The organism is Catellatospora coxensis, assembly GCF_016862635.1.
GTDB lineage: Bacteria > Actinomycetota > Actinomycetes > Mycobacteriales > Micromonosporaceae > Catellatospora > Catellatospora coxensis.
Genome location: NZ_BONI01000014.1, coordinates 1 through 112056 on the forward strand (window position 1 = coordinate 1; position 112056 = coordinate 112056).

Here is a 112056-nt window from a genome sequence, read left to right on the forward strand (position 1 = left end):
GGGCGCTGGCGACCAGGCGCGGGCGCAGCAGGTGGGACAGTCGCATCAGGGTGCCTCCGGTGACAGTGGTGAGGTGTGGAACTTCCTGGCGTGGTAGATCAGCTGCCCGTCGTCGGGTCCGTGGAAGACGTCGAGGACACCGGCGACGACGACCGTCGCGTCACCGACCGGCACCCGCCGCAGCGGCGTGACGCGCAGCGCGGCAAGTGCGCCGGGCAGGAACGGCTCCCCGGTCGGCAGCGTGCTCCAGCCCTGGTCGGCGGTGAAACGGGGCCCGCCTGCGCGGGCGAAGTCCCGGGCCACCTCCACATGGGCCTGCCCCAGCAGATGAACGACCAGGCTCTCGGCCTGCAGCAGGTGCCGTGCCGACCGCGTGCCCATGACGGAGAAGGACAGCGCCGGAGGCGTGAGCGACACCGAGGCGACGCTGGAGGCGGTCAGCCCGACCGGTCCTTGTGGCCCCGCCGCGCAGATGACGGCGACCCCGGTCGGGTACCGGCCGAACGCCTCCCGGAACCGGATGCCCACCGGTTCCGGGGCAGCTGTGTGATCCACAACCGCGACGCTAAAACCTCAACCGCACTTGATGTCAAGCTCGCGGGCCAGATGAGGCATACCTCTCCGTGCGCTTACATCATCCTTGATGTGCTCACACCAAAGATGATGTAAGCGCGGTCCGCGAGGTCACCTGTCGCGCAGTCGTGCGAGCTGCTGGTGGCCGCCGTGGTGGCGGGACACCCGCGCGCATTGCCGTAGGTTCTACACCGTGACCCCTGCTGCCGATCATGAGCCGTTGCACCGTACGCGGGCCCGAGCGCAGCTGCTGGCGGGCGGCCGGCGCGGGGACACGGCCGCGGACGTCGTGCGGCGGGTCTTCGCGATCCAGGCCCAGGACGCCACCGCCGCGGCCCTCGGCATCCGGGCGCGCGGGCGTGACCTCGACACGCAGGCGATCCGGACCGCGTACGAGGGGGACGCGTCGATCGTGCGGAACTGGTTCATGCGCGGCACGCTGCACACGATCCCGGCCGAGGACGTGCGCTGGGTCTCCCGGCTGCTCGCCCCGCGGGTGATCGGCGCGACCCGCCACCGCTACCGCGAGCTCGGCCTCACCGACGATCTGATCGAGCGGGCCGACGACCTCATCGAAGAGGTGCTCGGGGTGCAGGGGCCGTGCACGCGGCAGGAGCTGGCCGAGCGCCTCGCCGCCCTCGGCGTTGACCCCACCGGCCAGGCTCCGTTCCACCTGATCCGGCACGCGGCGCTGATCGGGCGGGTGTGCCACGGGCCGGTGCGGGACGGCGAGCAGACGTACGTGCTGCTGGAGGACTGGGTGCCGGAGCCTGGCGAGCCGATGCCGGCGGGTGACGCCGCCGTCGCGGAACTGGCCCGCCGGTATCTGGCCGCGTACGCCCCGGCGACCTTGGACGACTTCGTGTGCTGGTCGGGCGTCGCCGTCACCGTGGCTCGCCGGGCGTGGCAGGACCTGGCCGGGTCGGGGGCGATCGTCGTCGACGGCGATTCGACGGTCCTGGCCGGGCAGGAGACCCTGGACGAGTCCGTGACGCCGGACGTGCGGCTGCTCCCGGCCTACGACAACTACCTGACCGGATACCGCACCCGGCGGGAGTCGGTCGACGCCGCCCACGAGGCACGGGTGTGGCCCGGCGGCGGGGTGATCCGACCGACCGTGCTGGTCGACGGGCACGTCGTCGGCACCTGGTCGCGCGGCTCCGGTGGGCGTGTGATCACCGTGGACCCGTTCGGCCCGCTGCCCGAACAGGTTCAGGCCGACGTCGACCGGGAGGCGGCCGCGATCACGGGGTTCCTGCGTCCGGCCGACTGAGCTGATCGACGGCAGTGGAAGTGCCGGACGCGGCTGCCTACACTACGTCGCATGGTCATCGGGGAGCTGATGCGATGCGGCTGCTGATAAACGGTCGGCACCACGAGATCGAGCACGGCGACGAGCCGTTGCTGTGGGTGCTGCGCGACGAGCTCGGCCTGACCGGCACCCGGTACGGCTGCGGGGTCGGGATCTGCGGCTGCTGCACGGTGCTGCTGGCCGGCCGCCCGACGCGGAGCTGCCAGCTCACGGCCGCGGAGGTCGGCGAGCGTCCCGTGGTGACATTGGAGGGTCTGGCCGAACGCGGGCCCGACGGCAAGGTCGTCGCCCTGCACCCGGTGCAGCAGGCGTTCGTGGAGACGCCGCTGCAGTGCGGCTGGTGCCTGCCCGGCCATGTGATGACCGCGGTCGCGCTGCTGGCCCGCGACCCCGACCCGGACGAGGCCACGATCGCCGAGGCCGCGAGCCCCAACCTGTGCCGGTGCGGCGGATACAACACCATCAAGGCCGCGGTGGCCCGCGCCGCCGAGCTGGCGCGGGAAGCATGAACGGCGGCGACACCGCACCGTCCGAGCCGGACGCACGGCCCTCCCGCTGGCGGGTCGCCCGGCGCCAGCTGCTGATCGGGGCCGGGGCGACGGTCGGGTCGCTGCTGGTGGGCGTGCCGATCGCGCTGGAGTACGGCCGCCCGAGCCTCGCCCGGTGGATGCTGGAACGCGGCACCGGCCCGGCCGAGATCCCCGAGTCGTCGCTGGTCTGGTTCGAGCTGACCGGTGACGGCGTCACCCTGCACGTGCCGAAGATCGAGATGGGGCAGGGCATCCACACCGCCCTGGCCCAGGTCGCGGCCGAGGAGCTGCGGGTACGGCCGGAGCGGCTGGCCGTGGTCCAGGCCGACACCGCTCGCGGGTACCCGGCGGCGACCCTGTTCACGTTCGGGTCCACTTCGGTCGCTTCCCTGTACACCCCGATCCGCGAAGCGGCCGCGGCCGTCCGGGCGATGCTGGCGGTCGAAGCGGCCCGGCAGCTGAGCGTCGAGCCGCAGGCGCTGACCACCGTCGACGGTGCTTTCCAGGTCGCGGGGACGGACCGCGTGCTCACCTATACCGAGGTCATCGCCGCGCATCAGGGACCGTGGCAGGAACCCGCCGAGCGCCCGGCGCTGCGCCCGGCCGGTGAGTTCACCAGCATCGGCCGGTCCGTGCCCCGGGTCGACTTCCGGGCCAAGGTGCTCGGCGAGGCGACCTACGGTTACGACGCCCGGCTGCCCGGCATGGGCTACGGGGCGTTCGCGGTGCCGCCGCGCTTCGGCGCGCAGCTGGAGAGCGCCGAACCGGGCGACGTCGCCGCGATGCCCGGTGTGCAGCAGGTCGTCATCGACGTCGAGGCCGGGTTCGCCGGCGTGGTCGCCGACACCCGGACCCGGGCCTGGGCGGCCGCCCGCGCCCTGCGGACCACCTGGAGCGAAGGCAGCCGGGTCGACACCGGCGCGCTCGAACGGCAGGTCACCGCCGGGGACGGCGTGGTGCTGCGCCGCGACGGCTCGATCCGCGACGCGCTGTCGCAGGGCCGGATCGTGCAAGCCGAATACCGTACGCCGCTGGCCGCCCATGCCCACCTGGAGCCGCTCGCGGCGCTGGCCAGGGTGGAGCCAGGACCGGCCGGCAAGGTCGAGCTCTGGGTGCCGACGCAGAGCCCGGAGAGTGTGCTGGAGGACGTGCGCGCCGCGCTCGGCGAGGAGCGTGCGGTCGTCGTGCACGTGACGCAGCTCGGCGGCTCGTTCGGGCGCAAGGGCGGCCAGCACCTGGCCGTCGAGGCCGCGCGGCTGTCCGCGGCGACCGGGCGGCCGGTGCACGTCGGCTGGACCCGCGACACCGACCTGCGGCAGGCCTTCTACCGGCCGCCGACGCACACCAGGATGCGCGGTTCGGTCGGGCCGGACGGCATGATCCGGGGCGTCGAGCAGGTCAGCGCCGCCGGGGACATCATCTGGGCGGTCGCGGGCCTGCCCGAGCCGGTACGCAGCATCATCGGGTTCGACCCGGGCGGGCTGCTGGGCCTGTTCCTGCCGTACGACCTGCCCGCGTACCGGCTGGTCAACCGGCGTGAGCAGCTGCCGGTGCCGACCGGGCCGTGGCGCGGGCTGGGTCTGATGCCGAACACGTTCGCGCTGGAGAGCTTCTTCGACGAGCTGGCCGAGGCCGCCGGGACCGATCCGCTGACCTACCGGCTGGCGCACCTGCGCGAGTCCGGTGAGCAGGGGGAGCGGCTGCGGACGGTGCTGCGTACCGCGGCGCGGATGGCCGGCTGGAGCGAGTCGCTGCCCGCCGGGCGCGGCCGGGGGATCGCGTGTTCCGGTGACGCCCGCACGGTGGTCGCGGTCGTCGCGGAGGTCGACCTGTCGGGCGGGCGGCTGCGGGTGACCGGGGTGGACGTGGCGGTCGACTGCGGCCTGGTGGTCAATCCGGCCGGGGCGAAGCTGCAGGCCCAGGGCTCGGTGGTGATGGGGCTGAGTTCGGCGCTGCGCGAGGAGCTGCGCATCGACGACGGGCAGGTCGTGTCCGACAACTTCGACAGCTACCCGATCCTCACGATGGCGGACACGCCACCGGTGCGGGTGACGTTCGTCGGCGGCGGCGAGGCGCCGTACGGCATGGGCGAGCCGGTCGTCGGCCCGGTGCCCGCCGCGGTGGCGAACGCGGTCCGCGCGGCCGGCGGCCCACGGCTGCGCAGCCTCCCGCTGCGCCTGTGACGGCGCGGCAGGTCACCCGAGTTCGGCGGGCGGGGCGGTGGGGTCCTCGTCGGGGGTGAGGTCGAGCTGCAGCCACGTGACGTCGTGCCAGGCGCCCAGCTTCCAGCCGACCTTGTGGTAGGTGCCGACGTCGGTGAAGCCGAAGGAGTGGTGCAGTCCCATGCTGGCCTCGTTGGGCTGGGTCACGCCGCCCATCACCCGGCGGTAGCCGCGGGCGGCGAGAATGGGCAGCAGCGCGGCGTACAGCGCCCGTCCCGCACCGGTGCGGCGGCGGCCCGGCTGCAGGTAGATGCTGGCGTCGCAGGCCCAGCGGTAGGCGGCCCGGGTCCGGTGCTCGGTGCCGTAGGCGTAACCGACCACCTCGCCGTCCACCTCCAGCACCAGCCACGCGTGGCGCTCGTTGGCCGCCTCGATGCGGCAGGCCATCTCCGCGGCGGTCGGCGGTTCGGTCTCGAACGTGATCGTGGTGTCGGTGACGTACGGTGCGTAGATCGCGGCGCAGGCGGCGGCGTCGTCCGCTGTCGCGCGGCGGATGTTCCCATTCCCACTCATGGCCACTATAGTAGCCATCATGCTGACTATAGTGTCAACGGCTCGGCCGTGACCGACGATCTCGGCAAAGCGCTCGCGTCGACCGTCCGAGCCGCCCGCGAGAGTCGAGGCCTCACGGTCGCCGGCCTGGCCGACGTCTCCGGCGTGTCCCGCGCGATGATCTCGAAGGTCGAGTACGGCGAGGCACAGCCGACGGCGGCCCTGCTCGCCAAGCTGTCCGTCGCGCTCGGCCTCACCCTGTCGGAACTGATCGCGCGGGCAGAGGGCGCCGCGGTGCAGGTCGCTCGGCGCGACGAGCAGCCGGTGTGGACCGACCCCGAGACCGGCTACGTACGCCGCGCGGTGTCGCCGCCGGGAAGCACCGCGCTGGAACTGGTCGAGGTGGAACTCCCGCCCGGTGCCGAGGTCGCCTACCCCGCGCAGGCCTACCGCTTCATCAGCCACCAGATCTGGATACTGTCCGGGCGCCTGCGCTTCGTCGAAGGCGATCAGGTACATGAACTCGACGCCGGCGACTGCCTGCAACTCGGCCCTCCGGCCGACTGCGTGTACGTCAACGCGACCGCGGTTCCATGCCGATACCTGGTCGTGCTCGACAAGCTCGCCCGCCCGAGATAGCTCGCAGCCGTCGGTCCCGACATGCGGGGCGGTTCGCGAGCGACGCCCGCGAACCGCCCCGCATGTTCCCGGCCCGTTACTCGGCTCGCAGGGCCGTGGCGACCCGGGTGCGGGCCGCCCAGCCGGCGGGCAGCAGCGCGCCCAGCACCGCCAGCAGGATGCCCGCGCCGCCGAGCAGGAGCAGGTCGCCGAGCTGGTACACCTCCATCGCCGACTGCGGCAGCGCCGTGCTCGCGGCCTCGCCCATCACCGGGATGACGGCGTGGTGCAGCGCGACGCCCAGCGGCACCGCGATCACCCCGGCCAGCAGGCCCAGCCCGACCATCGACGTGACGACCATGATCCGGGTCTGCCGGGGCGTCATGCCCAGCGCCTTGAGCACGCCGATCTCGTGGATGCGCTCGCGGGTGGTGAGCACGACCGTGTTCAGCACCCCGAGCGCGGCCACTACGCTGAGCAGCAGCGTCAGGGTGCCGATCAGCGCCTGGATGATCAGGAACGTCTCGCCGTCGTCACCGGCCGTCTGGTCCTCGACGAACACCCCGGACGTCTCCTCCGGATACTTCGCCTGCAGCGCCGTCGTGTACGCGGCGGCCTCCGTCCCGGGCGTGAGCGCGATCTCGACCCGGGCCATCATCGGCTTGGCCACCAGCGACGCGTCACCGATCATCGTGAAGCTGTCGCTGCCGTTGATGACCTCGGCGGTGATGGTGACCACGCGCCCGCCGGGCATGGTGATCCGGTCGCCGACCGCGTACCCGGTCTGGCGCAGGAAGTACGACGAGACCACCACCTCGTCGGCACCGCTGTACCAGCGCCCGGACACGATGCGGTAGCCGACCCAGCTCGCGTCGCCGGTGTAGCCGTTCAGCCTGACCTCCTGCGACAGGCCCGCGACCCGGACCTCGGCCTCCTTCAGCAGCGTCGAGCGGGCGGTGCCCGGCATCGCCGCCACGGTCGCGGCGACGTCTGCGGCATCCGGCGGGTCGATCGGCTCGCCGCCCGGCCGGGCCATCACCGGCCCGAACGCGTCCGGCACCATGACCTGCACCGTCACCGGCACCGCGTCGAGGCGGGTGAACGCGACGTTGACCTCGGTCATCGACGCGGACAGGCCACTGGAGAAGACCAGCGTGATCGCGCCGAGCAGCAATGCGACCAGCGTCGCCACGGCTCGCGACGGCCGGGCCAGCGGCATGCCCAGCCCCAGTGCCACCGGCCGCGGCAGCGGCGAGGCGGTCAGCGCCCGGCGGGCCCGGAACCCGCGGCCGGTGCGCGGCGCGCGGCCGACGCTGATCGCCTGGTTGGCGGCCAGCCGCCCGGCCCGCGACGCCGGCCCGATCGCCGACAGCACGACCAGCAGCGGTGCGGCGACCAGCACCAGCCCGAGCACCCACAGCGGCACGCCCGCGCCGTCGCCGGGCAGCCCGTACGCGTCGTCGGTCTCGGCGAGCAGCGGCACCGCCAGCCCCGCGCCCAGCGCCACCCCGAGCACCGCGGCGACCAGCGCCGGGGCCAGCACCTGCACGACGTACACCGTGACGACCTGCCCGGGGGTGAAGCCGAGCGTCTTGAGGATGCCGATGGTGCGGAACCCCGAGACGACCGCCCCGTTGACGACGTTCACCGTGATCAGCACTGACAGCACGATGCCGAGCAGCGCGAACGCGACCACGAACGGCGCGATCGCCGAGATGGACCGGTTGAGCGACTGCCGGACCGTCACGTACGTCGTCGCGCCGGTCACCGCCCCCGCGGGCAGCGCGGCGGTCGCCTTGGCCAGGTCGGCGCGCACCGCGGCGTCGTCGACACCGGGGGAGGCGAACCGGTAGAGCATCTGCCGCGCCGCGGTGTCCCCGGTGAGCACGTCGGTCTGCGTCGGCCACACCCAGGCATCGGCGGTGCCGGTGACTGACGCGGCGATCCCGACCACGCGCAGTTTCACCCCGCTGATCGTCACCTCGCTGCCCACGGCCGTCCGCGGACTGGAGGTGCGCCGGGTGAGCACGATCTGCCCCGGCCCGCTCAGCCAGGCGCCGGTGCTCAGGGTGAGCCGGTCCACGGGCCCTTGCTGCTGCTCGCGCCCGACGATGACGAACTCCATGCCAGGCGGCCCGAACATGCCGTCCATGGGCGCGGTGACCAGGTCGAACGGCCCCGCGGCCGCGGCGAGGCCGGACGCGGTCGCGGTGGCCGCGACCTGGTCGGCGGGCACGTCGGCGCGGATCGTGGCCGTGGCGTGCGAGCCCTGCGTGGTGGCGAACGCGTCGTCGAACGGCCCGTGCGACGACACGAGCAGGCCGACGCCGAGCACGGCCGTTGCCGCAGACAGCAGCACCACCACGCCGACGATCACGGTCTGCAGCCTGCGCCGCGCGACCGCCGCGCGGGCCGCGGCCAACACCGCGCCCGTTCCCCGGCCGCGTCGTGGCACGCCGGGTCCGGTGGCCGCGGCCAGGACCCGGGTGGTCGTCGGTGCGGCGCTCACGCGGGCACCGCCTCGGTGGCGTGGCCGTCGCGCATGGTGATCAGCCGGCGGCCCGCGGCCGAGGCAAGCTGCGGGTCATGGGTGACCAGCAGCAGCGTCAGCCCGTCGGCGGAGAGCTCGTGCAACAGGTCGCGTACGCCGGCTGCGGCCTCCTGGTCGACCGCGCCCGTGGGCTCGTCGGCCAGCAGCAGCTGGGGCCGGTTCATCAGCGCCCGCGCGATCGCGACGCGCTGGCGCTGCCCGCCGGACAGCCGCGCCGGGTAGTCGTCGGCCTTGCCCGCAATGCCGAGCCGTTCGAGCAGCTCGTCGGCGCGGGAGCGGGCCTGGGCGGGACGCGACCCGGCCAGCCGGGCGGGCAGCACGACGTTGTCCCGTACGGTCATCTCGTCGAGCAGGTGGAAGAACTGGAAGATGATGCCGACGTGCGCGCTGCGGAACCGGGCCAGCGCCGTCTCCGACAGCTTGTCCACGCGCACCCCGGCCACCTCGACGGTGCCGCCGGTCGGCCGGTCCAGCCCGGCGATGACGTTGAGCAGGGTCGACTTGCCGCTTCCCGACGGGCCCATGACCGCGACGGCCTCCCCGGCGTCAACGGTCAGGTCGACGCCCGCCAGGGCGGGCGGCCCGGCGGCCTCGTACGCCTTCGCGACGTCGCGCAGGCGGATCAGTTCGGTCATGGTCAATGGCCCCTTCCGGGTCGGACATCGGACCTGGTGACCGTAGGAAGGGCCGGTGCACGGGCGCGTCCGGCGCGGGAGCGAACCTGGCGGCGTGGCGTCCACCACGATGATGAGGCGGGTAGTCATCACGGCGGACGCCGCCCGCGGCTGACCTGGGCACAATGGGCGGCGTGCCGACAGACCTGCGCCGCCTGCCCGACCGCCTCGGAGTGCCCCGGACCGACTTCGCCGTCGCGGCGGTGCTGGTGCTGGCCGGCATCGTCTGGGCGATCGCGAGCGGCGACCGCGGCGACGCCCCGGCACCGGTGCACCTGGACTTCCCGGACCTGGGCACACGGCCCCTGAGACCGGAAGCCCCCGACATCCCGGACATCCCCACCTATCTGGACGTGCCCGGAGTCGGCCGGGTCCCGGTCCCACCGGCGCATCCGCGCCCGCCGCTCGACGGCGGCGACGAGATCGGCGGCATGCTGGCCGTCAACATGATCGCCGGGGCGGCGGTGGCGATACGCCGCAGGTGGCCGCTGACCGCGTTCGCCGCCGCCGCCGGGGCGGTGTTCCTGATCCAGGACGGCCTGCTGTGGCCGGGCTTCGTCGCGGTGCTGATCTGTGCCTACTCGGCGGTCGCGTACGGCCGCTCGGTGCGGTGGGCCGGGGCGCTGCTGGTCGTCGGGGCGATCATCGCGGCGTCGCTGTTCACCAACTCGATCCCGCAGATCCCGGGCTGGCTCAGCCCGTTCGCCGTGCTGCTGCCGGCCGGGCTGTTCGCCGCCGCGCTGCGCAACGCTCGGGGCCGCGCCGACGCCGCCGCCCGCCGTGCCGCCGCCCTGGAACAGGAGCAGGCGGCCACGGCCCGCGCCGCGATCGCCGAGGAGCGCGCCCGCATCGCCCGCGAGCTGCACGACGTCGTCAGCCACCACGTCAGCGTCATGGTCGTGCAGGCCGGCGCCGCCGGGAAGGTCATCGAGAAGCGTCCCGACCTGGCCGCGAACGCGCTGTCGGCGATCGAGGACAGCGGCCGGGCCGCGATGGCCGAGCTGCGCCACCTGCTCGGCCTGATGGCCCCGGCCGACGACCGCCTGCACCCCCAGCCCGGCCTGCGCGAACTCGACACGCTCGTCGACGCGGTCCGTGCCGCCGGCCAGCCGGTGACCCTGCGCCGCGACGGCGTCGACGTGCCCGAAGGGGTGGACCTGACGGCATACCGGGTGGTGCAGGAAGGGCTGACCAACGCGCTGCGGCACGCGCCCGGCGCGCCTACCGCGGTCGAGATCCGGCACGACGGCCGTGATCTGCTGGTGGAGGTGAGCAACGACGTGCCGACGGGGGAGCCGGGCGGCCCCGGAGCCGGGCGCGGCCTGCTCGGGCTGCGGGAACGCTTGAAACTGCACGACGGCACCCTGCACGCCGGGGCCGCGCCCGGCGGCGGGTTCCGGCTGACCGCCCGTTTCCCGGCGGCGTCATGAGCGAGCAGTTGAGGGTCGTCGTCGCCGACGATCAGGCGCTGGTCCGCAGCGGGTTCACGATGATCCTCGCCGCGTCGGGCATCGACGTCGTCGGCGAGGCGGGCGACGGCGAGGCCGCGCTCGCGGCGGTGCGGCGGCTGCGCCCCGACGTGGTGCTGATGGACATCCGCATGCCCGGCATGGACGGGCTGGAGGCCACCCGGCGGCTGCTGGCGACCGGGGCGACCACCACCGCGGGCGAGCCGACCCGCGTGATCATCCTGACGACGTTCGACCTCGACGAGTACGTCTACGCCGCGCTGCGCGCCGGGGCCAGCGGCTTCCTGCTCAAGGACGTCACCCCGGACCATCTCGTGCACGCGGTGCGGCTGGTCCGCGACGGCGACGCGCTGCTCGCCCCGTCGATCACCCGGCGGCTGGTCGACCGGTTCAGCTCCACGACGGGCGTACGCGAGGACTACGGCGCGCTGCCGACGCTGACCGCCCGCGAGCGCGAGGTGCTGGTGCTGCTCGCCCGCGGCCTGTCCAACGCGGAGCTGGCCGCGAACCTGCAGCTCGGCGAGGCGACCGTGAAGACCCACGTGGCCCGCATCCTGGCCAAGCTGGGCCTGCGCGACCGCGTGCAGGCGGTCATCTTCGCGTACGAGAGCGGCCTGGTCAGCCCAGGCTCCTGAGGTCGGTGAGCGGATCTGGAAGAGTTGTGGTCGTCATGGCGACCACAACTCTTCCAGATCCGAGGCTGTGTCCTTGGTAATCGAGCGGCTCGATGAGAGGCCAACGGCTATCGTGCGCCGATGGTCGATGATCCCTACCGCGATGTCGAACTCGTCCAGCTGTACGACATCGACAATCCCGGCGGCGAGGACCACGCCTACTACCGGGCGCTCGCCGACGAGTCGAGCGCACGGTCGGTCATCGATCTGGGCTGCGGCACGGGATTGTTGACGCGGTCGCTGGCGGGTCCGGGACGGACCGTGCTCGGCGTCGACCCGAGCCGCACGATGCTGGACTTCGCCCGGTCGCAACCCGGCGGGGACACGGTCACCTGGGTGTTCGGTGACGCGACCGTGCTCCCGCCGGCCGGGACCGCCGACCTGGCCGTCTGCACCGGCAACGCGATCATGCACCTCGCCCCGGACGAGCTGCCCGCGACGCTGGCAGCGCTGGCCGGGGCGCTGCGCCCGGGTGGCGTGTTCGCATTCGAGACCCGCAACCCCGCCTACCGCGAGTGGGAGCGCTGGACCCTGGAGGCCACCCACGGCGAGCGCGTCACCCCGGTGGGGCGGCTGCGCGAATGGCTCGACGTCACCGAGGTCGCCGACGGCCGGGTGACGTTCGACGCGCACAACGTGTTCCCCGACGGCACGGACCGGGTGTACACCAGCGTCCTGTACTTCCGCAGCGCCGAGCGGTTCCGGCAGGAGCTGGAGTCGGCCGGTTTCACCGACGTCGCCTGCGACGGCGACTGGCGCGGCGGCCCGGTCGGCGACGGCTCGCGCCTGTTCGTGTTCCGCGCGCGCCGGGCCTGATCACCGGTTCTCAGCCGACTCCCAGGATCTCCTGGCGGACCCCGGAGATTGGCCCTTCACCCTGATCGGTGTCCACCTGTACGCCATCCGGGGTTCAGTGGCCGTTCACCTCCATCGGAGGTGAACGGCCCGCGCTCCGGGCCAGAGACGAGGCACAACGATGCGACTGCGCCCCCGCTCCGCGCCGTCCACACCCGACCCGGGCGGCGGGCGACGCGCCGACCCGCCTCCACGCGCGGCGGAAGACCGCGGCCATGCGCTGCGCGCGCCTAGCCCGCTGCACGCGTTCAACCGGTACGAGATCAAGTATCTGGTGCACACGTCGCGGCTCGCGACGATCCGCGACGAGCTGCGGGCCCGGCTGGACCTCGACAGCCATGCCGCCGACGGCGGCTACGGCGTGTGGAGCGTCTACTACGACACCCGGCTGCTGCGCTTCTACTGGGAGAAGATCGAGGGCCTGCGGTTCCGGCGCAAGCTGCGGGTACGCCACTACGGCGACCGCTTCGCGATCGGCGACGACACCACGGTGTACGTGGAGATCAAGCAGCGGGTCAACCGGGTCACCCAGAAACGCCGGGTCGCGATGGCCTACGGCGACGCGCGGCTGCTGTGCGACGGGCGGCAGCTGGTGCGGCACGAGCCCGGCCAGACGGGCTTCGTGCAGGAGGTCCTCGGCCTGGTGCAGGGGCTGGACCTGCGGCCGGTCGCGATCACCGGCTACCAGCGGGAGGCTTTCGTCGGCCGCGACGCCGACCTCGGTCTGCGGGTCACCCTCGACCACCGGGTACGCGGCCGCGACCGCGAGTTCGACCTCGGCTCCGATGCCGAGAACCGGCTGATCATCCCGGCGGCGATGTCGGTGCTGGAGGTCAAGGCCAACGACCGCGTGCCGTACTGGCTGACCGACCTGGCCGCCCGCGCCGAGCTGTCCGTGGTGCGGGTGTCGAAGTACTGCCAGAGCGTCGAGGCGTTCGGCCGCGCCCCCCGCTCGATCTTCCACGTGCCCGACCACGACGCCGTTCCGTCCATTCCCGATGCCGCCCTGACGGCGCCGACCACGAAGGTCTGACCTGATGAACTTCGAACTGCAAGATCTCACCGGCACGTTCAGCGTGACCGACATCGTGCTGGCCATGTCGCTGGCGTTCCTGCTCAGCGCCGTGATCGGCTGGGTGTACCGGGCCACGCACCGCAACGTGTCCTACAGCCAGTCGTACGTGCAGACCCTCGTGATCCTCGGCATGCTCGTCTCGCTGATCATGCTGGTCGTCGGTTCCAACATCGCGCGGGCGTTCGCGCTGGTCGGGGCGCTGTCGGTGGTCCGCTTCCGCAACGCGATCAAGGAGACCCGCGACGTCGGGTTCATCTTCCTGGTCATGGCCGTCGGCATGGCGGTCGGCACCCGCTTCTACAGCCTCGCGGTCGTCGCGACCGTCGCGATCTGCCTGGTCATCTTCGTGATGTTCCGGTTCAGCTGGTTCCAGCTCTCGGTGCAGCGGCAGGTCGTCAAGGTGCAGGTCCCGCCGGAGGGCGACTACACCGCCGTGATCTCCGACGCGCTCATCGCCCACACCACCGAGTTCGAGCTGGTCAGCATGGAGTCGATCCGCGGCGGCGCGCTCACCGAGCTGATGTACACGGTCCGGCTCAAGAAGGGCAGCGAGCCCGGCGACCTGATCACCGCGCTGAGCCGGCTCACCTCGGGCCAGCGGGTCACCGTGCTGACCGGGTACGACCAGACGGACCTGTGATGGCCGCCGACCCCGGGCCGCCGTCCGCGCGGCTGCGACACCGCATCCCGGTGCGGGTGCGCCACTACTGGAAGCTGCTGGCCACCTGCGTGGCCGCGGTCGCGGCGCTGGTCGTGCTAGCGGGCAACGTGCAGGTCACCCCGATCGTGACCAGCGAGGCCGCGGCCGCTCACGACGAGGCGACCTTCGACGTGCCGGGACGTGTCGACCTGTTCGACCCCACTGTCGCGCACACCATGACCCTCACCTACACCGAGGCCGACTACCAGCGCATGTTCGACGAGTACATGGCGACGGGGGAGAAGGAGTACGTACGCGTCGACGTCACCGTCGACGGCACGCTGATCCGCGACGTCGGCATCCGGCTCAAAGGCAACTCGACCCTGATGGGCCTGACCCATCAAGGCCAGTCCGGCACGCTGCGCGAAGACCGTGGCGGTGGCGGCCCGATGGGGGAGGCACCCGGGGGCATGCGGGTACGGCCCAACGGAGGCGGCGGGTTCGGCCGGGTCAGCCTCGACAGCGCCCGGCCCGAGGAGCTGCCGTGGCTGATGAGCTTCGACGAGTTCGCCAAGGGTCGCCGTTACCAGGGGCACAGCGAGATCGCGATCCGGGTGTCGGGCATGGGCGGCGGCAGCACGGTGCTCAACGAGGCCGTGTCGCTGGCCGCGCTCGACGCGGCCGGGCAGCCCGCGCAGCGGTACGCGTACACCGGCTTCCAGGTCAACGGGCGGCCCGTCAAGGCCCGGCTGCTGGTCGAGCATCCGGATGAGAACTTCGCCGACAGCCTCGGCGACGGCGTGCTCTACAAGGCGCTGAGCACCGGGCAGTTCACGTACCAGGGCGAGGACCCGACGGAGTACGAGGACGACTTCAAGCAGGTCAACAACAAGGGCAGCCACGACCTGAAGCCCGTCATCGAGCTGGTGAAGTGGGTCGACGAGGCGTCCGACGCGGACTTCGCCGCGCACCTGGGCGACCACGTCGACGTCGCCTCGTTCGCGGCGTACGCGGCAGCCCAGAACCTGCTGCTCAACTTCGACGACATGGCCGGGCCGGGCAAGAACTACTACCTCTGGTACGACCTCGGCACCAAGAGGTTCCGGGTGATCAGCTGGGACCACAACCTGACCTTCAGCGGCAGCGCGACCTCCGGCCCGCACGACACCATGTCCATGGGCGGCCGTGGCGGCCCCGGCGGCGGTGCGGAGTTCACCCCGCCGGAAGGCATGGAGCTGCCGGAGGGCTTCGCCCCGCCGGGCGGCTTCGGCGGGCCGGGCGGGTTCCGGGCGGGCAACAAGCTCAAGGAACGCTTCCTGGCCACGGACGCTTTCAAGGACGACTACGAGGCCGCGTACCGGAACCTGTACCGGGTGATGTTCGCCGAGAACAAGGCCGGGGCTGCCTTGGACAGCCTCAGCGCGACCCTGGCCACCGTGGCGGGCAACGACGCCGCGGCGACCGGCAGCGACGCCGAACGGCTGCGCTCGCTCATCGCGGACCGCACCAAGGCCCTGGCCGAGCACGAGGTGATCAAGAGCTGACCGCCGGATGGCCAGGCGCTGTGACCGTCTGAGGGGCCCGCAGGTTCTCCAGGTCTCTCAGACGGTCCAGCTCGCAGATCCCGTCGGGGAATCAGAGCCCCAGGAAGGCGGCGATGCCGCGGGCGTGGCCGCGGGCGGTGGCGGTGATGAAGTCGGCGCGTTTGAGCAGGTTGGCGTTGGCGACCGTGTCGATGAACAGGTTCTCGGTGAGCACGGCCGGCATGTTGCTCTCGCGCAGCACGTGCAGGTTGGCGGTCTTCTGGCCGCGGTCGGTGATCGAGGAGATGGTGCGCATCTGGCTGAGCACGTTGCTGTGGACGAGGCTGTGCAGGCGCTGGGTGGTGGCGCCGACGCCGGGATAGCGGTAGCTCTCGAAGCCGGTGCCGCCACCGGCGTTGATGTGGATGCTGACGAAGATCGCGGCGCCCCAGGCGTTGGCGTCGTCGGTGCGGTAGGCGAGGCTGCGCGTGATGTCGGTGGTGCGCGACATGCGTACGTCGACGGTGTAGTTCGCCTTGAGGATGTCGCGCGTCTGCAGGGCGATGTTGAGGGTGAGGGTCTTCTCCTGCAGGCCGTTGGCGACCGCGCCGGCGTCGGTGCCGCCGTGTCCGGGGTCGAGGTAGATCTTGGGCCCGGCCGCGAAAGCGGGTCCGGCGGCGGCGAAGGGGGCGGCGGCCACGCCTGCGGCCGCGGCCAGCAGGGTGCGTCTGCGCAGCACGGAGTTGCCGTTCATGTTCACCTCTGGGGGGCGAGGGACGGGACGGCGTGAATCTATTACATGCGCATGAATCTATGAAGATGTTCTACGTAAGAAGTTTCGGAAGCGGCGGTTTCCTGCGGGATGCTCGACATATCCGGGTGTGCCGCCGCGTGCGTCACCGCGTACCACCATCGGTTGCTCATCAAGGCCCGCAAATCCACCTGACGCGTATCGTCACCGCAGGTCCGCCGACCCGGTCCGGGCCGGCGGGACGTCTGGCCTCACCGGCTGGTGTCGCGAACCGTGCCGGTCTACGGTCCTGCCGGGCACAACGCCGACGAACTCGTTTCGCACGAGGCGCCTCCCGCCGATCCGGGAGTCGGCACGCCCGAACGTGAGGCTCTCTACCTCGAGCACCTGCTGACCCGGAAGTCGACCGACGACGTCGTCGCCGAGAAGGCATAGGGTGTCGCCGTGATCGAGACGGCGGTTGTGGGCGCGAACGCGCTGACGCGGCGATGGGTGGCCACGATCGAGTCCGGCGGCTCGTCGGCCGTCTCCGGGGCGGGAGTGTGGCCGCTGCTGGCCTACCTCGCCCCCGCGGCGGACGGCGACGGCCGCGAGGAGCTGACGGCAGCGGTCGGCATACCCGCGAGCGACGCCGCCGCAGGTGCGGCCGCCGTCGTCGAGCTGCTCCGGACGGCACCCGGGCTGCGAGCCGCGATCGGCGCGTGGGTGAGCCCCGACCTGAAGCTGCACACCGAGTGGCGGGCCAGCCTGCCGCCGGGCGCGGTGGGTGTGGCCGCCGAGCAGGCGGTGCTGGACGCCTGGGTACGCGAGCAGAGCGACGGCCTGCTCGACCGGATGCCGGTGCGGGTCGACCCCGAGACGCTGCTCGTCCTGGCGTCGGCGCTCGTCGCCAGGACTCGCTGGACGCAGCCGTTCACCGACGGGATGCTCGGCGCCGCCGAAGGCCCGTGGGCGGGGCAGCGCCTGGCCGGGCTCCGCCGGACCACCACCGACTGCGACCGGCTCGCGGTGTACGAGACCCCGGCCGGACCGGTCACCGTGCTGACCGTCGAGGGCGACAACGGCATCGACGTCGACCTGGCCATCGGGCTGCCCGACGCACCGGCCGCCGCGGTGCTGACCGCGGCCGTCGACGCCCCGGTGGCGGAGCCGTCGCGTCGCGGATCGCAGTTCGGTGAGGGCGACACGGCACCGGGTGTCACGGTGGGCTTCGGGTCGGGGCACGACGAAACGCCCCGGCTGCTGGCCGCGCTGCCCCGGTTCACGGTGACGTCGTCGCACGACCTGCTCGCCCACGCCGACGTGTTCGGACTGCGTACCGTGTCGGATCTGCGCGCGCAGCGGCTGCCCGGGGTCAGTGACTTCCCACTCGGTGTCGGCGCGGCGGCGCAGGACCTCACCGCGTCGTTCACCGCCGACGGCTTCGAGGCGGCGGTGGTGACCGCATTCGCGCTGCGGGCCGGCAGCGCCCCGCCGTCGAAGCGTCCACTGCAGGTGCGGGTGCTGCTCGACCGGCCGTTCGCCTTCGTCGCCCGGCACCGCCCGTCCGGCCTGGTGCTCGTCGCCGGCTGGGTCGCCCAGGGCGAGCAGCAGTCCGGCCCCGGCCCCGGCTTCGCCGGTTAGGAAGGGCACCTTCCACAACGCACAGCGTGGTGAAGGTGCCCTTCCTTTCTTCGGGTCGGGGCTGGTCAGGGTGGTGGGGGCGGGATACTGGAGGGGTGCGGCAGGCGGCGGTCTGGAAGATCGGGATCGGGTCGGTGCTCGTCGCGGCGTCGTGGCTGCAGGTGGTGGTGCCCGGGTGGGTGTTCGCGCCGCCGCAGCAGGGGATCTTCGGGCTGCCTGTGCTGCCGGTGGTCGTGCTCGGGCTGAGTTCGGCGCTGTTCGCGGTGGGGGCGATCCTCGCCGGTGAGGGGATCTGCGGGGCGTTCGGTGGGACGTCGCTGTGGGATCTGGTGGTGCGGGATTCGCTGATGGCGCTGCGGCTGCTTGCGTGCGGGGTGGCGGCGGGGCTCGTGCTGGAGATCGTGGCGCAGTGGTCGGGGCGGCTGTGGTACTACCCGTGGTGGACGACGTGGTTCTACCTGCTGGTGCTGCTGCCCGGCTTCGCGCTGTACTGGGTGTTCATCGTGGAGAGTTACCTGGCGGTCAAGGCGGTGCTCGACGCGGTCTTGCGGCGGCGGCCGGCGCCGCGACCCGTGCGGCCGTGGCCCGTCGGCGCGGTCGCGCTCGCCGTCTTCGCGGCGCTGTCGATCAGCTGGTACGCCCGGCGCGGCTTCGTGTTCGACGTGACGGGTCCGAGTCCGGCCGCGCCGCCGTTCGGGTACACGGTGCTGGCGTTCACCGGGGTGGCGCTGCTCAGCGGGGCGCTGGTGTCGGCGGCCGCGGGCCGCTACTGGGTGCCGTTCGCGGCGATCCTGCTCGCGGCGGCGGTCGTGTCGGTGCTGTTCGAGGTGCCCAACGCCGTGCACTGGCACTGGGCGTACGCCCACTTTCCCGGCCCGGTGCTGCCCGACGGCCTGCCGCCGGCCGTGTTCCTGTCCTGGCCGATGCAGTACGTGGTGTTCCTGGCGGTGCCGAGCCTGTTCGTGCCGCGCCTGGCGGCGGTGTTCTGGCAGCCGCCGGGGTGAGTCAGCGGGTCCGGCGCCGCGGGGCGGCGGTCGACTGGCGCACGACCAGCTGCGGCTGGAACACGACGTGCCGGTGGCCGTGCGCGGCGTCGGTGTCGGCCTCCTCCAGCAGCAGCTGCGCGGCGGTGCGGCCGAGCTGCTCGCGCGGCTGGCCCACGGACGTCAGCGGCACCGCGGCCGCGGCGGCGAAGTCGATGTCGTCGTAGCCGACCAGGGAGATGTCCTCGGGCACCCGCAGCCCGCCGATGGTCAGCCCTTGCAGCACCCCGAGCGCGAGCAGGTCGTTGGCGCAGAAGATCGCGGTGGGCCGCCTGGCCTGCGGCAGGGCGCAGATGTCCTCGGCGGCCTGCCGCCCGGCGGTCACCGAGAGCGCCTTCGTCTCGACGACCTCCAGTTCGATGCCGCCGCCGTGTTCGGTGAGCGCGGCGGCGGCTCCGGCGTGCCGGTCGGCGACCTGGGCGATGCTGGCCGGGCCGCCGACGAACGCGATGTGCCGGTGGCCGAGTTCGGCCAGGTGGGTGGCGGCCAGGCGGCCGCCGAGCACGTCGTCGACGGCGACGGAGCAGCGGTTGAGCTGGCCGGAGCCGCGGTCGACGAGCACGACGGGGATGCCGCGGTCGACGAGGCGTTCGAGGCGCTCGTGGCGGCCGTTCTCGACGGGGGTGATCAGCAGGCCGCGGACCCGCTGCTCTTCGAGGGTGGCCAGGTGGCGGCCCTCGCGGGCGGGGTCCTGGCCGCTGTTGCAGACGACGAGCATGCCGCCGGCGGCTTCGACGACGGCTTCGGCGCCCTGCACGACGTCGGTGAAGAACGGGTTGGACACGTCCAGCACCACGATCGCGACGGTGCGGCTGCTGCCGGCGCGCAGGTGGCGGGCGGAGTCGTTGCGTACGTAGCCGAGCTCGTCGATGGCGTCGAGGACCCGTCTGCGGGTGGCGGGGGCGACGCTGTCGGGGCGGTTGAGCACGTTGCTGACGGTGCCCAGGGACACCCCCGCGCGCCGCGCCACCTCCTTGATGCCGGTCACCGCCATCGCTCCCTCATCCTCTGCTTCCGGTGGACACTATCGGACCGGCGGGCACGCCCCCGTCGACGATGACCACGATGAGCGTGCGCGGGCCGTGCACGCCTTCGACGCGGTCGAGTTCGATGTCGCTGGTCGCCGACGGGCCGCTGATCAGCGTCAGGGGACGCGACGGGTCGAGGCGGCGCAGCAGTTCGGGGACGGTCTGCACGACCTGCTCGGCGTGGATGACGCAGACGTGCCGGTCGGGGATGAGCGTCAGCGCCCGCCTGCCCTGGCCTGCTCCGGCGTCGAGGACGATGGTGCCGGTGTCGGCGCAGGCCGCCGCGCAGCCGGTGAGGACCGCGTCGACGCCGTCCAGGTCGGCGTGGCTGAGCGTGGGCCGGTCGGGGACCGCGCCCGGCACGGTGAGCGGCTCCGGCACGGCGACCCGCCAGCCCCGGGTCAGCTCGGCGAGTGTGGCGGCGAGTTCGTCAGGGGTGCACCGGTGCACGGCGGCCCGGTAGTCGTGCAGGCGGTCGGCGAGCAGGTCCAGCAGTTCGGGTGCGCCGGTGGCGTACGCGCCGGTGGTGGCGTAGTCGCGGGGGATCGGTACGGCCGCCGGGGTGGGGCCGTTCGCGGTGCGGATGCGGTTCAGGATCTCGTCGCGGGCGCTCATCGCGTGCCGTCCCCGGGACGGGTCCGCCACCACTGCCGGAACGTCTGCGCGGGCGGGGCGGGCAGGTCCCGGGCGGCGGTCCAGGCCGACAGCGGCGGCGGCAGGCGGCGGATGCGGCCGGAGCGCCCGAGCAGCCGCCCGAGCCGCAGCAGCCGCTCGGCGAACCGGAACCGGCGCGGCGCGGCCATGGCCCAGGCGGCCACGGCCATGGCGAGCCCCTCGGCCGACGGCAGCAGCCCGCGTTCGCGCGCTTCGACATGCTCACCGCGCAGGTGGACGAGGATCGAGGGAATGTCGATGCGTACGGGGCAGACGTCGTAGCACGCGCCGCACAGGCTGGACGCGTACGGCAGCGAGGCGTTGTCCTCGATGCCGGTCAGCTGCGGGGACAGGATCGCGCCGATCGGTCCGGGGTAGACGCTGCCGTAGGCGTGCCCGCCGGTGCGTTCGTAGACCGGGCACACGTTCAGGCAGGCCGAGCAGCGGATGCAGTGCAGGGCGCTGCGCCCGGCGGAGTCGGCGAGCACCGCGGTGCGCCCGTTGTCGAGCAGTACGAGATGGAACTCCTGCGGGCCGTCGCCGGCGGTGACACCGGTCCACGTCGAGGTGTAGGGGTTCATCCGCTCGCCGGTCGACGAGCGGGGCAGCAGCTGCAGGAACACCTCCAGGTCGGTCCAGGTGGGCACGACCTTCTCGATGCCCATGACGGTGATGAGCGTGTCGGGCAGGGTGAGGCACATGCGGCCGTTGCCCTCGGACTCGACGACGGTGACGGTGCCGGTCTCGGCGACGGCGAAGTTCGCCCCGGAGACCGCGACCTTGGCGGTGAGGAACTTGGCGCGCAGGTGGGCGCGGGCGGCCATGGCCAGGCGGCGGGGCTCGTCGGTCAGGTCGGGGTCGACGCCGGGCATGTGCCGCAGGAAGATGTCGCGGATCTCGGTGCGGTTGCGGTGGATGGCCGGGACCAGGATGTGGCTGGGTTTGTCGTGTCCGAGCTGGACGATGAGTTCGGCCAGGTCGGTCTCGACGGCGGTGATGCCGGCCGCTGCCAGGGCTTCGTTGAGGCCGATCTCCTGCGTCGCCATCGACTTGACCTTGACGACCTCGGTGGCGCCGGTGGCGCGGACCAGGTCGGTGACGATCCGGTTGGCTTCGACGGCGTCGCGGGCCCAGTGCACGTGCCCGCCGCGGGCGGTGACGGCGGCCTCCAGCGAGAGCAGGTGTTCGTCGAGGCGGGCCATGGTCGCGGCCTTGATCGCCTCTCCGGCCTGGCGCAGCTGCTCCCAGTCGGCGAGCTCGGCGACGGCGCGGGCGCGTTTGCCGCGGATGGTGGCGGTGGCGTGGCCGAGATTGCGGCGCAGCTGCCGGTCGGCGAGGGCCTTGTGGGCGGCGGCGGGGAACGGCTCATCGCCGCGCAGCTGCCCGACGCCGCGCGGGGCGTGCGGCATACCCAGGAAGGTGCTGGTCATGGCCTGCTCCTGTCGGTGGCGGCGAGGATCTCGGCCAGGTGCAGCGGGCGGACGCCGGACTCCAGCCGGGACAGGCCGCCGCCGATGTGCATCAGGCACGAGGCGTCGCCCGCGGTGACGACGGCCGCGCCGGTGGCCAGGATGTGGCCGGTCTTGTCGGCGAGCATGGCGGCGGAGGTGTCGGCGTTCTTGAGGGCGAAGGTGCCGCCGAAGCCGCAGCACTGCTCGGCGGCGGGCAGCTCGACCAGGTCGATGCCGCGTACGGCGCGCAGCAGGCGCAGCGGTTTGTCGCCCACGCGCAGCATCCGCAGGCTGTGGCAGGTGGGGTGGTAGGTGACCCGGTGCGGGAAGTGCGCGCCGACGTCCTCGACGCCGAGCACGTCGATCAGGAACTCCGACAGCTCCCAGGTCCGGGTGGCCAGCTGCGCGGCGCGGGCGGCGAGGCGCTGGTCGCCGGCGTCGCGGGCGATGGCGGTGTGCTGGTGGCGGACGGAGCCGACGCACGAGCCGGACGGGGCCACGATCGCGTCGTAGGCCTCGAACACGTCGGTGTGGTGGCGTACCAGGTTACGGGCCTGGCGGCGGTAGCCGGTGTTGATGTGCATCTGCCCGCAGCAGGTCTGCGCGGCGGGGAAGGCGACGTCGTGGCCGAGCCGTTCCAGCAGGGTCACGGTGGCCCGGGCCGCGTGCGGGAACATCGCGTCGGCGAGGCAGGTCGCGAACAGCGCTACGCGCATGCGGGAACCTGCCGGGTCGTGACCGGAGTGTCGCGTCCGGACCGTCGCGGGACGGGCACGCGGTCGTTGAAATGAATCAACTTTCGAGCCTCCTCGGCGGAACAGCGCTCCGTGATCGATCGAAGGTAACAACTCGGTAACTGCGAAGAAACCCTTGACGTCTCGTCGGCCTGACTTCTAACGTCATCGTAACGGGCGCATGAAACGTTTCACAAGGTAGTGCTCCGAGAAGAGGTCCACGTGCCGACACCACTGCTCGCGCTCGACGGCGTCAGCAAGTCCTTCGGGGCGGTCGCCGCGCTGCGGGACGTACGCCTGGAGCTGCACGCCGGCGAGGCGCACGCGCTGGTCGGCGAGAACGGCGCGGGCAAGTCGACGCTGGTGAAGATCCTCGCCGGGGTGCACGCCCCGGACGCCGGAACCGTCACCCTCGACGGGCGGCCGCTGCTGCTGTCCGGCCCGGCCGACGCCCGCGCCGCCGGGATCGCCGTCATCTACCAGGAGCCGACGCTGTTCGCCGACCTCAGCGTCGCCGAGAACATCTTCATGGGCCGCCAGCCGCTGCGCAGCCTGCGCCGCGTCGACTACGCCGCGATGCGCGAGCGCGCCGCCGAGCTGTTCGCCCGGCTCGGCGTACGCCTCGACCCGGATCGGCCAGCCCGTGGACTGTCCATCGCCGACCAGCAGCTCGTCGAGATCGCCAAGGCCATCTCCCTCGACGCGCGGGTCCTGGTCATGGACGAGCCGACCGCAGCCCTGTCCGGGATCGAGGTCGAGCGGCTGTTCGCCGTCGCCCGGTCGCTGCGCGACGCCGGCACCGCGGTGCTGTTCATCTCGCACCGCTTCGACGAGGTCTTCGCCCTGTGCCAGACCGTCACCGTCATGCGCGACGGCCGGTGGGTCTCCACCGACCCCGCCGGCACGCTGACCGTCGACGAGGTCGTACGCCGCATGGTCGGCCGCGAGGTGTCCGCCATGTACCCCAAGCAGGACACCGCCCCCGGCGAGCCCCGGCTGCAGGTGCGCGGCCTGACCCGGCACGGCGTGTTCGACGACGTCACGTTCACCGTGCACGCCGGGGAGATCGTCGCGCTCGCCGGGCTCGTCGGCGCGGGACGCAGCGAGGTCAGCCGGGCGATCTTCGGCGTGGACCGCCACGACGCGGGCGAGGTCCTGCTCGACGGCTCCCGCCTGCCCAACGGCGACACCGCCGCCGCGATCCGCGCCGGACTCGCCCTGGTCCCCGAGGACCGCCGCCAGCAGGGCCTGGTCATGGAACTGTCCGTGGAACGCAACACCAACCTGCCGCGCCGCTGGCGACTGTCCCGCGGCGGGCTGCTGTTCGGCGGTGACGAACGCCGTGCCGCCACGACATGGGCGCAACGGCTCCAGGTCAAGGCGGGCCGGCTCACCGACCCGGTGTCCACCCTGTCCGGTGGCAACCAGCAGAAGGTCGTCCTGGCCAAGTGGCTGGCCACTGCGCCGAAGGTGCTGATCGTCGACGAACCCACCCGCGGCATCGACGTCGGCACCAAGGCCGAGGTGCACCGGCTGCTGTCGCAGCTGGCCGCCGACGGCGTCGCGGTGCTCATGGTGTCCAGCGAACTCCCGGAGGTGCTCGGTATGGCAGACCGCGTCCTGGTGATGCACGAGGGACGGCTGACCGCCGACATCCCCCGGGCCCGGGCCGACGAGCAGTCGGTCATGCTCGCCGCGACCGGGCAGGCGGCCGCCGCATGACCGCCGTCGACACCGCCCCCGCCGAGACGGCCACCGGCGGCGGGGCCCGGCTGGCCCGGCGCGCCTTCGCCGTACGCGAACTCGGCATCGCCCTGGCCCTGGTGCTGCTCGTGGTGACCACCACGGTCGTCAACCCGCGCTTCCTCAGCGCGCAGAACCTCAAGGACCTGCTGCTGGGCTCCACGATCCTGGCGATCCTGGCCGTCGGGCAGGCCGTCGTCGTCATCACCCGCAACGTCGACCTGTCCATCGGCTCCATCCTGGGCCTGTCGGCGTTCGCGACCGGGGCGGTGTTCGTCGCCGTGCCCGGCCTGCCGATCCCGCTGATGCTGGTCATCGGCACGGCCCTCGGAGCGGTGCTCGGCGCGGTCAACGGCGGGCTGATCGCCGCGGCCCGGGTGCCGGCGCTGGTGGTCACCCTCGGCACGCTGTACATGTTCCGGGGCGTGGACTACATGTGGGCCACCGGACGGCAGATCAACGCCGCCGACATGCCCGCCGCGTTCCTGGGCATGGGCACCGCGACCGTGCTCGGCGTGCCGGTGCTCGCCCTGTTCGCCGCCGCGGTCCTGGTCGCCGTCGGCTACGTGCTGCGCAACCACCGCAGCGGCCGCGAGCTGTACGCCATCGGCTCCGACCCGGCCGCGGCCCGGCTGTCCGGCATCCCCAGCGGCCGCCGCGTCTTCTACGCGTTCGTCACCAGCGGCGCGCTCGCGGGCCTGGCCGGGGTCCTGCACGCCGCCCGGTTCGGCACCCTGGACGCCAACGCCGGGCTGGGCACCGAACTCAACGTCGTCGCCGCGGTCGTCGTCGGCGGCGTGGCGATCTTCGGCGGCAGCGGCTCGGTGTACGGCGCGGCGCTGGGCGCGGTCCTGCTGACCACGATCCGGGCCGCCCTGCCGGTGCTCGGCATCAACCCGTTCTGGCAGGACGCCGCGGTCGGCGCGCTGATCCTCGCCGCGATCGGCCTCGACCGGGCGCTGTCGGCCCGCGTCGCGCGCAGCCTGCGAGAGAGGAAGGCCCATGTCTGAGCCCGCCGCCCGGATCCGCCGCGCCCTGGGCACCTGGGACGTGGTCGTGCTGCTGGCACTGGTCGCCGTCGCCGTCGTCGGCGCGCTGACCGTCGACGGCGTCGCCAGCCCCCGGTTCTGGCGCTTCGTGGTCCTGGAGGCGATCCCGATCGCCCTGATCGCCCTGCCGATGACCCTGATCGTCATCACCGGCGAGATCGACCTGTCGGTGGCCAGCGTGCTCGGGCTGACCTGCTCGGTCATGGGCCAGCTGTGGGTGTCCGGGGTGACCTCGCTGCCCCTGCTGATCGCACTCGCGCTGCTGCTGGGCGCGGTGCTCGGGGCGGTCAACGGGCTGTTCGTCACCGGGTTCGGGCTGCCGTCGCTCGCGGTCACCATCGGCACCCTGGCCCTCTACCGCGGCCTGGCCTACGTCGTGCTCGGGGACCGGGCCGTCGCGAACTACCCGACGACCTGGACCACCACGGCGATCCAGCCGCTGCCCGGCACCACCATCCCGTGGATGATCCTGGTCGTCGCCGCGCTCGCCGTCGTGTTCGCGGTCGTCCTGCACGCCATGCCGGTCGGCCGCGGCCTGTACGCGATGGGCAACAACGCCGAAGCGGCGCGTTTCGCCGGAGTCGACGTCCGGCTCACCAAGTTCTGGCTGTTCGTCGCGTCCGGGGCGATGTCGGCGCTCGCCGGTGTCTTCTGGACGCTGCGGTTCGCCAGCGCCCGCGCCGACAACGGCAGCGGCCTGGAACTGGCCGTCGTCGCCGCGGTCCTGCTCGGCGGGGTGTCCATCTTCGGGGGACGGGGCGCGCTGCTCGGCGTGCTGGCCGCCGTCGCCCTGCTCGGGGTGCTGCGCAACGCGCTGCAGCTGGCGTACGTGCCGGCGAACACGTTGACGGTGATCACCGGCTCCCTGCTGATCGCCTCGGTCGTCGGACCGAATGTCGCCGGCATGCTGCGCGAGCGGCTGCGCCGGCGGCGAACCACCACAGTTTCGCCCTCTTCCTGACGCCGCCTGCTCCTCGCGGCCACCCCCGATGAAAGGAAGCACCCCCATGAGATCAGGCACGAAGCGGATACGCCTGGTGGCGATGGCCGCGCTGACGGCGCTCACGTTCGCCACGGCGGCGTGCGCCGAGGACGGCGGCGACGGCACCACCCCCGGCGGGTCGACCGGCACCATGAAGACCGGCCTGAAGATCGCGTTCCTGCCCAAGCAGGTCAACAACCCGTACTTCACCACCTCCGACAACGGCGGCAAGGCCGCGGTCGAGGAGATCAAGGGCAGCTACAGCGAGACCGGCCCGTCCGAGGCCAGCCCGTCGGCGCAGGTCAGCTACATCAACACGCTGTCGCAGCAGAACACCGACGTGATCGTGGTGTCCGCCAACGACAAGGACGCCATCTGCGGGGCGCTCAACGAGGCCCGCCAGGCCGGCGCGAAGGTCGTCACGTTCGACTCCGACACCAACCCGACCTGCCGCGACCTGTTCATCAACCAGGCCACCGCCGAGGGCATCGCCGCCAACCAGGTCAAGCTGATCTCCGAGGCGGTCGGCCCGGACGGCGGCGAGATCGCGATCCTGTCGGCGACCGCGAACGCCACCAACCAGAACGCCTGGATCGAGCTGATGAAGACCGAGCTCGGCAAGCCCGAGTACGCCAAGCTCAAGCTCGTCGACACCGTCTACGGCGACGACCAGGACCAGAAGTCGTTCACCGAGACCCAGGCGCTGCTGGCCAAGCACCCCAACCTCAAGGGCATCATCTCGCCGACCACCGTCGGCGTCGCCGCGGCCGCTCGTTACCTGTCCGGCTCGACGTACAAGGGCAAGGTGCAGCTGACCGGCCTGGGCACCCCGAACCAGATGAAGGCGTTCGTCAAGGACGGCACCGTCAAGGCGTTCGCGCTGTGGAACCCGGCCGACCTGGGCTACCTCGCCGCGTACGCGGGTGGCGCGCTCGCGTCCGGGCTGATCACCGGCAAGGAGGGTGACAAGTTCACCGCGGGCAAGCTCGGCGAATACACCGTCGGCAAGGACGCCACGGTGCTGCTCGGCGACCCGTTCACCTTCAACGCCGGCAACGTCGACCAGTTCAACTTCTGATCCAGGTACAGGAGGCATGGCGTGCGCCGGATCTGCTTCACCCTCCAGGTCAGACCCGACCGGCTGGAGGAGTACCGGCGCCGCCATGCCCAGGTCTGGCCCGACATGCTCGCCGCGCTGCGCGACACCGGCTGGACCGACTACAGCCTGTTCCTGCGCGAGGACGGCCTGTTGGTGGGCTACCTGCTCACCGACGACTTCGACGCCGCCCTGGCCGCGATGGACGCGACCGACGTCAACGCCCGCTGGCAGGCGCAGATGGCCGAGTTCTTCGACACCGGCCGCCCCGACCAGCACATGCACGTGCTCACCGAAGTGTTCCACCTTGAAGACCAGCTAGGAGACGACCGATGACCGACCTCGCGGCGCAGTCGCGCGTGCTTTCGACCCTGCGCGGGCAGCGCATCGAGACGGCCTCCTGGGCGTACGGCAACTCCGGCACCCGGTTCAAGGTGTTCGCCCAGCAGGGTGTGCCCCGCGACCCGTACGAGAAGATCGCCGACGCGGCCACCGTGCACCGGTTCACCGGCGTCGCCCCGACCGTCGCGCTGCACATCCCCTGGGACAAGGTCGACGACTACGCCGACCTGGCCCGCCACGCCGCCGACCTCGGCATCGCGCTGGGCACCATCAACGCCAACGTGTTCCAGGACGACGACTACAAGCTCGGCAGCGTCACCAACGCCGACCCGGCCGTACGCCGAAAAGCCATCGGGCACCTGCTCGAATGCGTCGACATCATGGACGCCACCGGCTCGCGGGACCTGAAGCTGTGGTTCTCCGACGGCACCAACTACCCCGGCCAGGACGACGTGCGCACCCGCCAGGACCGCCTCGCCGAAGCACTGCGCGAGACCTACGACCGGCTCGGGCCCGACCAGCGCATGCTGCTGGAGTACAAGCTGTTCGAACCGGCCTTCTACATGACCGACGTGCCCGACTGGGGCACCGCCTACCTGCACTGCACCCAGCTCGGCGAGCGCGCCCAGGTCGTCATCGACACCGGCCACCACGCGCCCGGCACCAACATCGAGTTCATCGTCGCGATGCTGCTGCGCGCCGGGCGGCTCGGCGGATTCGACTTCAACTCCCGCTTCTACGCCGACGACGACCTGATGGTCGGCTCCGCCGACCCGTTCCAGCTGTTCCGGATCATGCACGAGATCGTGCTCGCCGGAGGGCTGGAGGCCTCCGCCGGGATCGCGTACATGCTCGACCAGTGCCACAACATCGAACCGAAGATCCCCGCGGTGATCCGCTCGGTGATGAACGTGCAGGAGGCCACCGCCAAGGCCCTGCTCGTCGACCACGCCGCGCTGGCCGCCGCGCAGCAGGCCGGTGACGTGCTCGAAGCCAACGCCGCGCTGATGGACGCCTACCACACCGACGTCCGCCCGATGCTGCGCGAGCTGCGCGAGGACATGGGCCTGGACCCCGACCCGATCGCGGCGTACCGGCGCTCAGGTTACTTCGAGAAGATCTGCGAAGAGCGGGCGCAGGGCCAGGCCGCGGGCTGGGGCGCGTGATGGCGGCCAAGGACGAGCTGCTCGCCCGGTCGCACCGGCTCGGCGCGGACCCGGCCTACACCAACTACGCCGGCGGCAACACCTCCGCCAAGGGCGAGGAGACCGATCCGGCGACCGGGCAGCCCGTACGGCTGATGTGGGTGAAGGGCTCCGGCGGCGACCTCGGCACGCTGACCGGGGCCGGGCTCGCGGCGCTGCGCCTGGACCGGCTGCGCGCCCTGGCCGACGTGTACCCGGGCGTCGAGCGCGAGGACGAGATGGTCGGCCTGTTCGACTACTGCCTGCACGGGCGCGGCGGCGCGGCCCCGTCGATCGACACCGCCATGCACGGGCTGCTCGATGCCGAACACGTCGACCACCTGCACCCCGACGCCGGGATCGCGCTCGCGGCCGCGGCCGACGGGCCCGCGCTGACCAAGGAGTGCTTCGGCGACCGGGTGGTGTGGGTGCCGTGGCGGCGGCCCGGGTTCCAGCTCGGCCTGGACATCGCCGCGGTACGCCGGGCACATCCGGAGGCGATCGGGGTCGTCCTCGGCGGGCACGGCATCACCGCCTGGGGCGACACCAGCGACGAGTGCGAGCAGCACTCCGTCGAGATGATCCGCACCGCGCAGGCGTTCCTCGACGAGCGCGGCCGCCCCGAACCGTTCGGGGCACGGCTGGCCGAGTACGAGCCGCTGCCCGAACCGGAACGGCACGCCCGCGCGGCAGCGCTCGCGCCCGTGCTGCGCGGTCTCGCCTCCACCGACCGCCGCCAGGTCGGCCACTACACCGATACCGTGGAGGTGCTCGACTTCCTCGCCTCGGCCGAGCACCCGCGGCTGGCCGCGCTGGGCACCTCCTGCCCCGACCACTTCCTGCGCACCAAGGTCCGCCCGATGGTGCTGGACCTGCCGCCCACAGCGGATCTCGACGAGACCGTCACGCGGCTGCGCGAACTGCACGCCGCCTACCGTGACGAGTACGCCGCCTACTACCGGCGTCATGCCGACGCCGACTCGCCGCCGATGCGGGGCGCGGACCCGGCGATCGTGCTGGTGCCGGGCGTGGGCATGTTCAGCTTCGGCCGGGACAAGCAGACCGCCCGGGTCGCGGGGGAGTTCTACGTCAACGCGATCAACGTCATGCGCGGCGCGGAGGCCGTCTCCCGCTACGAGCCGATCCCCGAGGCGGAGAAGTTCCGCATCGAGTACTGGGCCCTCGAAGAGGCGAAACTCGCCCGGATGCCCCGGCCCAAGCCGCTCGCGGCCCGGGTCGCGCTGGTCACCGGCGGCGGCTCGGGCATCGGGCGGGCGGTCGCGCTGCGCCTGGCCGCCGAGGGGGCCTGCGTGGTGGTCGCCGACCGTGACGCCGAATCCGCGGCGAGGGTCGCCGCTGAGATCGGCACGGCCGACGCCGCCGTCGCGGTCGAGGTCGACGTCACCGACGAGGACCAGATCCGGGCCGGGTTCGCGGTGGCGGCGCTGGCGTTCGGCGGGGTGGACCTGGTCGTCAACAACGCCGGGCTGTCGGTGTCCAAGCCGCTGCTGGAGACCACGCCCGCCGACTGGGACCGGCAGCACGACGTGATGGCCCGCGGGTCGTTCCTGGTGTCGCGCGAGGCCGCGCGGACCATGATCGCGCAGGGGGCCGGCGGTGACATCGTCTACATCGTCAGCAAGAACGCGGTCTTCGCCGGGCCGAACAACGTCGCGTACGGCGCGGCCAAGGCCGACCAGGCGCACCAGGTGCGGCTGCTCGCCGCCGAACTCGGCGAGCACGGCATCCGCGTCAACGGCGTCAACCCCGACGGGGTCGTACGCGGATCAGGCATCTTCGCCTCCGGCTGGGGAGCCAGACGCGCCGCCGTCTACGGCGTGCCCGAGGAGAAACTCGGGGAGTACTACGCGCAGCGCACGCTGCTCAAACGGGAGGTGCTGCCCGAACACGTCGCCAACGCGGTCTTCGTGCTCGCGGGCGCGGAACTGTCCCACACCACCGGCCTGCACGTGCCCGTCGACGCCGGGGTCGCCGCGGCGTTCCTGCGGTGAGCGCCCGGACGGCCACGGCCCGGGTCGCCGCCGTCGACCTCGGCGCGGCCAGCGGACGGGTGATGGCCGCCCGGGTCGGCCCGGACCTGCTGGAGCTGACCGAGGTCGCGCGCTTCGCCAACACCGCGGTGCGCGCCGGCGGCACGCTGCACTGGGACGTGCTCAGCCTGTACCGCAGCATCCTCGACGGGCTGCGCGACGCCGGGCCGGTCGACTCGATCGGGATCGACTCGTGGGCCGTCGACTACGGGCTGCTCGACGCCGACGGGCGGCTGCTGGGCAACCCGGTCCACTACCGCGACTCGCGAACCGACGGGGTCATCGAGCAGGTGCTGCGGCAGGTGCCGGCGGAACGGCTGTACGCGGCCACGGGACTGCAGCTGCAGCCGTTCAACACGCTGTTCCAGCTCGTCGCCGCCCGAGACACGGCGCAGCTCGCGGCGGCGCGGACCCTGCTGCTCATGCCCGACCTGCTGGCGTACTGGCTGACCGGCGAGATCGGCGCGGAACGCACCAACGCCTCGACGACGCAGCTGCTCGACGTGAACAGTGGGACGTGGGCGGCGGAGCTGGCGGTCCAGGTCGGCATCCCCCCGGGGATCCTGCCGCCGCTGCGGGAACCCGGCCAGCCCATCGGCGTGCTGAACGCGGATGCCGGCCTCGGGCCGGTGCGGGTCACCGCCGTGGCCTCGCACGACACCGCGTCGGCCGTCGTCGGTGTGCCGGCGCGGGGCGAGCGGTTCGCGTACCTGTCCTGCGGGACCTGGTCGCTGGTCGGCGTCGAGCTGGACCGGCCCGTGCTCACCGGGCAGAGCCGGGCCGCGAACTTCACCAACGAGGTCGGCGTCGACGGCACCGTCCGCTACCTGCGCAACGTGATGGGCCTGTGGCTGCTGCAGGAATGCCAGCGCGTCTGGGGCGAGGACGAGGTGGAGCCGCTGCTGCGGGCGGCGGCTCGCAGCCCCGGCTTCCGATCCGTCATCGACCCCGACGACCCGGTCTTCCTGCCGCCGGGGGACATGCCCGCCCGGATCGCCGAAGCCTGCCGCCGGACCGGGCAACCGGTGCCGGGCACACCGGCCGAGACGGTGCGCTGCATCCTCGACAGCCTCGCCTTGGCCCACCGGGCGGCGATCCTCGACGCCCAGCGGCTGTCCGGGCGGGAGGTCGACGTCGTGCACATCGTCGGCGGGGGAGCGCGCAACGAGCTGCTGTGCCAGCTCACCGCCGACGCCTGCGGGCTGCCGGTGCTCGCAGGGCCGGTCGAGGCGACCGCGCTCGGCAACATCCTGGTGCAGGCCCGCGCGCTCGGCGTGCTCGGCGCGGAACTGGCGGAGCTGCGGGACCTGGTCCGCAACACTCAGCCGGTTCGCAGCTTCACCCCGCAGGGCGACAGCGCGGCCTGGTCGGCGGTGGCGGCACGCCTGGCCTGAGGGGCGGAACTCCGCAAGCCGCAACCGAACGCGCGAGACCTCATTCGGCTGCGTAGTCGCCGATCGCGACATCGTGCAGCAGGTTGTGCCAGTATCCCGGATCCTCGTCGAATGTCGAGGCGTCAATCGCCACCAATGCCCGGCCCAGATCCGCGCTGATCGTCTCGAGATCCTCCCGAGAGGTGCCCCGATCCCCGTACGGGCACCGTCGACGGAACTCTGCGAGACATCGGTCGAAGGCCTGCGGCGAGGCGTTGACGTGCCCGACTCCCGCATCGAGAGTAAGGCTCGTGATCACCACTTCGCCTGTGGCGGCGTCCACGCAGAACACCTCGACATCGTCTGCGCCGTCCTGGCCGATGATGATGAAGTCACGGCCCGAAGCAGTGTGCGAACGGGCGTCGGTCGGAGTGAACAGCGGGTTCCCTGAGGACAGACCACGCTGCGACAGGAAGTCCCGGGCAGGCTGATCGCGAATCGACGAGAGCGCACTCTCCTCGTACCGGAATCTGGACTCCGGCCCACTGACGCCAACCATGTCGCCCTTTCTCGCCGTGGCGGCGTGCACGGTGCCTGACTTCCGCATGCCAGGCTTGATCGAGAATAGCCGGATGAACGGTGAGCGACGGGGCGTCATACTCTACGGACACGGGGCTGACGCCGTGGCGGAAGCGCTGCGTGAGCTGGATCCGCGGTACCTGCCGGTCGATGGTGTGCCGCCGGAGTCAGCGCAGGTGCCAGTGCTGCGCTGTGAGAACCGGGCGGAGGCGGACGACGTTCGCAAGGCGGCGCCTGACGTCGCCTGGCAGGTGGTTGCGCTGTATCGGCCAGGGGATGAGGTCGAGCATTCAGGCAATCCTGTGCTCTGGCTCAACACCTCCAAGATCGATCCGCGCACTGCCGCGAGGGCCGTCGACCAGGCTGATCTCGTGGTCTGGTACGAGGTCATCAATCCCATACGTGTCACCACCGCCGACGGCGGTCCGGCAGCGGACGACTACAGCAATTTCGTGATCGTCGTGCCGGACGGGTATCGGACGGTGGCGCACGCCGTCACGGGCGCGACAGCGCCAGAGTGTCTGCCGAGTACCGCGGAGAGGGTGCTTCGCTCACATGACCTGTGGGTGCTTGCCCGGCTGCGGGATGCCGACGTGTGTGAGAACTGCGTCCTCCGGCACGGCTGAGCGGTGCGGCCGAGGTCATGACGGCCCAGGCCGGTCCTCAGCCGCATCGGAGTCTGCGGCGAACTCGTACGCGCGCTCGACGTGCGCCACCTCGACGCGGTAACGGGCGAGCCACTTCTGCCGGCCGAGCTGCTGCGCCACCAGATGCTCGGGGTGCTGCTTCCAGGACCGGATCGATTCGGCGTCGGCGTAGTAGATGACGACCAGGTCACTGCCGTCCGGCAGAACCGCCGACTCCCGGCCCAGGTAGCCGGGCTGGGACTCGGCCAGGGCGACCATCCGCTCGTTCATCGCGGCGTAGCCTTCAGGATCCGTTCCGCTCGGCGTGATCGTGAAGATGGCGACGTGGTACGGCGGCTCGGGCCGGGTCCAGTAAGGAGTGATCACGGCTTATGGTACTTGCTCGCCCGAGAACTGATCATCCGGGCGTAACCGAGCAGTCAGGCGGCGGCGGCACGGCCGGCCGTCGGCGAAAGCGCCTCAACCGATAAGCCGACCTCACGACGTGGGGAGTTCTCCGCGCTCGGTGATCATCCGCAGCCACCCCTCCAGCACGACGACGAACTCCTCGAGGTCGGCAGTGGTGTGGGAGGCTCGCTCATGGTCCCAGTCGGGATCGAGGACGACGATGCGGAAGCCGCAGCTGTGGTACCAGCCGGCGTCAATGTTGATCTCCCGAGCCGGTAGGCCGCCCTGCCGCAGCGCCTCCTGCTCGGTCAGCCACGGCGGTCGTACGGTGCGTGCCCAGTACAGGTCCTCGGAGTCGTTGGCCTCGACGCTTCCATCCGGCAGACGTCGGACCGACAGCGTGTTGTAGACGACGTTCCAGCCCATGGGCACACGCAGCGGCAGCAGTTCCCAGTCCTCGGTGATGGTTGCGGCCAGCGGGGATCGGGGCGGAAGCCGGAAGATCGCGTCCATGCGCCGACAGCGTAGCCGGTGCACGGCGACTGTCGCCGTGCCCGACACACCATCCAACGCCCCGCCGTATCACGCCAGATACAGGGATCTAGATGATTTGTTGTCGCTGGGACGACAACAAATCATCTAGATCCGCTGGTTGGGTGGATGGCGGGGCGCGTCAGTTCACGGTGATCACCACGCTGCCGGAGTGGGTCGCGCCGGCGCTGTCGGTCAGCGTCAGCCAGGCGGTGTAGGTGCCCTTGCGGCTGTAGACGTGGCTGGCCGTGGCGGCGTGCACGGTGGCGGTGTTGTCCCCGAAGCGCCATTCCCGGTCCACGATCGTGCGGCCGGGCGGGGCCGTGGACGTGCTGGTGAAGTTGACGGTGAGCGGCCCGGTCCCGGTGGTCGGGGTGGCCCCGACCGTCAGTGTCGCGCCGGTCTCGACCTTGACGCCGCGCCCGTTGAACCGCAGCCAGTCCAGGGCCATGATGTCCGGGTCGCCGGTCTGCCCGGACTTGACGAACTTGAGGTACAGCGTGAACGTGCCGCCCGGGTTGGTCAGCGGCACGGTCGGTGACACCACCGAGTCGTAGCTGCCGGTGACCGGGATGGTCGCCGTGCCCAGCAGCGCGCCGGTGGGGGAGCCGTTGCGGAACTCGATGGTCCCGCCGGTGCCGCCGGAGCTGGCCCCGACCACGACACCGCTGATGTTCTGCAGGTTGACCGGCCCGATGTTGATCCAGTCGCCGTTGTCGATGTCACCGAGCCGGCGGCCGGCCTGCGCGGTCGCCCGGTCGAGCACGCTCACCCCGGAGGAGGCGTCGAAGTGCTCCGCCTCCATGCTGCGGGTCTGCAGTTCGACCTGCAGCGAGCCGACCAGAGCGGGCACACCGGTCGCACCGGCGTCGGTGTACTGGGCGCTGATCAGCGTGAACAGGTTGGTGCCCGGCCCGTGGCCGTCGCCGCCGCCGGACTCGGTGACCAGCGTGCCGGAGCAGCCGATGTAGTTGTCCAGCGGGTGGGCGTGCGAGTCGTGGCCGAGCAGGGTCTGCACCACGACCCGGTTGCAGTCGATGGTGGTGTCCTCCGGGTCGGTGACGGTCACCGTGTACGGGATGCGGTCGCCGAACTCGAAGAAGCCGCCCTGCGGCACGTTGATGGTGACGGTCGGCCGGGTGTTGCCGACGGTGATCTCGGTGCTGGCCACGGCGGTCAGCCCGGCCGCGCCGGTGACGGTCAGGCGGGCGTTGAACCGGCCCCGCGTGGTGTACGTGTAGGACGGGTTGGCGGCGGTGGAGTCGACGGTGCCGTTGCCGTCGAAGTCCCACGCGTAGCTGGTCGCTCCGACCGAGCCGGCGCTGGAGAAGGTGACTGCCAGCGGCGCGGGGCCGTTGTCGCGGTTCGTGGTGATCTTCGCGGTGGGCGGTACGCCGTTGGCCACGTAGTCGATGCGGTAGATGCCCGCGCCGTCGTTGGAGCCGCCGCGGCCGCTGCCGGACCCGGCCCCGAAGTCGATGACGTACAGCGAGCCGTCGGGCCCGAACTCTGCCTCGAACGGCTGGATCCAGCTCATGCCCGCGAAGATCCCGTTGATGGACTGCAGCCCGCCGACGGTGGTCGGCCCGAAGCGCGGGTCGGTGAACGTCTGCGCCGTCTTGTGCAGCGACAGCGTCTTCCACCACTGCCGGGTCAGCTCGTACACGATCCACTTGCCCTCGAAGTACTCGGGGAACTTCGAGATGCGCGGGTTGGCGGGGTCGTAGTCGTAGACGGGGCCGCTCATCGGGCCGCCGCCGCCGGTGCCGACCTCGGGGAACTGGGCCGAGGCGGAGTAGGCGTACCAGACCAGGGCGCCGCGGGCGGCGGGCAGCGTGGTCAGGCCGGTGTTGTTGGGGGAGTCGTTGACCGGGGCGGCGCAGTTGAACTTCGCCCCCGAGGTGCTGGTGGCGAAGTTGTAGTCGTTGAAGGCGATGTTGTTGCCGATGCAGTACGGCCAGCCGTAGTTGCCGGCGCTGGTGACCCGGTTGAACTCCACGGTGCCCTCGGGGCCGCGGTTGGCGTTGGCGGCCGTGGCGTCGGGGCCGTAGTCGGCGACCAGGACGGCGTTGGTGTGCGGGTCGACGGTGATGCGGAACGGGTTGCGGAAGCCCATCGCGTACACCTCGGCCCTGGTCTTGGCCGTGCCCGGCGCGAACAGGTTGCCCGCCGGCACGGTGTAGGTGCCGTCGGCCTGCGGGCGGATACGCAGGATCTTGCCGCGCAGGTCGTTGGTGTTGCCGGAGGTGCCCTGGGCGTCGAACGCGCGCCGCCCGGACCGCTCGTCGATGGGGGTGTAGCCGCTGGACTCGAACGGGTCGGTGTTGTCACCGATCGCCGCGTACAGGTTGCCGTCCTTGCCCATGGCGATGGAGCCGCCCATGTGCGAGTTGGCGCGGGCCTCGCCGCGCAGCGTCGGGATGGTCAGCAGCCGTTTCTCGGAGCTGAGCGCGATCGTCGAACCGGTGACGGTGAACCGGGACAGGTTGAGCTGGTTCAGGGTCTTGTCCGACCACAGCAGGTACAGCCAGTTGTTGGTGGCGAAGTTGTTGTCCAGGGTCAGGCCCAGCAGGCCGTCGGACTGGCTGGTCTGGGTCGGGGTGTAGGCGAAGTCGATCAGCGTGGTGACCGCGAGGGTGGCCTGGTCGACGACCTTCACCGCGCCGGTGCGCTGGATGTAGAAGACGCGCCGGTCGGGGGCGACGGCCAGCTCGAACGGGTCGGCCAGGTCCTGGTCGACCAGCGGCACGCGCTGGAACTGCCCGTTCTGGGTGGCGCTGCAGTCACCGGCGACCGCGCCGGCGGCCCACTCGATGCCCCAGCGCAGGTGGTCGAGGAACAGCGTGCTGCTGAACGCGGAGCTGCTGTGCCCGCCCGCGGTGAACCAGGACCGGCCGCCGTCGTAGTTCTGGCACCAGGAGTACGCGTGGTCGACGCCCTCGTCGAGGCCGGAGATGCCGTCACGGACCTTGATCTGGGCGAGGGTGTGCACCCGGCCGGTCGGGTTGGTTTTCCAGTTGTACCACTCCTCGCTGTGTTCCCACAGCTCAGGAAGGTTGCGAGTGGACGGGTGCGCGCGGTCGAGGACCTTGATCCGGCCCGGGTACACCCCGCCGGTGGCGCTGAAGTCCGGGTGGTAGTCGAAGATCGTGCCGACCAGGCCGTCGTACCAGGCCCAGTCGCGCTCGCTGGCCGACGCGGCGTGCAGGCCCGCCCAGCCGCCGCCGGCGCGGATGAAGTTCTGCAGGGCGAGCCGCTGCGAGGCGTTGAGCAGCGCCCCGGACGCGGGCGTCGAGTTCGTGTTGTTGAAGATCAGCGCGTCGAACCGGGCCAGGTTGGCGTCGGTGAACGCGGCGGCGTCCGTGGTCGCCTCGACCTCGAAGTTGTGCGCGGCGCCGAGCTGCTGGATCGCGGCGATGCCGGCGGGGATCGAGTCATGGTAGAAGTTCGTGATCTTCGAGAAGACCAGCACCCGGAACCGGGGTGCGGCGGAGGCGGGCACCGCGACCGAGGTCGACAGGACCAGGGCGGCGAGCGTGACGATGGCAGACAGGATGGTGCGACGGCGTCTCATACGGGGCGCTCCCGGAAGGTGGGACGGACAGGGTGGAAAGCGCTTGCTGGTCGCCGAAGGTGCACATCGTAGATTGGCGAACGCGAATGCGTCAACCCGTGAGTGGCCGCCGAGCAAGCATGCCATTTCGGACTGTTCGACTTGACCGCAGTCATGGCAGCCAATATGGTTCACGGTCTATAAGTTAACTTAACTAACACTCCTGGCCGGTCTCGCGATGCGGTCCACCGCCCGAGCCCCCGGGGCCTCCGTCTCGCGGAGCCGACCGCCAGGGAACGGAGCCCCCGATGAACTCCCCGCCGATCAGGCGCATCGCCGTCCTCGCCGTGGCGATCTGCGTCGCCGCCACCATCGAGGTCGCCGCCGCCGCCCCGGCCGCCGCCGACACCGTCGGCCCGATCGCCGGCGTCGCGTCCGGCAAGTGCATCGACATCCCGTCCGGCACCACCGTCAACGGCACCCAGGTGCAGATCTACACCTGCAACGCGACCGCGGCGCAGACCTGGACCGTCGGCACCGACGGCACGATCCGGGCGCTGGGCAACAAGTGCCTCGACGTCGCGGGCGGCGTCAACGCCAACGGCACCAAGGTGCAGATCTGGGACTGCTCGGCGACCAACCCCAACCAGCAGTGGACCTACAGCAGCACCGCCCGCACTCTGGTCAACCCGGTCACCGGCAAGTGCCTCGACGTCGTCAGCGGCAGTACCGCCGACGCCGCCAAGCTGCACATCTGGTCCTGCATCGCCGGTCTGGCCAGCCAGCAGTGGAACCTGACCACCGGCCCGCCGCCCGCGTTCACCGACTACCAGGCCGAGAGCGCGACGATCTCCCAGGGCCTGGTCGAGTCCAACCACGCCGGCTACACCGGCACCGGTTTCGTCAACTACGACAACGTCACCGGGTCGTACGTGCAGTTCACGGTGTCGGTGACCGCCGCCGGCAACTACCCGCTGACCCTGCGCTACGCCAACGGCACCACGATCGACCGACCGATGGACATCACCGTCAACGGCAGCCCCGCCGCGCCCGGCCTGTCCTTCCCCGGCACCGGCGCGTGGCCGACCTGGGCCGAGAAGACCGTCACCGCGAGCCTGACCGCGGGCGCCAACACGATCCGCGCGGCCGCGACCACCGTCAACGGCGGGCCCAACCTGGACCGGCTGCGGGTCACCGCCCCGTCGGACAGCCAGCCGCCCACCGCGCCCGCCAGCCTGCGCGTGGTCGGCGTGGTCCGGCCCACCGGCGTCGACCTGGCATGGAACGCCTCCACCGACAACGTCGGCGTCGCCCGCTACGTCGTCTACAACGGCGGCAACGTCGTGGCCGAGGTCGGCGGCAACATCCTCACCGCCACCCTGAACCTGCAGCCCAACACGTCGTACGTGTTCAGCGTGCTGGCCTACGACGCCGCGGGCAACCCGTCGCAGGGCAGCAACAACCTGCCGGTGACCACCCCGCCCAGCACCGACACCCAGCCGCCGACCACCCCGGGCAACCTGCGCACCACCGGCGTCACCGCCAGCACCGTCACCCTGGCGTGGAACGCGTCGACCGACAACGTCGGCGTGCGCGGCTACCGGGTCTCGCGCAACGGCACGCAGATCGCCGACGTGCCCGACCTGACCGCCTCCGACACCGGCCTCACCCCGGCGACGACGTACCAGTACACGGTGCTGGCCTACGACGCCAACGGCAACACCTCACCGGTCAGCCCGGTGCTGCCGGTGACCACGTCCACGCAGGCCGGCGGCGGCGACCCCGTCTTCGACCGCAACGTCAACACCCAGCTGGACCTGCCCTGGGGCATCGCGTTCCTGCCCGACGGCAGCGCCCTGGTCGCCGAACGCGACCGGTTCGAGATCGTCCGGGTCACCCTGGCCGGGCAGAAGACCGTCGTCGGCACCATCACCGAGGCCGTCACCACCACCGGCGAGGGCGGCCTGCTGGGACTCGCGGTCGGCCCGAACTTCGCCACCGACCACTGGGTGTACGCGTTCCACACCGCCGCCTCCGACAACCGCCTCGTCCGGTTCAAGTTCGAGAACGGGGCCATCGGCCCGCGCGAGGCGCTGGTCACCGGCATCGCCAAGAACCGCTTCCACAACGGCGGCCGGGTCAAGTTCGGCCCCGACGGCTTCATCTACATCACCACCGGCGACGGGCAGGACAGCAGCCGCTCGCAGAACCTCAACTCGCTCAACGGCAAGATCCTGCGGGTCACCACGACCGGCGCGGCCGCGCCCGGCAACCCGTTCGGCACCCGCGTGTACAGCCTCGGCCACCGCAACCCGCAGGGCCTGGCCTGGGACTCGCAGGGCCGGCTGTGGTCGTCGGAGTTCGGCGACAACACCTGGGACGAGCTCAACATCATCACCCCGGGCTCCAACTACGGCTGGCCGACCTGCGAGGGCACCTGCAGCAACCCGGCCTTCGTCAACCCGGTGCGCACCTGGAGCACCGCGTCGGCCTCACCGAGCGGCCTGGAGATCGTCAACGACTGGATCTACATGGCCGCCGTACGCGGCACCCGCCTGTGGGTCATGCACATCACCGGCAGCACCACCGACACCCCGCGGGCGTTCTTCAACGGCTCCTGGGGCCGGCTGCGTACCGTCGTCAAGACCCCCGACGGCGGTCTCTGGCTCACCTCGACCAACAACGACATGAACGGCGGTACGCCGACGGTGCTCAACAACGTCATCGTGCGCCTGCGTTTCGCGTCCTGACCGGCGCGGGCCCGTGGCCGCACCGCCACGGGCCCGCACCCCGACAGCTTGGAGACCGTGTATGAAGATCCTCAGCAGGCCGTGGCGCGCGGCCGCCGTCGCGTCACTGGTGACGCTGACCGCCCTGGCCGTCGGCGCGACCCTGCCGGCGTGGGCCGCGCCGACCCGCTACGAGGCCGAGTCGGCGACCATCTCGCAGGGCGTCGTCGAAGCCAACCACGCCGGGTACTCCGGCAGCGGGTTCGTCAACACCGACAACGCCATCGGCTCCGCCGTGCAGTGGACGGTGAACCTGCCCAGCGCCGGGAACGCGACCCTGACCATCCGGTACGCCAACGGCAGCGGCGCGAACCGCCCGGCCGACATCATCGTCAACGGCACGGTCGTGTCCGCCGCGAGCGCCTTCAACGCCACCAGCGCGTGGACCACCTGGACCAACAAGACCGTCACGGCGCTGCTCGCCGCCGGGACCAATACGATCCGGGTCGCCGCGACGACCGCCACGGGCACCGCGAACCTGGACTACCTCGACGTCGAGGTCAACACCGGGCCGAGCGAGACGCTGCTGTCGCGTGGCAAGCCCGCGACCGCGTCGTCGGTCGAGGACGCCACGACAGCGGCCGGCAACGCGGTCGACGGGAGCACCACCACCCGGTGGGCCAGCGCGGAGGGCGTCGACCCGCAGTGGCTGCGCGTCGACCTGGGCGCGCCGTCGACGATCACCCGGGTCGAGCTGAACTGGGAGGCGGCGTACGCGACCGGGTACCGGGTCGAGGTTTCGGCCGACGGCAACGCCTGGACCAGCGTCTACAGCACGACCAGCGGCAACGGTGCCACGGACACGATCACCGGGCTGAGCGCCAACGGCCGCTACGTGCGGGTGTACGGCACGACGCGGGCGACCCAGTGGGGTTACTCGCTGTGGGAGTTCGACGTGTACGGCACCGGCCCGTCCGTGCCGCCCAGCCCGTCGGCGTCGCCGAGCCCGCCGACCGGCACCACCCCGGTGGCGATCAACGGGCAGCTGCGGGTGTGCGGCGTGAAGCTGTGCAACCGGTTCAACCAGCCGATCCAGCTGCGCGGCATGTCGACGCACGGCATCCAGTGGTATCCGCAGTGCGTCAACGACTCCTCGCTGAACGCGCTGGCCACCGACTGGAACGCCGACGTGCTGCGGGTGTCGATGTACGTCCAGGAGGACGGCTACGAGACCAACCCGCAGCTGTTCACCGACCGGGTGCACGGCTACATCGAGCAGGCCACCGCACGCGGCATGTACGTCATCGTCGACTGGCACATGCTCACCCCGGGCGACCCGAACTACAACCTGGCCCGGGCGCGCACGTTCTTCACCGCGATCGCGCAGCGGCACGCGAACAAGACCAACATCCTGTACGAGGTCGCCAACGAGCCCAACGGTGTCGGCTGGGCCGCGATCAAGAGCTACGCCGAGCAGATCATCCCGACCATCCGCGCCATCGACTCCGACGCGGTAGTGCTGGTCGGCACGCGGGCCTGGTCGTCGCTGGGCCTGTCGGACGGCGCGAACGAGACCGAGGTCGTCAACAACAAGGTCAACGCGACCAACATCATGTACACGTTCCACTTCTATGCCGCGTCGCACGGCAGCAGCTACCTCAACGCGCTCTCCCGGGCGGCCGACCAGATCCCGATGTTCGTCACCGAGTTCGGCACCCAGGAGGCGTCCGGCGACGGGGCGAACAACTTCACCCAGGCACAGGCCTATATCGACCTGATGGCGGCCAAGAAGATCAGCTGGACGAACTGGAACTACAGCGACGACTTCCGGACCGGGGCCGTGTTCACCACGGGCACCTGCGGCACGGGGCCGTACGCGGGGACCAGCCGGCTCAAAGCCGCCGGGGTCTGGGTGCGCGACCGCATCCGCACCGCCGACAACTTCCCGACCGGCTGACCCCGAGCGCCGAACGGCCGGATCGTCACGTGGCATGGCCTGCCTCTCTCCCAGGAGGCGGCCATGCCACCACCCCGGCGGGGTCGCGACGAGTCAGGCGCGAGGTGCCGGCAGCACCGACAGTTCTGACACGTACGCGTCGTCAGGCATGTGCAGGGCGGTGACTATCAGCGACGCCAGCGTCTCCGGCCGTATGCAGTCGGCCGGCTCGAACGGCCGCCCGAACTGCCCGCGCACCTTCCGCAGGAGTTCCGTCGCGGTGCCACCGGGGTAGACCGTGGTGACGCGGATGCCGTATCGGGCTTCCTCCTGGCGCAGCGAGTCGGCGAGTTCGCGGAGCGCGGCCTTGCTCGCCGTGTAGGCCGACCACCGTGGCACGGCGTGCAGTCCGGGTGCGCCGTTGACGAACACCACACGGCCGGCTGCGCTGCGCAGCGCGGGCAGCAGCAGCCGCGTCAACTCCGCGGCGGCGGCCACATTGACCGTCAAAGTCTCCTGCCACAACCCGTACGGCGTCTCGTCGACGGCGGCGACCTCGGCGATGCCGGCGCAGTGCACGAGCGCGTCGAGGCGATCCAGTTCCGCGAGCTGACCGGGCAGGTCGGCGGGCTTCATGAGATCGAGGATCACCGGGGTGGCGTGCGGCACCTCGTTGCACAACCGGTCGAGCTGTGCGGCGTTTCGGCCGGCGGCCATGACATGGTGTCCGTGGGCCCCCAGCGCCCGTACCGTCGCGCTGCCGATGCCGCCGGTCGCACCTGTCACCAGAACCGTTCTCGTCACCGCCGGATCCTGCCATGTCGGCGACCCGACGACCATGACGGGCAATCCTTTGGCGGTCGGCTGCTGCCGCCCGGGTGAAGCCGGCCCATGTCCGATGTACGCCACCGCCGCCGGTATCAGGGGCGAGTCGTCGCACATCTGCTCGGGTACACGCGGTCACCGGGACCGCGTACCGCCCTGAGGAGGCAGCATGCAGCCCGAACCGACGCGCTGGGAAATCATCAAGCAGAACGCGCTCATGAGGTACCGGCTCAACCTCAAAAAGCTGAACCTGCTCGTCGGCGTGCAGGTCAACGATCTCGACGAGGACTCGTTCACGAAGCTCGCCAAGGAGACCACCGGCACCGAGTTCAACCTCGACAAGCCCGAGCTGGCCCCGATCGCCATGTGCGACAACGGCGGCGTCGGCATGGCGAAGCTGGCCGAGGCGTGCGAGGCCCGGTCGAACGCGAAGGACGGCTCCTACCGGCCCCGGCACCCGTACTTCGTCGGGTTCAGCTGGGTGCTGCGCCGCAAGAACCGGCTGGGCAGGGAGCACGCGTACCTGAACCACACCTACGCCCAGCCGGTGCCGGAGGAGTTCCAGAAGGAGTTCGAGGACACCACGTCGTGGTCGCCGTTCTGGGGCATGCTGTCGATGTTCGCCCCGTCCGGCGGGCCGGTGCCGAGCCTGACCCGGTTCGGCCAGCCGTCGGACGGTGACCCGTTCGCAGACGGCGACATCCGCGGCGAGCTGGAGGAGCAGCGCAAGCTCATCGAGTACCGGGATCAGATGATCGCGGCGAACACCCCGCCGCAGGGGCTGCTGCACCTGGGCAACGCGGTCATCGACTTCAGCCGCCCGTTCATCATCGAGACCCCGCTGTACATCCACCGGGGCGGGCTGGCCAGCACCACGCCCGACCACCCGCTCGACGGGCACACGGGCTGGATCCAGTCGTACCACAAGAAGAACAAGACGGTGAGCTTCACCGCCGCGGCCGGCGGCCGCAACCGGGTGCCGGGCGTGGACGAGTTCAACCTCACCTGGGCCGGCAACGTGTTCGGCCTGATGCTCGTCAGCTTCGCGGCGGTCATGAAGGTCAACTCCGGCCGCAAGCGCCCCCTGCTGAGCCTCACCGACGGCATCACCTACGGCGACGCCTACCACGCGTACGGGGAGAACCACTGGCTCGGCGCCCGCCGGGCGATGACGGCGGTGGCGGACACGTTCGCGCGGTTCGGGGCGCTGGCCCGGGCCGGGTTCGGCACGCACGTCGTGGAGAGCCCGGCCGAGGACGGCAGCATCGACCTGGAGCTGGCCGTGGAGGAGCCGAAGGACAAGCAGCTCTAGCGGTGCATGACTGGTGGGCGGCCCCCGTTGACCGCCCACCAGACCCGATCAGCGCGATCGGGTTCCGTGGGGAGGGCCGGGGACCACGGCCCTCCCCACCTGCGGATTCAGATCAGAGTCCAGGACGTCTGGACCGGGCCGCCCTGCGCGGGATGGCAGTGCAGGCGCAGGTGCCCGCGGGTCACGCAGGCCACCGAGAACCGGCCCAGCGGGTCGGCCTCGACCCACGTGGGGCCGTCGGCGTGGTCGACGCGGATGCTGGCCGGCTGCGGCGGGACGAGCTGGCCGGTCAGCGCCGCGGTCAGCCCGGTCACCGCCACCTCCATCTCGATGGTCAGCTCGCCGGCGGTGAACGTGAACAGGTCGGGCAGGTCCTCCCCGCGCACCCCGGCCAGGTCGATCTGGCGGACGAGCTCGGCGAGCGCGGCGTCGGTGTCGCGCCAGGCCAGGCTCTCCTTGGCGAGCGCGATCAGGTGCGGCGGCACGGGGTCCATGCGTGTGGTGAGCCCGCGCAGCTCGGCGGGCAGGTCGTCGTCGTACGCGGTCATCAGGGGTTCAACCTCCGGCGTAACTGGTCGAGGCAGCGCGCACGGGTCGGGCCGATGCTGCCGACGGGGATGTCCAAGGCCGCGCTGACCTCGGCGTAACTCGGTGCGGGGTCCAGCAGCAGCAGCCGCAGCACCGACTGGCACTGGCCGGGCAGCTGCCCGAACTCCCGCCACAGCACGCCGTCGCGTTCGCGGCGCAGCAGGTCGCTGTCGACCTCGGGGGCGGTGCGGTCCTGCGGTTCGAGGGTGAGCAGGTCACCGACGGGCAGGTCCCGCCCGGCGCGGCGCAGCACCGCGAGGGACTCGCGCCGGGCGGTGGTGGCCAGCCAGGAGCCGAGCCGGTCGGGTTCGCGGATCGCGCCCAGGTGCTCGACCAGGCGCAGCCAGGTGGCCTGGAAGACGTCGGCGGCGTCGGCCTGGCCGAGCCGGTGGCTGCGTGCCACCGACCAGACCAGGCCCGAGTACCGCTCCACGATGGTGTTCCAGGCGCGCTGGCTGCCCTCGGCGGCCTGGCGCAGCAGCGCGGCGGTGTCCAATTCGGGCAGCGTGTGGGGCGGCGTCTGAGTCATGCCAGGCCCGGGTATCCGCCGTAGGTGCGGGTCGCGGCCGCCAGCACGGCCTTGCGTGCGACCTCGGTCGAGCCGCTGCGCGCGGTGTGCTCGGCCAGCATCGCCACCACGTGCGGGGTGGCGAACGAGGTGCCGCTCCACAGCGCCCAGCCGGTCGGGAACTGGCCGTGCTTGACGAACGTGCTGGTGATGTCGGCCCCGGGCGCGGTGACGGTCACCCACGGACCGGCGTTGCTCCAGTCGCACAGCTCCTTGCCGTCGTGGGCGGCGACGGCGACGACCTGGTCGGCCCAGGGCACGTCGGTGCCGGCGAACGCGGCGGGCCAGAACGGCCGGTCGCGCAGCCCGTCGTTGCCCGCCGCGGCGACGACGAGCCGGTCGCGGCCGGTCAGCAGCGCCGACAGGGCGGTGGCCAGCGCGAGCGGCGGCTGGTCGTCGAGGGTGTACCCGCCCAGCGACAGATTGATCAGCTTCTCGTCGGTGAGCCGGGCGAACGAGAGGATCAGGTCGGCTTCGGTGCACAGTCCGAACGTGTCCAGCACCCGCATCGCCCGTACGTCGGCCTTGCCGGTGCGGGCGCCGATGACGCCGATGATGAAGTTGGCGTGCCCGACGTCGCCGTCCATGACACCGTCGTCGTCGACGTCGGTGTCGATCTCGTAGTCGGCCGGCGCGGCGGTGTAGGCGTGCGCGGGCAGCGGGCTGTCGCGCCACACGCCGGTGTCGATGACCGCGACGCCGACCTCCTGGCCGGGTTTGCGCGGGCCGGGGCGGTCGCCGGGCTTCGGGGCCGGCTGCGGCGGGCCGAAGGGGCCGCCGTGCTCGAACGGCGTGGACACGAACACGTGGTTGGGGCTGACGACGGTGCGCTCGTCGCCGTCGCGGGCGGCGGCCTCGCGGACTCGGCGGGCGGCGGTCGGCACGTCAAGTCCGTCGGCGCGCAGGCGCAGCAGGCCGGGGGCGAGTTCGGTCTCGCCGACGCCCCGGGTGTGCCCGAGGCCGCCGAGGACGCGTTCGGCCGACGCCCGGTGGTCGGACAGGACCAGCAGCTCGTCACGGGTGTACCAGACCGGTTTGCGGTCGGGGCGGGTCTCCTGGCCGAGCCAGGGCAGCCCGGCCATGCGCCGGGCGCGGCGGTCCTGCCAGCGGTGCAGGCGATCCTGCGGCATAGCCATCGTCGTTCCTCCGTCTCGTGTTGCGTCCTGCAACAGAGTGCGGCCGACGGCCTGCTGATACATCCAGATGTGTCGCAACGCTGACACTACCGTCCGTGTCGATAGGACGGTCGTGCGAGAGTCTTCCAGCATGAGCGCGTGTTAGCGATGGTCATGGCCGACCCGCGACGGGCCGGGGTGCTCGGCGAGCGGTTGCTGGCCCGCGCCGAACGTGACCGGGATCCCGCGGGTAGGGCGGTGTCCCTGCGCATCCTCGGCCTGGCCGCCCGTGAGCTGCAGGATCCGGCGCTGGCCGCGGCGCGGCTGCGGCGCTCGATCGCGGTCGCGGGCCGGGCCCGGCTGCCGGAGCTGGCGGCGCAGTCGCGGATGAGCCTGGCGCTGGTCCTCAACGACCTCGGCCGCCCCACCGCGGCGCTGGCCGAGATCGGCCGGGCCCTGTCGGCGCTGGACGGGCTGCCGCTGGCCAGGGCCCGGATGCAGCACGGCATCCTGCTGCGCCGGCTGGGCCGCGACGAGCAGGCCCTGGCCGCGTACACGTCGGCGCTGGCCGCCTTCCGCCGCCACGACGACCGGCTGTGGCAGGCCAGGGCGCTGATCAACCGGGGCGTGCTGCAGACCTACCGGGGCGCGTTCGCGCAGGCCCGCGCCGACCTGGGCCGGGCCGAGCAGCTGTACCGGGAGCTGGCGCTACCGGCCGCGGAGGCGCAGGCGCAGCACAACCTCGGGTTCGTGGCGGCGTCCAGCGGCGACATCGTCACGGCGCTGACCTGGTACGACAAGGCCGACGAGCATTTCCGGCGCAGCGGGTCCCGGCCCGCCGAGGCGCTGATCGACCGGGCGGAGCTGCTGCTGGCGGCGCGGCTGCTGCCCGAGGCGCACCAGACGGCGCAGGAGGCCGTCGAGCTCGCCGCCGCGGCCCGGCTCGGCACGCTGCTGCCGCAGGCCCGGCTGCTGCAGGCGCAGGCGGCGCTCGCGGCCGGTGACACCGCGGGCGCGCGCGAGGCGGCCCGGCTGGCCCGGCGCTCGTTCACCCGCCAGGAGCGCGGGCGCTGGGCCGTACACGCCGAATATCTGCAGGTCCGCGCGGCACCGCAGCGGCGCATCGCCCGGCTGCGGGCGCTCGCCGACGCGCTCGACGCCGCCGGCTGGCCCGAGCAGGCCCTCGAAGCGCGCCTGTACGCCGCCGGGAGCGGCGACCCCGACGCGCTGGCCGACCTCGCCGGTGTTGTGCCCGGACACGGCCCGGCCCGGTTGCGCATCCGCGCCTGCCACGCCCAGGCCTTGAGCCGTCTCCACCATGGGGACCTCGCCGGGGCCCGGCGTGCGCTGCGCCACGGGCTGCGGCTGCTCGACCAGTACCGGGCCGCGCTCGGCGCGACCGAGCTGCGGGTGCTCAGCTCCGCCGAAGGCGGCGACCTCGCCGCGCTCGGCGTACGCCTGGCCCTGTCGCAGCGCTCCGCCCGGCAGGTCCTCGCCTGGTCCGAACGCTGGCGCGCCGCCACCCTGCGCCTGCCCCCGAGCACCCCGGCCGACGACCCCGACCTGGTACGCGAGCTCGCCCAGCTGCGCCGGGTCACCGCCGAACTGGCCGGCGACTCCCTCGACGCGATCCGCCGCACCCGGCCGCTCCAACGCCAGCGCGCCTTGGAGGACGCGATCCGCCGCCGCACCTGGCGCACCGGACCCGCCGGCTCCCCGGTCGACGCCCCGGGCTCGGTCGACGAGATCACCGCCGCGCTGGGTGAGCGCGCCCTGGTCGAACTCGTCGAGCAGGACGGGCGGCTGCTCGCCGTCGTCGTCGCCGGCGGCCGCGTACGGCTGACCCCGCTGGTCGAGGCGGCCACGCTCGCCCCGGAGATCGCCGCGCTGCGGTTCGCGATGCGCCGGCTCGTGCTGCGCTACGGCTCCCCGGCGTCGCTGGCCGCCGCCGAGGCCGCCGCCCGCCACGGCCTGCGCCAGCTCGACGACTGGCTGCTGCGGCCCGTCGCCGCGCTGACCGGCGACCGGGAGCTCGTCGTGGTCCCCACCGGTGCGCTGCAGGCCCTGCCCTGGGCGGCGCTGCCGAGCTGCGCCGGGCGGCCCGTCACCGTCGCCCCGTCCGCGACCGCCTGGGCGCGCGGCACCGCCAACCGCCGCACCGACCTCGACGAACGCTTCGTGCTCGTCGCCGCCGCCCGCCCCGACCACGCCATCGGCGAAGTGCACGCCCTCGCCGCACTCGCCCCCGGCGCGCAGCAGCTCGTCGGCCCGCAGGCCACCGTCACCGCGACCCTCGCCGCGATCGACGGGGCACGCCGCGTGCACCTGGCCGCGCACGGCGAGTTCCGCGCCGACAACCCGCTGTTCTCCCATCTCGACCTCGCCGACGGGCCGCTGACCGTGCACGACCTGACCACCCTGCGGCGCGCCCCCGACCTGGTCGTGCTGTCCGCCTGCGACACCGGCCTGTCCGCGGTGCACCCCGGCGACGAGCTGATGGGGCTGACCGCCGCGCTGCTCGGCGCGGGCGCCCGCACCCTGGTCGCCAGCACCGGACCCGTCGACGACGAGGCCACCCGCGAGCTGATGCTCGGCCTGCACCAGCGGCTGCGCGCCGGGCACGAGCCGGCCGCCGCGCTCGCCGCCGCCCAGGCCGCCGCGCCCGTCGAGCGCTGGGCGACGGCGTACAGCTTCAGCTGCTTCGGCTCCGGGGCCGCCTGACCTGCGTCGGAAATCAGCGCCCGACCCGTCACGCAGCTGACAGGCAGCGGTGTATCACCGCCCGTGACCGGACGCTCTGTCCTGCGATCGTGCCGCCCCGGCACGAGACGAGGCGGAGGTTCCGATGCGGTATCACGAGGACCACGGGCCGTTGGCCCGGGCGTCCGCGCTGCTGCTGGCCAGCCTGGCCGAAGTGGACGTCGCGGTGCGGGTCGAGCACCCGGCCGCATCCGTCGGCGTGCAGTCCGGCGCCTTCGGCGGACCGTGGGTGGCCGTGTGGCCGTACGCGGTCCTGCCCGAGACGCTGCCCGCCCGCCCCGGTGACGCGCTGCGCCTGCGGGTCAGGTTCCTGCTGCACGCCGACGGCCCCGAGGCCACCGCGATCGAGGCCCTCGACCGCATCCTCACCGGCGGCGTGCCGTACCTGCTCGCCGAGCCGGTCCCGGACACGCTGTGGACCGCGCTCGGGGCACGGCTGCGGGTCGCGCTGCTCTGCGAGGTCGCGGTGCACGTCACCACGGCCGCCCCGCGCATCCCCCGGGTGACCCAGCCGGGCCGGCTGGACACGGTGTCGCTGCGGCGGCTCACCGGCCGGGTGCAGACCCCCGGCGGGGTGGCGCTGGTCGGCATGCGGGTCTCCGCCGCCGACGGCACCGCGGCGTCGTACACCGACACCCGGGGCCACTTCGAGCTGCCCGTCGCCGCCGACCGGCCGGTGCGCCTGTCGGTCGCCGGTCGCGGGCTGCTGCTGTCCGCCGAGGTCGCGGCCGTCTCGGCCGAACCCGTCGTCATCACCTGCGAGATCCAGGAGGTCTAGCAATGCCTGTGTACTCCTCACCCGGCATCTACGTCGAGGAGGTGTCCGGTGGCAGCAGGCCGATCGAGTCGGTCGGCACCAGCACCGCCGGATTCGTCGGCGCCGCCCCGCTCGCCGACGCGCGCCGCAACGAGGCGGTCGCGGTCAACAGCTGGTCGGAGTTCGTCCGCGTGTTCGTCGGCGACGCCACCACCAGCACGCCGCTGTCGCGGGCCGTGTACGGCTTCTTCGACAACGGCGGCGGCCGCTGCTACGTCGTCAACATCGCCCCCGGCGAGCCGCTGGCCGGCAAGGGCCGCCAGCGCAGCGGCCTGCGGCTGCTGGAGGCGATCGACGAGGTCGCCATCGTCGCCGCGCCCGGATACACCGACGCGCTGTCGTACGAGGACCTGCTGTCGCACTGCGAGCTGATGGGCGACCGGATGGCCATCCTCGACGGGCCGGAGCACACCGGCGACGTCGAGCGGCTCACCCGCGTCGGCGGCGCGACCCCGGCCAAGCCCCCGGCGAAGAAGGGCCCGGCCGATGGCGACGCCGCCCCGGCCGAGGACAACAGCGGGCTGCGGCCGCGCCAGTCCGACTACGGCACCTTCTACGTGCCGTGGCTGGTCGTGCGCGACCCGCTGACCGGCGAGGTCGTCAACACCCCGCCCAGCGGCCACGTCGCCGGCGTGTGGGCGCGCACCGACACCCTGCGCGGCGTGCACAAGGCCCCGGCCAACGAGCCGGTGCGCGGCGCGGTCGACCTGTCGTACCGGGTCACCAAGGTCGAGCAGGACGTGCTCAACCCGGCCGGGGTCAACTGCATCCGGCACTTCCCGGCCGAGGGCATCCGCATCTGGGGCGCCCGCACCCTGGCCGCCGCCGGCAGCGAATGGCGCTACCTCAACGTGCGCCGCCTGTTCAACATGCTCAAGGAGTCCATCGGCGACGGCACCCGCTGGATCGTGTTCGAGCCGAACGACACCCTGCTGTGGAAGTCGATCCGCCGCGACGTCAGCGCGTTCCTCACCCGCGTGTGGCGCGACGGCGCGCTGCAGGGGCGCTCGCCGCAGGAGGCGTTCTTCGTCAAGTGCGACGAGGAGACCAACCCCGCCGACGTCCGTGATGCGGGCCAGGTCGTGACCATGATCGGCATCGCGCCGGTCAAGCCCGCCGAGTTCGTCATCTTCAAGATCAGCCAGTCCGCCGGTGCCGGCGGCGACCAGGCAGGAGCCTGACATGCCCGAGGTGACCGCCACCCCCGCCGCCCAGCCCGGCAACCTGGTGGACCCGTATCGCGCGTACAACTTCAAGCTGCTCATCAACAACGTCACCGAGGGCCACTTCACCGAGGTCGGCGGCCTGGGCATCAAGGTCGAGACCATCTCGTACCGCGAAGCCGGCAACAACTCCGTCGTGCGCGCCATCCCCGGCCGCGTCACGTACGCCCCGGTGACCCTGCGCTTCGGCCTGACCTCCTCCCTCGAACTGTGGGAGTGGCTGATGACCGCCGTGGAGGGCAAGGTCAGTCGCCGCAACGTCTCCATCGTCATGCTCGACAGCTCCGGCTCGGCCGAAGCCCTGCGCTGGAACCTCGTCAACGCCTGGCCCCAGGAGTGGTACGGCTCGCCGCTCGACGCGATGAGCCGCGAACTCGCGGTGGAGACCCTGGTGCTGGCACACGACGGCATCCAGCGGGAGACCAGCAATGTCGGCGCGGCTGCGTGACCTGCTCGGCTGGCTGCGGCGCCTCCTCGGCCTGAGGGGCGCCGCTCCCCAGCCGAGGACGCCGTGGGACGGGGCCGTCCGGCTCGGCGGGCCCACGCCCGCACCGGACGCCCCGTCCACCCCGCCCCTGCGCCCGGCCGCCCCCGCCTACCCGGCCGCCCCCGTGTACCCGGCTGCCGCCGCCTACCCGGCTGCCGCCGCTTACCCGGCCGGCGTCGACCACGGCCGCACCGCCGCGGCTGTGGGGATCGCCGCCGACCTCGACCCGGCGCTGCCCAGCAGCCCGGTGGCGCTCGCCTGGTTCGACCTCGGCCGGCGGTCGGGTTCGGCCGGCCTGGCCGACCCGGTGCCGATCGGCACCGCCTCGCCCGGCCCGGCCACGGTGGGCTCGGGAGCGACCGCTCCCGTCGAAGCCGCCCAGCCGGCGCGGGAAAGGACGGCGGTGGACCAGCAGCCGGTGGACCGGCCGGCGGTGGACCGGCCGGTGGTGACTGATCAGTCGCGGACCGGGCCGTCTGCCGCGACGACGATCGGGGCCGCGGCACACCGATCGACGCCGGGAGCGGCGATGCCGGACCGAGCCGGGCAGGAGCCTGCCCCGGTGGAGGCACGGCCCGCCACAGCGGCACCTTCGCCGTCCGCGCACACCTTTTTTGATGTGCCCACATCAAAAAAGTTGTGGGCCGCACAGAGCGACACCGCTTTCACGGCCCCGGAGCCCAGGTCCGCCAGGACCGAGGTCTCGCCTTCGGAGCAGGCAGCCACGCCGTCGCTCGAACGCATCACGGCGGATCACCCCGGCGCACGATCGAACCCGCCGCGAGCGAGAACGACCCACCCGGACACCGAGCGCGCCGACGGAGACACGCCGGTGGCGGCAACGCGCACACCCCAACCCTCCACAGCGGACCAGGTCGAGGCCGAGCGGCTTCCGGCGGCGAACCGCGACGCGGCGAATCCCGACGCGGAGAGCCCCGACGCGGAGAGCCCCGACCGGCTTCTGAGCCGTGACCCGTGGACTTCGCCGTTCACCTCGGCGCACGTGGTGCCGGCTGTCAGCACGCCTGCTGCCACCGGCCGGTTCAGGCCCGGCCAGGTCGGCCCGGCGGGCGTGAGCGCCGCCGACGAGGCCGGCACCTCGGCGGCCACCGCGCCGTGGCCCCGGCTCACCGGCCGGGAGCGAGGGCAGGAGCAGGAAGCCGGTCCCTGGCCGGAGCTGCTCGACGACACCGAGTTGTGGGCCGTCCCGGCGCCGACCCGTACCGACCCCGACCGCATCCGTTTGCGGCAGAGCCAACAGGAGGGCAGGCCGTGGAACGCATAGCCTTTCTCGTCGACGCCACCGGCGAGCGCATCGACTGCCTGGTCAACCCCGAGACCCTGGTGGTACGCCGCCTCGCCGGGGTGCGCCCCGCGGCGCTGCCCGGGGCCGTGGTCGGCACCGGGGTCGACGACGCGCTCCTGTTCACCGGCGGCGGCCGCACCGAGCTGGTCCTCGACCTGCTGTTCGATGTGGACCTGGTCGAGCAGGCGCACCGGCCCGACGACGTACGCCGGCTCACCGGTCGGCTGTGGCAGCTGGCCGAGAACGGGCAGGGCCGCCCGCCGCTGGTACGCCTGGTCTGGGGCAAGACCTGGAACCTGCCCGGCGTGGTGGTGAACGTGGCCGAGCGCCTCGACGCCATCGACGCCACCGGCACCCCGCGCCGGTCCTGGCTGCGGCTCAAGCTGATCCGCAGCGAGGGCGAGCCCGCCGCGCCACCCGCCCCGACGGCGGCGAGCGCGGTGCAGGCCACCGGCGACGGCTCCGGCGGCGGCGGGGCCCGGTTCGACCTGCTGGCCGCCGAGGCGCTCGGCGACCCGACCCGGTGGCGGGAGCTGGCCGAGCACAACGGCATCGACAACCCCCTGGCCGTACGCGCCGGGACCGTCCTCGGAGTCCCGTCATGATCATTCCTGCCGTGTCGGTGCGCCTCGACGGCGCACCCGTGCCGGGCCGGGTCCTGTCGGCCCGCGTCACCCAGCGCATCGGCCTGCCCGCCCAGGCCGAACTCACCATGCACACCCCCGCGGGCTGGCCGTTCGGGGCACGCCTGGAACTCGACGTCGACGGCGAACCGCTGTTCGACGGCGAGGTCGGCACCGTCGAGCTGACCCGCGGGCCGGGCTCGGAGACCGGCTGGACGGTCGTCGCCCACGACCTGCTGCACCGGCTGCGCGCCAGGCAGCAGCCGCGGGTCTTCACCGGCGTCACCCTGGCCGACCTGGCCCGCGAGCTCACCGCCGGCCTCGACCTGACCGTGCGCTGCCCCGACCCGGGGCCGCCGCTGGAGCGGCTGCTCCAGCACCGCGCCACCGACTGGGACCTGCTCGCCCGCGCCGCCGCCCGGCTCGGCCGCTACCCGGTGCTCGACGGCCGGACCCTGGTCCTGGAGACGCTGTGCCCGCGCGGGTCGGCGCTGCCGCTGAAGTTCGGCGACACGCTGTGGCAGTGCCGCGTCGAGGGCCACGCCGACCGGGCCGTCGGGGGAGTGGCCACCTATGGCTGGCACCCGGGCGGGGAGTTCACCACCGGTCGGGCCGCCGCGCCCGGATACCAACCAGGGCCTGCTGTTTCGCTGCCCGGACTCGGCGGAGACGGTGACCGGGCGCTCATCGACCAGCCCGCCGGCCTGCAAGCCGAAGCCGCCCAGGCGGCCCTGGACCGGGCGGCGGCCCGGGTGCTGTGCGTCAGCGGCACCGCGCAGGGCGACCCGGCGCTGCGGCCCGGCCGCGCGGTCGAGATCGCGGGCGTCGGCGACGCCGTCGACGGCACCTATCCCGTGTGCACGGCCGTACACACCGTCGACGTCGACGGCTACCGCACCGTGTTCGGCACCGAACCACCCGACAGCCCCACGCAGCCGAGCGCCGCCGCGATCGCCCTGGGCCGGGTCACCGGGGTCGACGACCCCGACGGCCGCGGCCGCGTCCAGGTCATCCTCCCCGGCCACGGCGACCTCGACCTCGGCTGGCTGCCCGTGCTGTGCCCCGGCGCCGGGCCCGGCAAGGGCATCGTCGCACTGCCCGACCCCGGCGACCTCGTCGTGCTTGCCCTGCCGCATGAGGACCCCGCCGAGGCGATCGTGCTCGGCGCCGTCTTCGGCGCGTTGTCGCCGCCCGACAGCGGCGTCAGCGGCGGACGCGTACGCCGGTGGACCCTGCACAGCCCCGAAGGGCAGAAGGTCCTCGTCGACGACGGCGACAAGTCGATCACCCTGTCCAACGCCGACGGCAGCGCCCTCGAACTCGCCCCCGGCAAGGTCCGGCTGCTGGCCCGCACCGACCTGGTCATCGAGGCCCCCGGGCACCGGATGACCATCCGCGCCGCCAACGTCGACTTCGAACGCGCGCTCATCCCCGGCCTGCCGACCGAGGTGATCCCGGGATGAGACTCATCGACTCGTCGTCCGACGTGCGCTGCGACCACGACGGCAAGGTCGCCAACAACCCGTCCCAGCACTGGGTCGAGATCGCCGGGCACCCCGTGCTCGTCGACGACGACCCCCAGGGCCGCGCCGTCGCCCGCTGCCCCAACATCGGCGCGACCATGAAGCCCTGCGTGAAGACCCTGCGCGTGTTCACCGGCTACAGCGACTGGATCCGCATCGACGGCGACGCCGTGGTCCTCGACAGCCTCGACGGCCTCACCGACGGCACCGTGCCCGGCACCGTCCACTACCGCGTACGCATCCCCGGCCAGACCTTCGTGGAGGCGACCTCATGACCCCGACCTCACTGCGCTTCACCGAAGGCGACGGCATCGTCACCTCCGCCGCCGGCCGGGTCGCGCTCGTCCACGGCGACGACGCCATCCGCCAGGCCATCATCCTGCTGCTCGGCACCGTGCCCGGCGAACGCCTCATGCGCCCCGAGTACGGCTCCCACCTGCACCGGCTGCTGTTCGCGCCCAACGACCAGACCACCGCCGGCCTCGCCATCCACTACGTGCGCCACGCCCTCGAACGCTGGGAGCCGCGCATCGACATCGAGCAGGTCGACGCCGACCCCGACCCCGACAACGCGTCCCGGCTCAACGTGCACCTGCGCTACCGGGTCCGGCAGACGCTGGCCGCCGGCGTCCTCGACTACCCCCTCGACCTCGGAGAACCGTCATGATCCCCGTGCCGAACCTCGACGACCGCAGATTCGACGACCTGGTCGCCGAAGCCCGCGACCGGGTACGCCGCTCCTGCCCGGACTGGACCGACCTGTCCGTCCACGACCCCGGCGTCGCCCTGATCGAGGCGTTCGCGTACCTGACCGAGGTCATGCTGTACCGGCTCAACCGGCTGCCGGAGAAGGCATACCTGGAGTTCCTGAACCTGCTCGGCGTCTCCCGCCGACCACCCGCCGCCGCGTGGGCCGAGCTGACGTTCACCCGCACCGGCGCCGAAACCGGCCGCATCGCGATCCCCGCCGGCACCCGCGTCGCCGCCGCCCGCGGCGCCGACCCGCAACCGGTCCTGTTCACCACCACCGTCCCGGCCGTCATCGCCGAAGGCGAGACCGAGACCCGGGTACGCGCCTACCACTGCGAACTCGTCGACGGCGAACTGCTCGGCCTCGGCACCGGCCTGCCCGGCCTGGTCCTGCGCGCCGACCGGGCCCCGCTGGCCAACACCGGCGAACCCCTGGAGGTGCTGCTCGGCGTCCAGGCGACCGGGCCCGTCACCGGCGCGGCCCGCGAGCACGACGGCCGCACCTTCGAGATCTGGCAGCGCGTCGAGACCTTCGCCGGCCTCGGCCCCGCCGACCGCGCCTACCTGCTCGACCCGGCCGCCGGGACGGTCACGTTCGCGCCCGCCCTCGACGGCGGCACCGTGCCCGGCGCGGTCCCGGCCGCCCACCGCGAGATCCGCCTCTGGTACCGCGTCGGCGGCGGCGCGTCCGGCAACGTCGCCGCGAACACCCTCACCGCGCTGCGCGACCAGATCCCGGGCGTACGGGTCACCAACGCCGAAGCGGCCCGTGGCGGCCGGGACATCGAGCAGGTCGACGCCGCCGCGCGCCGCGGCCCGTACGAGCTGTTCAGCCTCCACCGCGCCGTCACCGCCCGCGACTTCGAGCTGCTCGCGACCGCCGGCTCCCCGGCCGTCGCCCGCGCCCGCGCGTTCACCCGCGCCTCCATGTGGTCGTTCGCCCGCCCCGGCGAGGTCGAGGTGACCCTGGTCCCGTACGTGCCCGAGGCGGCCCGCCCCGGCTGGCGGCTGCCCGTCGCCGCGCTCGCCGAACGCCAGCTCGACGAGGTGCGCCTGCACACCCAGGCCGACCTGGACCGCCGCCGCGCCCTGGGCACCTCGGTCACCACCACCTGGGCCCGCTACAAGTCCGTCGCCGTCAAGGGCCGGGTCGTCGTCGGCCGCCAGGAGGACGTCGACGCCGTACGCCGCCGCATCCACGACCGCCTCCACCAGACCATCAGCCCGCTGCCCGCCCCCGCGACCGTCGAAGGCTGGTCCTTCGGCGAGCCGCTGCGCGCCTCCAACGTGTACCGGATCCTGGAGCAGGCCGAACCCGGCGTGCGCTACGTCGACGACGTGCGCTTCGTGCTCGAACACGCGCCCAGCCGCGACGTCAGCTCCATCGCCGCCGACGGCTACCAGCCCGGCACCTGGTACGCCGGCGGCGGCGAGCAGGTCTTCCGGTCCACCAACGACGGTGAGGGCTGGGAGCTGGTCACCGTGTTCCCCGGCGAGGTCGTGCGCCAGGTCGTGCCCGCACCGGTGTCCGACCGGCCCGGCGTCGTCGCCCGCCCCGGCGCGGTCGCCGTCGTCACCAACTCCGACGAGGGCGGCTCCTGCGTGCACGTCTCCGCCGACCTGGGCGAGACCTGGCGCAAGCTGACCGAGATCGACGCCGTGGTCCTGGAAGCGGCGTGGATCGACCGCGAGGAGTCGGTGTCGCTGCTGCTGGCCACCGACGTCGGCCTGTACGAGATGTCGCTGCTCGACGGAGCGGTCCCGCTGCAGATCATCGTCGACAGCAAGGACCAGGACCGCGGCTTCAACTCCGTGCGCACCTTCGTCTCCGAACGCGGCGTGTGGGGCGTGGCCCTGGCCGCCGAGACCACCTACGGCGTCTACCTGTCCACGGCCGGCGGCCGCCAGGGCACCTTCGCCCACGTCGGCCTCAACGGCGTCGACACCCGCGCCCTGTCTGTGCAGCTCGACGGCCCGGACACGATCCTCTGGGTCGGCACCGGCACCACCGACCCGCGAAAGCCCGGCAAGGGCTGCTACCGCGCCCGGCTGTTCGAGGCCGACGTGCGCTGGCAGGAGATGTCCGCCGGGTGGACCGGCGGCACCTGCTGGGGCCTCGACTTCGTCGACGGCACGGCGTACGCCGCCAGCCAGAGCGGGGGAGTGCTCCAGCTCGACACCACGGCCGCCACGCCGCAGTGGGAGTCCCCGTCGGTCAACTGCGGCCTGCCGCTGCGCGACCGGACCCGCTTCGAACCCGTACGCACCATCGCCGGCGGCAGCCACGTGTTCGCCGGCGGCAACCGCGGCACCCACGTCCTCGCCGCACCGGGCCGGTGGCGCTCCGCAGCCGACACCGAACTGCGCCAGCTCGTCACCATCCCGCCCACCTGGCTGCTCGTCTCCGGCGAGCACGACATCGAGGTGGTGACCGAAGATGCGCCGTGACGCCATCGCCGCCCTGCTGCCTGCCGCCTACCAGCGGGCCATGCACCCGAGCGGGGTGCTGTGGGCGCTGCTCGACGTGATGGAGGGCCTGCACTCCTCCGGCGAGGCCCGCCTCGCGACCGTCGAGGACCTGTTCCACCCGTACCGCTGCCCGCCCCAGCTGGTGCCGTTCCTGGCCCGCTGGGTCGCCGTCGACCACCTCGGCCACGGCCGGGACCTGGTCGCGCACGGCACCGCCCTGGCCCAGTCCCGCGGCACCCGCGAAGGGCTGCGGGCCGCGGTGACCCTGGCCACCGGCCTGCCCGACATCGAGATCGAGGAGTCGGCCGACCGGCCGTTCCACCTGATCGTACGCATCCCCGCGGGCAGTGACCTGCTCGAACGCGTCCGGCACATCGTCGAGCTGGACAAGCCTGCCGCCACCACCTTCGAAATGGGAGAACTGCCGTGAACGACAAGACCGAGAAGTGGGTCATCACCACCGCGACCCCGGAGGTGACCCTCGGCCAGGACCGCGCCGCCGAGGTCACCTTCACCATCACCAACCAGTCCCGGCGCACCGGCCGGCCCGGCATCGACTTCCACACCGGCCAGGACACCGACGCGTCCTGGTTCACCGTGGAGGAGTACCCGCGCCCGAAGCCCGGCGCGACCGCACCCCTGGTCGTGAAAATCAACATCCCGCAGTCGGCTCCGGCCGGACGCTACGAGTTCCAGGCCCGGCTCACCCCGCCGCTGACCCTCGGCGCGCAGCGCGACGCCGAACTGTCCGACGCCCCCGAGGAGACGTCGGTGCTCAGCCGCCGCGTCGCCGTCGTGGTCCCCGCCCCGCCCGCGCCGGAGAAGAAGCCGTTCCCGTGGTGGATCGTCGTCGCCGCCGCCCTGGCCGTCCTCGTCATCAGCGTCATCACCTGGGTCGTCTGGCCCGAGGGCGAGCAGCCCGCCGCCACCCCGCAGCCCACGGCGTCGGCCACCCCCGCCGCCTCGGCCAGCCCCGTCCCGGTGGAGCTGGTCGCCGTGCCGAAGCTGATCGGCCTGCCGCCCACCGACGCCAAGGCCGCCCTGGCCAAGGCCGGGTTCGTGGCCGGCACCGTCCAGTTCGGCTGGGACAACTCCCGCGGTCCCGGCGCAGTCACCCGCCAGTCCCTGCCCGGCGGCGCGACCGCGGCCAAGGGCAGCACCGTCGACCTCGGCATCTCCGCCGCCGCGGCCAAGCCCGTCATCTCCCAACCGGTCACCAACTCCAGCGTGCCGCCGGGCCGGATGCCCGCCGTCGTGTGGACCCAGCCCGACTCGTGGCCGGTCCGCTGGCTCATCACCGTCCAGATCGAGCGGTGCACGAAGTCGGCCTTCGGCGAGGTATGCCAGCCCACCCCGGCCGTGTCCAGCCAGATCGCCACCGCGCGCGAGTTCACCCCGGCGATGCCGACCCTCAACTACAACACCGTCAACAACGTCCGCGACAACGGCTGGGTGATCGTCAACGTCCAGGTCCTCGACGACTACGGCACCGCGACCGAGGCCGGGTCCGTGCGCGTCTACCTGGAGCACTGACATGCCCGCGCTCACCCGGGGACAGAAGATCCTCGCCGCGGTCGCGGTGCTGATCGTCGCGCTGTACGTCACCGGCGTCGCCACCGCCGACGACGGCACGATGACCGACCCGACCGACAACGCCCTGGTCCAGCAGCTCGGCGACTGGTTCGGCGACCCCGACCCCGTCGACCCGGCGGACCTGTCCGCGCCCTGCCTGACCGACGGCGTACTCGTCATCGAGGCAGGCTGCGTGCTCACCGTCGCGCCGGCCGACAGCGACCTGCGCGAAGTCGAACTGCGCCCTGACGGCCCGCTGCGGCTGCTCACCCGCGCCCCGCACGACGACACGATCCTCGACCGCGACGTGCCCGCCGGGGAACCGATCCGCGTCGCCGTCGACGACCAGGGCGTCGACATCAGCCTGACCTGCGACAAGTGCACCGTCACCCTCGGAGGTAGTGATGGATAGGCTGCGCACCCCGTTCTTCTTCGTCGCGCTCGTCGCCCTCGGCCTCGTCGTCGCCGTCGAGACCAGCAGTTCATTCCTGCTCGGCCTCACCACCCCGGCACTGGGCACCGCCACCGAACTCGGCGCCGACGTGCCACCGGGCGTCGCCGAACGGCCCGGCGGCATCGCCATCAGCTACCTCGCACTCATCGACGTGGTGCTGCTCGGCACGGCCGTGCTCATGGGCGTGGCGATCCTGGCCTCCAAGCGCCTGCACGCCCGCGCCCAGGGCCTGGCGACCCTGATCGGGGCGATCATCCTGATCGTCACGGCGCTGGTGCTGCTGTTCGTCGCCGTCGCCAAGCTGATCCTGATGGTGTCGCTGCTGCTGGCGTTCCCGTTCGGCACGATCGTCTACCTGATCCTGTTCGGGTCCTTCCCACGCGGCGAGGCGGCGGTCGTGCTGTCGCTGATCATGTTCCTGAAGGTGGTCGCGATCGCCTGCCTGATCATCGCCCAGCAGCGCTTCCTGCAGAACAAAGGCCTCGTCGCCATGATGATCACGTCGCTGCTCGGCAACGTCGTCGCCGTGTTCCTGCACGGGATCGTGCCCGGGATCCTGGTCAGCATCACCGACGCCATCGCCGGCATCGTGTTCGCGATCGTCGGGATCGTCTGGGCGATCGTGCTGATCGTCGGCTCGATCCCGGCGATGATCCGGGCGGTTCAGGTCACCGTGGAGAGCGCCAAGCAGCTGAAAGCCGCCGCGGCCACCTGAGCCGCGGATCCCGGTTCGCGCGCCCGGCGAGACCGGGGCCCCGACGCGCGAACCAGCAGGTGGCGCGGTCTGCCGGACGATCGGCAGGCCGCGCCACCGTGGCGCGCCCGCACCCGATCCGGGGACGGGTCGCACCGATCTCAGCACCAGGTGGTTGACGGGGCCATGGGCGGGTAGAGCGAAGGAGTACTCGACCTTGAGCAAGGAGGCTGCCGTGGTGCTGATGAACCCCACGCCGTGGGATCCGTGGAACTATCACGAGACGCTGGACTACAAGCCCGTCGTCGAGGGCGGCGAGCGGGACCTGACCGGTTTCCGGGTCGAGGCCGCCGACGGGTCGATCGGCAAGATCGACGAGCAGGCCGGTGAGGCGGGCTCGCGGATCATCGTGGTCGACACCGGCCCGTGGATCTTCGGCAGCAAGGTGATACTGCCCGCGGGCGTCATCAAGGGCATCGACCTCGACGACGAGCGCGTCTACGTCGACTGCACCAAGGACCAGGTCAAAGACGCTCCGGAGTACGAGGCGGAACGCCACCAGGACGGGGCGTACCTGGACTCCCTGGGCTCCTACTACGGGCAGCTGCGGCAGCTCTGATCCCGGCGGCCGCGGGCGGTGACCGACCGCCCGCGGCCGGCTGTGCCCGCCCGACAGCGCCGGATCACTCTCGCGTGCGCGGTGAGCGGACAGGTAGGCCAGAAAGTCCGGTCGGCGCAGTTGAAGGCGAACCTGAACGTTCGCGGCTCTGCTCCCGCGCGCGGGGATGGCCGGGCTGACCGGCTCGCGCTGCGACAACGCGAGGACGTCTGCGTCGAGCACGGCCACGAAAAAGCCTTGTACGGCACGCGGGAGTTGAGCCGGCGAGCGCCTAAGCGGCGATTCGCGCCGTGGGTGTCCGGCCCGTCGACCTCGATCGGTCCGGACACCCACGGCCACGGCTACGGGCCGACGAACACCGCCTTCGCCCGCCAGTCGGCGCCGTCCACGGCCGGACCGCTGCGCAGGGTGTACGACCCGGACGGCACGCCGCCGTTCCAGGCGGTGGAGGAGAGGTCACCGGTGCTCCGGTTGACCTTGTAAAGCGTGGTCCCGTTCAGGAACAGCCCGCCCGCGTCGGCCATGCCGCCCACCCCGGCGACGGTGAACTTGTCCGCGCCGACCACCCCGCTGTCCGGGGTGAACCAGCGCCAGTGCAGCCCGTTCTGCCCGGACAGGGTGTAGTACAACCGCCCGGCGGTGTAGAACATGGCGGTCACGTTCGGGATCTCGGCGTAGAAGTTCGTGGTCACCCCGGCGTAGGTGGAGGTGCCGGAGTCGGTGCTCACGGTGTCCCAGTAGGCGTCGTGGTACGGGTCGACGAGCGTCGCGGCGCCGAACACCGTGCCGTCGAAGGTGCGCCGCCACAGCGCGCCGCCCATGCCGTAGAACAGCGTGCCGCCGACCCAGAACCCGCCGCGGGCGGTCGACCAGGCGGTGCTGTCCGGGTTGGCCACGGCGCTCGCCGCGCCGACCGCGGTCGCCCCGTCGTACGACCGGACCTGTGCCTCGTCGCCGTTGCCGGCCGGCGGCGGCCCCGTCTTGACGATCTCGATGCCGTTGATCAGCGGGTTCTCGACGACGTGCCCGAAGTCGATGTTCACCGTGCCGTCGCTGACGACGGTGAACGAGCGCATCGTGCCGACGTTGTGCCCGACCGCCGCGGACAGGTCCAGGTTCGCCAGCACGGTGACCCCGTCCAGCGCCACGTTGAAGATCCGGGTGCCGGGCGAGGCGGTGCCGTCGTACCGGTTGGCCAGGTAGAGCCGGACCTCGACCTCGGTGCCGGCGGTCACCGGGAACTGCCAGCTCATTTCCGGCGCCGAACCCGGGTCCCACCGCTCGGAGGAGTACAGCGCGGCCGGTGTGCCCGCCGGGACGGTGCCGTCGACGCTGGGCACCGTGCCGTATCCGGCGGTGTTGCTGACCGCGTTGTGGAAACCGCTGGGGCTGCCGCCGTCGTCGGCGGCCCAGTCCGGCCCGCTGTCGGTCGAGGCGACCAGCGAACCGCCGGCGTTGACCCGGTGGAGCACGTTCGTCGGCACCGGGACGCCGGCCTGGTACACGTTGCCGGGCAGCGTCGCCGTGGTGGTCGGGTGCGGGGCGCTGCCGCCGGTGAGCGGGAAGAACGCGATCCGCTCGCGGCGGTACTGGTAGTTGCCGATCCACGGGGTGTCCGAGCCGAGCCAGAGCCCGTCCGGGGTGGCGAGGATCTTGGCGACGCCGACGCCGCGCGGGTGGCGGCCCGGGTTCCAGGCCAGGGGCAGGCCGCTGAGCGGGTCGAGGGCGGCGATGCTGGCCCGGCCGACCGAACCAGGCCCGGCGGAGTCGCCGCCGAAGCTGTTGTTGAGCCAGCGGATGTGGCCGCCGACGTAGACGGCCTGCTCGGTGATGCCGACCGACAGCAGCGTGTCGCCTCCGGCGTAGTCGACCCAGGTGGGCTGGAGGTCGGCGCCGGTCGCGTCGTTCTCCCAGCGGGCGGCCGCGTCGCAGAGTGTGCCCGCGTTCGGCGCGCCGGTCGTCACGACGACGAAGTAGCTGCCGTCCGGGGAGTACGCCAGGTCGCGCATGTAGGTGTCGAACGCCCACCAGGCGCAGCGTGGCGTGTACCGGGTGGTGTTCCAGTCGGCGACGGCGGCCGCGCTCGCGCCGAGGTCGAGCTTCACGATCTGGTCGTGGAGCACGCCGTTGGCCTTCTTGAAGTTGCCGACGACCACCAGCTGCTGGCCGTTGGGGGACAGCGCCAGCTTGCTCGCGCCGACGCCGGCGCTGGCTCCGCTGACCCCGTCGTAGTTGTGGTTCTCGGTCAGGCTGGTGGTCAGGTAGCTGTCCAGCGCGCCGGTGCTCGCGTTCACCGAGGCCAGGCCGCCGCGGGCGAGGCTCGCGTTGCCGGCGGTGGTGAAGATGCCGCCGACGAGCAGGCGGTTGCCGGCCAGGGCGATGTCCTTGACCGCGCCGTTGAACGCGGGGCCGGCGAAGCCGGTGACCAGCGCGCCGGTGCTGACGTTGAGCAGGGCCACCTTGCGCCGGGTGACGCCGTTGACGGTGTTGAACTTGCCGGCGATGTAGACGGTGCCCGCGGTGGGTCCGGCGATGACGGCGGAGACCTCGTCGCTGACGGTCGGGGCGAACGCGGTGTCGACGGTGCCGGTGGCCTTGTCGAAGGCGAGGATGTTGTTGCGGGTGATGTCCACCTCGGTGCCGCGGTTGCGGACCGTGGTGAAGTCACCGGCAGCGATGATCTTCGTTCCGGCGTCGTGGATGGCGTACACGGTGCCGTCCTTGATGTCCGGCGATGCCGCCGACGGCGCCGCCGCGACCACGGTCGTGTGGTTCGGGCCGGCGTGTGCCGGCATGGCGGAGCCGATGCCGGCGGCGGTGAGGCCGACCGCGGCGAGCGCCGCGAGGGCGCGGCGGGTCGGTGACGTTCGATGGGGCATGCACAACTCCGTTGGGCGCGGATGGACCGGCTCCGTTGCGAGAGAACAGGTGCCGGGGCACGCGTCTGACCACAAAGGAACCGACGGGGTATGGGCGCAACCCTCACCCTTCCGGGAGTCGTCACCGGCCGTCCAGCGCCGACCACGTTTTGTGTACGTCCACACCCGCGGCCTGCCCGACCTTCTGCACCCGGCCGTCGGGACAGCCGTCAGCACCGCACGAAAGGCGGCCGTGAATGCTGATTCGGCGATTCCGGACAGGACGATTGATGGGACGGATGTGGCGTATCAGCCGTCTCGTTCGGCGACGCGCCGGCGGACGGCCGGGCGCGGAACGGCCCGGCCGGCGGGAAGACGACAGGGCCAGGGCGGCCGAGACGATGGAGACGGCGAGCGTGCGACGCGCTTCAACCTCCGGGTTGGGGGATTGTCCACGGGTGCCGCGCGGGTCCGCGCGTGGCGGTGTCCAGGCTGTCGGTTCGCGGGCGGTCCATATAGGCGTTGTCTGCCAAACCCTGCTGAACCTTCGATGATCACTGCGCCGGCAGGCGGCGAACCGGTTCGCCCGGCGAGCGCGTCAGGCGCGGGCCAATCCCGTTGTCCGGGCCACCCGGGCTGGCTAGCATCCCTGGCCATGATCAGTCAGCAGGCCCACGACGTGGCGGCGCTGGTCCGCGCGGTGCTCGGCACGGATCTGATCGGCGCCTACCTGCACGGTTCCGCCGTGCTCGGCGGCCTGCGGCCGCGAAGTGACGTCGACGTGCTCGCGGTGTCGCGCCGCAGCGCGACGCCCGAGCAGCGACACCGGCTCGTCGACGGCCTGCTGGACATCTCGGGACGCCGTGCGCGACGCGGACCCGACCGGCCCGTCGAGCTGATCGTCGTCGTCCTGGCTGACGTGCGCCCGTGGCGATACCCGCCGACCTGCGACTTCCTGTACGGCGAGTGGCTGCGCGACCGGTACGAGCGTGGCGAGCTGCCGCAGCCCGCGCCGAGTCCCGACCTCGCGCCGCTGCTCACGATGGCGCTGGCGGGCGACACCCCGCTGTTCGGGCCGCCGCCGGCGGACCTGCTCGACCCGGTGCCGCCGGCCGATCTGCGCCACGCGATCGTCGCCGGGATTCCGGGCCTGCTCGCCGACCTCGCCGACGACACCCGCAACGTCGTTCTCACCTTCGCCCGGATCTGGGTCACGCTCGCGACGGGGGAGATCCGGTCCAAGGACGCGGCTGCCGACTGGGCGATGGCGCACCTGGCGGCCGAGCATCAGCCGGTGCTGGCACACGCGAAGGCGATCTACGTCGGGCAGGTCGCGGAAAGCTGGGATGACGACCTGTTCGCGCGGGTCCGGCCGGCCGTCGACCAGGTCTTGGTGGAGATCGACCGGCTCACGCCCGGCGGCCGCGGTTGGGAGTAGCCGGCTCGGCTCGGCCGCCGACGGCCGATCAGGTCGTACGCAGTGCCGCGTCGTCCGGCGCTTCTCACTATGCGATCGCGGCGGCGGGGTGTCGGGGCGCGGCGCTATCGTCGGCGGGCGACCCGAACGGCGAGGAGCGAGGCAGGTCATGCACAGTCCAGGAGCGCTGCTCGGGGGTCGTTACCGGCTGGAGGGGCGGATCGGCGCCGGCGGCATGGGTGAGGTCTGGCGGGCGACCGACACGGTGCTCGGCCGGGTCGTCGCGGTGAAGACCGTGCTGCCCGCGCTGCTCGACGATCCCGGGTTCGTCCGCCGGTTTCTCGCCGAGGCGCGCGCGATGGCCGGCGTCCGCCACCGCGGCGTGGTCACCATCCACGACTACCACGGCGACGGCGGTGGCGCGTACCTGGTGATGGAGTACGTCGAGGGCGAGCCGCTGTCACAGACGCTGGCCCGGCAGGGCCGGCTGACCGTCGAGGCCACCCTGGCGGTGGTCGCGCAGATCGCCGAGGCGCTGCAGGCCGTGCACGACGGGCGCATCGTGCACCGCGATGTCAAACCCGGCAACCTGCTGGTATGCCGCGACGGCACCGTCGTGCTGACGGACTTCGGCATCGCCCGCGCGCAGGACCACACGGCGCTGACCACGCCGGGCGGCATCCTGGGCACACCGTCGTATCTCGCCCCGGAGCAGGTGCTCGGCCGGCCCGCCGACGCGCGTAGCGACGTCTACGCGCTGGGTGTGGTGGCCTACGAGTGCTTGGCGGGACGCCGCCCGTTCACCGGCGAGAATCCGTTCGCGGTGGCCATGCAGCGGGTGGCGCAGCCGCCGCCTCCGCTGGGACCCGATGTTCCCGCGCCCGTGGCCGCCCTGGTCGAGCGGGCACTCGAGGTCGATCCCGAGCAGCGCTGGCCGTCGGCTGCCGCGCTGGCCGAGGCCGCCCGCGGCGTGCTGGGCGGCGCGTCGCCCGCGGTGGCGGCACCGTCCCGGGGTCCACACGCGAGCACCGGCGTCGGTCCGGGCCGCTCCGGCAGGATTGCCGCGCTCCGGCGGATCCCGGTGCTCGCCGCGGCGGCGGTCGCGCTGGTCGTGCTCGTGGGCGGCGGGCTGGCCGGCTGGGCGGTGTGGGGGGACACGGGTCCCCGGTGGGCGGCGCCGGACGGGTCCATCACCGATCAGCGGGTGCCCGCCGGGTATGTGGCGTGCGGCGCGGCCGCCTGCCCGCCCGCGCCCGAGTGCTGGGGCGGCCTGACCCTGTCTGGCGGCACGGCGCACCGGCCGAGGCGGATCACCTGCGATCAGCCGCACTACTGGGAGACGGTCGTCGTGGGGGCGCTGCCGGACGGGGCGGAGTTCGTCGGTCAGGAGGAGCTCATGAAGCGGGCCGATGTCGCCGCCCTCTGCTCCGCGCAGGCCGTGGCGCAGCGGACCCGGGATGGTTCGGCCACCGTCGGCTGGCGGCGCGAGGCCTGGCCGATCCAGGTCGACCGGGACACCTGGCTGCTGTACTGCCTGGCCGGCCGGCCCGAGGGCGGCGAGACCACCGGGTCGGTGTTCGAGGCGGCCGGCTGATCGAACAGCGCTGTGCGGCCGGATTGCTGGAACATCCAGCCCACTGAGAGTAACCGCCGTCGGGTTCGCCCGTCCTTTGTGCTCAGCTCCGTTCCCGGCTTCGTTTCGCCGGCCGATGCGCTGCTGACCTCGTCAGCCAGGGACGACTGAACGACGCGGAAAACGGGAACGCTCCCACCATCGAACATCTCCTATTGACCAGTCCTGGTGGATGCCCTACGGTACGGCTTGGTAAGCGCTTACCCGGTTACGCACCGTCCCTGCACCTCTCCCATCCTCATTCCCCGAATTGGATCATCGGCGGACCCTACGGAGGAACCCATGCAAGCAACACCCACCGCCCGGAGGCGGCGACCGCGGCTACGCCTGACACTCGCGATGGCCACGGTCGCGACGGTCGTCGGCGGCGTCGCCCTGGCCTCGATGATGCCGGCGTCGGCCGCCACCATCGACACCAGCGCTTACTACCAGCTGGTCAACGTGTTCAGCGGCAAGGCGATCGAAGGCAGCGGCGGCGCTGTCGTGCAGCGCACGTCGGACGGCTCGGCGTCCAACCAGCAGTTCCAGTTCCTCGACATGGGCAGCGGCTACTACCGCCTCAAGTCGAAGGCCAGCGGCAAGGTCATCGAGATCGCCGGCAGCAGCACCGCCGACGGCGCCACCGTCCAGATGGCCTCCGGCGCCGGCAGCACCGCGTACTACCAGCAGTTCTCGCTGCTGGACAACGGCAACAACGTGGTCCGGTTCAAGAACCGCAACAGCGGCAAGGCCCTCGACGTGTGGGAGTGGTCGTCGGCTGACGGCGCCCGGATCTCGCAGTACCAGGACCTCAACGGCACCAACCAGCAGTTCCGCCTCGTCAAGGTGGGCAGCGGCGGCAACCCGACGCCCGCGCCCAGCCCGACCGGCGGCAGCGGCGGCCCGAGCACCACGTGGCCGTCTTCGGCCGGGTCGGTCAGCATCTCGGGCACCGTCAGCGTCTCCGGCACCTTCGACGGCGGCATGAAGACCTACTGCTGCATCGGCGACGGCGGCCAGGGCGAGAGCCAGGACCCGATGTTCAAGCTGGCCAACGGCGCCACGCTGCAGAACGTCATCCTCGGCTCGCCCGCCGGCGACGGCGTGCACTGCGAGGGCACCTGCACGCTGCGCAACGTGTGGTGGAACGACATCGGCGAGGACGCCGCCACGTTCAAGGGCACCGGCGGCGGCACGTCGTACGTCATCGGCGGCGGCGCCCGCTCCGGCAGCGACAAGGTGTTCCAGCACAACGGCAACGGCACCGTGAGCATCAGCAACTTCTACCTGAAGTCCGCCGGCAAGCTGTACCGGGCCTGCGGCAACTGCTCCAGCTCGTACCAGCGCAACGTCAAGATCGATAATGTGATCCTGGACGACATCGACATGGTCGCCGGGATCAACAGCAACTGGGGCGACATCGCGACCATCACCCGGGTCACCCTGATCAACAGCTCCAGCGCCACCGTGTGCGGCAAGTACAAGGGCGTGCCCAAGGGCAGCGAACCCTCCTACCTCGGCGAAGGCTGGAACGACAGCAACTGCAAGGTCAAGGAGAGCGACATCACCTACCGGTAGGCCGGTGGTGCCGGTCTGAACGGGCACTCACCCAGGCGGCGTCCACCGATCGGCGGGCGCCGCCTGCTCCTACGTCGAGCTTGTCGCAGTGCGGTCGGTGCCGAGCCTGCGTATCGCGCGGTCATAGAACAGCGCACCGAGGCGCGGCAGCACCGCGAGCATCCGGTCCCGGTCGGTCCGCTTGATCGGGCGGCCGGCGGGGAGCGGGACACGGTCTCGTCTCACCTGGTACTGCCGACGTTCCAGCTCGTACCAGAGGCCATCCTCCTCGGTTCCGGTGACGCGGTCCCAGGCGCGTCCGGCGACGTTGAGGAACTCCTCGCAGTCGGCGAGGTCGTCGCCTGTCGCGGTGACGGCCGTCGCGGCGGGCACGTCGGCGAGGCTGTCGGGGTCGGCGAGCGCGGCCTCGTAGACCGCGCGGCCTTGCACGAGCAGCCAGTTGCGGAAACAGAGGAACAGGTCGTCGGAGTCGTACCCGCCGTTGATCAGGAAGCAGGCAGCCCGTAGGTCTTCGCGGTACGCTCCGTGTTCGAAGCGGTCGTGCAGCTGCGCGAAGTCGGCGATCTCCTGGGCCGGCAGCCAGCTGAGCGTCCTGGCGACGATCGCCGGAACACCGGTCCAGTCACCGCTGCAGCGCCGCCTGGCACCGCCGATGACCGCCCAGAAACCGTCAACGTCCATCGTCGCCCCGAGACCGGACCAGGTTCCGGCCGGTCCAGCGTTCCCATGTGATGTCCACGCGCGCAGCTCGGCGGGTCAGCCGGCGGCGAGGTGGCGTTCGACCGTGGCGACCTTGGCGTGCAGCGCCCCGCTGACGCCGTCGCGCCAGTCCAGCTTCAGCACGACGCCCACCCGTGGCGACTTGGCCTTGACCGCCTCGGTGGCGGCCTTGACCACGGCCATCACCTCGTCCCAGGACTCGCCTTCGACGGTGGTGAACATCGCGTCGGTGTGGTTGGGCAGGCCCGAGGCGCGAACCACCCGGACAGCCTCGGCGACCAGGGCGCCGACGTCCTCCCCGGCGCCGACCGGTGAGACGGAGAACGCGACCAGAACCGACATGATCACGACGTTACCAGGGTCGACATCGCGGCCTGCGGCAGCCGCGGCGCGGACCCGCACGCCCGCGACCCTGGGACCCGCCGGTCAGTCAGCGGGCGATCTCGAGCAGCGACTCCCAGGCGCCCGGCACGTCCAGCGCTCGTGCCGCGTAGGCGCGGTCGAGCAGGTCCTGGCTGAGGTACTCGTCGTACTTGTCGTGCCGCTTGTCGGCCGCGGCTCGGGCGAGCTCCAGCGGGTCCGGGTGCGGCATGGCCGCGAGCTGCTGCAGCACGTCATGTATCCGATCAGGTGTGCGGGACTGGACGGTGAGAGCCGGTCCGGTCGCCGCCACCTCGAGTCCCTGGCCGGCGAGCAGGATGGTGAGCGTCGTCATGATCCGGTCGCCGCGCCACGGGTAGATCAGCGTCTCACCGCCCCAGGTGAAGATCCTGGACTCGGCGTGCCCCTGCTGGTGGAACGCGTCGCGGCCTTCCTGGAACAGCCGCCGCGCGGCACGGTCGAGGTAGCGCGGCACGTCCTCGGACAGGTAGAGGCCGCGCATGGCCTGGCGTACCGCGTCGGTCACCTCGGGGCCGCCACCGCCGAGGAACCTGGGCGCCTGCCCGCCGGCGGCGGCGGTCAGTTCGATGACCCGCTGCCGGTCCTCCACGTTCAGGACCTTCCATCGCCGTCCGGCGAAGACCAGCAGCGACCCGGCCATGATGCTGGGATCGACGGGCATGGACCCGATCGTCTCGCCGCCCGCGACGAGCCGGAATTCGGCGCGGGTGTGGAAGGCCGTGAAGAATCCGTAGTGGTTGATCAGCTCCTCGCCGCGGCTTCCGGGCAGCAGCCGGCCGTCGGCGTCCTGCATCAGCAGCTCATGCTGCCCCATGGTGCGCAGCAGCTCGGCGAACGTGGCCTGGTCGACGGTGGTGAAGGGGCCGTGCGCGCACAGCGCGCCGTGCAGCTGCCGCGCCGCGACCCCGCCGTGCTGGGCGGCGACGGACAGGATCTGCTGAACGAGCGTGGACAGGTGCGGGCTGCCGGGATCCGGTAGCTCGTAGCGGCCGCCGAGCAGCATCTCGATGACCGCGCAGGTGTGGAAGAGCTCCGTACGCAGCCGGTCGGCGGGTGTGGCGTGGCCGGTCGGTTCCGGTTCGGACACGTACACCCGCAGCACCGCGTCGCTGCCGTCGCGGCGTCCGGAGCGGCCCAGGCGCTGCCGCAGCGCGGCGACGCCGGCCGGCGCGCCGATCTGCGCGACCGAGGCCACCGCCCCGATGTCGACACCCATCTCCAGCGTCGACGTGCACACCGCGGTGACCGGCGCGGAGTTCGCCTTCAGCCGGCTCTCGACCTGCTCGCGAAGCTCCTTCGACAGGCCGCCGTGATGGGGCACGAACTCCTGCGGCACCCCCGCGTCCGCGCACAGCCGGTTGAGCAGGTCGGTGTAGGTCTCGACGTCCCGGCGGCTGTTGGCGAAGACGAGGTTGTTGGCGCCGCGCAGCGTGCCGAACAGGTGCGCGGCGATCGCCGCCGCGTTCTGGTCGCCGCGCCTGCTGCTCCGGCCGAGAGCCGGGTCGGGTGCGGTGAAGGTGTAGCCCTTGACCTGCAGGCTTATCTGCGTGCCCGCCTCGGCGGACTGGACGATCTCCACGCGGGCGCCCGCGCCGGGTCGGAGGAACTCGGCCGCGGCGGTGAAGTCCCCGAGCGTCGCGGACAGGCCCACCCGGGGGACGCGGCGCCGGATCGCGAGTTCGATGCGGTGCAGGAGCGACTGCAGCTGGGCGCCGCGCTCGGTTCCGAGGAACGAGTGCATCTCGTCGACGACGATGTAACGCAGGTTGCCGAACAGCTTGGCGACCTGCGACCCGCGGTTGACGAACAGCGCCTCGACCGATTCGGGCGTGATGAGCAGGACGCCGTCGGGGTCGGTGAGCGCGCGGGACTTGTGCGCGGCCGCGACGTCGCCGTGCCAGGGGTGGACGGGCACGCCGAGGCCGGCGCAGAGGTCCTCCAGGCGCTGGTGCTGGTCGTTGATGAGCGCCTTCAGCGGGCTGAGGTACAGCGCGCGTACGCCGCGCGTCCGCTGCCCGTGCCGGTCGTCCTCGGCCAGCAGCGCCGAGCAGATCGGCAGCCACGCGGCTTCGGTCTTGCCGCCGGCGGTGGCGGCCGCGACGATGACGTCGGTGTCGCCGGCCAGGATCGGCCCGGTCGCCTTCTCCTGGGCGTCGCGCAGGCGCCGCCAGCCCTTCTCGTAGACCCACTTCTGGACGCCGGGGTGGAGCAGGTCGTAGGCGCCGGCCGGGGCGCCCTCAGAGCCGGAAGGTGGCCAGCTCGTCATCGCTGCCGTCCGTGTCGGCGTCGATCGGGTCCAGGTCGGGATTGCTGTCGGCGGCGATGGCGACGCCGCCCAGCAGGACCCGCCAGTCCTGGCCGGGGTTCTGCTCCAGCACCGCCAGCAGGTCGAGGAACGCCTTGATCGTGTTACGCGGCGTGCGGAAGTAGGCGTCGCCGACACGGTCGGCGCAGTGCCGCATGAACGCGTGCAGCCCGTCGTCGGGCAGCAGGTACGCGGCCTGGTCGCCGCCGGAGTACACGTGCCGCAGGTTGCTCAGCAGGACGTAGAAGTCCTCCGGGGTCAGGTTGGCCAGGCGCAGCACCGGCCCGGAGTGGTCGACGAGCCCGTCCCGGGCGAACGTGTTCTCCGTCAGCCGCGACTGCAGCGCCTGGTAGGAGTACAGGCCACGGCGGGTGTCGGTGAGGAACTCGGGGGTGCCGGCGAACAGGAACCCCAGGTGCGACGCGGAGCCCTGCATGCTGTCGTTGATGATGCGCAGGATCTGCTCGTAGTTGGCGTTGCGGGCCTGGGTGCTGGACAGCTTGTACAGGTTGACCATCTCGTCGAGGCACACGAGCAGGCCGTCGTAGCCGGCCATCTCCACGAACCTCGACAGCAGCTTGAGGTGGTCGTAGAAGCTGTGGTCGTCGACGATGGTGCGCACGCCCAGCGCCTGGCGCGCGTCGGTCTTGCTCGTGAACTCGCCGCGCAGCCACCGCACGGCGTCGTTCTTCAGCTGCTCGTTGCCGCCGTCGTGGCCCTGCCAGTACCGCTGGACGACGTCGGCGAAGTCATAGCCGCCGGTCAGCTCCGACAGGCTGTCGAGCCGCTGGCGCATGACGGCCTGCGGTCCCTGCCCGGAGTCGCGGGCCTGCGTCAGGACCTGGGACACGAATCGCTCCACGACCGAGGCCATCGCGCCGCCGTCGGGTTTGGCCCGGGTGGCCATGTTGCGCATCAGCTCCGCGTACAGGCTTCGGGCCTGGCCGGAGGTGGCGTGCAGCCGACGGCTCGGCGACAGATCGGCGTGCACCGTGACCAGCCGCTTCTCCATCGCGATGGACCGGATCAGGTGCAGGAAGAACGTCTTGCCCGAGCCGTAGTCGCCGATGACGAACCGGCTGCCCGCCCCGCCGTCGGCGACGCGGTCGATGTCGGCCAGCAGCGCCCTGATCTCGGTGTACCGGCCGACCTGGATGTGCTGGTGCCCGATCCGCGGCACGACACCGGCCCGCAGCGACTGCAGGATCGCGTCGCGCTCACGGGGACGGACACGGGTCGGGGTGGTCACCGGCTCGCTGCTCATCGGCCTGCCTCTTTCAGTACGTATTCGTTGATCACAAGCTCGTCGTCGCCGTCGAGGATCGCGTCGTCGACCGCTTCGTACGCGGCCTCGTTGAGGACCTCGATCGCTCCGGCGGGCATCAGGCCGTGCCGGGCGGCCAGCCGGTCGAACTCGGCGCGCGGCCACGAAGGCCGGGTCAGCAGCTCCGTCAGCAGCGCGGCGTGTGCCGCGTCCAGGCCCGCCAGCGGCACGGCCACGTCCGGCACGGCGGCGGGTGCGGGCGCGACCGGCCGCGCGGCGACGGCGGGCTGGGCATCGTGCTCGGCGAAGATGCTGGTCAGCAGGGCGGCCACGCTGGCCGTCTCGTGCAGCTTCGCGGCCAGCACCTCGGCGTCCAGCCCGGGTACCGCGCGATGCCTGCGGTCTGCGGCCGGGCCGGCGGTGACGGGGCGCGCCGGTGAGACCGCGGGGTTCGCCGCGGGCGGCGGCACGGCCACCGGGCCGGCCGGTGCGGGGGAGTCCGGGGCGACCTGGGCCGTTGCGACGCCCGTCAGCTGGTCCAGCTCGTCGGCGAGCAGGGTGGGCGGCAGGCCGATCAGGTCGTAGATCTTCCGCAGCGTCACCACCTCTGGCGGGGAGATGACACCGTCGGCCGCCGCGACGGCCACCAGGAACCGTCCGATCTTCTCGGACTGGTCCCGGGTCAGCCGCGCGAGCCGGTCCTTGATGCCCGCGAGGCGCGTGCCGCTCGCGATGAGCCACTGCAGGTGGGCCTCCAGGCGCACCTGCTCGGCCCTGGTCAGGTGCAGGCCGGTACGCAGGTGTGCGATCAGAAGTTCCTGCTCGTCGGCGCTGATGTCGCCGTCGGCGGCGCTGACGGTGACCGCGAGCCGCAGCAGCGTCGCCGCCGCGGTGTACGCGCCGCCGGTCGCCGGAGCGGTCTCGTCTTCGGCCCGGAACAGCACGACCACGTCGGTGAGCTCCGCCCGGCTGGTACGCGGGTCGGGCTCGATGCCGAACCCGAGCTGTCCCAGCAGCCGCAGCAGGACGCTGATCCCGTCCATGCCGCCTTCGGGCCACAACCCGTTCAGCGTGCCCGCGTTGACCAGCGCGTGCTGCCGGCCGTCGAGGCGCTTGTCGGCCCACCGGCGCAGGGCCGCGACGGCGCTGTGGTCATCGCGGACCAGCTCGCGGGGCAGCAGTGACACGGCCGTCAGGGTTTCCGGGCGGTGCGGGTTGGCGTCCAGCCACCGGTAGTACGGCTGCAGGTCGGCGTGGGCGGACCGGGCGAGTTCGGCCAGGTGCGCCACGGGGATGGGGGAGTCGAACACGTCGGGCCAGCCCGCCAGCGTGAGCTGCTGGCGCGGCGCGGCCGGGTTGGCCGGGCGGTAGGGCAGCGAGACGTGTTCCAGTTTCGGATTGACGCGCATCCCGGCTGCGAACTGCTGGGTGTAGCGGATGCGGAACAGCTCGTCGAACCGGTGGACGTACCGGGTGCCGCTGGAGCCGAGATAGACAGCCGGCTGGTGGCGCGCCCAGGTCAGTGCCCAGTCGGCGGGCACGGGCGTGCCTGTCGCGGCGTACGCGGCCAGGGCCAGCCGCAGGCTCAGCGGAGCCGAGCCCCGCTCGGCGGACACGGCGATCGCCCGGTGCGGCAGCTGCGCCGTGTCGCGGGTCTGCAGCGCCCGCAGCAGCAGCAGGAACCGGGCGGCGTGCGTCGCGAACGGCCGGTCGCCGCCGTACTCCGCCAGCAGGTTCAGCACCTGATCGGTGATGTGCGCCAGATCCGCGGCGGGGTCCGCGGCGGTGGCGAGGTCGAGCAGGACCCGCCGCTCCAGGCCGTACAGGAACAGGAAGGCGAAAGCCGTCGGCGCGTCGGGGTAGCAGCGTCCGTCGCCGAGCCAGGTCAGGTATGCGGCGCGGGCACCGGGCGTGAGCTGCGCGTAGCTCGGCACGTGGTACGGGCTGGTGCCGCTCCAGTCGGGCCGGCGGTAGTCGACGGGCAGCGCCGGGTCGATCAGGGACGGCTCAGCCATCCCGTCGGCGAACAGGCCCTGCCCGACATACACCAGGCCGCCGTTGATCGTCAGGAAGCCGACCTGCACCGGCTCGCCACCCGGCACCCACCGGGCCGGATGCGCGGCCGGCGGCACCGGCGTGCGGGCGGTGGCCCGCGCGGCCACCGGTGCGGGAGGCGTCTGCGGCGCAGGCTCGGCCAGGGGCAGGCGCGGCAGCGGCGCGGCTGCGGGCGGCGCGGGCGCCTGCGGGGTCGGCGGATGCGGCACCGGCGCCGGTGCGAGGCGCGCCGGCGCAGGGGCTTGTGCCACCGGCACGGGCGGTGCCGCAGCCCGCTTGCGTCCCCGGCTGGTCGTGCGGGCCAGCATGCCCCAGACCAGCGCGACGGCCGACACCACGATCCACACGATCTTCACCACGTCCTGGGCCGTGTGGCCGCCGAAGACGCCGTTGTCGGGCGGCACGATGGTCAGGAACAGCCAGACCACCCCGAAGAGGATTCGCCCGAAGCCCGGAGCCTTCCGCAGGTCGGCGGCGCGCGGCGCGGAACCGGCCCCGGGGACCGGCACCGGCGCCCACCTCGACTCCTTCCAGGCCCACCGGCCCCAGGCCAGCAGGTAGCCGCCCACCAGCAGCGAGACGATGCGCATCGCGATGTGCTCGGGGCTGCCGTCCAGCAGGTCGCTCTGCTGGAACAGCGGTGCCAGCGGTGCGCCGATGAGCACGATCCCGAGCAGGCACCGCATCAGGCCGGGCGGGACGTCGTCGCTCGGCTTGGCCGCGCCGCGTTCGGCCTCGGCGAGCAGAGCGAGGTATTGGTCCTGGTGGCGGTGGTAGTCGTCCCACACCTGCTCGGTCACCGTCAGGGCCGACATCCGGCCGTGCGCCGACAGCACCGACTCGACGGCCGGACGCAGACCCGCCGATCCCATCGCGTCGGTGACGGCCGCGAGCGCGGCGTCGTCGTCGGCACGGTTCGCGGCCGAACGTCCGATCCCCAGCCGGCGGGTCGCCGCGCGGCGGGCTCCGGCCAGGTGCCCGTTCAGCGCGGTGCGGACGTCGCGCGCGGCAGGAAGGACCGGGCCGAGCTCCTGCCGGTGGTGCTGCAGCCGGGCCAGCTCCAGCAGCAGCGCGGTGTCGAGCGGCGTACGGCGTGCGGCGTCCGGTCTCGGGTCCACCTGCGCGGCGACCACCTGGGCGAGTGCGGTGATCGCCGCTCTGGTCTGCGCTGCGGTCGCCGGCCCGACGCCGCGCAGGCTCTCGAGCCGGTCGCGCATCTTCATCAGCTGACCGACGGTGTAGAGACCGGCCGCGTGATACGGCTGCGTGCGCAGGCCGTGGCCGGCACTGGTGGCGCGCAGGTCGCCGATCAACGTCGCGTCGAGGCGCCCGTCGGCGAGACACCTGCGCAGTTTGGCGGCGGCCTCGCCGATGCGGGCGAGGGCTTCCTGCTCGCCGGTCAGCAGTGCGTGGGCGGCATCGCGGGCGGCCTTCGCCCGTGCCACGACGGCACGTCGCTCCCGGCCGGAGACGGCTCTGCCCACGTTCACCTCACCTGTTGCTGGATGTCACCCGCCACGTAGGTGACGGATCTTTGCATCCGCGGCACGTCGCGCGTGGACCCGGTGTGCTCGGCCGCTGGGCTGACAGGGCCTGGCACCTGCGCGGTCAACGGGTGGCCGAAGGCATGAAGCGGCCCAGGCCGGACCTGATCATCGGTAGCCGCATCCGCATGAATCACCGTCCGCCGCCGGAGCGGGTCGCGCTGTGCGGTCGGCCGCATTCGCCCGGTTCCGGAGCGGGAACCGGACGGGCTCGGCGCGACGGCGTCAGCCGCGCGTGATGACCACGAGCATCGGCAGCAGGCGCGTGTACTCGTGCGGCGCCAGCTGCGCGGCGGCCGCGAACTCCTCGACATAGCCGAACCGGCCCCGGCTGTGCCGCTCGGCGAGGACGCGCTCGGCCCGTGCGGCGTCGAAGAAGGGCAGCCCGGCCAGCTGCTCGGCGCTGACCGTGTTGACGTCGACCATGCCCGCCGGTGGGGGCGTCGCCGGGACCTGCGGTGGGAGCGGAACCGCGGGCGGGCTCGCCGGCGGTGCCGCGGGCACCGGGCCGCCAGGCCAGGCGGACGCGACGGCCGGGGTCGGCTGGTGCCGCGGACGGGGCGTGGGGTCGGCCAGCCACTGCAGCCACAGGACGTTGACCACGATGCTGTGGATGACGCTGCCCAGCCAGCCGGCGATGAACAGGGCGACCCCCAGCGCCTTGGCGGGGGTGTCCGTCTCGAACCCGTCCCGCAGCGCGAACGAGAGGACACTCACCCCGAGGTAGCCCAGACCCGATACCCACCAGGCCGTGCGCCGCGCCAGCAGCCCCACGTACAGGAAACCCAGCCCGCCCAGGCAGGAGCAGCCGAACAGCGGCAGCAGCAGCCACCAGCTGTGCAGGACATACCAGCGCACCGTGCGTACGAGGTGCCGGACGGGCAATGCGGCCATGGGGCTGAGGCGAGGGTTGGTCGGCATCGAAGGCTTTCTGCGCGGTGCGCTGTCGCCGGGTCGGATGTGCGTTCGGCTGTTCAGACCGGGGGTGAAAAGCTGCGGCCGTCCAGCGACGGGGCTTGACCGCGCACGAGGACGCGCGACACTCGCCGAGCGTCAGTGCTGATCATGGCGGGCACCATACCAACCACGGCTCGCCTCGGCTCGTCAGCCGGTCGCCCGTATGGAGACCAGCGCTTCGGCCGGCCTCGCGCTCGGGGTGAGGCCGTCGCTGTTTGTACGATTCGCGGATGCCTGTGCAGAGCATCCTTCTCCGCTTCTCCTACTTCGAACACGACTGGATCGAGGAGGACATCGACGGGCCGGAGGCAGCCGAGGCGATCCTGCTGCGGGTGGCGTCCGAAGGCGACTGGTTCGAGGTCGACGCTGCCGCGCCGGACGAGTTCGCCACCCTCGATGCGCTCGCCGAGCGGGCCGAGCAGGTCGTCGCAGGAGAGTGGAGGATGCCCGTGGCGGCCGTCCGGATGCCCCTGGACCGGCTCCGTTCGATCATCGCCGACGGCGGCTGGACGTTCGCCGGCGGCGGGTTCGCGGAGTTCGTGGGCAACAACCAGGACACCTCGATGCTGGTCAGGCTGGTACGCGACGTGCCGGATCAGCGCAGTTCGAGCTGAACGCCGTCCTCGGTGAGGGCTTGGACCAGGTCGTCGAAGGTGACCGCGGGCAGCCGGCTCTTCCGGTCGTAGCCGGGGACCAGGTGGGTCGGCAGCTGTGCCTTCCTGCTGATTGTGGTGTTAGCTTCGCGGCCATGACCGAGCGGATCTCGGCCGCGCAGTTCCATGCGGCAGACGGCGTCGACGACTGGCGCGTCCTGTACCACCTGGTCTCGGCCCACTTCCGGACCGGATCGCTCGCCGACGGCGTCGCACTCGTCGACGAGATCGGCCGGCTCGCCGGACCCGCCGAACCGCAGCTGCGGGTCGATCTGCGGCCTGCGGGTGTCACGGTGAGCCTGACGGTCCGGGACGTCGCGCTGGCCCGCAGGATCTCGGCCGCCGCGAAGGAATTGGGGCTGCCGGCCGATCCGACCGCCGTCCAGCTCGTCAACGTCACGATCGATGCACTGGTCGGCGCGGACGTGCTGCCGTTCTGGCGTGCGGTGCTGGGCTACGGCCAGATCGGCGACGACTACCTGTCCGACCCGCGAGGCCGTGGCCCGGGTGTCGGCTTCCAGTGCATGGAGGCTCCGCGCCCGGAGCGCAACCGCGTACACCTCGACGTCGCCGTGCCGCACGAGCAGGCCCAGGCGCGGGTCGCCGCCGCGCTCGCCGCCGGAGGCCGCCTGGTTACCGCCGAGCACGCGCCGAAGTGGTGGGTGCTGGCCGATCCGGAAGGCAATGAGGTCTGTGTCGCCACCTGGGTCGGCAGGGAGTAGCGCAGTGGGCCCAAGCGAGGCCGCCTCGCCGGACGCCTTCGCGGCGGGGCCGCACCGGCGTCGGCGGAGGCGGCCGTCCCCGGCGGCTCGCTACGCGGCGAGCAGCTCGTCGATCTGGTTGATCGCCAGCGAGGCGCCCTCGACGATGCCCATGTCGAGCACCTGCTGCAGCTGCTCGGCGGACTCGTAGGTGCTCACGTACGTCGCCCGGGTGCCGCCGTCGCGGGCGGTGAAGGTGTAGACGTTCTTGGAGACGGGCATCGTCGGGCTCGGGTTGAAGTCCAGGTCGGCGAAGCCGTCGTCGAAGGACAGGCTCGACGGCTCGTCGACGGCGGTGACCAGCCAGTAGCCGGCGTGCTTGTCGCCCTCGGGGCCGGTCATGAAGTAGGTGACGCGCCCGCCGGGCCGCAGGTCGTGCTCGACCACGGTCGCCGGGTAGGTCGGCGGGCCCCATACCTTCTCCAGCTGGCGCGGGTCGGCGTAGAGCTGCCAGATCCGGGCCACCGGGGCGGCGAAGTCGGCGGTGATGGTCAGCGTCAGGTTGTCGAGGTCGTGCCGGACGTCGGTCACGGGCATGGTTCAGTCCTCCTGGTCGGTATCGGATGCGATGAGCTCGTCGATGCGCGCGATGCGGCCGCGCCACACCTGCTCCAGCTCGGCGAGCATGGACGCCACCGAGCGCACCGCCGCCACGTCGCCGCTGACCAGCTGCTCGCGGCCGCTGCGCAGCTTGGTGAGCAGGCCGGCCTTCTCCAGCACGGCGACGTGTTTCTGCACCGCGGCGAAGCTCATGTCGTACTTCGCCGCGAGCGCGGAGACCGAGTGCTGCCCGGCCAGCACGCGGCGCATGATGTCGCGCCGGGTGCGGTCGGCCAGGGCGTGGAAGAAGGCGTCTGCTTGGTCCTCGCTCTGCTCGGCCACGCCCCAAATATACAACCAATCGGTTGTACGTTGTCAAGAAAGCCTGGTCATCGCCGGTATTGGGCCGCCGAACCCCTGGTCGCCGGGTCCTCGTACGCCCCGGCGCGGCCCCGGTCGACGTGCCAGCTGGTCAGCGTGCTGACCGTGGCGTTGGGGTTGGCGCGGTCGCCGACCACCCGCAGCCGGGTCGTCCAGCGCTGCGGCGTCACCTCGTACAGGTCGTAGCCGTACCGGTTGCCCTCGAAGTACTGCAGGTGCGGGTTGGCCTGCCCGAGCCGCGGCCCGTTGGTCGCGTTCCAGCTCGCCGAGTACGCCCCCGAGGTCGTCGAGTGCGCCACGAACTCGGTCCCGATCACCGGTGCGGCCAGGTTGTCGAAGTCGGGGCGCACGTCCTGCACGAACGCGCTGTGCCAGTCGCCGGTGATGGTGACGAAGTCGGCGATGCCCTGCTGCTGGGCGTAGGTGAGCAGTTCGGTGCGCTCGGCCCGGAAGCCGTCCCACTGGTCGGTGAACATGTATCCGCCGTCGGGGTTGCGCTGCTGGCTGAGGAAGATCGAGTTGACCCAGCAGTGCCAGCCGCCGCCGCGCTGGGAGATCCGGTCCTTGACCCACTGCTTCTGCGTCGCGCCCAGGATCGACCCGCCGGTGAGGTTCTGCTCGGTGCGGTACTGCCGCAGGTCGAGGATGACCAGCTCCAGCAGGTCGCCCCACTTGCGGTGGCGGTAGATGCGCGGGTCGGGCAGCGCCGTGTCGGAGCCCTCCAGCCGCAGCGGCAGGTGCTCGTACCAGCCCTGGTAGGCCGCCGAGCGGCGGGCCACGAAACTCGCCGCGCCACGCGAACCGGTGTAGTCGTTGACGACCTCGTGATCGTCCCAGGTCAGGTAGAACGGGTGCGCGGCGTGCACGTCGCGCAGCAGCGGGTCGCCCTTGTACAGCGCGTGCAGCTTGCGGTAGTCGTTCAGGGTGTACGCGGTGCCCAGCTCCGAGCCCTCGTACACGTAGTCGCCGAGGTGCACCACGAAGTCCAGGTTGGCGTCGGCGGCGATGTCGCGCATCCCCGGGTACTCGCCGGACTGGTAGTGCTGGCAGTTCAGCGACGCGAACCGGACCAGGTTCACCGAGCCGACCGGCGCGGTCTTCGTCCGCCCGACCCGGCTGTACTGGCCCAGCGCCCGGAACCGGTAGTGGTAGCGCCGCCCGGCGCTCAACCCGTCGACGACGATGTGGACACTGTGCCCGAGCAGCACCGACGCGGCGACCGACCCGGACGCGACCACGTCGCTCATCGCCGCGTCGGTGGCGACGCTCCAGTCGACCTGCACGATGTCGGGCAGCGGCTGCACGTCCGTGAGGGGGTCCGGGGCCAGCCGGGTCCACAGCACGACGCTGGTCGGCAGCGGGTCGCCGGAGCCGACACCGAGGGTGAACGGGGCCGGATCCCAGCTCGCGCCCAGTGCCGCGGCGGCGGCGTAGGCGGCCCGCGGGCCGAGTTCCCGGGCCAGCGGCCACGCGGTGGCCAGCGCGCCCGCGCCGGCGGCGGCCTGCAGCAGTTGGCGGCGGTGCAGGGCCATCAGGCTCCTCCGGTGATGCTCAGGGACAGGGAGTCGACGTAGCCGTCGTTGGAGGCGCCGCCGGAGCGCACGAACAGCAGCTCGACCTGCGCGGTGCGGCTGCCCACGGGCACGGCGCCGGCCGCGGTGCGCGACAGCATCCCGGTGGTGTCGGCGCGCTGCGCGGCGGTGACCGGCCCGAGCACCACCGTGGCCAGGGTCTGCCCGGCGGCGTTGCGGAACGCGACGGACAGCTGCGCGGTGTCGTTCTGGTCGGCGTACCCGCCGAGCCAGGCCGCCACGTCGTAGCGGGCGGTGCCGGCGTCGATCGCCGCGGTGCCGGGCAGCGTCACGCTCTGCCCGATGCGGCTGCGGGCCGAGGTGCCGCCGCCGAGGAAGTTGACACCGCGGTCGGCCGGTCCGGGGCTGGCGGAGTTCGGATACCCGCTGGTGCCGTACGTGATGACGGCCGTGCCGCCCTCCAGGTGCGTCCAGCCGGGGATCGACGCGGTCGCGCCGCCGCTGCCGCCGGGGCCGGCGTCGCCGCCCGGGTTGGCGAGCAGGTTCACGTCCGGTGTGGACAGGATGAGCCAGAGGCTGTCGGCGTAGCCGTCGTTGGAGACGTTGCCGTCGCGGGTGAACAGCAGCAGCACCCGGGCGGTGCGGCTGCCGGGCGGCACGGTGCCGGTCTGGGCGCGGCGCAGCAGGCCGGTCGTGTTCGCGCGTTCGGCGGCGGTGACCGGGCCGAGCACGACCACGCCGAGGGGGCGGGCGGCGGCGTCGAGGAACTCGACGGACAGGCGTACGCCGTCGTCCTGGGCCGCGTAGCCGCCCAGCCAACCGCCGACGTCGAACAGGACCGTGCCCGCGTCGATCTGCGCCGTCATCGGCAGCGTGATCTGCTGCGTGAGCCGGGTGCGCGGGGAGTCGCCGCCGCCGAGGAAGTTCGCGCCGCGATCGGTCGGCCCGGGGCTGGACGCGGTCGGATAACCGCTGCTGCCGTACGCGATGACGGCCGCGACGCCCTCGATGGTGGTCCACCCGGGGATCACCGGGGTCGGCGTGCCGGCGCCGCCGGTGCCGACGTCGGCGCCCGGGTTGGCGATCAGGTTCGCTGTCTTCACCATGGCCTCCTGACGGGATCGCCAGCAGCGTGCGGGCGTCCGCTGTCGTGGCGGCGACGCACGCATGGCGGCCGCGTGAAGCGGCGGTGATCGCCGGACATCATCTTGCGGCGACCGCGACGGACCGCCGCGTGGGAATGTTCGTGCTGTCAGGACGTCTTGCGCTGTGACTCCGTGGACGTGGCCGGCGGGTCGGGCTGCTGCAGCTCCTGCCAGTGCCCGAACATGTGGATCAGCACCGTGAGTTCGGGAACGGCGCTGAGCAGCTGCGACACCGCCGGGCGGCGGCTGTCGGTCCAGATCTTCAGGCGGGTCTTGGCTGCCTCGACCCGCGTGATGGCGTGCCACGGCACCAGCGAATCGCGCCAGCGCACCCCGTCGGCGGCGAGTGTGATCGGCCCGAAGACCGCGGCGCCGGTCTTGCGAAGTTCTTCGATCTTGAGCGGGAGCTTGATCGCGGAGATGTTGGCGTCCACGAACGACACGATCTCCGGCAGTTCCTTGTAGCGCGGTTTGCTCAGGTCGACGACCTCGCCATTGGTCAGGTCCAGCCGGCAGATCGGCACCTCGACGTACGCGGTGCCGAGGTTGGTGACCCTGGTCCAGTACCGCAGGTGCGCGACATCCTGCCAGGTCACCACCGAGGTGGCCGTGCCCTGAGGATCGACGGTCAGGGTCCCGCCGGTGTACAGGTGCAGCCACGTGTTGGCCTTGCGCCAGGTGACCAGCGCGGCGATCGCCGCCAGTGCGAGCACGCCCACGCCCATCGCGATGACCGCGCCCACGCCGTCGTTGAGGGTCAGCAGCAGCAGAGCCAGCGCGGCGACGCAGACGACGACGACGATGTCGGCGGCGATCGCGGGCCGGTAGCGGCCCCGCAGCTCACCCAGGCCGGCTTCGGTCACGGCCTGCTCGATCGAGCGTCCACCCTCACGACCCACCATGGGCAGATCATGCCGCACACATGGTCATTCATCAATGGGTTGCGGTGTGCCAGGTCGGCCTGGAGATCGGCTTCGCCCGAACGCGGGTTACCCGGCTCGGGCGATGCCCGATAGCGTCTGGCGCATGGCACGCAGATGGATGTTCCCGACGCTGATCGCGATCAGCGGCGCGGCGATGGCGGCACGGCAGGTCGCCACCGGCTCCCCGGTCGCCGGGGCGGTGCTCGCGGTGCTGTTCGGGCTGCTCGCGTTCATCCTGTCGCCGCTGGCCTTCCCGCGGTCGATCGCCGCCGCCGAAGCGCAGCGGCGCGCCGCCGAGGACGGCAGACCCATCGTGTACTGGCGCACGGGCTGCCCGTTCTGCCTGCGCCTGCGCGCCCGGCTCGGTCCGGCCGGAGCGCGGCGGGCGCACTGGGTCGACATCTGGCGCGACCCGGACGGGGCGGCCGCGGTGCGCGCCATCACCGGCGGGGACGAGACGGTGCCGACCGTCGTCATCGGCGACCGGTCGCACGTCAACCCCGACCCGAACTGGCTCCGGCAGCAGCTCGCCTGACGGCGGTTCGGCCTGCGACGTCAGGCGTTGGCTGCCGGCGTGGCGGCGGTCCGAAACCAGCGCGGGCGGCGGGGGACCGCCAGCAGCGCCACTCCCAGCTGCACCGCCCCGGCGGCGATCAGTGTCGGGCCCGCCCCGGCCAGGCCGATGACCGCGCCGCCGAGCAGCAGCCCGGTGGAGACCGCGCCGTCGTGCAGCAGGCTTTCGGCGGCGAACGCCGCCCGGCGGTCGGCCCCTTCCGTGGTGGTGCTGATGAGCCGGTTCAGCGCGCCGATGCCCAGCGGCATGAAGAATCCGCCGGCCGCCGCGGCGCATCCGAGCAGGGCCGGCGACCCGGTCAGGGCGGGCAGTGCCAGGAACGTGACACCCAGCGCCGCCCAGCCGGTCGCCATCGTGGCCAGCATCGGCAGCCGCGGCACGAGGGTGGGCGCGAGCAGCGCCCCGGCGAGCGAGCCGATCCCGTAGCCGGTCAGCGCCGCCGACACCAGGATCCCGGGCCGTGCGGTCTGCGCGCCGAGGATGGCCAGCCCGAGCGTGAACGCGAACCACACGAGCCCGCCGACGGCCGACATGGTGACACCGATGCGGATGTCGCGGTGGCGGCGCAACACGTCGCGCAGCGGCGGCGCGACATCGAGCTCGGCCGCGGGTGCCGCGGTGCCGCGTACACCGAGCATGAGCAGCGCGGCGACGGCGACGCCGGTGGCTTCGGCCCACAGCAGTGGCATCGTGCCGCCCTGGGCCACGGCCCACCCGGCCAGCGGTGGCGCGAAGATCATCGTCACCCGGTGCAGGAAGTCCTGCCAGGCCAGCGCCTTCGTCGCGGCAGTCGGCCCGACCCGGTCGCCGAGGTCGGCCAGCAGCGCCCGCTGGGCGGGCCCGCTCAGCGCGGTCGCGCAGCCGGTGATCAGCCCGGTGGCCGCGAGATGGGCTGCGGAGATCCCGCCGAACGCGACCCCGACGGGCACCACGAGCAGGCCGACGACCTGCACCGCGAGTACGCAGGCCAGCGTCCGGCCTCCGGTCAGGCGCTGGCGCAGCCGGCGTGCCCACCACGCGGAGGTCAGCACCGGCAACCCGACCGCGCCGCCGACCAGGCCCGTGGTCCAGACCGAACCGGTCTCGGCCAGGGCCACCAGTGGCAGTGCGACGGCGGTGGCCCGCTGTCCCGTCCAGGTGATCAAGGTGGTGGTCAGCATCGCGGCGATGTCACGGCGGGGGTTCACGTCTTCGATCTTCGAACCGGGCCGCGTCGGACGGTAGGCGGTGATCCGTGACCGCTGCTCATAAGCTCGGCATATGAGCTCATTGCCGTCGGTGGACGATCTACGCCTGGTCGAGGCCGTGGCCAGGCACGGCTCGCTCGGGGCCGCCGGGCGCGAATTGATGATCAGCCAACCCGCCGCCAGCAACCGCCTCGCCGCGCTCGAACGCCGTATCGGCGAGCGCCTGTTCGACCGCGACACCACCGGGGCACGCCCGACCGCCGCCGGTCGCGCGCTGTGCCACGAGGCGACCCACGTGCTCGGCCACCTGGAGGCGATCTTCGACCGGACCCGTGCCGCCGCGCAGTCGCGCACGCTGACCGTCGGCACCTTCGGCAGCCTCGCGCCGTGGCTGTTCCCGGCCCTCGACGACCTCCTCGCCGACGCCGCCGTCACCCCGGTCGTCGACCACGGCGACCGGCTCGTGGGGTGGGTCGGCGAAGGCTCGCTGGACGCCGCGTTCGTCGCGATCGCCAACCAGCTGCGCCTGCCCGCGACCGTCGGCGCGGTCCCGGTGGCCGTCGACCGGCTGGCCGTGCTCAGCCCGTCCGGTGTCACCACCGGACGGGGCCGTCACCCGTTCGCGGGCCGCACGGTCGTCACCTACACGTACGACATGTCCACCGAGGCGCTGCACCGCAGGCTGTCCGAACTCGGCGGCATGCCCCGGACGGCGGCCACCGCCGAGACGGCGGTGCGCCTGGCCCGCAAGCTCGCCTGCCCGGCGGTGCTGCCGCGCGGGCTCGCCCTGGCGTACGCCGCCCCCGGTGAGCGGGTCACGGCCGCGGCGGTGACCGGTCGGCTCACCCTCTACATGGTCACCACCCGCCCGACCCCGCCCGAGTTCGCGCCGCTCACGACACGACTGCACACCCATCTCGGCCTGGACGGCCCCGTCACGCCGACCTCGACGGGAACCGCTGCCGGTGGCCGGCGTTAGGGTTCGCGCGGTGCCGGATCCAGCACCGTCAAGTCTCGCCTGGGCGGCCGGCGGCGAACCAGTCGGGTTCGCCGCCGGCCGGGTCAGACGCCTGCGAGCGCCTCGGTCGGCGTGAGCCGAGCTGCCCGGACCGCGGGGTAGAGGCCCGCGACCGCGCCGATCAGCAGCGTCGAGGCGAACCCGCCCGCCGTGGCCCACACCGGCACCACGGCGGGCCAGTGCTGGGTGGCCGCGTAGCCGCCGGTGACCGTGACGCCGATGGCGATGCCGCCGAGGCCGCCGAGGGCCGACAGCAGCAGCGACTCGACCAGGAACTGCAGCAGGATCTGGCCGCGGGTGGCCCCGAGCGCCCGGCGCAGGCCGATCTCGGACCGGCGTTCGAGCACCGAGATCACCATCGTGTTGGTGACGCCGATCCCGCCGACCAGCAGCGCCACCGCGCCCAGGCCGAGCAGCAGACCGCTGAACGTGTTCTCGGTGATCGTCCGGGCGGCCAAGGCGTCGGACGGCCGCGAGACCAGGACCTCGTGCGGCGCGCCCGGCCGCACGGTGCGGGGGAGGACCTTGCGCACCGCGACGACCGCGTCCTCGGCGGTGCGCGTGTAGACGGTCGTCGGATGCCCGTCGAAGCCCAGGTACGCCGTCGCCGCCGACCAGCCGACGAATACGGCGCGGTCCAGGTCCTCGGCCAGCGGCACCGGCCGCAGCACGCCCACCACGGTGAAGCGGTGGCTGCCGAGCACGATCTGCGGCCGGGCGGCGGTGTCGGCGATGCCGAGCCGTTGCGCCGCGGTCCAGCCCAGCACCGCCGTCGGGAAGTCGGCGGTGGGCAGGCTCAGCCAGCGCCCGCTGAGCGGGCTCAACCCGACCGTCTCCGGCAGGTCGAGCCGGCCCGCGTACACGGTGAGGCTGCCGGTCTGCGCGGGGTGGACGTGCTCGTTGCGGTACGCGTGCACGCCGGGCAGCCGCCCGACCGCCGACACCGACTCCACCGCCGCGACCCGGGCGATCATGGGGATCGCCTCGTCCGGCAGCTGCGCGGGCTTGTCGTCCGACGTCCGGCCCGGTTCGACCGTGAGCAGGTTGGTGCCCAGGTCGTCCAGCTGCCGGTCCAGTTCGGCCCGGCTGGAGCTGGAGATGCCGACCACGGCGATCATCGCGGCGATGCCGATCGCGATGCCGAGCGCGGACAGGAACACCCGCAGCCGCCGTGACCGCAGCCCGGCCGCGCCGACCCGCAGCACGTCGCCCGGTGACAGCCGCCCGGGTCGGGGCGGGGCGCTCATGCGCCCGCCCCGACCGTCACGGCGCCCGGTTCGCGCTCGTCGCGTACGACGAGCCCGTCGGACACCTCCACCCGCCGCGGCAGCCGCGCCGCCAGGTCCCGGTCGTGGGTGATGACCACGACCGTGGTGCCCGCAGTGTTCAGCTCCGTCAGCAGGCCCAGCACCGTCTCGCCGGAGGCGGAGTCGAGGTTGCCGGTGGGTTCGTCGGCCAGCAGCAGCGGCGGGTCGCCGATCAGCGCGCGGGCGATCGCGACCCGCTGCCGTTCCCCGCCGGACAGCTCGTGCGGCCGGTGGTGCAGCCGGTGGCCCAGCCCGACCCGTTCCAGGGCGGCGTCGGCGCGCCGCAGCCGCTCGCGCGCGGTCACGCTCGCGTACAGCAGGCCGTCGGCGACCGCCTCGCGCACCGCGACGCCCGGGGTCAGGTGGAACTGCTGGAACACGAACCCGATCGCGGCCCCCCGCAGCCCGGACAGCTGCCGGTCGGACAGGGCCGCCACGTCGAATCCGCCGATGCGGACCTGGCCGCTGGTCGGGCGGTCCAGCGTGCCGATCAGGTTGAGCAGGCTGGACTTGCCCGACCCGGACCGCCCGACGACGGCGACCGCCTCGCCGTATCCGATGTCGAGGCTCACCCCGCGCACGGCCCGTACCCCGCCGGGGTAGGTCTTGGTGACCTCGGTCAGCTCGACCACGTTCACTGCGCGACCCCCACGGTGACGCCCTCGGCGATGCCGTCGCCGCTGATCTCGACCTTGCCGCCGGCGAACAGCCCGGTCTGCACGGGCACGATCCGGCTGGTCGTGCCGTCACGCACTTCGACGCCGTAGCCGCGCTCGCCGACGGCCAGCAGCGCCTGGATCGGCACCACGAGCACGTTGGCGTGCTCGGCGGTGACGAAGCGGACCGACACCGGACCGGGCTCCGGCTCCGTCGCCGCTGTCAGGTCCAGCTCCACGGTGACCTTGGGCTGACCCTGCTCCGCGGGCGTCTGCCCCGGGGCGCCTTCGGCGGGCGCCACCACACCGACCACCGTCGCCTCGGCCGGTGTGCCGTCGGGCAGTGTGACGGTGGCCTTGACGCCCTTCTTGACCAGGTCGGGTGCGGTGGCGGGTACCTGCGCGGTGACCACGCGGGTGGTCGGGCCGGCGGTGAGGACGTCACCGGCGGCCGGTGCGCCGAGCCGGGCCGTGTGGGTGGCGACCCGCAGCGGACCGGGTGCGACGATCACGTCGGTCGGCGCGACGGTGCCCGTGATCGGCAGCCCGAGGTCCCTCTGCCACCGCTTGACAGCGGCTGCCGTGGACGCGGAGAAGGTCTTGTCGGCTTCGAAGCCGGTGTACTTCAGCGCGGTCAGGTTCTTCTCGAGCTGTGCGACGTCCGGGCCTTCGGCGCCGTCGGCCAGCACCCGGTAGAACGGCAGCCCGCCGTAGAGCAGCACGACCGGGTTGTTGTCCGCCCGGAGCAGGGGCTGTCCCCGCTTCACCGTGCTGCCGACGGGGGCGAGCCAGGTCAGGGTCCCGGTCGCCTTGGAGGTGACCGCCGACGGCCGGCCGAAGCCGATCTCGCCGTCGACGACCGTGGCTGCCGTGATCGTGGACCGGGTCACCTGGACCGTGTCGACCGTGGGAGCGCCGTCCGGGCTGTCGTCGCCGCCGGAGAAGACCCCGGCGGACATCGCCGCCGCCGCGGCGACCACCGCGGCGGCGACGACTCCGAACAGCACCCGGCGCGAGCGCGGGCTCATCCGACACCCGTCAGGCCGCTGGTGTCGGGCATGCAGATCTTCGCTGCGGCCTTGACCGCCGGCTGCTGCATCCGCGCCTTGTGGTCCTCCTTGGCCTGCCGCAGCGTGGCCCCGTCGATCGGGGCGGGGTTCGGATCGGGATCGGGCCAGTCCGGCACGCCGTTCTCGCGCATGCACTTGGCGATCTCCCGGTCCTCGCGCAGCCGCTCCTCGCTCGGCTTCTCGGGCACCTCCATCACCGGGGCGTCCAGCGCGGGCCACTTCTCGTAGCACTCGATCATCTCGGGGCTCGGGTCGCCATCGGGTATGCCCGAGAAGTCCGCCAACGTGTCGTGACCGAGGTAGGTGACCTGCAGGCCTTTCTCGTTCAGGCATTTGGCGAGGTTCTGCTTCTGCCTGTCGTACGCGTCCCACAGGCCTTCGGAACCGGCGCCGGCGGCGGAGTCGGCCTCGGCGGTGGTCCCGGGATCGCTGGACCCGCACGCCGCCAACATCGCCACCAGCAACGGCCCGCACGCGGCCAGTGCCGCGTACCGGAAACCACGCCCTGAACGGCGGCCCACACGTCTGCCGTCGATCGGCATTCACTTCTCCTTTGGAGCTGGGTTGCTCGACGCCGGAGGGGTTCGCCGGCGTCTCGGTACACAGTCCACCAAAAGGGTTGTTATCCGGGCGTTAATGAGAATACACACATTCCGTTAACATGATCCTAAGTGGATCGGCGATGGCGACTCAGGCCCGCGCGGCGTCACCGCGGGGGAGGATCACCCGCACGGAAAGGCCCCCGTCCGGGCGGGGGATGGCCAGCGCGTCACCGCCGTGCGCCTGGGCGACCGCGCGCACGATGGACAGGCCCAGGCCGCTGCCCCGGGCCGAACCGACCCGGTCGGTGAGCCGGCGGAACGGCTCGAACAGCGCCGGCACCTCGTGCGGCGAGATCAGCGCGCCGGTGTTGGTCACGATGATCTCGGCCTGCCGGGCCTCCTCCAGCGTCTGCACCCACACGAAGCCGTACCGGTGGTTGTAGCGCACCGCGTTGTCGACCAGGTTGCGGATCAGCTGCTCCAGCAGGAGCGGGTCGCCGACCACCGTCGCGGCCGCGAGCTGAGCCTGCACCTGCACCTGCTGGTCCGCGGCCGCCTTCGCGGTGACGTCGAGGGCGTACTCCGCCAGCTGCGCCAGGTCGACCGGCCGCCGGTCGGTGACCGCGTCCTCGGCCCTGGCCAGGGTGAGCAGGGAGTCGATCAGCCGTTCGTGGCGCAGGTTGACCGCGAGCAGGTTCTCGCCGAGCCGCTGCAGCTGCGGTGTGCTGTCCGGGCGGGCCATCGCCACGTCGAGCAGGGTGCGGCTGAGCGCGATCGGGGTCTTCAGCTCGTGAGCGGCGTTGGCGATGAACCGGCCCTGCCCCGCGAACGCCTCGTCCAGCCGGTCGAGCATGCTGTCGAACGAGTCGGCCAGGCTCTTCACCTCGCTGTGCGGACCGGCCAACTCGATCCGCTTGTGCAGGGTGCGCCCGGCGATCCGGTGCGCCGTCTCGGTGATCGTGTTGAGCGGGCGCAGCAGGCGCCCCGACAGCCACCACGCCCCGGCCGTCGCCGCCAGACTGGCCCCCAGCAGCGTCAGCCCTCCCTTGAACAGGAGGTTTTCGCGCATCGAGTCCATGATGATCTTCCGGGAGACCTCGTCGGTGGCGATCGCGTCGGCCACCCAGAAATCCTCAGCCGGGCTGTACTTCTCGATCTTGCGGGAGAACACCACCGCCAGGCTGTAGTCCATGCTGTTCTGGACGAGGATCATCACGCCGCCGAGCACCACGCTGCCCGCCAGCAGGAACATCAGCCCGAACATGAGGGTATGGCGCACCCGCAGGCTGCCGTGCCAGGACGCCTTCACGGCGACCGGTGGCCCGTCGCGGCACCCGTCCCGACCAGCCGCGGCCCCAGCGCTCGCACCCGCGCCACCAGCTCCGCGAACACGAACGGCTTGCCCAGGCAGTCGTCGGCGCCGGCACCCAGCGCGGCGGCCCGGTCGGCCTCGGAGACGAAGACGGTGAGCATCAGCACCCGTACGCCGGTCCCGGCCGCGACGACCCGGCGGCAGAGCTCGTCGCCGTGCGCCCGGGGCAGGCCCAGGATCAGCACGTCGTGGCTTCCGGTGGCAAGTTCGGCCGGCACCTGCGCGCCGTCGTGGGCCACGTCCACGGCGAAGGACTCCTGCCGCAGGCCCTCGGCGATGGCCCCGGCCATCAGCTCCTCGTCGTCGACCACCAGCACGCGCACATGACCTCCCTCGCCGGACCGCTCCTGGCAAGTATCCGGAGGCCGCGTTAGCAGATGGTGAACGTTTTCGCTTACGGTCCGCTAACATCCGCGGCCGTCGTGCCCCGAACGCGGTTCTCCCGGCGCATCATCTGCTCCCGGCGGCGGTTGCCTGGTCCGAGCGTTGGGGCGGGGCGGCCGCGACCGCGTACCGTCGGAGAGAACGCTTCGTACCGAGGAAGCCATGGGGGAGTCGGGGCCGTGGACACCACGACACGTCAGAAGGCCGCTTGGCAGGCTTACATCGACGTCGCCTACGGGCTGCAGCGCGCCATCTGCGAAGGCGAGCGGTATGACGGCGAGGTCGACTGGGAATGGGCCGGCGTACGCGGCAGCCTGCACGACGACCGGCTCAGCGTGAGCAACGCGAGGCTGCTGGCCCTGCTCGACCAGGCCCAGGCGCACTGGCGGGACTGCCCCCTGGACAACGAGGTGCTCTCGGGTTACCTCAACGAGATCGCGGACGGGTTGCGCGAGCTCGCCGAGGACCAGGCCATCGAAGGCTGGTAGCCGCCGTCGGTCACGCCGGATCGGGGCTGGGCCGGCTCAGCGCCTGGATCACACCTGACAGGTGTTCCTTGAGCCGACCGGGGTCCGCGCCGGTCAGGGCCGGGGTGGCGAGCACGTCGCGCATCAGCCATACGCCGGCGATCACGGACAGGACCAGTTCCGCGCGCTCGCCGGCGTCCGGGCCGGTGAGCAGGCCGGTCAGTCGACGGCCGACGTGCCGGCCGATGGCCTCGCGCATGATCTCGGCGGCCCGGGGGTTGCCGGCCGAGCGCAGCATGAGCAGGTACGGGTTGAGCGGCTCGGACGCGGGGTCGGTGCGGGCCACCAGGGCGGCGGCGAGCTGCGCGGGCAGGGCGGCCGGGTCGGCGCCGACCACGGTGGGCGCGGCGAACGACCGGTCGACGGCTTCGGCGAACAGCTGCTCCTTGGAACCGAAGTAGCGGTTGACCAGCATGGCGGTGACTCCTGCGGCGGCCGCGACCTCGCGTACACCCGCGCCGTCGTAGCCGGCGCGGGTGAAGGCCTCGATCGCGGCGCGGAGGATCGCCTCGCGGGTGGCCGCGGCGTCGCGGCGGCGTGGCTGGTCGGTCACACTCATGTCTACCAGTGTAGACACCCTGCTCAAGATAGGTCTACAGTCGTAGACATACCTGATCCGGGCAAGTGAAAGGTGAGGATCATGGATCTGCAACTGGCAGGCAGGCGGGCACTGGTCACCGGCGGCAACTCCGGGCTGGGCGAGGCGATCGCGCGAAGGCTGGCCGCCGAGGGCGCCGCCGTGGTCGTGCACGGCCGCGACGAGGCGCGGGCCCGCAAGGTCGCCGACGTCATCCACGCCGAGGGCGGCCGGGCCGACATCGCGGTCGGCGACCTGGCCGACGACGCCGGAGCCGACGCCGTGGCCACGGCCGCGCTGTCCGATGGACCCGTCGACATCCTGGTCAACAACGCCGGTGTGTACGACCACCTCAGCTGGAGCCAGGCCACCCCGGCCGACTGGGCACGCCTGTACGACGTCAACGTCGTCTCCGGGGTGCGGATGATCCACCGGCTCGTCCCGGCGATGCGCGAGCGTGGCTGGGGACGTGTCATCCAGATCGGCGGCGGCCTGGCCGGGCAGCCCACCGCCGACCAGCCCCACTACGCGGCGACCCTCGCGGCACGGCACAACCTGGCGGTGTCGCTGGCCCGCGAGCTGTCCGGCAGCGGCGTCACCTCCAACGTCGTCGCCCCCGGCGCGATCATGGTCGACGGCGTACGCGAGCTGATGCTGCAGGTCGCGCCGGCCAGGGGCTGGACCGGCGACCTGGCCGAGATCGAGCGGGCGGCGGCGCGGGCCTGGGTGCCCAACGACACGGGCCGCTTCGGCCTGCCCGACGAGATCGCCTCCGCGGTGGCGTACCTGGCCAGCCCGCTGGCCGGGTACATCAGCGGCGCGAGCCTGCGCGTGGACGGCGGCACCATCCGCAACGTCCAGTGACCCGATCGGTGGCGCCGGGGCGGGTCACCGGGGCCGCGACGTCCGGATCGCGGCGATCAGTCCGGTGACCAGGTTCGCCCGCTGCGGCATCGCGTCGATCAGCAGGTATTCGTGGTCGGCGTGCGCGCCGCCGCCGACCGCGCCGAGCCCGTCGAGAGTGGGCACGCCCAGCGCGGCCGTGAAGTTGCCGTCGCTGCCCCCGCCGACGGACCTGCCTTCCACGCCTGGCATCAGCTGCTGGGCCAGCGCGAACAGCTCCGCCGAGGCCGACTCGGGCATCGGCGGCCGGTCGACGCCCCCGGTGACCGTGACCGTGGCACCGGGCAGCCGCGGGGTGAGCGCCGCGAACGCGGCCGTGACCCGGTCGGCCTCGGCCGGTGTCTCGACCCGTACGTCGACGACGATCCTCGCCTCGGCAGGCACGACGTTGTCGGTGGTGCCGGCCGAGGCGACGGTCGGGGTGACGGTCGTGCCCAGGTCGGGCCGGCCGATCGCCGCGATGGCGAGCACCTGGTGCGCGGCCTCGGTCAGGGCGTTGACACCCGACTCGGGTTCCAGCCCGGCGTGCGCGGCCCGGCCGGTGACCGTGACCTGGAACGTGCCGCAGCCCTTGCGGCCGGTCTTGAGGCCGCCGCCGTCGGCCGCGCCCTCGAGCACCAGCACCGCGCCGCAGGCCAGTGCCCGCTGCTCGATGAGGGCCCGGGAGCTGCCGGAGCCGACCTCCTCGTCAGCGCTCACCAGGATCTCCACCCCGGACCGGTCGGGCAGCGCCGCCACGCCGTGGACGGCCTGCACCAGGCCGCCGAGCATGTCGAAGACCCCGGGCCCGGTAGCGCGCCCGTCGCTGACCCGGAACGGACGCCGCCGCAGCGTGCCGAGCGGGAACACGGTGTCGTGGTGGCCGAGGATCAGCACGCGCGGCTCGCCGCCGCCGCTCCAGTGCACGTGCGGGCCCGCCGCGCTGTCGACGAGCACGGCCCGGCCGCCGAGCCGGTGCTCGATCACGGCGGCGAGCGTCTTGGCCGAGGCGGTCAGCGCCTCGTGGTCGCGCGACGGCGACTCCACCTCGACGAGCGTCCTGAGGTCGTCGATCATCGCGTCGAGGTCCACTCGGATGCTCCCTGCTCGCGTGCCGGCGGGCGACGGCGGTTCCGCCCTTGTCAGGCGGATACTGCCATCCGGTCGGCAGGCCGGGCCAGGAGGGCCGGGTGATCATGCGCAGCCGTCAGGAACCGTGCGGGTCGAGCGGGACAGAACGGGCCGAGATGCCGCCGTCCGTCAGTCGGGGATCCGGATCTGGTCGCCGGTGTTGGAGATGAACACCACCAGCAGCTTCGCCGGCTCGGTGGCACTGGTGTTCTCGGTGAGCACGTGGTGCGCGCCCGGCGGCTCGACCCAGTTCTGGCCCGCACTGTAGGTCTGCACCGGCTGGCCTTCGAGCTGGCTGCGCACCGCGCCGTTCAGGACGTACGCGTACACGAACGCCTCACCGTGGCGGTGCGGGACCGCGCGCGAGCCGGGCGGGAAGTCCACGATCGCCGAGGTGAACGTCTTGCCCGGCACGTTCGGCAACGCCTGCTCGACCAGGACCGTCACGGTCTCCTGCGGCGGTTCCTCCCGGGACACGGCGGCGACCGGCACCCGGTCCGCCGGACGTTGCGCCGTCGTCCAGCCGACGGCCCCGGCCGCCATGCCGACGGCGAGCACGACCCCGGAAACGCGCGTTCCGAACATGACTGATCCCCCTCAGCCCTCGATGAACCGGGCCGCTGGGCACACGCCGTCGTGCACGCCGGCCCAGTCGAATTGTCCTACCTCAGCCACCCGGTCATCTCGCGGAACAGGTAATCCAGGCCTGGCCGGCGTCCGCAACCCGTCCCGAACCGCCCGGTCAGGCCGCGCGGGCGAAGGCGGCCGGGTCCAGCAGCAGCACGGACGGGACGGCGGGATCGTGCAGACGCAGGTAGAACAGCCCGATCCCGGCGAGCCCGCACATCAGGCCCGGGGTGGACCCTTCGCGGGTGCCGCACGGCCACGGCCGGTCCGGGTGGTCGTGGTGCTCCCGGCCCGCCTCGGCGACGTCCCGCACGAGCGCCGTATGCGACGGCTCGCCGAGGATGTCGGCGGCGTGCAGCAGCACCTCGGCGTTGCCGCCGAGGCCGTGGCACAGCGAGTAGTTGCCGGTGCGGCCGGCCAGCGACGCGCTGAGCATCCCGCGGGTGGTGGCGATGCCCCGGACGGCTTCGTCGCGGCAGGTCCCGTCCCGGTAGAGCCGGTAGGCGCGCAGGCGCGACAGGGCGATGCCGGGCGCGCCGTGGCACCAGGTGCTGATGAACGGCGCCGTGCGGCGGTTCCCGCGTCGGGGGAGCTGACGCAGGTCGGGCCAGTTCTGGCGGACCGGATCGAACAGGTGCCGCTCGTAGGCGAAGGCGCGCTCGCCGGCACTGCGGTAGCGGGTTTCGCCGGTGCGGTGCGACAGTTCGAGCAGGGCCTGGCCGATCCCGGCCGTGCCGTGGGACATGCCCGCCAGCGGCGCGCCGGATCCTGGAACCCGACCGGCCCACCCGCGCCGCGGGCCGAGGGTTCGTCGCACGTGGTCAAGAGCCAGGACCGGGTGCTGTACAACCCGTACTGAGTCCGGGCTTGAGCGCGTGCGTGGCCGGGCCGCGCACGCGCTCCTAATCGGCCGGGTAGCCCAGCCGTTCGGCGAGGTCGCCGTACCTGGACCGGAAGGCCTTGCGGTGGCGCTCGTCGAAGTGGTTGCGCCAGTCCCCGGGCACGCCCTTGCGGTAGTGGTTCATCTCGTCGACCTCACCGGGCCGGCGAGCCGAGTCCGACAGCCGGGTGAACGTGTAGTGGTCCACCGCGAGCCGCGGAAACGAGCGCGGCAGCCGGTCCAGGGTGAACGCGGGCAGCGCCCGGCGCAGCCTGGCCTTGCCCGGCTCGGCCCGCAGCGCGCCGAGCCGCCACCGGGCCGCGGCGGTGCGGACCAGCTCGCCGACCACCTTCGGCGGCACCAGCAGCCGGTAGTGGTCGAAGATCTGCGTCCAGGCGGCGACCTGCTCGCTGATCTGGTCCTCCATGCGAAGTTCCAGGACCTCCGGCTGGCGGTAGTCCCAGGTGCTCATGTGGTCGAGGAAGTACCCGCTGAACTCGATCTCCTCCAGCAGGCCGTCCGGGACGTCCAGCTCCAGCAGCCGTCTGCGGTGGTCGATGAGCTCGTGCCAGGTCACCCCGAGCGCGTGCACGCCGTGGGTGTTGCGGTGGCTGAAGTAGCCCGACACGACGATGTCGCGCGGGTCGCGGATGACGTTGACGGTGCGCCGCTCCGGCAGGGTCTCGTAGTCCTGCTGCGCGATGTTGGTCAGCGACAGCAGGTCGACCCGTTCCTGCCGGACGAGTTCGGCCAGCGAGCCGTAGGGCGCCCACTGCTCCGGCGCGATGACGGTGAACATGTTCAAGCCGAGCAGGCCGCAGGCCTCCCGCAGGATGGCACGCGACCAGCTGGACGCCGCCTTGTGACGGCCGGAGTAGACGAGCAGCACGCGACCTCCAGAGCCGTCCGCGACGTACGCCGACAGCGCCGTCGGCCACCGGGCATCGAGGGTGATCGAGACGTAATCCTGCAACATTGTTAACAGACAGGCAAGCGACCGCAGCGGGTCCACATGAGACACATGCTGTGTCGCGGGAAGCCCTCGTCCGGTGGTCAGCGCAAACGTTGAAACTTCTGAAATCGCCCAAAACTCACAATATTGTGCGAAGGGGGTAAATGAGGCTTTGCGGCGAACAATCGCCGGACCGTGAGGAGAGACAGAGTGAAGAAACCTCGGCATGCTGCGCGGTGGGGGCTCATAGCCGGTCTGCTGGTCGCGGCGGTGCTCACGTCGGCGACTGTCTCGCCCGACCAGGCCGTGGAGGACGGCGGCCGCTCCGGTGGCCGTGGCGACGGCGGCGGTTACGGCCCGACCCCGCCACCGACGCCGCCACCTCCGGGCGCGCCGCCGCAGGAGGCCTGGGCGTGGACCCAGCTGATCCCGGGCGGGGCCCAGGTCAGGGTCGCCACCCCTGCGGCCACCTGCCCGATCCTGGTCGTCACCACCGGCGCCCAGGCGGTACGGCACCAGATGGTCCTCGAAAGCACCGTCGCCCTCTACCCGGCCACCGCCACGGTCTGCACCCGGCGGGTCGCCGCCACCGCCACCGCGGCCCGCATCGACGTGTCGACCAGCCCCGTCCCGGTCCGGCCGAACGCCAGCGGCACCGTACCGCTGCCGAACTGGACCCAGCCCGGCTCGCCGACCCGGCGCCCGGCGAACATCGCCCTGATCGGCGACACCGGCTGCCGCATCCCCGCGACCGGCACACCGCAGGCCTGCACGCCGCAGGGCTGGCCGTTCCAGCGCGTGGCGACCAGCGCCGCTGCCGAGCCGGTGCCGCCGAACCTGGTCGTGCACCTGGGCGACTACATCTACCGGTCCCGTCCCGGCCCGACGCCGTCGCCGTTCTGCGGCGGACCGGGCACCAGCCCGAGCATGCACACCTGGGGGTGCCTGGTCGCCGACTTCTTCCTGCCGGCGGCACGGCTGCTGGAGCAGGCGCCGTTCGTGTTCGTGCGCGGCAACCACGAGACCTGCGGGCGCTCGGGCGAGGTCTGGTTCCGCTACCTGGCTCCCACGCCGAGCCTGACGGCATGCGGCGCGCCGAACCCGGAGGACTTCAGCCGGCCGGTACGCATCGACGCGGGCACCCTGGGGCTGCTGCTGGTGGACACCTCCTGCGCCTCCGACGAGGCGAACCCGCCGTCCTGCGCCCTGGCCCAGCGGCCCGCCCGCTACACCGCGCAGTTCAATGAGGTGAACAACAGCCTCGTGCGGGACGGGGACAACTTCCTGCTCAGCCACACGCCCATCTGGGCGGTGCGCGGCGAGACCGCGGCCGGCAACCCGGTGTGGATCGACGAGATCCTGTCCGACGCGGTCGCGGCGACCAGCCTCGGCATCCTCGACCGGCGCATCGACCTGGTCCTGGCCGGCCACATCCACCTGTACCAGCTGCTCACCTTCGACGCGAGTGCGCAGTTCCACCGCCCGCCGGTGGTGACCGTCGGCGCGTCGGGCACCGAGCTGGACCCGAAGACGTGGCAGGACAGCGCCTTGATCGGCAAGCTCCTGGACGCTGTCGCCATCGGCGAGCTGATCACGGTGGACCGGTTCGGCTACGGCGTGCTGCGCGACACCGGCACGACGTGGAACCTGCGCTTCTTCAACCAGTTCGGCACCCGGGTGCCCGGCACGAACTGCAACCTCGTCGGCGCCAGGTTCCCGAACTGCGTGTGACGGCTTCAGCTCGGCTCGGGCCGCAGGCTCGGATTGTTGAGCACGTCGGCTGCCACCATGACGCGGCTGGGATCCCGGGGATGGACCCGGACGGGCACCACGATGCCCGGGCGGATGCGGTCCCAGCGCGTCCGGTGGTACGGCTGCCGTGCGGTCGCCGCGTACGGCGCCCGGCCCGGCACCTCGACGGTCATGGTCAACCGGAAGTAGCGCACGTCGTTGCTCTCCCACTGTGCGGTGGGTTTCACCTCGGTCACCAGGCCACGGCCGTCCACGCCGTGCGCCAGGATGGCGTTGCGCCCGTCGCGCCAGCGATTGACCAGGAAGAACACGACCATCAGGAATACGCCGACGCCCGCGAACGCGGGGCCGACCCACCATCGCTCGTCGTCGCGATCGAACACGACGAACGCGACGAGCCCGATGCCGACGAACATCAGGCAGAACGCGTACTGGCCGATGCGGCGAAGCAACCGGAACATCCATACACTGTCGCGGCCATCGGGCGGTCGGGCCAGAGGCTGGGGGAGTCGTCTTTCCGATGGTGGCGGGCGAACCGGTCGGCAGCGCCGGATCGCGGCCATTCGGCCCTGGTCGGGGACCTGCCGTCGGTACCGTGAGCACATGACGACGGTGACGGCGAACGATGTGCGGGTGCTGGCGCGGTCCCGGGACACCGATCCCGTCCTGGCCGTGGTCGACGGCGAGCTCGTGGTGATTCCCGAGGCCGAGGTCAGGGAACAGGACAGGGTGGTGTGCACCCAGCGGACGCTGGTCCACGAGCTGGGCATCGAGGTGAGCGACATCGAGGCGCAGCTGTTCGCCGGTCGTCTGACCGCTCTTCTCGCCGAGTGATGCCTGTCGTCACCGGACCGCGCGCGGCAGCGCGAGCAGCACCAGCAGTGCCCCGGTGGCCATGACGGCGAACACCATCGCCATCCCGAACGCCTCGGTGAGCGGGCCCACCACGACCGGCGCGGAGATCGCGCCGACCCGGGACAGGGCCGAGACCATCGACGCCGTACGCGCGGCCGGGATGCCGTGCCGCACCGAGAGCTGATCACCTGCCCCGAACAGCAGCGGGAACACCGGACCGGCGCCGATCCCCGCCACGGTGACCGCGACCAGCACCCAGCCGGCCGGCCCCTCGGCGACGGTGACGCCGAACCCGGCGAGCACCGCCAGAACCATCGTCACGCCGCTGCCGGCGGCCACCGTCCGTGCACCCCACCGCCGCTGGGCGGGGTCGAGGACCAGCCGGGACAGCACCAGGCCGGCGGCGAACAGCACCGGCGCGACCGCGGCCAGCTGCGGTGCGGCGTCCAGGCCCCGGCTGAGCAGCAGCCCGGTCCACTCCTGCCCGGGACTCTCCACATAGCTGGCCGCCAGCGCCGCCACGGCCAGCACCGGCAGCAGGTGCCGCAGCCGGATCGCCCGGCCCCGCTGTGCCGGCACGTCCGGCCGCTGCCGGGCGGGTGGGGGTGGCAGGCTGCCCGGCGTGACGTCGGCGCGTGGCCGCCACGACGTCGCCGCGACCTGCGCCGCGAGGACGACGGCCGCCACCACGCCGAGGTGGACCAGCACCGGGACGCCCAGGCCCACCGCCGCGGCGCCGAGCAGCCCCGCCCCGGTCAGCGACAGCGACCAGGTGGCGTGCATGCGGCCCATGAGCGGGCTGCCGAACTCCTGCTGCACCTTGACCGCGGCGGCGTTCATCGTCACGTCGTGCGCGCCGTCGAACAGGTTGGCCAGCAGCAGCGCGGCTGCCAGCAGGAACAGGTCGGGCGCCCAGACGACGGCGACGGCGAACAGGGCGTATCCCGCACCGGCGACCAGTGTCGCGCTCGACTCCCGCACGACCCGGGTCAGCGCCGGTGCGGTGAGCGAGCCGAGCAGGCCGCCCATGGCCGCCGCGAACAGCGCGGCCCCGAACTCGCTCTCGTCGGCGCCCACCCGGTCCGCGATCTCCGGGTAGCGCGTCAGCAGGCTGCCGTAGAGCACGCCGTTGACCGCGAACGCCGCCGCCGGCCGGGACCAGTCGGCCAGGCGGACCCTGCTGGCGGCGGTGCTTGGGGCGGAGGCCACGAGCTAAACTTATACGTATCAGAAAGCTCGGACAAGCTCAGTTATACGTATAAGAAGACACCCGCAGCTCAGAGAGTGATCACATGGGTACAGCTCCGCGGCCCCGGATGACCGACCTGGCCCGCGCCCTCGGCGTCAGCCAGGCCACCGTCAGCAACGCGTTCAACCGGCCCGACCAGCTGCGGCCCGAGCTGCGCGACCGGATCCTCGCCGCCGCGCGCGAAGCCGGATATCCCGGACCCGACCCGCTCGCCAACACCTTCCGCCGCGGGCGGACCGGAGCCGTCGGCTTCATCGTCCACGAGCCGCTGCAGTACCTGTTCGAGGACGCGACCGCCCGGCTGACCATGGCCGGAGTCGCCCGCGCCTGCGGCGAGCACGGCTCATCGCTGGTCCTCGTGCCGCGCACCGAACCCGGCCGGCCCGACATCGTCTCCTCGGCACTGGTCGACGGGTTCGTCGCGTTCTGCGACCCACTCGAACCGGAGCGCACCGAGCTGCTGCGCGCCCGCCGGCTGCCCGTCATCGGCCTCGACGCCCCGGTCGCCGAAGGCCGGCCGTACGTGGGCATCGACGACCGGGCCGCCGCCCGATCCGCGGCCGCCCACCTGGCCGCGCTCGGCCACCGGCACTACGGCGTCATCAGCTTCCCGCTGGCCCGCGGCTCCGCACCCGGGATCGCCCCGGAGGGCCTTGCCGCCCCGACCGACTACGTCGCCAACCGTGCCCGCCTGGCCGGCTACCGCGACGGCCTCGCATCCGCGCTCGACACCGGCGGATCGGCCGTCGTCGTCGCGGCCGCCGGAGTCGAGGAACGCCACGGCGCCGCCGCGGCCGCCGCGCTGCTCGGCCTGCCGCAGCGGCCCACGGCCATCCTGGCGATGGGCGACCGGCTCGCCCTCGGCGCGATCTCGGCCGCGATCGAGCACGGCCTGACCGTTCCCGGCGAGCTGTCCGTCGTCGGCTTCGACGACGTGCCCGACGCCGCCACCGCGCGGCCGGCGCTGACCACGGTGCGGCAGCCACACGACGAAAAGGGCGCCCAAGCCGTGCACCTGCTGTTCCGAGAAGAAGCGCCGGCCAGCCCGCTGCTGCTGCCGACCGAACTCGTCATCCGCGGCTCGACGGCGCCCCCCGCCTGACCGGTCACGGAGCCGGCGGCGCGCCGCGTCAGCCGCCGGTGTACTCCGGGTCGTCCGGCCCCTCCGCCGGTTCGATCGGGTGAGGGGTGCGTCCCCGCTGCTCGCGAATCTCGGCCTCGTCGTCCTCGCGGACGATTTCCGGCTCTTCGGGCGTCTGGCTCATCGCGGCCTCCTCGGTCGGGCAACGGCATGCGTACCCGCGACGCGCCGTTTTCACTCATCGGCATGGGTCACCGGCTGGACGGTGCGGCGGTGGATGGTCTTGTCCGGTGAGCGATGATCTCGGCCCGGCTCACCGGCTGGCGACCTACGGCAGTCTTGCGCCGGGAAAGCCGAACCGTCATCACCTGCACGGCCTTGACGGCCGGGTGCACACGCCAGACGGACCGGTCGAGGCGTGCATTTACGTTCTCAGGTTTGCCCGCCCGCCTGAGCGGTGAACCGGTAGGTGTCACCGGCCGGTCCGGCCCGGCGACCACCCACCATGGAAGGACCCCGTCATGGCGAAATTCTTGACCATCGGATACGGCGACGAGGCCGGATACGACCGTACCGCCGCCGAGCTGCGCGATCGGGCGCACGCCCAGGACGCCCGGCTGCGGGAGGCCGGCGCCGCATCGGGGATCGCCGGTTCGCCGGTACAGGTGCGAAACCATGACGCCACGGGGGTGGTCGTCGCCGAGGGCCCGTTCCTGTCGGCCGCACTTCCGGTCGCCGGGTTCGCCCTCATCGAGGCGGCCTCGCTGGACGAGGCGATCGAAGCCGTGTCCGGGACGCCGTGCGCGATCGCGCACGGAGTCGTCGAGGTGTGGCCACTGCACGATCAGGCACCGGCCGCCGGCCGATCGTGATCACGACGATGTGCCGAGCGGCCGTTCCGGCCGTTCGACCACCATGGAGGAATCGATGCGTTCCGCGCTGGCGCGGCGGCTGAGCCACGTCTACTGGATCGGTGGCAGCAGCGGGTCGGGCAAGACGACCATCGCCCGCTGCCTGGCCGGCCGCCATGGGCTCGGCGTCTACGACACCGACGCGGTCATGCCCGTCCATGCCCGCCGCATGCCGGCCGACACCGCCCCGTATCTGGGCAGGTTCGCCGCCATGGACATGGACGAACGGTGGGTCGACCGCACCCCGGACGAGATGCTCCAGACCTTCCACTGGTACCACGGCGAAGGCTTCGACGAGATCGTCACGGACCTGCTACAGCTGCCGACCAGCCGACCTGTCGTCGCCGAAGGTTTCCGGCTCCTGCCCGACCTCGTCAAACCGCTGTTGACCGATACGCGCCACGCGGTGTGGCTGCTGGCGACCCCGCCCTTCCGGCAGGCGGCATTCGACGCCCGCGGCGGCACGGCCTGGGGCTTCGTCGCCAAGACCCGCGACCCGCAGCGTGCATTGCGCAACGTGCTGCAGCGCGACGCCATGTTCACCGACCGCCTCGCCCGGCAGACCACCGACCTCGGACTGACCGCGCTGAGGGTGGACACCGGGACCCGCGAGAACGACCTCGCACATCGTGTCGCCGCGGAGTTCGGTCTCCACGTCTAACTTCCGTCGCGCGGCCTCGGCTCCACCGGTGCGGCGATGCCGAGCGCCACCAGCAGCCCGGCCCAGGTCTCCTCGACAAACGTATGGTGCGCGTCCAGAGCGGCGGCGACCGCCTGCGGGCCGGGAGCGAGTCCCGCCTGGGCGGCCCACTCCAGCACCTGCCGCAGCAGTTCGTCCGGCTGGCGGGTCAGGGGCGGTGCGCCGTACTCCTCGGCGGTGTGCTCGTGCAGGTAGGCGTGCCAGCGCCGCCCGCTCGGCGTCACGCCGACGACGTCCGCGCAGTCACTGTCCAACACGTACGCCGACAGCACCGGCGACGCCGTCTCGACAGCCAGGGCTGGCAAGGCCGCGCCGGCGGACGGACCGGCGCGCTGGTAGCTCACCTGCCACCAGCCGTTCCCCAGCGCCTGCGGCGACACCTCCGGCGGGCCGCAGTCCCGCAGCGCCGCGAACTCCGGCAGCGGCGACTGCGACCGGCCGACCAGGAAGCGCCCCCAGAAACCCACGCCCGCTCACCTTCACTGTGTCTAGATCCGGGTTCTGGCCTGCTCGATGTGGCGCACGATGGCGTGCGCACCGTGCGCGCCGGCGATGGCATGCGCCTCGTCGAGCGTCGCCAGCGCGTCCGCGCGACGGTCCTGGGCGGCGGCGATGTAGGCCAGCCCGATCATGTTGGAAGCCACGCCCGGCAGCGACCCCACCTCGCGGCGCAAGCGGGACGACTCCTCCAGCCGCTCGCGCGCCTCGTCCAGCCGTCCGGCGGCGTGCGCCACGATGCCCAGGTGCCGCAGCGCCTCCGCCCGGGTCGGCTTGTCGCCGGTCTGTGCGGCCAGCCGGCTGGACCGCTCGAAGTACGGCACCGCGGTCTCGTCGTCGCGCCGGATGAACTGGTGGACGCAACCGATCCAGAACAACGCCTCGGCCTCGCCGCGCATGTCGCCCAGCGCCCGGTACAGCTCGAACGCGCGCTGGAACAGCGGCAGCTCGGCCGGATCCTCGGCGGGCGGTGACCCGGCGTCGGCGGCCGCGCTCTGGAACCGCGCATGCAGGATCAGCCCACGCGCCAGTGCCGCATCGGCCTCGACCGCGTCCAAGCCCCGTTCGGCCTCGCCCAGCGCGCTGGTGTCCCCGCCGTACACCGTCCGCGCGTAGGCGTCTCTGGCCCGCTCGATCCGATCGTCGCTCATCGCCAAACCCCCGTCGAGATCCCCGACCATCCGCTGAATCCGGCAGTCTAATCGGGACACGCGGTCGCCGTCCGGTCCTCACCCGGCGTGGTCAGGCTTGGCCGAGCCGGTCCAACTCCTCGAAGATCGTCAACTGCAGTCCGGCCGGGCCCTCCAGGCGGGCGTTGAGCGAGTTCCAGGGTGTGCGCATCGGCTCCGCGATCACCTGCGCCCCGTTCCCGGCCAGCACGGCGGTCATGTCGGCCGCGTCGTCGACCTGCAACGCGACCCGGATGTGCCCGGCCACCCGGCGTCCCACCTCGACCTCGTCGACGTACGCGGCATGGGCCGGGTCGGCCAGCTCCAGCGTCGCACGCCCCGCGTCCAGAATGGTGACCCGCCCGCCCGGCGACGAGAACGCGCCCAACTCGCCCATGCCGAGCACGTCGCGGTAGAACCGCAGCGCCTCGTCGTAGTCGGGTGCCGTGACGACCAGCCGCAACTCGCTTACCACAGGTGAACTCCCTCGTGCGTTTCTCTCCACGGCAACCCGGCAGCGGGGGAACTTATGCCGCGACCGGCGTCAAATCTGCTCGCCGGACGGCTGTCACCGTGGCCGCGCGGCCGGCGGCCTCTTGTCCGCGCAGGTCGGGCCATCAGAGGTGACCACGACCGGAACGCCGAGCACCTCGCCGACGTCGCCGAGCCCGGTGTAGACCGGCGTGGCGGTGTTCAGCGTCTGGGTGAGCTTCTCCTGGTACGCGAGGTCGCCGCGCTCGCCCGGCACGATCCGGTCCAGCTGCCCATACGACAGGCACATCTTCAGGTCGTGCCGTTCGGCCGCGTCCAGATGGGTGACGGCGAGCGCGTCGACGCCGCCGCAGACCTCGACGGCGTAGCGGTGGGCGACGGCGTCGAAGTGCCCGGCCCGCCACGCGCCCTGCCACGGCCCGTGGCCGTTGTGCCGCTCCGGCAGCGCCGCCGTGAGCTGCGCGTCCTCGGTGACGAGCGGCCCGGCGCCGTGCCGGGTCGTGTAGGTGCGCACGACCCCGAGGCGCAGGGCGTCGTCGTCGCCGTGCTCGGCCAGCAGCGTCTCGGCGTTGTCGAAGGTGGTCGTGGACCAGGTGGTGTACGGGTGCCAGCCGCGCCACTCGTCCAGCAGCACACCCTGGGCTCCTTCGAACACGCACGGGCCGGCCAGCGCCTGCCGGGACGACGGGACGAGCCGGACGGCGGCCCCGAACCACCGGAACGCCTCGGCGACGGCGGCGACCGGCGGCGCGTCGAGCGGGCCGAGTTCTGCGGTCAGCGCGTCCCGGACCGCGCCCAGTTTGCGTTTCAGCGTGGCCGGGGACCCGGTGTCGCCCGCGCGTACGGCCAGGTCGGGGTGGGCGAGCGCGAACGCGGCGGTCTCGCCGACGCCCATACCGCAGGACCCGTGCCGGTCGTCGCCGCGCGCGGCCTCCCGGCGGCGGTTGGCGGCCCGGTGCCACGGTGTCGTCAGCAGTGCCCGCCGGTCGACGGTGAGCAGCTCGAACGGCGCCGGCACGCCCAGCTCGGCCAGGTGCCCGGCCTCGGCGGCCAGGGCGACGGGGTCGACCATCATGAACCGGGACAGGTGCGTGCGGACCCCGTGCAGGGTGCCGGACCCGAACTGGGCGAAGGTGTGGTGACGCCCGTCGGGCGTCACCACGTTGTGGGCGGCCTGCGCGCCCCCGTTGAACCGGATCACGGTGCTCACCGGCCGGGTCGCGCAGAGCCAGTCCACGATGGTGCCCTTGCCGGCGTCGCCGTAGCCGAGGTCGACGACGATGACGTGGCGGGGCGTGGTCACAGCCGGGTCACCGGCGCGGTCCGGTCGCCGAATCCCGCAGGCAGCGCGGAGCGCACCAGCGCGCCGCGGCTGCCGCCGAGCGGGGCGAGCGCCTTGCCGACGCTCGGGCCGGCCGACGACCCCGCGTCGGCGAGGTCGACCAGGCCGGAGTCCAGGTCGGTGGTGTCCTCGCCGAGGCCGACGGTGAGGGCGATGGTCTCGCAGACGGCGTCGAGGTCGTCGAGTTCGATGACGTTCTGGCCGAGCAGCTTGCGCCAGAACCCGAGGATCTCGGCGTCGCCGGTGTAGCTGGCCTGCGCGGGCATGATGAAGTACACGTCGTAGCTGCGCCGCAGCTCGGCGACGATCGCCTCGGTGCCGATCGGCTCGGCGATCGTGTCGCCGATGACGCGGCGCACCTCGGCGGGCTTGACCCGCGGGTACGCCATCTCGTCGCCGATGATGAACAGGTAACCGCGCCGACCACGCGCCACCGCGTCGAGGGCGGTGTGCCGGGCCATGAAGTACATGGCGAGTTCGTAGGACTCGGTGCGCTGGCCGCCTCCGCCGCCTTCGAGCAGGATCCGGCCGAGGTCGTCGTCGGTGCGGTTGTCGGACTCGAACTGCCCGATCTGCAGCGGCGCCCGGTCGCAGGTGGCGTCACCGATCGCGCCGAACAGGATCTGCGGGTCGGTGCAGTAGCCCTTGCGGATCAGCAGGCCGAACAGTTCCGGCAGTTTCGTCTGCAGCACGCGCGGCACCGAGCCCATCGACCCGGTGACGTCGAACAGGATCGCGATCGGTGTCGACTGCGGGTGCTGGTCGCTGTCGCGGCTTTCGCGGACCCTGACGCCGTGCGGGTTGAGGGCGTCGTGCACGGTGCGCGCGCCGGAGTCGCTGTAGGCGAAGGCGCTGGCGCCGGTCGCCGCGCGGTAGCCGGCCGCGGCGGCGTAGACGTCGGTGGACCATCGTCCGCTTCCCATGTTCTGCTCCTTAGAGGGTGAAGGGCCGGAAGGTGCGGGGCCCGTAGCGGGCTTCGAGCAGCTCGTCCAGTTCGGCGAGCAGCCGCCACGCGTCGTGCGGGCGTGCGTTCGGGTGGGGCAGGGTGCAGCCGTGGGCGAACCGGGCCAGGGCCGGCGGTGTCCGGTCGCCCATGAGCCAGGTCATGCACCGGGTGGCGAGGTGGATGTCGGTCGCCGCACTGGCGGGGCGCTTGCCGGTGACCTCGGGCGGGTAGAGATCGTGGTATCCGCGGGCGAGCGCCGGGACCGTCTGGCCGGGTTCGGTGACGCTGTAGCACCAGTCGACGAGGGCGAGGCCGTGCTCGCCCGGGTGGATCAGCACGTGGTCGGGGACGATCGCGCCGTGGACGACACCGGCGCGGTGGGCGTAGCCGACCGCGACCAGCAGCCGCCGCCACATCCAGGCGGCGTCGCGCGGGTCGACGCCGTCGGGGTAGGACTGCTTGACGCGGGCCAGGCTCACGAATCCGTCCTGGTGGGCGAGGATCGTGGCGGTGCGCCGGCCGCCGCCGGCGGGGTCGCGGTGGGTGAACGAGTCGATCAGCCGGGGCGCGTAGGCGCTGTGGCGTGCCTCGCCCTGGCTGCGCAGCAGGGTCAGGGCGCGTACCTCCCGGCGCATCAGGTCGCTGTCGGCAGGATGGCGGGGCAGCTTCAGCAGGGCCGTGCCGCCGTCGACGGCGTACAGGTCGGCGAGGTCACCCGCGTGCGCCAGCGGCCCGACGCGGTAGGAGCCGCGGGGCGTGACCATGGTCGTGCCGTCGCGGTGCGCGGCCCACAGATTCGCCAGCCGGGCGAACGCGTGCGTCGCGGTCGCGGCGCGGCCGGCCGGTGCGGTGTCGGGGTGCAAAACCTTGGCGAGCGTTCGGTACGCGTGCCCGCCGTCGCCGGTGAACAGGTCACCGGGGGAGCGGGCGGCCATCACCCTCGTGACCGCGTCGTCGAAGCCGCTCATCGCCGCTCCTCCGCCGAGGGCCGCAGCAGCGCCGGGTGCAGGATGCGGGCGTCGCCCGCGCGGAACAGCTTGGACCGGGGGCCGCCGCGCTCGCCGCCGCGCTGGGTCGTCGCACCGGTGTCCTCGATGAAGCCGGGCACGGACAGCACCTTGCGGTGGAAGTTGCCCGCGTGCGGCTCCTCACCCCACACGGCCGTGTAGACGCCGCGCAGCTGCGCGATCGTGAACTCCTCACCGACGAACGCGGTCGCCAGCGGCGTGTACTCGATTTTGGCGCGGGCGCGTTCGAGACCGGCGGCGAGGATGGTGTCGTGGTCGAACGCGAGGCCGGTGGCGGCGGCGACCGGCACCCAGCGGGCCGCGGCGGCGTCACCGCCGACGGTCGGCTCGGGCAGGCGCGGCGCGAAGGCGAGGTAGGCCACCGACATCACCCGCATGCGCGGGTCGCGGCCCGGATCGCCGAACGTGGCGAGCTGTTCCAGGTGTACGCGGGGAAGGATGCCGGTCTCCTCGGCGAGTTCGCGCAGCGCCGCCTCGTCGAGCGTCTCCTCGCGGACGAAACCGCCCGGCAGGGCGAGCCGGCCGGCGTGGGGCTGCTCGCCGCGCTCCACCAGCAGCACGTGCAGCACACCGTCGCGGATGGTCAGCGTGACGACGTCGACCGTGACCGCGACGGCCGGGTAGGCCCGTGGGTCGTAGCCGTCGAGGAACTCGCGCTCGGTGACCATCGCATTGTCCTTCTCGATCAGAGATTAACTCGAACTGAGAAGAACTGTAGGACCCGGTCTGTCGACTGTCAACAGCGCTCTGGCCCTGCACGTCAGGCGTTCGTTCCCGCCGGAGGTCGCGCCTCCGCTCACGCGCCGGCGGCGCGGCGTAACGTGTTCATTTCACTACCTTGCGTAGCGGATCTCTAGCCTGCTCCTGTGACGACAGCGAACACGGCGACGGATCGGCAGCAGGCCGACGCGGCTGGCTTCCAGGTCGTCTGCGCCGACGACGATGTCGCCGAGATCGCCGAGGGCGTGCTGGACAGCCTGGCCGCGGCGGCAGAAGCGGACCGGTTGCACGCCGTGCGGCCGGCAGGTCACGGCGCATGGGCGGTGACGTGTCCCGACGGCAGCGTCCTGCGGGTATCGGTCGGACGTCCCGCACGCCGACGGGCCTACCCGCCCGGCACCCTGCTGCTCGGCCTGCCCATCGCCCGCAGGATGCGGGGCCTCAAGGGATGGACCATCGGACACTGCGAGGCGGCGGCGCCCGGCGAGCGACCGCCCTATCACCTCATCGTCGGCCTGCACGCCGACACCCGCGCGGACCTGGAGGCGATCCTGGACAGCCCCGAAGGCCGGGCAGCGGTCGAGGATGTGCCGAACTTCGCCACCGGGGGCGTCACGTTCCTCTACAACAAGGACCAGCACGTGGAGACCATTCCCGTCGCGGTGTGACGGCGCGGACGGCCGCAGCGGCCCGGTCCGCTGTGGCTGTCGCGTCGCCGACGCCACGAGCACGAACCGCGCCGCAGCGGCGAAGGTGTAGCCGGCGATCGTCACCACGGAGGCCGCCGTGCCCGCGCGTCCCCGCACCCGCCCGGTTCCGGTGAGACCTGCTCGCCGTGCCGACCGGCGGCCGACACGCCCGGGCGCCTTCCCACCACGGACGGAGCAGCATGGTCACTGCCAACCCCAGCGCCGCCAAACTCGCCGTTCTCATCGACGCCGACAACGCGCAGGCCGCGATCGTCGAGGCGTTGTTGGCCGAGGTCGCCAAGTACGGCACCGCGCATGTCAAACGCGCCTACGGGGACTGGACCGGCCCGAGCCTGAAGGGCTGGAAAGAGCGGCTGCTCGCTCAGTCGATCCAGCCGATACAGCAGTTCGCC

General features: G+C 72.4%; 108 protein-coding genes and 1 pseudogene (1 of these 109 only partly in view). 58 read left to right on the forward strand and 51 right to left on the reverse strand.

Annotation, left to right across the window (positions count from 1 at the left end; genetic code table 11):
• Positions 1–45: 45 nt before the first annotated feature.
• Positions 46–555, reverse strand: a complete 510-nt coding sequence (locus tag Cco03nite_RS10000; RefSeq protein ID WP_203691480.1) for a flavin reductase family protein — start codon at positions 553–555, stop codon at positions 46–48.
• A gap of 211 nt (positions 556–766) precedes the next feature.
• Between Cco03nite_RS10000 and Cco03nite_RS10005 the strand changes: the two genes are divergently transcribed.
• The 3 genes from Cco03nite_RS10005 to Cco03nite_RS10015 all read left to right on the forward strand — a co-directional run bounded on the left by Cco03nite_RS10005 (position 767) and on the right by Cco03nite_RS10015 (position 4598).
• A complete protein-coding gene (locus tag Cco03nite_RS10005) occupies positions 767–1846 on the forward strand; it encodes a winged helix DNA-binding domain-containing protein (RefSeq protein WP_203691482.1) in 1080 nt (359 codons plus the stop codon).
• Positions 1847–1920: 74 nt separating this feature from the next.
• A complete protein-coding gene (locus tag Cco03nite_RS10010; RefSeq protein ID WP_203691484.1) occupies positions 1921–2394 on the forward strand; it encodes a (2Fe-2S)-binding protein in 474 nt (157 codons plus the stop codon).
• Entirely contained in the window at positions 2391–4598 is a 2208-nt protein-coding gene (locus Cco03nite_RS10015; protein ID WP_203691486.1) for a xanthine dehydrogenase family protein molybdopterin-binding subunit, read from the forward strand. The genes Cco03nite_RS10010 and Cco03nite_RS10015 overlap by 4 nt, the downstream gene beginning before the upstream one ends.
• 12 nt (positions 4599–4610) lie before the next feature.
• Here Cco03nite_RS10015 and Cco03nite_RS10020 read toward each other — a convergent pair whose 3' ends face one another.
• Entirely contained in the window at positions 4611–5150 is a 540-nt protein-coding gene (locus Cco03nite_RS10020; protein WP_203691488.1) for an arsinothricin resistance N-acetyltransferase ArsN1 family B, read from the reverse strand.
• Positions 5151–5198: 48 nt separating this feature from the next.
• Here Cco03nite_RS10020 and Cco03nite_RS10025 point away from each other — a divergent pair, with 48 nt between their 5' ends.
• Positions 5199–5768: a helix-turn-helix domain-containing protein gene (locus tag Cco03nite_RS10025; protein ID WP_203691490.1), complete on the forward strand. Its 570-nt coding sequence runs from the start codon at positions 5199–5201 to the stop codon at positions 5766–5768.
• Positions 5769–5844: 76 nt separating this feature from the next.
• Here the strand turns inward: Cco03nite_RS10025 and Cco03nite_RS10030 are convergent, their stop codons facing one another.
• Positions 5845–8256 carry an ABC transporter permease gene (locus Cco03nite_RS10030; protein WP_203691492.1) on the reverse strand — a complete coding sequence of 804 codons (2412 nt, stop codon included), beginning with the start codon at positions 8254–8256 and terminating at the stop codon, positions 5845–5847.
• Complete coding sequence (locus Cco03nite_RS10035; RefSeq protein ID WP_203691494.1) at positions 8253–8933, reverse strand: ABC transporter ATP-binding protein; 681 nt, start codon at positions 8931–8933, stop codon at positions 8253–8255. Before Cco03nite_RS10035 ends, Cco03nite_RS10030 begins: the two co-directional genes overlap by 4 nt.
• Positions 8934–9106: 173 nt before the next feature.
• On the opposite strand from Cco03nite_RS10035, the gene Cco03nite_RS10040 reads away from it, so the two are divergent.
• The 6 genes from Cco03nite_RS10040 to Cco03nite_RS10065 all read left to right on the forward strand — a co-directional run bounded on the left by Cco03nite_RS10040 (position 9107) and on the right by Cco03nite_RS10065 (position 15229).
• Positions 9107–10402, forward strand: coding sequence for a sensor histidine kinase (locus Cco03nite_RS10040; RefSeq protein ID WP_203691495.1), 1296 nt, complete (start codon positions 9107–9109; stop codon positions 10400–10402).
• Positions 10399–11076 (forward strand): response regulator, encoded by a 678-nt coding sequence (locus tag Cco03nite_RS10045; protein WP_203691497.1) that lies wholly within the window; start codon positions 10399–10401, stop codon positions 11074–11076. The genes Cco03nite_RS10040 and Cco03nite_RS10045 overlap by 4 nt, the downstream gene beginning before the upstream one ends.
• 120 nt (positions 11077–11196) lie before the next feature.
• On the forward strand, positions 11197–11931 hold the full coding sequence (locus tag Cco03nite_RS10050; RefSeq protein ID WP_203691499.1) for a class I SAM-dependent methyltransferase: 735 nt from the start codon (positions 11197–11199) through the stop codon (positions 11929–11931).
• 160 nt (positions 11932–12091) lie between these two features.
• Positions 12092–13003, forward strand: a complete 912-nt coding sequence (locus tag Cco03nite_RS10055; protein ID WP_203691501.1) for a polyphosphate polymerase domain-containing protein — start codon at positions 12092–12094, stop codon at positions 13001–13003.
• 4 nt (positions 13004–13007) lie between these two features.
• Complete coding sequence (locus Cco03nite_RS10060; RefSeq protein WP_203691502.1) at positions 13008–13685, forward strand: DUF4956 domain-containing protein; 678 nt, start codon at positions 13008–13010, stop codon at positions 13683–13685.
• Positions 13685–15229: a CotH kinase family protein gene (locus Cco03nite_RS10065; RefSeq protein WP_203691510.1), complete on the forward strand. Its 1545-nt coding sequence runs from the start codon at positions 13685–13687 to the stop codon at positions 15227–15229. The genes Cco03nite_RS10060 and Cco03nite_RS10065 overlap by 1 nt, the downstream gene beginning before the upstream one ends.
• A gap of 91 nt (positions 15230–15320) precedes the next feature.
• On the opposite strand, the gene Cco03nite_RS10070 is transcribed toward Cco03nite_RS10065, so the two are convergent.
• Positions 15321–15962 carry an N-acetylmuramoyl-L-alanine amidase gene (locus Cco03nite_RS10070; protein WP_203691512.1) on the reverse strand — a complete coding sequence of 214 codons (642 nt, stop codon included), beginning with the start codon at positions 15960–15962 and terminating at the stop codon, positions 15321–15323.
• A 258-nt stretch (positions 15963–16220) separates the two neighbouring features.
• Between Cco03nite_RS10070 and Cco03nite_RS10075 the strand changes: the two genes are divergently transcribed.
• The 3 genes from Cco03nite_RS10075 to Cco03nite_RS10085 all read left to right on the forward strand — a co-directional run bounded on the left by Cco03nite_RS10075 (position 16221) and on the right by Cco03nite_RS10085 (position 18586).
• Positions 16221–16394 (forward strand): hypothetical protein, encoded by a 174-nt coding sequence (locus Cco03nite_RS10075; protein ID WP_203691514.1) that lies wholly within the window; start codon positions 16221–16223, stop codon positions 16392–16394.
• Between the two features lie 9 nt (positions 16395–16403).
• Positions 16404–17582 (forward strand): serpin family protein, encoded by a 1179-nt coding sequence (locus Cco03nite_RS10080; protein ID WP_203691516.1) that lies wholly within the window; start codon positions 16404–16406, stop codon positions 17580–17582.
• Positions 17583–17677: 95 nt separating this feature from the next.
• Positions 17678–18586: a hypothetical protein gene (locus Cco03nite_RS10085; protein ID WP_203691518.1), complete on the forward strand. Its 909-nt coding sequence runs from the start codon at positions 17678–17680 to the stop codon at positions 18584–18586.
• A 1-nt stretch (position 18587) separates the two neighbouring features.
• On the opposite strand, the gene Cco03nite_RS10090 is transcribed toward Cco03nite_RS10085, so the two are convergent.
• The 4 genes from Cco03nite_RS10090 to Cco03nite_RS10105 are packed head-to-tail and all read right to left on the reverse strand — an operon-like array spanning position 18588 to position 22474.
• The gene (locus tag Cco03nite_RS10090; RefSeq protein WP_203691520.1) at positions 18588–19613 is read right to left on the reverse strand and encodes a LacI family DNA-binding transcriptional regulator; all 1026 of its coding nucleotides are present in this window, start codon (positions 19611–19613) and stop codon (positions 18588–18590) included.
• A 13-nt stretch (positions 19614–19626) separates the two neighbouring features.
• Positions 19627–20268, reverse strand: coding sequence for a LutC/YkgG family protein (locus tag Cco03nite_RS10095; protein ID WP_203691528.1), 642 nt, complete (start codon positions 20266–20268; stop codon positions 19627–19629).
• The gene (locus Cco03nite_RS10100; protein WP_203691530.1) at positions 20265–21737 is read right to left on the reverse strand and encodes a LutB/LldF family L-lactate oxidation iron-sulfur protein; all 1473 of its coding nucleotides are present in this window, start codon (positions 21735–21737) and stop codon (positions 20265–20267) included. The genes Cco03nite_RS10095 and Cco03nite_RS10100 overlap by 4 nt, the downstream gene beginning before the upstream one ends.
• Positions 21734–22474, reverse strand: a complete 741-nt coding sequence (locus Cco03nite_RS10105; protein WP_203691532.1) for a (Fe-S)-binding protein — start codon at positions 22472–22474, stop codon at positions 21734–21736. The genes Cco03nite_RS10100 and Cco03nite_RS10105 overlap by 4 nt, the downstream gene beginning before the upstream one ends.
• Before the next feature lie 240 nt (positions 22475–22714).
• On the opposite strand from Cco03nite_RS10105, the gene Cco03nite_RS10110 reads away from it, so the two are divergent.
• The 8 genes from Cco03nite_RS10110 to Cco03nite_RS10145 are packed head-to-tail and all read left to right on the forward strand — an operon-like array spanning position 22715 to position 32333.
• Entirely contained in the window at positions 22715–24214 is a 1500-nt protein-coding gene (locus tag Cco03nite_RS10110; protein ID WP_239167264.1) for a sugar ABC transporter ATP-binding protein, read from the forward strand.
• A complete protein-coding gene (locus Cco03nite_RS10115; RefSeq protein ID WP_203691536.1) occupies positions 24211–25245 on the forward strand; it encodes an ABC transporter permease in 1035 nt (344 codons plus the stop codon). The genes Cco03nite_RS10110 and Cco03nite_RS10115 overlap by 4 nt, the downstream gene beginning before the upstream one ends.
• Positions 25238–26245 carry an ABC transporter permease gene (locus tag Cco03nite_RS10120; RefSeq protein ID WP_203691538.1) on the forward strand — a complete coding sequence of 336 codons (1008 nt, stop codon included), beginning with the start codon at positions 25238–25240 and terminating at the stop codon, positions 26243–26245. Before Cco03nite_RS10115 ends, Cco03nite_RS10120 begins: the two co-directional genes overlap by 8 nt.
• Before the next feature lie 46 nt (positions 26246–26291).
• The gene (gene rhaS, locus Cco03nite_RS10125; protein ID WP_203691540.1) at positions 26292–27344 is read left to right on the forward strand and encodes a rhamnose ABC transporter substrate-binding protein; all 1053 of its coding nucleotides are present in this window, start codon (positions 26292–26294) and stop codon (positions 27342–27344) included.
• A 21-nt stretch (positions 27345–27365) separates the two neighbouring features.
• Positions 27366–27698 carry an L-rhamnose mutarotase gene (locus Cco03nite_RS10130; RefSeq protein WP_203691542.1) on the forward strand — a complete coding sequence of 111 codons (333 nt, stop codon included), beginning with the start codon at positions 27366–27368 and terminating at the stop codon, positions 27696–27698.
• Positions 27695–28870 carry an L-rhamnose isomerase gene (rhaI, locus tag Cco03nite_RS10135; protein ID WP_203691544.1) on the forward strand — a complete coding sequence of 392 codons (1176 nt, stop codon included), beginning with the start codon at positions 27695–27697 and terminating at the stop codon, positions 28868–28870. Before Cco03nite_RS10130 ends, rhaI begins: the two co-directional genes overlap by 4 nt.
• Complete coding sequence (locus tag Cco03nite_RS10140) at positions 28870–30900, forward strand: bifunctional aldolase/short-chain dehydrogenase (protein WP_203691546.1); 2031 nt, start codon at positions 28870–28872, stop codon at positions 30898–30900. Before rhaI ends, Cco03nite_RS10140 begins: the two co-directional genes overlap by 1 nt.
• Positions 30897–32333 (forward strand): rhamnulokinase, encoded by a 1437-nt coding sequence (locus Cco03nite_RS10145; RefSeq protein WP_239167265.1) that lies wholly within the window; start codon positions 30897–30899, stop codon positions 32331–32333. The genes Cco03nite_RS10140 and Cco03nite_RS10145 overlap by 4 nt, the downstream gene beginning before the upstream one ends.
• A gap of 40 nt (positions 32334–32373) precedes the next feature.
• On the opposite strand, the gene Cco03nite_RS10150 is transcribed toward Cco03nite_RS10145, so the two are convergent.
• On the reverse strand, positions 32374–32919 hold the full coding sequence (locus Cco03nite_RS10150; protein ID WP_203691548.1) for an SUKH-4 family immunity protein: 546 nt from the start codon (positions 32917–32919) through the stop codon (positions 32374–32376).
• 25 nt (positions 32920–32944) lie between these two features.
• On the opposite strand from Cco03nite_RS10150, the gene Cco03nite_RS10155 reads away from it, so the two are divergent.
• Complete coding sequence (locus Cco03nite_RS10155; RefSeq protein WP_203691550.1) at positions 32945–33517, forward strand: hypothetical protein; 573 nt, start codon at positions 32945–32947, stop codon at positions 33515–33517.
• Between the two features lie 15 nt (positions 33518–33532).
• On the opposite strand, the gene Cco03nite_RS10160 is transcribed toward Cco03nite_RS10155, so the two are convergent.
• The 3 genes from Cco03nite_RS10160 to Cco03nite_RS10170 all read right to left on the reverse strand — a co-directional run bounded on the left by Cco03nite_RS10160 (position 33533) and on the right by Cco03nite_RS10170 (position 38030).
• Positions 33533–33904 (reverse strand): antibiotic biosynthesis monooxygenase family protein, encoded by a 372-nt coding sequence (locus Cco03nite_RS10160; protein WP_203691552.1) that lies wholly within the window; start codon positions 33902–33904, stop codon positions 33533–33535.
• 111 nt (positions 33905–34015) lie between these two features.
• Positions 34016–34438 carry a hypothetical protein gene (locus tag Cco03nite_RS10165; protein ID WP_203691554.1) on the reverse strand — a complete coding sequence of 141 codons (423 nt, stop codon included), beginning with the start codon at positions 34436–34438 and terminating at the stop codon, positions 34016–34018.
• Positions 34439–34598: 160 nt separating this feature from the next.
• Positions 34599–38030: a ThuA domain-containing protein gene (locus Cco03nite_RS10170; RefSeq protein WP_203691563.1), complete on the reverse strand. Its 3432-nt coding sequence runs from the start codon at positions 38028–38030 to the stop codon at positions 34599–34601.
• A 287-nt stretch (positions 38031–38317) separates the two neighbouring features.
• On the opposite strand from Cco03nite_RS10170, the gene Cco03nite_RS10175 reads away from it, so the two are divergent.
• The 3 genes and pseudogenes from Cco03nite_RS10175 to Cco03nite_RS10185 all read left to right on the forward strand — a co-directional run bounded on the left by Cco03nite_RS10175 (position 38318) and on the right by Cco03nite_RS10185 (position 42695).
• On the forward strand, positions 38318–40759 hold the full coding sequence (locus Cco03nite_RS10175; RefSeq protein WP_203691572.1) for a PQQ-dependent sugar dehydrogenase: 2442 nt from the start codon (positions 38318–38320) through the stop codon (positions 40757–40759).
• Positions 40760–40820: 61 nt separating this feature from the next.
• A pseudogene (locus Cco03nite_RS10180) lies at positions 40821–41285 on the forward strand (CBM35 domain-containing protein); the annotation flags it as partial.
• A gap of 39 nt (positions 41286–41324) precedes the next feature.
• On the forward strand, positions 41325–42695 hold the full coding sequence (locus Cco03nite_RS10185; protein WP_373314225.1) for a cellulase family glycosylhydrolase: 1371 nt from the start codon (positions 41325–41327) through the stop codon (positions 42693–42695).
• Positions 42696–42788: 93 nt separating this feature from the next.
• Here Cco03nite_RS10185 and Cco03nite_RS10190 read toward each other — a convergent pair whose 3' ends face one another.
• The gene (locus Cco03nite_RS10190) at positions 42789–43478 is read right to left on the reverse strand and encodes an SDR family oxidoreductase (RefSeq protein WP_203691574.1); all 690 of its coding nucleotides are present in this window, start codon (positions 43476–43478) and stop codon (positions 42789–42791) included.
• A gap of 190 nt (positions 43479–43668) precedes the next feature.
• On the opposite strand from Cco03nite_RS10190, the gene Cco03nite_RS10195 reads away from it, so the two are divergent.
• Complete coding sequence (locus tag Cco03nite_RS10195; protein ID WP_203691576.1) at positions 43669–44811, forward strand: hypothetical protein; 1143 nt, start codon at positions 43669–43671, stop codon at positions 44809–44811.
• A gap of 107 nt (positions 44812–44918) precedes the next feature.
• On the opposite strand, the gene Cco03nite_RS10200 is transcribed toward Cco03nite_RS10195, so the two are convergent.
• From Cco03nite_RS10200 to Cco03nite_RS10210, 3 genes are read right to left on the reverse strand one after another with little or no spacing between them, the layout of a single operon-like run.
• Positions 44919–45359, reverse strand: a complete 441-nt coding sequence (locus Cco03nite_RS10200; RefSeq protein WP_203691578.1) for a hypothetical protein — start codon at positions 45357–45359, stop codon at positions 44919–44921.
• Positions 45359–45928: an RNA polymerase sigma factor gene (locus Cco03nite_RS10205; RefSeq protein WP_203691581.1), complete on the reverse strand. Its 570-nt coding sequence runs from the start codon at positions 45926–45928 to the stop codon at positions 45359–45361. The genes Cco03nite_RS10200 and Cco03nite_RS10205 overlap by 1 nt, the downstream gene beginning before the upstream one ends.
• Positions 45925–47103 (reverse strand): S8 family peptidase, encoded by a 1179-nt coding sequence (locus Cco03nite_RS10210; protein WP_203691583.1) that lies wholly within the window; start codon positions 47101–47103, stop codon positions 45925–45927. The genes Cco03nite_RS10205 and Cco03nite_RS10210 overlap by 4 nt, the downstream gene beginning before the upstream one ends.
• Positions 47104–47250: 147 nt before the next feature.
• Between Cco03nite_RS10210 and Cco03nite_RS10215 the strand changes: the two genes are divergently transcribed.
• The 15 genes from Cco03nite_RS10215 (at position 47251) to Cco03nite_RS10285 (ending at position 62379) form a co-directional block, all read left to right on the forward strand.
• On the forward strand, positions 47251–49803 hold the full coding sequence (locus tag Cco03nite_RS10215) for a CHAT domain-containing protein (RefSeq protein WP_239167281.1): 2553 nt from the start codon (positions 47251–47253) through the stop codon (positions 49801–49803).
• A gap of 124 nt (positions 49804–49927) precedes the next feature.
• A complete protein-coding gene (locus Cco03nite_RS10220; protein ID WP_203691585.1) occupies positions 49928–50620 on the forward strand; it encodes a hypothetical protein in 693 nt (230 codons plus the stop codon).
• Between the two features lie 2 nt (positions 50621–50622).
• Positions 50623–51840, forward strand: coding sequence for a phage tail sheath family protein (locus Cco03nite_RS10225; RefSeq protein WP_203691587.1), 1218 nt, complete (start codon positions 50623–50625; stop codon positions 51838–51840).
• A gap of 1 nt (position 51841) precedes the next feature.
• On the forward strand, positions 51842–52330 hold the full coding sequence (locus Cco03nite_RS10230; protein WP_203691588.1) for a phage tail protein: 489 nt from the start codon (positions 51842–51844) through the stop codon (positions 52328–52330).
• The gene (locus tag Cco03nite_RS10235; protein ID WP_203691590.1) at positions 52311–53654 is read left to right on the forward strand and encodes a hypothetical protein; all 1344 of its coding nucleotides are present in this window, start codon (positions 52311–52313) and stop codon (positions 53652–53654) included. The genes Cco03nite_RS10230 and Cco03nite_RS10235 overlap by 20 nt, the downstream gene beginning before the upstream one ends.
• Positions 53642–54280 carry a CIS tube protein gene (locus Cco03nite_RS10240; RefSeq protein WP_203691592.1) on the forward strand — a complete coding sequence of 213 codons (639 nt, stop codon included), beginning with the start codon at positions 53642–53644 and terminating at the stop codon, positions 54278–54280. Before Cco03nite_RS10235 ends, Cco03nite_RS10240 begins: the two co-directional genes overlap by 13 nt.
• The gene (locus Cco03nite_RS10245) at positions 54277–55761 is read left to right on the forward strand and encodes a phage baseplate assembly protein V (RefSeq protein WP_203691594.1); all 1485 of its coding nucleotides are present in this window, start codon (positions 54277–54279) and stop codon (positions 55759–55761) included. The genes Cco03nite_RS10240 and Cco03nite_RS10245 overlap by 4 nt, the downstream gene beginning before the upstream one ends.
• The gene (locus Cco03nite_RS10250; RefSeq protein WP_203691596.1) at positions 55758–56096 is read left to right on the forward strand and encodes a hypothetical protein; all 339 of its coding nucleotides are present in this window, start codon (positions 55758–55760) and stop codon (positions 56094–56096) included. The genes Cco03nite_RS10245 and Cco03nite_RS10250 overlap by 4 nt, the downstream gene beginning before the upstream one ends.
• A complete protein-coding gene (locus Cco03nite_RS10255) occupies positions 56093–56488 on the forward strand; it encodes a GPW/gp25 family protein (protein ID WP_203691598.1) in 396 nt (131 codons plus the stop codon). Before Cco03nite_RS10250 ends, Cco03nite_RS10255 begins: the two co-directional genes overlap by 4 nt.
• Positions 56485–59019: a putative baseplate assembly protein gene (locus Cco03nite_RS10260; RefSeq protein ID WP_203691600.1), complete on the forward strand. Its 2535-nt coding sequence runs from the start codon at positions 56485–56487 to the stop codon at positions 59017–59019. The genes Cco03nite_RS10255 and Cco03nite_RS10260 overlap by 4 nt, the downstream gene beginning before the upstream one ends.
• Entirely contained in the window at positions 59009–59470 is a 462-nt protein-coding gene (locus Cco03nite_RS10265; RefSeq protein ID WP_203691602.1) for a phage tail protein, read from the forward strand. The genes Cco03nite_RS10260 and Cco03nite_RS10265 overlap by 11 nt, the downstream gene beginning before the upstream one ends.
• Positions 59467–60573, forward strand: coding sequence for a PASTA domain-containing protein (locus Cco03nite_RS10270; protein WP_203691604.1), 1107 nt, complete (start codon positions 59467–59469; stop codon positions 60571–60573). Before Cco03nite_RS10265 ends, Cco03nite_RS10270 begins: the two co-directional genes overlap by 4 nt.
• A gap of 1 nt (position 60574) precedes the next feature.
• Positions 60575–61024 (forward strand): hypothetical protein, encoded by a 450-nt coding sequence (locus Cco03nite_RS10275; protein WP_203691606.1) that lies wholly within the window; start codon positions 60575–60577, stop codon positions 61022–61024.
• Positions 61017–61781 (forward strand): hypothetical protein, encoded by a 765-nt coding sequence (locus Cco03nite_RS10280; RefSeq protein ID WP_203691608.1) that lies wholly within the window; start codon positions 61017–61019, stop codon positions 61779–61781. Before Cco03nite_RS10275 ends, Cco03nite_RS10280 begins: the two co-directional genes overlap by 8 nt.
• Positions 61782–61977: 196 nt before the next feature.
• Complete coding sequence (locus tag Cco03nite_RS10285; RefSeq protein WP_239167266.1) at positions 61978–62379, forward strand: PRC-barrel domain containing protein; 402 nt, start codon at positions 61978–61980, stop codon at positions 62377–62379.
• 341 nt (positions 62380–62720) lie between these two features.
• On the opposite strand, the gene Cco03nite_RS10290 is transcribed toward Cco03nite_RS10285, so the two are convergent.
• Positions 62721–65258, reverse strand: coding sequence for a malectin domain-containing carbohydrate-binding protein (locus tag Cco03nite_RS10290; protein WP_203691610.1), 2538 nt, complete (start codon positions 65256–65258; stop codon positions 62721–62723).
• Positions 65259–65892: 634 nt separating this feature from the next.
• Between Cco03nite_RS10290 and Cco03nite_RS10295 the strand changes: the two genes are divergently transcribed.
• From Cco03nite_RS10295 to Cco03nite_RS10305, 3 genes are all read left to right on the forward strand, one after another.
• Positions 65893–66675 (forward strand): aminoglycoside adenylyltransferase family protein, encoded by a 783-nt coding sequence (locus Cco03nite_RS10295; protein ID WP_203691612.1) that lies wholly within the window; start codon positions 65893–65895, stop codon positions 66673–66675.
• Positions 66676–66823: 148 nt separating this feature from the next.
• On the forward strand, positions 66824–68248 hold the full coding sequence (locus Cco03nite_RS10300; protein ID WP_203691614.1) for a serine/threonine-protein kinase: 1425 nt from the start codon (positions 66824–66826) through the stop codon (positions 68246–68248).
• Between the two features lie 378 nt (positions 68249–68626).
• Positions 68627–69844: a pectate lyase gene (locus tag Cco03nite_RS10305; RefSeq protein WP_239167267.1), complete on the forward strand. Its 1218-nt coding sequence runs from the start codon at positions 68627–68629 to the stop codon at positions 69842–69844.
• Between the two features lie 69 nt (positions 69845–69913).
• Here Cco03nite_RS10305 and Cco03nite_RS10310 read toward each other — a convergent pair whose 3' ends face one another.
• From Cco03nite_RS10310 to Cco03nite_RS10335, 6 genes are all read right to left on the reverse strand, one after another.
• Positions 69914–70525 carry a DUF4240 domain-containing protein gene (locus tag Cco03nite_RS10310; RefSeq protein WP_203691616.1) on the reverse strand — a complete coding sequence of 204 codons (612 nt, stop codon included), beginning with the start codon at positions 70523–70525 and terminating at the stop codon, positions 69914–69916.
• Positions 70526–70600: 75 nt separating this feature from the next.
• Positions 70601–70906, reverse strand: a complete 306-nt coding sequence (locus Cco03nite_RS10315) for an MTH1187 family thiamine-binding protein (RefSeq protein ID WP_203691618.1) — start codon at positions 70904–70906, stop codon at positions 70601–70603.
• An 88-nt stretch (positions 70907–70994) separates the two neighbouring features.
• Positions 70995–73232, reverse strand: coding sequence for a DEAD/DEAH box helicase (locus Cco03nite_RS10320; protein WP_203691627.1), 2238 nt, complete (start codon positions 73230–73232; stop codon positions 70995–70997).
• Positions 73204–74535, reverse strand: a complete 1332-nt coding sequence (locus Cco03nite_RS10325) for an ATP-binding protein (RefSeq protein ID WP_203691629.1) — start codon at positions 74533–74535, stop codon at positions 73204–73206. Before Cco03nite_RS10325 ends, Cco03nite_RS10320 begins: the two co-directional genes overlap by 29 nt.
• Positions 74532–78074 (reverse strand): tellurite resistance TerB family protein, encoded by a 3543-nt coding sequence (locus Cco03nite_RS10330; RefSeq protein WP_203691631.1) that lies wholly within the window; start codon positions 78072–78074, stop codon positions 74532–74534. Before Cco03nite_RS10330 ends, Cco03nite_RS10325 begins: the two co-directional genes overlap by 4 nt.
• A gap of 285 nt (positions 78075–78359) precedes the next feature.
• The gene (locus Cco03nite_RS10335; protein ID WP_203691639.1) at positions 78360–79028 is read right to left on the reverse strand and encodes a ComEA family DNA-binding protein; all 669 of its coding nucleotides are present in this window, start codon (positions 79026–79028) and stop codon (positions 78360–78362) included.
• 293 nt (positions 79029–79321) lie between these two features.
• Between Cco03nite_RS10335 and Cco03nite_RS10340 the strand changes: the two genes are divergently transcribed.
• Both Cco03nite_RS10340 and Cco03nite_RS10345 read left to right on the forward strand, forming a co-directional pair.
• Positions 79322–79705, forward strand: a complete 384-nt coding sequence (locus Cco03nite_RS10340; protein WP_203691641.1) for a hypothetical protein — start codon at positions 79322–79324, stop codon at positions 79703–79705.
• Positions 79706–79839: 134 nt separating this feature from the next.
• Complete coding sequence (locus tag Cco03nite_RS10345) at positions 79840–80466, forward strand: 4a-hydroxytetrahydrobiopterin dehydratase family protein (RefSeq protein WP_203691643.1); 627 nt, start codon at positions 79840–79842, stop codon at positions 80464–80466.
• Positions 80467–80556: 90 nt separating this feature from the next.
• Here the strand turns inward: Cco03nite_RS10345 and Cco03nite_RS10350 are convergent, their stop codons facing one another.
• The 5 genes from Cco03nite_RS10350 to Cco03nite_RS10370 form a co-directional block, all read right to left on the reverse strand.
• The gene (locus Cco03nite_RS10350) at positions 80557–81042 is read right to left on the reverse strand and encodes an SRPBCC family protein (protein ID WP_203691645.1); all 486 of its coding nucleotides are present in this window, start codon (positions 81040–81042) and stop codon (positions 80557–80559) included.
• Positions 81043–81045: 3 nt separating this feature from the next.
• Complete coding sequence (locus tag Cco03nite_RS10355) at positions 81046–81387, reverse strand: ArsR/SmtB family transcription factor (protein WP_203691647.1); 342 nt, start codon at positions 81385–81387, stop codon at positions 81046–81048.
• Positions 81388–81434: 47 nt separating this feature from the next.
• A complete protein-coding gene (locus Cco03nite_RS10360) occupies positions 81435–82958 on the reverse strand; it encodes an alkaline phosphatase D family protein (protein ID WP_203691649.1) in 1524 nt (507 codons plus the stop codon).
• On the reverse strand, positions 82958–84064 hold the full coding sequence (locus Cco03nite_RS10365; RefSeq protein WP_203691651.1) for a hypothetical protein: 1107 nt from the start codon (positions 84062–84064) through the stop codon (positions 82958–82960). Before Cco03nite_RS10365 ends, Cco03nite_RS10360 begins: the two co-directional genes overlap by 1 nt.
• A 146-nt stretch (positions 84065–84210) precedes the next feature.
• Complete coding sequence (locus Cco03nite_RS10370) at positions 84211–85005, reverse strand: DUF6585 family protein (RefSeq protein WP_203691653.1); 795 nt, start codon at positions 85003–85005, stop codon at positions 84211–84213.
• 124 nt (positions 85006–85129) lie between these two features.
• On the opposite strand from Cco03nite_RS10370, the gene Cco03nite_RS10375 reads away from it, so the two are divergent.
• Positions 85130–85561 (forward strand): glutaredoxin family protein, encoded by a 432-nt coding sequence (locus Cco03nite_RS10375; RefSeq protein ID WP_203691655.1) that lies wholly within the window; start codon positions 85130–85132, stop codon positions 85559–85561.
• Positions 85562–85581: 20 nt separating this feature from the next.
• Here the strand turns inward: Cco03nite_RS10375 and Cco03nite_RS10380 are convergent, their stop codons facing one another.
• Positions 85582–86787, reverse strand: a complete 1206-nt coding sequence (locus tag Cco03nite_RS10380) for an MFS transporter (RefSeq protein WP_239167268.1) — start codon at positions 86785–86787, stop codon at positions 85582–85584.
• Between the two features lie 73 nt (positions 86788–86860).
• On the opposite strand from Cco03nite_RS10380, the gene Cco03nite_RS10385 reads away from it, so the two are divergent.
• Positions 86861–87766: a LysR family transcriptional regulator gene (locus Cco03nite_RS10385; protein ID WP_203691657.1), complete on the forward strand. Its 906-nt coding sequence runs from the start codon at positions 86861–86863 to the stop codon at positions 87764–87766.
• A gap of 83 nt (positions 87767–87849) precedes the next feature.
• Here Cco03nite_RS10385 and Cco03nite_RS10390 read toward each other — a convergent pair whose 3' ends face one another.
• The 6 genes from Cco03nite_RS10390 to Cco03nite_RS10415 form a co-directional block, all read right to left on the reverse strand.
• The gene (locus Cco03nite_RS10390) at positions 87850–89052 is read right to left on the reverse strand and encodes an ABC transporter permease (protein ID WP_203691659.1); all 1203 of its coding nucleotides are present in this window, start codon (positions 89050–89052) and stop codon (positions 87850–87852) included.
• Positions 89049–89744, reverse strand: a complete 696-nt coding sequence (locus tag Cco03nite_RS10395) for an ABC transporter ATP-binding protein (protein ID WP_203691784.1) — start codon at positions 89742–89744, stop codon at positions 89049–89051. Before Cco03nite_RS10395 ends, Cco03nite_RS10390 begins: the two co-directional genes overlap by 4 nt.
• Positions 89745–89746: 2 nt before the next feature.
• Positions 89747–90796, reverse strand: a complete 1050-nt coding sequence (locus Cco03nite_RS10400) for a peptidoglycan-binding protein (RefSeq protein WP_203691668.1) — start codon at positions 90794–90796, stop codon at positions 89747–89749.
• Positions 90793–91380, reverse strand: a complete 588-nt coding sequence (locus Cco03nite_RS10405; protein ID WP_203691670.1) for a hypothetical protein — start codon at positions 91378–91380, stop codon at positions 90793–90795. The genes Cco03nite_RS10400 and Cco03nite_RS10405 overlap by 4 nt, the downstream gene beginning before the upstream one ends.
• A 148-nt stretch (positions 91381–91528) precedes the next feature.
• The gene (locus Cco03nite_RS10410) at positions 91529–92659 is read right to left on the reverse strand and encodes a sensor histidine kinase (protein ID WP_239167269.1); all 1131 of its coding nucleotides are present in this window, start codon (positions 92657–92659) and stop codon (positions 91529–91531) included.
• Between the two features lie 26 nt (positions 92660–92685).
• Positions 92686–93075: a response regulator transcription factor gene (locus Cco03nite_RS10415; RefSeq protein WP_203691672.1), complete on the reverse strand. Its 390-nt coding sequence runs from the start codon at positions 93073–93075 to the stop codon at positions 92686–92688.
• Positions 93076–93315: 240 nt separating this feature from the next.
• On the opposite strand from Cco03nite_RS10415, the gene Cco03nite_RS10420 reads away from it, so the two are divergent.
• Positions 93316–93624, forward strand: coding sequence for a hypothetical protein (locus Cco03nite_RS10420; RefSeq protein WP_203691674.1), 309 nt, complete (start codon positions 93316–93318; stop codon positions 93622–93624).
• A gap of 10 nt (positions 93625–93634) precedes the next feature.
• Here Cco03nite_RS10420 and Cco03nite_RS10425 read toward each other — a convergent pair whose 3' ends face one another.
• A complete protein-coding gene (locus tag Cco03nite_RS10425) occupies positions 93635–94222 on the reverse strand; it encodes a TetR/AcrR family transcriptional regulator (protein WP_203691676.1) in 588 nt (195 codons plus the stop codon).
• A gap of 81 nt (positions 94223–94303) precedes the next feature.
• On the opposite strand from Cco03nite_RS10425, the gene Cco03nite_RS10430 reads away from it, so the two are divergent.
• Positions 94304–95104 (forward strand): SDR family NAD(P)-dependent oxidoreductase, encoded by an 801-nt coding sequence (locus tag Cco03nite_RS10430; protein WP_203691678.1) that lies wholly within the window; start codon positions 94304–94306, stop codon positions 95102–95104.
• Between the two features lie 24 nt (positions 95105–95128).
• Here Cco03nite_RS10430 and Cco03nite_RS10435 read toward each other — a convergent pair whose 3' ends face one another.
• From Cco03nite_RS10435 to Cco03nite_RS10445, 3 genes are all read right to left on the reverse strand, one after another.
• Complete coding sequence (locus Cco03nite_RS10435; RefSeq protein ID WP_239167270.1) at positions 95129–96214, reverse strand: M20 family metallopeptidase; 1086 nt, start codon at positions 96212–96214, stop codon at positions 95129–95131.
• A gap of 168 nt (positions 96215–96382) precedes the next feature.
• A complete protein-coding gene (locus Cco03nite_RS10440) occupies positions 96383–96838 on the reverse strand; it encodes a cupin domain-containing protein (RefSeq protein ID WP_203691680.1) in 456 nt (151 codons plus the stop codon).
• Positions 96839–96995: 157 nt separating this feature from the next.
• Entirely contained in the window at positions 96996–97625 is a 630-nt protein-coding gene (locus Cco03nite_RS10445) for a lanthionine synthetase LanC family protein (RefSeq protein WP_203691681.1), read from the reverse strand.
• Between Cco03nite_RS10445 and Cco03nite_RS42800 the strand changes: the two genes are divergently transcribed.
• The gene (locus tag Cco03nite_RS42800) at positions 97617–97739 is read left to right on the forward strand and encodes a hypothetical protein (protein ID WP_275412024.1); all 123 of its coding nucleotides are present in this window, start codon (positions 97617–97619) and stop codon (positions 97737–97739) included. The two genes, Cco03nite_RS10445 and Cco03nite_RS42800, sit on opposite strands and share 9 nt — an antisense overlap.
• A gap of 43 nt (positions 97740–97782) precedes the next feature.
• Here Cco03nite_RS42800 and Cco03nite_RS10450 read toward each other — a convergent pair whose 3' ends face one another.
• Positions 97783–98736: a sulfotransferase family protein gene (locus Cco03nite_RS10450; RefSeq protein WP_203691683.1), complete on the reverse strand. Its 954-nt coding sequence runs from the start codon at positions 98734–98736 to the stop codon at positions 97783–97785.
• A 186-nt stretch (positions 98737–98922) separates the two neighbouring features.
• Between Cco03nite_RS10450 and Cco03nite_RS10455 the strand changes: the two genes are divergently transcribed.
• The gene (locus Cco03nite_RS10455) at positions 98923–100443 is read left to right on the forward strand and encodes a metallophosphoesterase family protein (RefSeq protein ID WP_203691685.1); all 1521 of its coding nucleotides are present in this window, start codon (positions 98923–98925) and stop codon (positions 100441–100443) included.
• A 5-nt stretch (positions 100444–100448) separates the two neighbouring features.
• Here the strand turns inward: Cco03nite_RS10455 and Cco03nite_RS10460 are convergent, their stop codons facing one another.
• Positions 100449–100925 (reverse strand): hypothetical protein, encoded by a 477-nt coding sequence (locus Cco03nite_RS10460; protein WP_203691687.1) that lies wholly within the window; start codon positions 100923–100925, stop codon positions 100449–100451.
• Positions 100926–101067: 142 nt separating this feature from the next.
• On the opposite strand from Cco03nite_RS10460, the gene Cco03nite_RS10465 reads away from it, so the two are divergent.
• Positions 101068–101298 carry a hypothetical protein gene (locus tag Cco03nite_RS10465; protein WP_203691689.1) on the forward strand — a complete coding sequence of 77 codons (231 nt, stop codon included), beginning with the start codon at positions 101068–101070 and terminating at the stop codon, positions 101296–101298.
• A gap of 9 nt (positions 101299–101307) precedes the next feature.
• On the opposite strand, the gene Cco03nite_RS10470 is transcribed toward Cco03nite_RS10465, so the two are convergent.
• Positions 101308–102528, reverse strand: a complete 1221-nt coding sequence (locus tag Cco03nite_RS10470) for an MFS transporter (RefSeq protein ID WP_203691691.1) — start codon at positions 102526–102528, stop codon at positions 101308–101310.
• Positions 102529–102611: 83 nt separating this feature from the next.
• Here Cco03nite_RS10470 and Cco03nite_RS10475 point away from each other — a divergent pair, with 83 nt between their 5' ends.
• Positions 102612–103670 (forward strand): LacI family DNA-binding transcriptional regulator, encoded by a 1059-nt coding sequence (locus Cco03nite_RS10475; protein WP_239167271.1) that lies wholly within the window; start codon positions 102612–102614, stop codon positions 103668–103670.
• Between the two features lie 28 nt (positions 103671–103698).
• On the opposite strand, the gene Cco03nite_RS42805 is transcribed toward Cco03nite_RS10475, so the two are convergent.
• Complete coding sequence (locus Cco03nite_RS42805; protein WP_275412025.1) at positions 103699–103833, reverse strand: hypothetical protein; 135 nt, start codon at positions 103831–103833, stop codon at positions 103699–103701.
• Positions 103834–104170: 337 nt separating this feature from the next.
• On the opposite strand from Cco03nite_RS42805, the gene Cco03nite_RS10480 reads away from it, so the two are divergent.
• On the forward strand, positions 104171–104521 hold the full coding sequence (locus Cco03nite_RS10480) for a YciI family protein (protein ID WP_203691693.1): 351 nt from the start codon (positions 104171–104173) through the stop codon (positions 104519–104521).
• Between the two features lie 55 nt (positions 104522–104576).
• Positions 104577–105221, forward strand: a complete 645-nt coding sequence (locus Cco03nite_RS10485) for a hypothetical protein (RefSeq protein ID WP_239167272.1) — start codon at positions 104577–104579, stop codon at positions 105219–105221.
• Here the strand turns inward: Cco03nite_RS10485 and Cco03nite_RS10490 are convergent.
• The 7 genes from Cco03nite_RS10490 to Cco03nite_RS10520 form a co-directional block, all read right to left on the reverse strand.
• On the reverse strand, positions 105218–105727 hold the full coding sequence (locus Cco03nite_RS10490) for a hypothetical protein (protein ID WP_203691695.1): 510 nt from the start codon (positions 105725–105727) through the stop codon (positions 105218–105220). The genes Cco03nite_RS10485 and Cco03nite_RS10490 overlap by 4 nt on opposite strands.
• Positions 105728–105748: 21 nt before the next feature.
• Entirely contained in the window at positions 105749–106408 is a 660-nt protein-coding gene (locus Cco03nite_RS10495; RefSeq protein ID WP_203691703.1) for a tetratricopeptide repeat protein, read from the reverse strand.
• Between the two features lie 91 nt (positions 106409–106499).
• Positions 106500–106901, reverse strand: a complete 402-nt coding sequence (locus Cco03nite_RS10500; RefSeq protein WP_239167273.1) for a VOC family protein — start codon at positions 106899–106901, stop codon at positions 106500–106502.
• A 93-nt stretch (positions 106902–106994) separates the two neighbouring features.
• On the reverse strand, positions 106995–108221 hold the full coding sequence (locus tag Cco03nite_RS10505; RefSeq protein WP_239167274.1) for an adenylosuccinate synthetase: 1227 nt from the start codon (positions 108219–108221) through the stop codon (positions 106995–106997).
• Positions 108218–109183 (reverse strand): hypothetical protein, encoded by a 966-nt coding sequence (locus Cco03nite_RS10510; protein ID WP_203691705.1) that lies wholly within the window; start codon positions 109181–109183, stop codon positions 108218–108220. The genes Cco03nite_RS10505 and Cco03nite_RS10510 overlap by 4 nt, the downstream gene beginning before the upstream one ends.
• Positions 109184–109193: 10 nt before the next feature.
• Positions 109194–110174: a lipopolysaccharide kinase InaA family protein gene (locus tag Cco03nite_RS10515; RefSeq protein ID WP_203691707.1), complete on the reverse strand. Its 981-nt coding sequence runs from the start codon at positions 110172–110174 to the stop codon at positions 109194–109196.
• Entirely contained in the window at positions 110171–110902 is a 732-nt protein-coding gene (locus Cco03nite_RS10520) for an NUDIX hydrolase (protein WP_203691709.1), read from the reverse strand. Before Cco03nite_RS10520 ends, Cco03nite_RS10515 begins: the two co-directional genes overlap by 4 nt.
• Positions 110903–111100: 198 nt before the next feature.
• Between Cco03nite_RS10520 and Cco03nite_RS10525 the strand changes: the two genes are divergently transcribed.
• Both Cco03nite_RS10525 and Cco03nite_RS10530 read left to right on the forward strand, forming a co-directional pair.
• Positions 111101–111622, forward strand: coding sequence for an EthD family reductase (locus tag Cco03nite_RS10525; RefSeq protein WP_203691711.1), 522 nt, complete (start codon positions 111101–111103; stop codon positions 111620–111622).
• Positions 111623–111843: 221 nt separating this feature from the next.
• Positions 111844–112056 carry the 5' end (the start) of an NYN domain-containing protein gene (locus tag Cco03nite_RS10530; protein WP_203691713.1) on the forward strand. The gene runs 564 nt beyond the window's last position, so 213 of the gene's 777 nt are visible here — the first part of the coding sequence; the start codon lies at positions 111844–111846; the stop codon falls past the right edge of the window.

Coding starts and splice junctions, on each gene's coding strand:
- Cco03nite_RS10010 (WP_203691484.1), top strand. CDS start 1,921: ATGCGGCTGCTGATAAACGGTCGGCACCACGAGATCGAGCACGGCGAC.
- Cco03nite_RS10015 (WP_203691486.1), top strand. CDS start 2,391: ATGAACGGCGGCGACACCGCACCGTCCGAGCCGGACGCACGGCCCTCC.
- Cco03nite_RS10020 (WP_203691488.1), bottom strand. CDS start 5,150: ATGAGTGGGAATGGGAACATCCGCCGCGCGACAGCGGACGACGCCGCC.
- Cco03nite_RS10035 (WP_203691494.1), bottom strand. CDS start 8,933: ATGACCGAACTGATCCGCCTGCGCGACGTCGCGAAGGCGTACGAGGCC.
- Cco03nite_RS10045 (WP_203691497.1), top strand. CDS start 10,399: ATGAGCGAGCAGTTGAGGGTCGTCGTCGCCGACGATCAGGCGCTGGTC.
- Cco03nite_RS10050 (WP_203691499.1), top strand. CDS start 11,197: ATGGTCGATGATCCCTACCGCGATGTCGAACTCGTCCAGCTGTACGAC.
- Cco03nite_RS10055 (WP_203691501.1), top strand. CDS start 12,092: ATGCGACTGCGCCCCCGCTCCGCGCCGTCCACACCCGACCCGGGCGGC.
- Cco03nite_RS10060 (WP_203691502.1), top strand. CDS start 13,008: ATGAACTTCGAACTGCAAGATCTCACCGGCACGTTCAGCGTGACCGAC.
- Cco03nite_RS10065 (WP_203691510.1), top strand. CDS start 13,685: ATGGCCGCCGACCCCGGGCCGCCGTCCGCGCGGCTGCGACACCGCATC.
- Cco03nite_RS10070 (WP_203691512.1), bottom strand. CDS start 15,962: ATGAACGGCAACTCCGTGCTGCGCAGACGCACCCTGCTGGCCGCGGCC.
- Cco03nite_RS10095 (WP_203691528.1), bottom strand. CDS start 20,268: ATGAGCGCCCGCGACGAGATCCTGAACCGCATCCGCACCGCGAACGGC.
- Cco03nite_RS10100 (WP_203691530.1), bottom strand. CDS start 21,737: ATGACCAGCACCTTCCTGGGTATGCCGCACGCCCCGCGCGGCGTCGGG.
- Cco03nite_RS10105 (WP_203691532.1), bottom strand. CDS start 22,474: ATGCGCGTAGCGCTGTTCGCGACCTGCCTCGCCGACGCGATGTTCCCG.
- Cco03nite_RS10115 (WP_203691536.1), top strand. CDS start 24,211: ATGACCGCCGTCGACACCGCCCCCGCCGAGACGGCCACCGGCGGCGGG.
- Cco03nite_RS10120 (WP_203691538.1), top strand. CDS start 25,238: ATGTCTGAGCCCGCCGCCCGGATCCGCCGCGCCCTGGGCACCTGGGAC.
- rhaS (WP_203691540.1), top strand. CDS start 26,292: ATGAGATCAGGCACGAAGCGGATACGCCTGGTGGCGATGGCCGCGCTG.
- rhaI (WP_203691544.1), top strand. CDS start 27,695: ATGACCGACCTCGCGGCGCAGTCGCGCGTGCTTTCGACCCTGCGCGGG.
- Cco03nite_RS10140 (WP_203691546.1), top strand. CDS start 28,870: ATGGCGGCCAAGGACGAGCTGCTCGCCCGGTCGCACCGGCTCGGCGCG.
- Cco03nite_RS10150 (WP_203691548.1), bottom strand. CDS start 32,919: ATGCGGAAGTCAGGCACCGTGCACGCCGCCACGGCGAGAAAGGGCGAC.
- Cco03nite_RS10155 (WP_203691550.1), top strand. CDS start 32,945: ATGAACGGTGAGCGACGGGGCGTCATACTCTACGGACACGGGGCTGAC.
- Cco03nite_RS10165 (WP_203691554.1), bottom strand. CDS start 34,438: ATGGACGCGATCTTCCGGCTTCCGCCCCGATCCCCGCTGGCCGCAACC.
- Cco03nite_RS10170 (WP_203691563.1), bottom strand. CDS start 38,030: ATGAGACGCCGTCGCACCATCCTGTCTGCCATCGTCACGCTCGCCGCC.
- Cco03nite_RS10175 (WP_203691572.1), top strand. CDS start 38,318: ATGAACTCCCCGCCGATCAGGCGCATCGCCGTCCTCGCCGTGGCGATC.
- Cco03nite_RS10195 (WP_203691576.1), top strand. CDS start 43,669: ATGCAGCCCGAACCGACGCGCTGGGAAATCATCAAGCAGAACGCGCTC.
- Cco03nite_RS10200 (WP_203691578.1), bottom strand. CDS start 45,359: ATGACCGCGTACGACGACGACCTGCCCGCCGAGCTGCGCGGGCTCACC.
- Cco03nite_RS10205 (WP_203691581.1), bottom strand. CDS start 45,928: ATGACTCAGACGCCGCCCCACACGCTGCCCGAATTGGACACCGCCGCG.
- Cco03nite_RS10210 (WP_203691583.1), bottom strand. CDS start 47,103: ATGGCTATGCCGCAGGATCGCCTGCACCGCTGGCAGGACCGCCGCGCC.
- Cco03nite_RS10215 (WP_239167281.1), top strand. CDS start 47,251: ATGGTCATGGCCGACCCGCGACGGGCCGGGGTGCTCGGCGAGCGGTTG.
- Cco03nite_RS10220 (WP_203691585.1), top strand. CDS start 49,928: ATGCGGTATCACGAGGACCACGGGCCGTTGGCCCGGGCGTCCGCGCTG.
- Cco03nite_RS10225 (WP_203691587.1), top strand. CDS start 50,623: ATGCCTGTGTACTCCTCACCCGGCATCTACGTCGAGGAGGTGTCCGGT.
- Cco03nite_RS10230 (WP_203691588.1), top strand. CDS start 51,842: ATGCCCGAGGTGACCGCCACCCCCGCCGCCCAGCCCGGCAACCTGGTG.
- Cco03nite_RS10235 (WP_203691590.1), top strand. CDS start 52,311: ATGTCGGCGCGGCTGCGTGACCTGCTCGGCTGGCTGCGGCGCCTCCTC.
- Cco03nite_RS10245 (WP_203691594.1), top strand. CDS start 54,277: ATGATCATTCCTGCCGTGTCGGTGCGCCTCGACGGCGCACCCGTGCCG.
- Cco03nite_RS10250 (WP_203691596.1), top strand. CDS start 55,758: ATGAGACTCATCGACTCGTCGTCCGACGTGCGCTGCGACCACGACGGC.
- Cco03nite_RS10255 (WP_203691598.1), top strand. CDS start 56,093: ATGACCCCGACCTCACTGCGCTTCACCGAAGGCGACGGCATCGTCACC.
- Cco03nite_RS10260 (WP_203691600.1), top strand. CDS start 56,485: ATGATCCCCGTGCCGAACCTCGACGACCGCAGATTCGACGACCTGGTC.
- Cco03nite_RS10265 (WP_203691602.1), top strand. CDS start 59,009: ATGCGCCGTGACGCCATCGCCGCCCTGCTGCCTGCCGCCTACCAGCGG.
- Cco03nite_RS10275 (WP_203691606.1), top strand. CDS start 60,575: ATGCCCGCGCTCACCCGGGGACAGAAGATCCTCGCCGCGGTCGCGGTG.
- Cco03nite_RS10280 (WP_203691608.1), top strand. CDS start 61,017: ATGGATAGGCTGCGCACCCCGTTCTTCTTCGTCGCGCTCGTCGCCCTC.
- Cco03nite_RS10290 (WP_203691610.1), bottom strand. CDS start 65,258: ATGCCCCATCGAACGTCACCGACCCGCCGCGCCCTCGCGGCGCTCGCC.
- Cco03nite_RS10295 (WP_203691612.1), top strand. CDS start 65,893: ATGATCAGTCAGCAGGCCCACGACGTGGCGGCGCTGGTCCGCGCGGTG.
- Cco03nite_RS10300 (WP_203691614.1), top strand. CDS start 66,824: ATGCACAGTCCAGGAGCGCTGCTCGGGGGTCGTTACCGGCTGGAGGGG.
- Cco03nite_RS10305 (WP_239167267.1), top strand. CDS start 68,627: ATGGCCACGGTCGCGACGGTCGTCGGCGGCGTCGCCCTGGCCTCGATG.
- Cco03nite_RS10310 (WP_203691616.1), bottom strand. CDS start 70,525: ATGGACGTTGACGGTTTCTGGGCGGTCATCGGCGGTGCCAGGCGGCGC.
- Cco03nite_RS10315 (WP_203691618.1), bottom strand. CDS start 70,906: ATGTCGGTTCTGGTCGCGTTCTCCGTCTCACCGGTCGGCGCCGGGGAG.
- Cco03nite_RS10320 (WP_203691627.1), bottom strand. CDS start 73,232: ATGACGAGCTGGCCACCTTCCGGCTCTGAGGGCGCCCCGGCCGGCGCC.
- Cco03nite_RS10325 (WP_203691629.1), bottom strand. CDS start 74,535: ATGAGCAGCGAGCCGGTGACCACCCCGACCCGTGTCCGTCCCCGTGAG.
- Cco03nite_RS10335 (WP_203691639.1), bottom strand. CDS start 79,028: ATGGCCGCATTGCCCGTCCGGCACCTCGTACGCACGGTGCGCTGGTAT.
- Cco03nite_RS10340 (WP_203691641.1), top strand. CDS start 79,322: ATGCCTGTGCAGAGCATCCTTCTCCGCTTCTCCTACTTCGAACACGAC.
- Cco03nite_RS10345 (WP_203691643.1), top strand. CDS start 79,840: ATGACCGAGCGGATCTCGGCCGCGCAGTTCCATGCGGCAGACGGCGTC.
- Cco03nite_RS10350 (WP_203691645.1), bottom strand. CDS start 81,042: ATGCCCGTGACCGACGTCCGGCACGACCTCGACAACCTGACGCTGACC.
- Cco03nite_RS10360 (WP_203691649.1), bottom strand. CDS start 82,958: ATGGCCCTGCACCGCCGCCAACTGCTGCAGGCCGCCGCCGGCGCGGGC.
- Cco03nite_RS10365 (WP_203691651.1), bottom strand. CDS start 84,064: ATGGTGAAGACAGCGAACCTGATCGCCAACCCGGGCGCCGACGTCGGC.
- Cco03nite_RS10370 (WP_203691653.1), bottom strand. CDS start 85,005: ATGGTGGGTCGTGAGGGTGGACGCTCGATCGAGCAGGCCGTGACCGAA.
- Cco03nite_RS10375 (WP_203691655.1), top strand. CDS start 85,130: ATGGCACGCAGATGGATGTTCCCGACGCTGATCGCGATCAGCGGCGCG.
- Cco03nite_RS10385 (WP_203691657.1), top strand. CDS start 86,861: ATGAGCTCATTGCCGTCGGTGGACGATCTACGCCTGGTCGAGGCCGTG.
- Cco03nite_RS10390 (WP_203691659.1), bottom strand. CDS start 89,052: ATGAGCGCCCCGCCCCGACCCGGGCGGCTGTCACCGGGCGACGTGCTG.
- Cco03nite_RS10400 (WP_203691668.1), bottom strand. CDS start 90,796: ATGAGCCCGCGCTCGCGCCGGGTGCTGTTCGGAGTCGTCGCCGCCGCG.
- Cco03nite_RS10405 (WP_203691670.1), bottom strand. CDS start 91,380: ATGCCGATCGACGGCAGACGTGTGGGCCGCCGTTCAGGGCGTGGTTTC.
- Cco03nite_RS10425 (WP_203691676.1), bottom strand. CDS start 94,222: ATGAGTGTGACCGACCAGCCACGCCGCCGCGACGCCGCGGCCACCCGC.
- Cco03nite_RS10430 (WP_203691678.1), top strand. CDS start 94,304: ATGGATCTGCAACTGGCAGGCAGGCGGGCACTGGTCACCGGCGGCAAC.
- Cco03nite_RS10440 (WP_203691680.1), bottom strand. CDS start 96,838: ATGTTCGGAACGCGCGTTTCCGGGGTCGTGCTCGCCGTCGGCATGGCG.
- Cco03nite_RS10445 (WP_203691681.1), bottom strand. CDS start 97,625: ATGTCCCACGGCACGGCCGGGATCGGCCAGGCCCTGCTCGAACTGTCG.
- Cco03nite_RS10450 (WP_203691683.1), bottom strand. CDS start 98,736: ATGTTGCAGGATTACGTCTCGATCACCCTCGATGCCCGGTGGCCGACG.
- Cco03nite_RS10460 (WP_203691687.1), bottom strand. CDS start 100,925: ATGTTCCGGTTGCTTCGCCGCATCGGCCAGTACGCGTTCTGCCTGATG.
- Cco03nite_RS10465 (WP_203691689.1), top strand. CDS start 101,068: ATGACGACGGTGACGGCGAACGATGTGCGGGTGCTGGCGCGGTCCCGG.
- Cco03nite_RS10475 (WP_239167271.1), top strand. CDS start 102,612: ATGGGTACAGCTCCGCGGCCCCGGATGACCGACCTGGCCCGCGCCCTC.
- Cco03nite_RS42805 (WP_275412025.1), bottom strand. CDS start 103,833: ATGAGCCAGACGCCCGAAGAGCCGGAAATCGTCCGCGAGGACGACGAG.
- Cco03nite_RS10480 (WP_203691693.1), top strand. CDS start 104,171: ATGGCGAAATTCTTGACCATCGGATACGGCGACGAGGCCGGATACGAC.
- Cco03nite_RS10485 (WP_239167272.1), top strand. CDS start 104,577: ATGCGTTCCGCGCTGGCGCGGCGGCTGAGCCACGTCTACTGGATCGGT.
- Cco03nite_RS10495 (WP_203691703.1), bottom strand. CDS start 106,408: ATGAGCGACGATCGGATCGAGCGGGCCAGAGACGCCTACGCGCGGACG.
- Cco03nite_RS10510 (WP_203691705.1), bottom strand. CDS start 109,183: ATGGGAAGCGGACGATGGTCCACCGACGTCTACGCCGCCGCGGCCGGC.
- Cco03nite_RS10515 (WP_203691707.1), bottom strand. CDS start 110,174: ATGAGCGGCTTCGACGACGCGGTCACGAGGGTGATGGCCGCCCGCTCC.
- Cco03nite_RS10520 (WP_203691709.1), bottom strand. CDS start 110,902: ATGGTCACCGAGCGCGAGTTCCTCGACGGCTACGACCCACGGGCCTAC.